Origin of the sequence: Halioglobus japonicus, from assembly GCF_001983995.1 — a bacterium.
Lineage (GTDB): Bacteria > Pseudomonadota > Gammaproteobacteria > Pseudomonadales > Halieaceae > Halioglobus > Halioglobus japonicus.
This window is the reverse complement of the sequence record NZ_CP019450.1, coordinates 804,519-919,861: the sequence shown is the minus strand read 5'-3', so window position 1 is coordinate 919,861 and position 115,343 is coordinate 804,519. Positions and strand designations below refer to the sequence as shown.

108 protein-coding genes, 1 other RNA gene and 8 pseudogenes (2 of these 117 cut by a window edge) are annotated in these 115,343 nt (G+C 59.0%); 44 read left to right on the top strand and 73 right to left on the bottom strand.

Annotation, left to right across the window (positions count from 1 at the left end; all coding sequences use genetic code 11):
* Positions 1-326: pseudogene (gene edd, locus BST95_RS04410) on the top strand (phosphogluconate dehydratase) (it extends 1,482 nt beyond the left edge of the window).
* A gap of 8 nt (positions 327-334) precedes the next feature.
* Here edd and BST95_RS04405 read toward each other — a convergent pair.
* From BST95_RS04405 to BST95_RS04375, 7 genes are all read right to left on the bottom strand, one after another.
* On the bottom strand, positions 335-1,540 hold the full coding sequence (locus BST95_RS04405) for an iron-containing alcohol dehydrogenase (protein ID WP_084198307.1): 1,206 nt from the start codon (positions 1,538-1,540) through the stop codon (positions 335-337).
* A 73-nt stretch (positions 1,541-1,613) separates the two neighbouring features.
* The gene (locus BST95_RS04400; RefSeq protein WP_084198306.1) at positions 1,614-2,471 is read right to left on the bottom strand and encodes a sugar phosphate isomerase/epimerase family protein; all 858 of its coding nucleotides are present in this window, start codon (positions 2,469-2,471) and stop codon (positions 1,614-1,616) included.
* A gap of 85 nt (positions 2,472-2,556) precedes the next feature.
* Positions 2,557-3,696, bottom strand: a complete 1,140-nt coding sequence (locus tag BST95_RS04395; protein ID WP_084198305.1) for an MFS transporter — start codon at positions 3,694-3,696, stop codon at positions 2,557-2,559.
* A 51-nt stretch (positions 3,697-3,747) separates the two neighbouring features.
* Positions 3,748-4,527, bottom strand: a complete 780-nt coding sequence (locus BST95_RS04390; RefSeq protein WP_084198304.1) for an acetoacetate decarboxylase family protein — start codon at positions 4,525-4,527, stop codon at positions 3,748-3,750.
* Between the two features lie 17 nt (positions 4,528-4,544).
* On the bottom strand, positions 4,545-5,423 hold the full coding sequence (locus BST95_RS04385; protein ID WP_084198303.1) for an SDR family NAD(P)-dependent oxidoreductase: 879 nt from the start codon (positions 5,421-5,423) through the stop codon (positions 4,545-4,547).
* A 1-nt stretch (position 5,424) separates the two neighbouring features.
* Positions 5,425-6,399: a Rieske 2Fe-2S domain-containing protein gene (locus tag BST95_RS04380; protein WP_066048889.1), complete on the bottom strand. Its 975-nt coding sequence runs from the start codon at positions 6,397-6,399 to the stop codon at positions 5,425-5,427.
* A gap of 25 nt (positions 6,400-6,424) precedes the next feature.
* Positions 6,425-7,639 (bottom strand): amidohydrolase family protein, encoded by a 1,215-nt coding sequence (locus BST95_RS04375; protein WP_084198302.1) that lies wholly within the window; start codon positions 7,637-7,639, stop codon positions 6,425-6,427.
* A gap of 97 nt (positions 7,640-7,736) precedes the next feature.
* On the opposite strand from BST95_RS04375, the gene BST95_RS04370 reads away from it, so the two are divergent.
* The 4 genes and pseudogenes from BST95_RS04370 to BST95_RS04355 all read left to right on the top strand — a co-directional run bounded on the left by BST95_RS04370 (position 7,737) and on the right by BST95_RS04355 (position 11,282).
* Positions 7,737-8,390: a TetR/AcrR family transcriptional regulator gene (locus BST95_RS04370; RefSeq protein WP_169843850.1), complete on the top strand. Its 654-nt coding sequence runs from the start codon at positions 7,737-7,739 to the stop codon at positions 8,388-8,390.
* A gap of 68 nt (positions 8,391-8,458) precedes the next feature.
* Positions 8,459-9,612: pseudogene (locus BST95_RS04365) on the top strand (CaiB/BaiF CoA transferase family protein).
* 13 nt (positions 9,613-9,625) lie between these two features.
* Positions 9,626-10,072, top strand: coding sequence for a 2,4'-dihydroxyacetophenone dioxygenase family protein (locus BST95_RS04360; RefSeq protein ID WP_084198300.1), 447 nt, complete (start codon positions 9,626-9,628; stop codon positions 10,070-10,072).
* Between the two features lie 13 nt (positions 10,073-10,085).
* Positions 10,086-11,282, top strand: coding sequence for a cytochrome P450 (locus tag BST95_RS04355; protein WP_084198299.1), 1,197 nt, complete (start codon positions 10,086-10,088; stop codon positions 11,280-11,282).
* On the opposite strand, the gene BST95_RS04350 is transcribed toward BST95_RS04355, so the two are convergent.
* From BST95_RS04350 to BST95_RS04345, 3 genes and pseudogenes are all read right to left on the bottom strand, one after another.
* Positions 11,283-12,011 carry a peptidoglycan-binding protein gene (locus tag BST95_RS04350; RefSeq protein ID WP_268245003.1) on the bottom strand — a complete coding sequence of 243 codons (729 nt, stop codon included), beginning with the start codon at positions 12,009-12,011 and terminating at the stop codon, positions 11,283-11,285.
* Positions 12,012-12,314: pseudogene (locus BST95_RS20845) on the bottom strand (L,D-transpeptidase scaffold domain-containing protein); the annotation flags it as partial.
* 15 nt (positions 12,315-12,329) lie between these two features.
* On the bottom strand, positions 12,330-12,503 hold the full coding sequence (locus tag BST95_RS04345) for a hypothetical protein (RefSeq protein ID WP_157114449.1): 174 nt from the start codon (positions 12,501-12,503) through the stop codon (positions 12,330-12,332).
* A 261-nt stretch (positions 12,504-12,764) separates the two neighbouring features.
* Here BST95_RS04345 and BST95_RS04340 point away from each other — a divergent pair, with 261 nt between their 5' ends.
* From BST95_RS04340 to BST95_RS04325, 4 genes are all read left to right on the top strand, one after another.
* Positions 12,765-13,760, top strand: a complete 996-nt coding sequence (locus tag BST95_RS04340; protein ID WP_084198296.1) for a branched-chain amino acid aminotransferase — start codon at positions 12,765-12,767, stop codon at positions 13,758-13,760.
* 82 nt (positions 13,761-13,842) lie between these two features.
* On the top strand, positions 13,843-14,826 hold the full coding sequence (locus tag BST95_RS04335) for an NAD(P)H-quinone oxidoreductase (protein WP_084198295.1): 984 nt from the start codon (positions 13,843-13,845) through the stop codon (positions 14,824-14,826).
* A gap of 9 nt (positions 14,827-14,835) precedes the next feature.
* Complete coding sequence (locus tag BST95_RS04330; protein WP_084198294.1) at positions 14,836-15,585, top strand: SDR family NAD(P)-dependent oxidoreductase; 750 nt, start codon at positions 14,836-14,838, stop codon at positions 15,583-15,585.
* 63 nt (positions 15,586-15,648) lie between these two features.
* Positions 15,649-17,229, top strand: a complete 1,581-nt coding sequence (locus BST95_RS04325) for an MltF family protein (protein ID WP_084198293.1) — start codon at positions 15,649-15,651, stop codon at positions 17,227-17,229.
* Here BST95_RS04325 and BST95_RS04320 read toward each other — a convergent pair.
* The 7 genes from BST95_RS04320 to BST95_RS04290 all read right to left on the bottom strand — a co-directional run bounded on the left by BST95_RS04320 (position 17,226) and on the right by BST95_RS04290 (position 25,244).
* Positions 17,226-17,585 (bottom strand): alkyl sulfatase dimerization domain-containing protein, encoded by a 360-nt coding sequence (locus tag BST95_RS04320; RefSeq protein ID WP_169843849.1) that lies wholly within the window; start codon positions 17,583-17,585, stop codon positions 17,226-17,228. The two genes, BST95_RS04325 and BST95_RS04320, sit on opposite strands and share 4 nt — an antisense overlap.
* A complete protein-coding gene (locus BST95_RS04315; protein ID WP_084198291.1) occupies positions 17,558-18,670 on the bottom strand; it encodes an MBL fold metallo-hydrolase in 1,113 nt (370 codons plus the stop codon). The genes BST95_RS04320 and BST95_RS04315 overlap by 28 nt, the downstream gene beginning before the upstream one ends.
* Entirely contained in the window at positions 18,667-20,904 is a 2,238-nt protein-coding gene (locus BST95_RS04310; protein WP_084198290.1) for a DUF3604 domain-containing protein, read from the bottom strand. The genes BST95_RS04315 and BST95_RS04310 overlap by 4 nt, the downstream gene beginning before the upstream one ends.
* 189 nt (positions 20,905-21,093) lie before the next feature.
* Positions 21,094-21,702: a hypothetical protein gene (locus tag BST95_RS04305; protein ID WP_066057432.1), complete on the bottom strand. Its 609-nt coding sequence runs from the start codon at positions 21,700-21,702 to the stop codon at positions 21,094-21,096.
* A 194-nt stretch (positions 21,703-21,896) separates the two neighbouring features.
* Positions 21,897-23,420 (bottom strand): parallel beta-helix domain-containing protein, encoded by a 1,524-nt coding sequence (locus BST95_RS04300; protein WP_084198289.1) that lies wholly within the window; start codon positions 23,418-23,420, stop codon positions 21,897-21,899.
* On the bottom strand, positions 23,413-24,432 hold the full coding sequence (locus BST95_RS04295) for a cytochrome-c peroxidase (protein ID WP_338073406.1): 1,020 nt from the start codon (positions 24,430-24,432) through the stop codon (positions 23,413-23,415). Before BST95_RS04295 ends, BST95_RS04300 begins: the two co-directional genes overlap by 8 nt.
* A gap of 182 nt (positions 24,433-24,614) precedes the next feature.
* Positions 24,615-25,244, bottom strand: coding sequence for a c-type cytochrome (locus tag BST95_RS04290; protein ID WP_084198288.1), 630 nt, complete (start codon positions 25,242-25,244; stop codon positions 24,615-24,617).
* Between the two features lie 222 nt (positions 25,245-25,466).
* Here BST95_RS04290 and BST95_RS04285 point away from each other — a divergent pair, with 222 nt between their 5' ends.
* Positions 25,467-25,865 (top strand): zf-TFIIB domain-containing protein, encoded by a 399-nt coding sequence (locus tag BST95_RS04285; protein ID WP_229801752.1) that lies wholly within the window; start codon positions 25,467-25,469, stop codon positions 25,863-25,865.
* 249 nt (positions 25,866-26,114) lie between these two features.
* Positions 26,115-27,038, top strand: coding sequence for a 3-deoxy-7-phosphoheptulonate synthase (locus tag BST95_RS04280; protein WP_338073405.1), 924 nt, complete (start codon positions 26,115-26,117; stop codon positions 27,036-27,038).
* Between the two features lies 1 nt (position 27,039).
* On the opposite strand, the gene BST95_RS04275 is transcribed toward BST95_RS04280, so the two are convergent.
* Complete coding sequence (locus BST95_RS04275; RefSeq protein WP_084198287.1) at positions 27,040-28,086, bottom strand: DUF481 domain-containing protein; 1,047 nt, start codon at positions 28,084-28,086, stop codon at positions 27,040-27,042.
* Positions 28,087-28,256: 170 nt separating this feature from the next.
* Between BST95_RS04275 and gor the strand changes: the two genes are divergently transcribed.
* Genes gor through BST95_RS04250 form a run of 5 tightly spaced genes read left to right on the top strand, consistent with a single transcriptional unit; the run spans position 28,257 to position 34,442 of the window.
* Entirely contained in the window at positions 28,257-29,615 is a 1,359-nt protein-coding gene (gor, locus tag BST95_RS04270; RefSeq protein WP_084198286.1) for a glutathione-disulfide reductase, read from the top strand.
* A gap of 22 nt (positions 29,616-29,637) precedes the next feature.
* Positions 29,638-30,570 (top strand): ABC transporter ATP-binding protein, encoded by a 933-nt coding sequence (locus BST95_RS04265; protein ID WP_084198285.1) that lies wholly within the window; start codon positions 29,638-29,640, stop codon positions 30,568-30,570.
* A complete protein-coding gene (locus tag BST95_RS04260) occupies positions 30,545-33,379 on the top strand; it encodes a DUF7088 domain-containing protein (protein WP_169843848.1) in 2,835 nt (944 codons plus the stop codon). The genes BST95_RS04265 and BST95_RS04260 overlap by 26 nt, the downstream gene beginning before the upstream one ends.
* Positions 33,376-34,239, top strand: coding sequence for a DUF4340 domain-containing protein (locus BST95_RS04255; RefSeq protein ID WP_084198284.1), 864 nt, complete (start codon positions 33,376-33,378; stop codon positions 34,237-34,239). The genes BST95_RS04260 and BST95_RS04255 overlap by 4 nt, the downstream gene beginning before the upstream one ends.
* Positions 34,240-34,250: 11 nt before the next feature.
* Positions 34,251-34,442, top strand: coding sequence for a hypothetical protein (locus BST95_RS04250; RefSeq protein ID WP_084198283.1), 192 nt, complete (start codon positions 34,251-34,253; stop codon positions 34,440-34,442).
* On the opposite strand, the gene BST95_RS04245 is transcribed toward BST95_RS04250, so the two are convergent.
* Positions 34,439-35,434, bottom strand: a complete 996-nt coding sequence (locus tag BST95_RS04245) for a LysR family transcriptional regulator (protein ID WP_084198282.1) — start codon at positions 35,432-35,434, stop codon at positions 34,439-34,441. The genes BST95_RS04250 and BST95_RS04245 overlap by 4 nt on opposite strands.
* A gap of 151 nt (positions 35,435-35,585) precedes the next feature.
* Between BST95_RS04245 and BST95_RS04240 the strand changes: the two genes are divergently transcribed.
* Both BST95_RS04240 and BST95_RS04235 read left to right on the top strand, forming a co-directional pair.
* Complete coding sequence (locus BST95_RS04240) at positions 35,586-36,245, top strand: DUF3313 family protein (RefSeq protein ID WP_084198281.1); 660 nt, start codon at positions 35,586-35,588, stop codon at positions 36,243-36,245.
* Positions 36,246-36,329: 84 nt separating this feature from the next.
* Positions 36,330-36,911: a DUF4136 domain-containing protein gene (locus tag BST95_RS04235; protein ID WP_066057399.1), complete on the top strand. Its 582-nt coding sequence runs from the start codon at positions 36,330-36,332 to the stop codon at positions 36,909-36,911.
* Here BST95_RS04235 and BST95_RS04230 read toward each other — a convergent pair.
* From BST95_RS04230 to BST95_RS04205, 6 genes are all read right to left on the bottom strand, one after another.
* Positions 36,908-37,879 carry a 2-hydroxyacid dehydrogenase gene (locus BST95_RS04230; protein WP_066057398.1) on the bottom strand — a complete coding sequence of 324 codons (972 nt, stop codon included), beginning with the start codon at positions 37,877-37,879 and terminating at the stop codon, positions 36,908-36,910. The genes BST95_RS04235 and BST95_RS04230 overlap by 4 nt on opposite strands.
* Entirely contained in the window at positions 37,876-38,301 is a 426-nt protein-coding gene (locus tag BST95_RS04225; protein ID WP_084198280.1) for an HIT family protein, read from the bottom strand. Before BST95_RS04225 ends, BST95_RS04230 begins: the two co-directional genes overlap by 4 nt.
* Positions 38,302-38,359: 58 nt before the next feature.
* Positions 38,360-39,544: an MFS transporter gene (locus tag BST95_RS04220; protein ID WP_084198279.1), complete on the bottom strand. Its 1,185-nt coding sequence runs from the start codon at positions 39,542-39,544 to the stop codon at positions 38,360-38,362.
* An 8-nt stretch (positions 39,545-39,552) separates the two neighbouring features.
* On the bottom strand, positions 39,553-40,116 hold the full coding sequence (locus BST95_RS04215) for a UbiX family flavin prenyltransferase (protein ID WP_084198278.1): 564 nt from the start codon (positions 40,114-40,116) through the stop codon (positions 39,553-39,555).
* A gap of 55 nt (positions 40,117-40,171) precedes the next feature.
* Entirely contained in the window at positions 40,172-41,926 is a 1,755-nt protein-coding gene (locus BST95_RS04210; RefSeq protein ID WP_084198277.1) for a DEAD/DEAH box helicase, read from the bottom strand.
* Between the two features lie 70 nt (positions 41,927-41,996).
* On the bottom strand, positions 41,997-44,141 hold the full coding sequence (locus BST95_RS04205; RefSeq protein WP_084198276.1) for a TonB-dependent receptor: 2,145 nt from the start codon (positions 44,139-44,141) through the stop codon (positions 41,997-41,999).
* Positions 44,142-44,289: 148 nt separating this feature from the next.
* Between BST95_RS04205 and BST95_RS04200 the strand changes: the two genes are divergently transcribed.
* A complete protein-coding gene (locus BST95_RS04200) occupies positions 44,290-44,487 on the top strand; it encodes a hypothetical protein (RefSeq protein WP_084198275.1) in 198 nt (65 codons plus the stop codon).
* Between the two features lie 59 nt (positions 44,488-44,546).
* Here the strand turns inward: BST95_RS04200 and gltS are convergent.
* The 6 genes and pseudogenes from gltS to BST95_RS04170 form a co-directional block, all read right to left on the bottom strand.
* A pseudogene (gene gltS / locus BST95_RS20325) lies at positions 44,547-45,739 on the bottom strand (sodium/glutamate symporter).
* 9 nt (positions 45,740-45,748) lie between these two features.
* Positions 45,749-46,633 (bottom strand): YbaY family lipoprotein, encoded by an 885-nt coding sequence (locus tag BST95_RS04190; RefSeq protein ID WP_169843847.1) that lies wholly within the window; start codon positions 46,631-46,633, stop codon positions 45,749-45,751.
* Between the two features lie 48 nt (positions 46,634-46,681).
* Positions 46,682-47,074, bottom strand: a complete 393-nt coding sequence (locus tag BST95_RS04185) for a nuclear transport factor 2 family protein (protein WP_084198273.1) — start codon at positions 47,072-47,074, stop codon at positions 46,682-46,684.
* 83 nt (positions 47,075-47,157) lie between these two features.
* Positions 47,158-48,000, bottom strand: coding sequence for a DUF1295 domain-containing protein (locus BST95_RS04180; RefSeq protein ID WP_084198272.1), 843 nt, complete (start codon positions 47,998-48,000; stop codon positions 47,158-47,160).
* Positions 48,001-48,281: 281 nt separating this feature from the next.
* Positions 48,282-49,298, bottom strand: a complete 1,017-nt coding sequence (locus tag BST95_RS04175; protein WP_084198271.1) for an aldose epimerase family protein — start codon at positions 49,296-49,298, stop codon at positions 48,282-48,284.
* A 160-nt stretch (positions 49,299-49,458) separates the two neighbouring features.
* The gene (locus BST95_RS04170) at positions 49,459-50,217 is read right to left on the bottom strand and encodes an alpha/beta fold hydrolase (RefSeq protein ID WP_084198270.1); all 759 of its coding nucleotides are present in this window, start codon (positions 50,215-50,217) and stop codon (positions 49,459-49,461) included.
* Between BST95_RS04170 and BST95_RS04165 the strand changes: the two genes are divergently transcribed.
* Positions 50,170-50,550, top strand: coding sequence for a hypothetical protein (locus tag BST95_RS04165; RefSeq protein ID WP_169843846.1), 381 nt, complete (start codon positions 50,170-50,172; stop codon positions 50,548-50,550). The two genes, BST95_RS04170 and BST95_RS04165, sit on opposite strands and share 48 nt — an antisense overlap.
* On the opposite strand, the gene BST95_RS04160 is transcribed toward BST95_RS04165, so the two are convergent.
* The gene (locus BST95_RS04160) at positions 50,540-50,896 is read right to left on the bottom strand and encodes a hypothetical protein (protein WP_146004218.1); all 357 of its coding nucleotides are present in this window, start codon (positions 50,894-50,896) and stop codon (positions 50,540-50,542) included. The two genes, BST95_RS04165 and BST95_RS04160, sit on opposite strands and share 11 nt — an antisense overlap.
* 346 nt (positions 50,897-51,242) lie before the next feature.
* Between BST95_RS04160 and BST95_RS04155 the strand changes: the two genes are divergently transcribed.
* Positions 51,243-51,560, top strand: a complete 318-nt coding sequence (locus BST95_RS04155; protein WP_084198268.1) for a hypothetical protein — start codon at positions 51,243-51,245, stop codon at positions 51,558-51,560.
* A 121-nt stretch (positions 51,561-51,681) separates the two neighbouring features.
* Here BST95_RS04155 and BST95_RS04150 read toward each other — a convergent pair whose 3' ends face one another.
* The 3 genes from BST95_RS04150 to BST95_RS20045 are packed head-to-tail and all read right to left on the bottom strand — an operon-like array spanning position 51,682 to position 58,251.
* Complete coding sequence (locus BST95_RS04150; protein ID WP_084198267.1) at positions 51,682-54,312, bottom strand: TonB-dependent receptor domain-containing protein; 2,631 nt, start codon at positions 54,310-54,312, stop codon at positions 51,682-51,684.
* An 18-nt stretch (positions 54,313-54,330) separates the two neighbouring features.
* The gene (locus tag BST95_RS04145) at positions 54,331-57,846 is read right to left on the bottom strand and encodes a hypothetical protein (protein ID WP_084198266.1); all 3,516 of its coding nucleotides are present in this window, start codon (positions 57,844-57,846) and stop codon (positions 54,331-54,333) included.
* A gap of 15 nt (positions 57,847-57,861) precedes the next feature.
* Entirely contained in the window at positions 57,862-58,251 is a 390-nt protein-coding gene (locus BST95_RS20045) for a hypothetical protein (RefSeq protein WP_180962036.1), read from the bottom strand.
* Between the two features lie 243 nt (positions 58,252-58,494).
* Here BST95_RS20045 and BST95_RS04135 point away from each other — a divergent pair, with 243 nt between their 5' ends.
* The gene (locus BST95_RS04135) at positions 58,495-58,716 is read left to right on the top strand and encodes a hypothetical protein (RefSeq protein ID WP_066057347.1); all 222 of its coding nucleotides are present in this window, start codon (positions 58,495-58,497) and stop codon (positions 58,714-58,716) included.
* Between the two features lie 26 nt (positions 58,717-58,742).
* Here BST95_RS04135 and BST95_RS04130 read toward each other — a convergent pair whose 3' ends face one another.
* Positions 58,743-59,111: a hypothetical protein gene (locus tag BST95_RS04130; protein ID WP_205737320.1), complete on the bottom strand. Its 369-nt coding sequence runs from the start codon at positions 59,109-59,111 to the stop codon at positions 58,743-58,745.
* Between the two features lie 121 nt (positions 59,112-59,232).
* On the opposite strand from BST95_RS04130, the gene BST95_RS20320 reads away from it, so the two are divergent.
* The 5 genes from BST95_RS20320 to glk all read left to right on the top strand — a co-directional run bounded on the left by BST95_RS20320 (position 59,233) and on the right by glk (position 63,890).
* Positions 59,233-59,508: a DUF3012 domain-containing protein gene (locus BST95_RS20320; RefSeq protein ID WP_084201040.1), complete on the top strand. Its 276-nt coding sequence runs from the start codon at positions 59,233-59,235 to the stop codon at positions 59,506-59,508.
* A gap of 13 nt (positions 59,509-59,521) precedes the next feature.
* On the top strand, positions 59,522-60,331 hold the full coding sequence (locus BST95_RS04120) for a substrate-binding periplasmic protein (RefSeq protein WP_084198265.1): 810 nt from the start codon (positions 59,522-59,524) through the stop codon (positions 60,329-60,331).
* A gap of 22 nt (positions 60,332-60,353) precedes the next feature.
* Entirely contained in the window at positions 60,354-61,358 is a 1,005-nt protein-coding gene (glpQ, locus tag BST95_RS04115) for a glycerophosphodiester phosphodiesterase (RefSeq protein WP_084198264.1), read from the top strand.
* Between the two features lie 130 nt (positions 61,359-61,488).
* Entirely contained in the window at positions 61,489-62,937 is a 1,449-nt protein-coding gene (gene pyk / locus BST95_RS04110) for a pyruvate kinase (RefSeq protein WP_084201039.1), read from the top strand.
* Positions 62,937-63,890 (top strand): glucokinase, encoded by a 954-nt coding sequence (glk, locus tag BST95_RS04105; RefSeq protein ID WP_084198263.1) that lies wholly within the window; start codon positions 62,937-62,939, stop codon positions 63,888-63,890. The genes pyk and glk overlap by 1 nt, the downstream gene beginning before the upstream one ends.
* Positions 63,891-63,899: 9 nt before the next feature.
* Here glk and BST95_RS04100 read toward each other — a convergent pair whose 3' ends face one another.
* Entirely contained in the window at positions 63,900-65,276 is a 1,377-nt protein-coding gene (locus BST95_RS04100) for a histidine kinase dimerization/phospho-acceptor domain-containing protein (RefSeq protein WP_084198262.1), read from the bottom strand.
* Positions 65,273-65,935, bottom strand: coding sequence for a response regulator transcription factor (locus tag BST95_RS04095; protein WP_084198261.1), 663 nt, complete (start codon positions 65,933-65,935; stop codon positions 65,273-65,275). The genes BST95_RS04100 and BST95_RS04095 overlap by 4 nt, the downstream gene beginning before the upstream one ends.
* Before the next feature lie 299 nt (positions 65,936-66,234).
* On the opposite strand from BST95_RS04095, the gene cspE reads away from it, so the two are divergent.
* Complete coding sequence (gene cspE, locus BST95_RS04090; RefSeq protein WP_066057322.1) at positions 66,235-66,441, top strand: transcription antiterminator/RNA stability regulator CspE; 207 nt, start codon at positions 66,235-66,237, stop codon at positions 66,439-66,441.
* A gap of 81 nt (positions 66,442-66,522) precedes the next feature.
* Here cspE and BST95_RS04085 read toward each other — a convergent pair whose 3' ends face one another.
* The 11 genes from BST95_RS04085 to lgt all read right to left on the bottom strand — a co-directional run bounded on the left by BST95_RS04085 (position 66,523) and on the right by lgt (position 74,418).
* On the bottom strand, positions 66,523-67,863 hold the full coding sequence (locus tag BST95_RS04085) for a tetratricopeptide repeat protein (RefSeq protein WP_066057319.1): 1,341 nt from the start codon (positions 67,861-67,863) through the stop codon (positions 66,523-66,525).
* 15 nt (positions 67,864-67,878) lie between these two features.
* Positions 67,879-68,481, bottom strand: a complete 603-nt coding sequence (locus BST95_RS04080; RefSeq protein ID WP_066057316.1) for an energy transducer TonB — start codon at positions 68,479-68,481, stop codon at positions 67,879-67,881.
* A 5-nt stretch (positions 68,482-68,486) separates the two neighbouring features.
* A complete protein-coding gene (locus tag BST95_RS04075; protein ID WP_102106332.1) occupies positions 68,487-68,897 on the bottom strand; it encodes an ExbD/TolR family protein in 411 nt (136 codons plus the stop codon).
* Positions 68,898-68,908: 11 nt separating this feature from the next.
* Entirely contained in the window at positions 68,909-69,133 is a 225-nt protein-coding gene (locus tag BST95_RS21290) for an ExbD/TolR family protein (RefSeq protein ID WP_420866357.1), read from the bottom strand.
* Positions 69,127-69,318 (bottom strand): ExbD/TolR family protein, encoded by a 192-nt coding sequence (locus tag BST95_RS21285; protein ID WP_420866356.1) that lies wholly within the window; start codon positions 69,316-69,318, stop codon positions 69,127-69,129. Before BST95_RS21285 ends, BST95_RS21290 begins: the two co-directional genes overlap by 7 nt.
* Positions 69,319-69,331: 13 nt before the next feature.
* Positions 69,332-69,850, bottom strand: a complete 519-nt coding sequence (locus tag BST95_RS04065) for a MotA/TolQ/ExbB proton channel family protein (protein WP_066057308.1) — start codon at positions 69,848-69,850, stop codon at positions 69,332-69,334.
* A 1-nt stretch (position 69,851) separates the two neighbouring features.
* Positions 69,852-71,234 (bottom strand): MotA/TolQ/ExbB proton channel family protein, encoded by a 1,383-nt coding sequence (locus BST95_RS04060; RefSeq protein ID WP_084198260.1) that lies wholly within the window; start codon positions 71,232-71,234, stop codon positions 69,852-69,854.
* The gene (locus BST95_RS04055) at positions 71,234-72,019 is read right to left on the bottom strand and encodes a DUF3450 domain-containing protein (protein WP_066057303.1); all 786 of its coding nucleotides are present in this window, start codon (positions 72,017-72,019) and stop codon (positions 71,234-71,236) included. The genes BST95_RS04060 and BST95_RS04055 overlap by 1 nt, the downstream gene beginning before the upstream one ends.
* Before the next feature lie 250 nt (positions 72,020-72,269).
* Positions 72,270-72,773, bottom strand: a complete 504-nt coding sequence (locus tag BST95_RS04050; RefSeq protein WP_229801749.1) for a dihydrofolate reductase — start codon at positions 72,771-72,773, stop codon at positions 72,270-72,272.
* Positions 72,774-72,775: 2 nt separating this feature from the next.
* Complete coding sequence (gene thyA / locus BST95_RS04045) at positions 72,776-73,609, bottom strand: thymidylate synthase (RefSeq protein WP_066057300.1); 834 nt, start codon at positions 73,607-73,609, stop codon at positions 72,776-72,778.
* Positions 73,606-74,418 (bottom strand): prolipoprotein diacylglyceryl transferase, encoded by an 813-nt coding sequence (gene lgt, locus BST95_RS04040; protein WP_084198259.1) that lies wholly within the window; start codon positions 74,416-74,418, stop codon positions 73,606-73,608. Before lgt ends, thyA begins: the two co-directional genes overlap by 4 nt.
* Before the next feature lie 108 nt (positions 74,419-74,526).
* Between lgt and BST95_RS04035 the strand changes: the two genes are divergently transcribed.
* A complete protein-coding gene (locus BST95_RS04035; RefSeq protein WP_084198258.1) occupies positions 74,527-75,303 on the top strand; it encodes an NRDE family protein in 777 nt (258 codons plus the stop codon).
* 5 nt (positions 75,304-75,308) lie between these two features.
* Here the strand turns inward: BST95_RS04035 and ptsP are convergent.
* Together ptsP and BST95_RS04025 are read right to left on the bottom strand one after the other, a co-directional pair.
* Positions 75,309-77,575, bottom strand: a pseudogene (ptsP, locus tag BST95_RS04030) (phosphoenolpyruvate--protein phosphotransferase).
* A 102-nt stretch (positions 77,576-77,677) separates the two neighbouring features.
* Positions 77,678-78,079 (bottom strand): annotated as a pseudogene (locus tag BST95_RS04025) (RNA pyrophosphohydrolase); the annotation flags it as partial.
* 120 nt (positions 78,080-78,199) lie between these two features.
* Here BST95_RS04025 and BST95_RS04020 point away from each other — a divergent pair.
* Entirely contained in the window at positions 78,200-78,856 is a 657-nt protein-coding gene (locus BST95_RS04020; RefSeq protein WP_066057282.1) for a histidinol-phosphatase, read from the top strand.
* Between the two features lie 16 nt (positions 78,857-78,872).
* On the opposite strand, the gene BST95_RS04015 is transcribed toward BST95_RS04020, so the two are convergent.
* From BST95_RS04015 to BST95_RS03990, 6 genes are all read right to left on the bottom strand, one after another.
* A complete protein-coding gene (locus BST95_RS04015) occupies positions 78,873-80,057 on the bottom strand; it encodes a class I SAM-dependent rRNA methyltransferase (RefSeq protein WP_084198257.1) in 1,185 nt (394 codons plus the stop codon).
* A 12-nt stretch (positions 80,058-80,069) separates the two neighbouring features.
* Positions 80,070-80,462, bottom strand: a complete 393-nt coding sequence (gene gcvH, locus BST95_RS04010; protein ID WP_084198256.1) for a glycine cleavage system protein GcvH — start codon at positions 80,460-80,462, stop codon at positions 80,070-80,072.
* A gap of 97 nt (positions 80,463-80,559) precedes the next feature.
* Entirely contained in the window at positions 80,560-81,777 is a 1,218-nt protein-coding gene (locus BST95_RS04005; RefSeq protein WP_084198255.1) for a UbiH/UbiF/VisC/COQ6 family ubiquinone biosynthesis hydroxylase, read from the bottom strand.
* Between the two features lies 1 nt (position 81,778).
* Positions 81,779-83,020, bottom strand: coding sequence for a 2-octaprenyl-6-methoxyphenyl hydroxylase (ubiH, locus tag BST95_RS04000; protein ID WP_084198254.1), 1,242 nt, complete (start codon positions 83,018-83,020; stop codon positions 81,779-81,781).
* A 3-nt stretch (positions 83,021-83,023) separates the two neighbouring features.
* The gene (pepP, locus tag BST95_RS03995; protein ID WP_084198253.1) at positions 83,024-84,337 is read right to left on the bottom strand and encodes a Xaa-Pro aminopeptidase; all 1,314 of its coding nucleotides are present in this window, start codon (positions 84,335-84,337) and stop codon (positions 83,024-83,026) included.
* Positions 84,338-84,354: 17 nt separating this feature from the next.
* Complete coding sequence (locus BST95_RS03990) at positions 84,355-84,927, bottom strand: UPF0149 family protein (protein ID WP_169843845.1); 573 nt, start codon at positions 84,925-84,927, stop codon at positions 84,355-84,357.
* A gap of 149 nt (positions 84,928-85,076) precedes the next feature.
* On the opposite strand from BST95_RS03990, the gene BST95_RS03985 reads away from it, so the two are divergent.
* The 4 genes from BST95_RS03985 to BST95_RS03970 all read left to right on the top strand — a co-directional run bounded on the left by BST95_RS03985 (position 85,077) and on the right by BST95_RS03970 (position 86,445).
* The gene (locus BST95_RS03985) at positions 85,077-85,277 is read left to right on the top strand and encodes a TIGR02449 family protein (RefSeq protein WP_084198251.1); all 201 of its coding nucleotides are present in this window, start codon (positions 85,077-85,079) and stop codon (positions 85,275-85,277) included.
* 4 nt (positions 85,278-85,281) lie between these two features.
* Positions 85,282-85,608, top strand: a complete 327-nt coding sequence (locus tag BST95_RS03980) for a cell division protein ZapA (RefSeq protein WP_084198250.1) — start codon at positions 85,282-85,284, stop codon at positions 85,606-85,608.
* A gap of 67 nt (positions 85,609-85,675) precedes the next feature.
* Positions 85,676-85,855, top strand: a non-coding RNA gene (gene ssrS / locus BST95_RS03975) — 6S RNA.
* Positions 85,856-85,863: 8 nt separating this feature from the next.
* Positions 85,864-86,445, top strand: a complete 582-nt coding sequence (locus tag BST95_RS03970) for a 5-formyltetrahydrofolate cyclo-ligase (RefSeq protein ID WP_084198249.1) — start codon at positions 85,864-85,866, stop codon at positions 86,443-86,445.
* A 24-nt stretch (positions 86,446-86,469) separates the two neighbouring features.
* On the opposite strand, the gene BST95_RS19600 is transcribed toward BST95_RS03970, so the two are convergent.
* Positions 86,470-86,616 (bottom strand): hypothetical protein, encoded by a 147-nt coding sequence (locus BST95_RS19600; RefSeq protein WP_156507818.1) that lies wholly within the window; start codon positions 86,614-86,616, stop codon positions 86,470-86,472.
* A gap of 157 nt (positions 86,617-86,773) precedes the next feature.
* Entirely contained in the window at positions 86,774-88,309 is a 1,536-nt protein-coding gene (ilvA, locus tag BST95_RS03965) for a threonine ammonia-lyase, biosynthetic (protein WP_084198248.1), read from the bottom strand.
* A 136-nt stretch (positions 88,310-88,445) separates the two neighbouring features.
* On the opposite strand from ilvA, the gene rpiA reads away from it, so the two are divergent.
* Positions 88,446-89,120, top strand: a complete 675-nt coding sequence (gene rpiA / locus BST95_RS03960) for a ribose-5-phosphate isomerase RpiA (RefSeq protein WP_084198247.1) — start codon at positions 88,446-88,448, stop codon at positions 89,118-89,120.
* A gap of 2 nt (positions 89,121-89,122) precedes the next feature.
* On the opposite strand, the gene BST95_RS21095 is transcribed toward rpiA, so the two are convergent.
* A complete protein-coding gene (locus BST95_RS21095; RefSeq protein ID WP_338073404.1) occupies positions 89,123-89,584 on the bottom strand; it encodes an acyltransferase in 462 nt (153 codons plus the stop codon).
* A 557-nt stretch (positions 89,585-90,141) separates the two neighbouring features.
* On the opposite strand from BST95_RS21095, the pseudogene BST95_RS20315 reads away from it, so the two are divergent.
* The 3 genes and pseudogenes from BST95_RS20315 to cysE all read left to right on the top strand — a co-directional run.
* Positions 90,142-90,318, top strand: a pseudogene (locus BST95_RS20315) (SAM-dependent methyltransferase); the annotation flags it as partial.
* A gap of 152 nt (positions 90,319-90,470) precedes the next feature.
* Positions 90,471-90,605: a hypothetical protein gene (locus tag BST95_RS20840; protein WP_276205943.1), complete on the top strand. Its 135-nt coding sequence runs from the start codon at positions 90,471-90,473 to the stop codon at positions 90,603-90,605.
* A gap of 36 nt (positions 90,606-90,641) precedes the next feature.
* Positions 90,642-91,448 carry a serine O-acetyltransferase gene (cysE, locus tag BST95_RS03945; protein WP_084198246.1) on the top strand — a complete coding sequence of 269 codons (807 nt, stop codon included), beginning with the start codon at positions 90,642-90,644 and terminating at the stop codon, positions 91,446-91,448.
* A gap of 36 nt (positions 91,449-91,484) precedes the next feature.
* Here cysE and hemE read toward each other — a convergent pair whose 3' ends face one another.
* The 10 genes from hemE to BST95_RS03895 form a co-directional block, all read right to left on the bottom strand.
* Complete coding sequence (hemE, locus tag BST95_RS03940; protein WP_084198245.1) at positions 91,485-92,555, bottom strand: uroporphyrinogen decarboxylase; 1,071 nt, start codon at positions 92,553-92,555, stop codon at positions 91,485-91,487.
* A gap of 30 nt (positions 92,556-92,585) precedes the next feature.
* A complete protein-coding gene (locus BST95_RS03935) occupies positions 92,586-94,007 on the bottom strand; it encodes an FAD-dependent oxidoreductase (RefSeq protein ID WP_084198244.1) in 1,422 nt (473 codons plus the stop codon).
* 12 nt (positions 94,008-94,019) lie between these two features.
* Positions 94,020-98,459: a glutamate synthase large subunit gene (gltB, locus tag BST95_RS03930; RefSeq protein ID WP_084198243.1), complete on the bottom strand. Its 4,440-nt coding sequence runs from the start codon at positions 98,457-98,459 to the stop codon at positions 94,020-94,022.
* A gap of 131 nt (positions 98,460-98,590) precedes the next feature.
* Positions 98,591-99,679, bottom strand: a complete 1,089-nt coding sequence (aroB, locus tag BST95_RS03925) for a 3-dehydroquinate synthase (RefSeq protein WP_084201037.1) — start codon at positions 99,677-99,679, stop codon at positions 98,591-98,593.
* Between the two features lie 67 nt (positions 99,680-99,746).
* A complete protein-coding gene (gene aroK / locus BST95_RS03920; RefSeq protein ID WP_082850170.1) occupies positions 99,747-100,262 on the bottom strand; it encodes a shikimate kinase AroK in 516 nt (171 codons plus the stop codon).
* Positions 100,262-102,163, bottom strand: coding sequence for a type IV pilus secretin PilQ (locus BST95_RS03915; protein ID WP_338073403.1), 1,902 nt, complete (start codon positions 102,161-102,163; stop codon positions 100,262-100,264). The genes aroK and BST95_RS03915 overlap by 1 nt, the downstream gene beginning before the upstream one ends.
* Before the next feature lie 270 nt (positions 102,164-102,433).
* On the bottom strand, positions 102,434-102,964 hold the full coding sequence (locus BST95_RS03910; RefSeq protein ID WP_084198242.1) for a pilus assembly protein PilP: 531 nt from the start codon (positions 102,962-102,964) through the stop codon (positions 102,434-102,436).
* Between the two features lie 3 nt (positions 102,965-102,967).
* Complete coding sequence (locus BST95_RS03905) at positions 102,968-103,585, bottom strand: type IV pilus inner membrane component PilO (protein WP_084198241.1); 618 nt, start codon at positions 103,583-103,585, stop codon at positions 102,968-102,970.
* Between the two features lie 2 nt (positions 103,586-103,587).
* Entirely contained in the window at positions 103,588-104,157 is a 570-nt protein-coding gene (locus BST95_RS03900; RefSeq protein WP_084198240.1) for a PilN domain-containing protein, read from the bottom strand.
* On the bottom strand, positions 104,157-105,221 hold the full coding sequence (locus tag BST95_RS03895; protein ID WP_066057213.1) for a pilus assembly protein PilM: 1,065 nt from the start codon (positions 105,219-105,221) through the stop codon (positions 104,157-104,159). The genes BST95_RS03900 and BST95_RS03895 overlap by 1 nt, the downstream gene beginning before the upstream one ends.
* A gap of 175 nt (positions 105,222-105,396) precedes the next feature.
* Here BST95_RS03895 and BST95_RS03890 point away from each other — a divergent pair, with 175 nt between their 5' ends.
* Complete coding sequence (locus BST95_RS03890) at positions 105,397-107,910, top strand: penicillin-binding protein 1A (RefSeq protein ID WP_084198239.1); 2,514 nt, start codon at positions 105,397-105,399, stop codon at positions 107,908-107,910.
* 13 nt (positions 107,911-107,923) lie between these two features.
* Here BST95_RS03890 and BST95_RS03885 read toward each other — a convergent pair whose 3' ends face one another.
* From BST95_RS03885 to rpmE, 3 genes are all read right to left on the bottom strand, one after another.
* Positions 107,924-109,174, bottom strand: coding sequence for a malic enzyme-like NAD(P)-binding protein (locus BST95_RS03885; RefSeq protein ID WP_084198238.1), 1,251 nt, complete (start codon positions 109,172-109,174; stop codon positions 107,924-107,926).
* Between the two features lie 70 nt (positions 109,175-109,244).
* On the bottom strand, positions 109,245-110,078 hold the full coding sequence (locus tag BST95_RS03880; protein WP_169843844.1) for a thermonuclease family protein: 834 nt from the start codon (positions 110,076-110,078) through the stop codon (positions 109,245-109,247).
* Positions 110,079-110,088: 10 nt separating this feature from the next.
* Positions 110,089-110,307 carry a 50S ribosomal protein L31 gene (gene rpmE / locus BST95_RS03875; RefSeq protein WP_084198236.1) on the bottom strand — a complete coding sequence of 73 codons (219 nt, stop codon included), beginning with the start codon at positions 110,305-110,307 and terminating at the stop codon, positions 110,089-110,091.
* Positions 110,308-110,512: 205 nt separating this feature from the next.
* On the opposite strand from rpmE, the gene BST95_RS03870 reads away from it, so the two are divergent.
* The 5 genes and pseudogenes from BST95_RS03870 to hslV all read left to right on the top strand — a co-directional run.
* Positions 110,513-112,702 carry a primosomal protein N' gene (locus BST95_RS03870; RefSeq protein WP_084198235.1) on the top strand — a complete coding sequence of 730 codons (2,190 nt, stop codon included), beginning with the start codon at positions 110,513-110,515 and terminating at the stop codon, positions 112,700-112,702.
* A gap of 100 nt (positions 112,703-112,802) precedes the next feature.
* Positions 112,803-114,487 (top strand): annotated as a pseudogene (gene argS / locus BST95_RS03865) (arginine--tRNA ligase).
* Between the two features lie 3 nt (positions 114,488-114,490).
* On the top strand, positions 114,491-114,634 hold the full coding sequence (locus BST95_RS19920) for a hypothetical protein (protein ID WP_169843843.1): 144 nt from the start codon (positions 114,491-114,493) through the stop codon (positions 114,632-114,634).
* Positions 114,625-115,071 (top strand): SPOR domain-containing protein, encoded by a 447-nt coding sequence (locus BST95_RS03860; protein ID WP_240500260.1) that lies wholly within the window; start codon positions 114,625-114,627, stop codon positions 115,069-115,071. The genes BST95_RS19920 and BST95_RS03860 overlap by 10 nt, the downstream gene beginning before the upstream one ends.
* Before the next feature lie 93 nt (positions 115,072-115,164).
* A protein-coding gene (gene hslV, locus BST95_RS03855; RefSeq protein ID WP_084198233.1) for an ATP-dependent protease subunit HslV crosses the window boundary here: on the top strand, positions 115,165-115,343 show its beginning. Its footprint extends 379 nt past the window's final position; the window shows 179 of its 558 coding nt (coding positions 1-179); the start codon lies at positions 115,165-115,167; its stop codon lies off the right edge, out of view.

Below are 115,343 nucleotides of genomic sequence, written 5' to 3'. Positions count from 1 at the left end.
CTGGGCATTCTGCAAGACCGGGGTTCAAGGTCGCACTGGTGACCGACGGGCGCATGTCAGGCGCATCCGGCAAAGTTCCAGCGGCAATTCACCTGACACCGGAAGCGTTGTCGGGCGGCCCCATCGCCAAAGTCAGAACGGACGACCTGCTACGCCTGGACGCCACCACTGGTGAGCTGCAATGCCTGGTTGATGCCGGGGAGTGGAACAGCCGCGAGGCGGCTGTGCGAACGGGTGATGGCAGTGAACAGGGTACCGGCCGTGAGTTATTTGCGCATATGCGCCGGGCCGTCAGCGAAGCAGAATCCGGCGCAACGGTATTCTAGGGGTCAGGTCAGGCGGGTTGCTCGCTGATCTTGTGCAGAATATCCAACGCCGCCTGCTTGTCGAGCAAGCGGGGTACGGGGTAGCCGAGACATTCATCGGCGGCCTGTTGCGCCAATTGATCAAAGTCCTCCTGACGCAGCAGTTCAGACTGGTCGGGAATACCTACCGTGGTACGCAGATCGCGCACCGCTGCAATAAACTTGTGTGACAGCTGAGAAGCAGGTTCGCCCTCTTCACCCACGCCAATCGCAATGGCCAGTTCAGCCAGACTTTGCTCAGCCTCCTCACGGCAGAACTCGAGCACGTGGGGCAGTATCAACGCATTCGCCAGACCATGAGGAATGCCGTACTTGCCGCCAATCTGGTGCGCCAGGGCGTGAACACTGCCTACGAACACCTGATTAATCGCCATTCCCCCATAGTAGGCGGCCATGGCCATGCTCTCCCGGGCCTTGAGATCTTCGCCGTGCACTACCGCGCTGGGCAGGTGCTCAAACACCAGCTTGACCGCGGCACGGGAGTCGGCGATCCGGTTACCCCGCTCCCAGACACCGATATAGGCCTCAATAGCGTGGGTGAGTGCATCCATGCCGGTGGCCGCAGTAATGTGGGGCGGCAGACCCTGCATTAGCGAAGCGTCCAGCGCGGTAGCCTTGGGCAGCATGGTGTCACCGGACATCACACTCTTGGTCAGAGTCGCACTGTCTTTGACAACTGCCCCGGCGGTACCCTCAGACCCGGTTCCGGCGGTCGTCGGGATAGCGTAAACAGGCAGGCCGTCGTGCTTCACCTTGCCCAGACCTTCCCAATTGTGGGGGTCTTCATCGGATGTCGCGCGCACCGCCATGACCTTGGCGCAATCCATGACTGAGCCGCCACCAATGGCCAGCAGCACGTCACAGTTGTCTTGCTTGAGAATCGCCAGACCCGCGTCGACCTGCTCATAGGTAGGGTCGGGCAGCACACCGTCAAACCAGCTTATGGCCACGCCCGCATTCACCAGGCCGGCGACGGCCTGCTCCGACACACCGAGCTCTCGCAGCGGTTTGTCGGTGACTACCAGCACCCGTCGCGGTCCCAGCGTGGCGATGTGGTTGCACAACTGGCGACTACTACCCGCACCGACAAAGGCCACATGGGTAGAGCCGGGCATGAACGGCGTGAGCATGCGCAGGAATAAAAGATTGAATTTGAAACGAAGTCGATCGAGCATGACGGCGATAAGTCCTGTTATGTTTTGGCACTGCCCTGCAGTCTAGCAGCAACTCAGGTTGGCGTTGAATGCCCTACTCGCGCTGCAATCGCAATGTCTGCTGCACCAGACCGATAGCATCGGCACACAACTGCTCGCGACTGTCGAAACGCTCGCGCCAGATATGCGCTGAATCCGCATCGCCGGAGGCGGCAACCCCCAGCGCCTGGACCACCAGCCAGCCGTAGTAGTCGAGGAAATCCAGAGTGGCAAACGTCTCGTGCCACTGCACCTGGCCGCGGCCCAACTCCCCGCGGTGGCTCTCGCTGAGATGCACCATCAGCAGTCGTTCACCCGCTGCAGGCAGCGCCCTGGCGGGGTTGAACTCTTCCAGATGGGCGTGGAATGTGTTGTACAGCACGCCGACATTATCGAGGTCGATTTCCCGGCACATCCGCGCCGCTTCCGCTGCAGTATTGACCAGATGGGCATCGAATCGGCTCTGGAATTCCAGCCCGAGTTTCACGCCATACCCGGCGGCGTGCTCACCCACCTCTCGCAGACAGCGGCGACTCCAGTCCCATTCCCGATCGGTGGGAGGCACGCCACTGAGCTGCCCCTGGGCCTGGAACAGGCCGCCACACAGGACCTCGCTGCCAAGCTCCACAGCTTCATCCACGCGCTGCTTCAGATAATCGACGGCGCGCTTGCGCACCCGCTCAGAAGCATCGATCGGATTGAATTCGGCAGGGATAATCGTCGTGGCCAGGGGAACCAGATCGAGGTCTGTCAGTGCCACGCGCAGCAACTTTAATTCTGACAGGCCCTGTCCCGCCAGCGGAACCGCGACGCCTTCATAGCCGAGGAATGCCAGCATTTCCAGTTGGGGCAAGTGCCCTACCCCGATGCTGTCTCCCCACAGACGCATGTCTACGCCAATCCGGACCTTCACGCGTGCTCCCCGCTAATAACGATGAGCAAAGAGTAGCGGAAGGCCACCCTGGAGGCGGCCAAAAATAGTGGAAATGTCGCGATTCTCAGAGCGCTGCACGGGGCTTGGGCAGAGACGCCAATACCAGGCCCGCCAGCACCAGCAGCACAAACATCGCTGCCAGAGCCAGGTCGTAGCTGCCGGTCCGATCAAATGCCAGGCCGGCAAGTGGCGGGCCCGCCAGTCCCAGCGGCAGCATCAGTGGCATCTGGGCGCCGTTCACCTGACCGATAATCGAGTTATCGAAGTAGCGACTGTTCAGCCAGGGGTGCACTGGCAGGAACGCGCCGACCCCAAAGCCGGAGCAAGCCAGACCCAGCCACAACATCCAGCCCGAATCAATCAACAGCAAGATCGCAATGCCCGAGGCCTGAACCAGCAGAATGCAAAGGGCCAGAATGCGCGGCCGATCATGCAGATAGTCAGCGCTGAAGGCCACAAAAAGCTTGCCGCACAATCCGGCAATAGCGCTGGTACCGACCATAAAGCCGACCTGCACCGGGTCCACACCACGACTGATAAACAGCGGCGGGTAGCAAATGGTCGCCAGCACCGAGACGTTAAAGACCAGCGCCACGGCAACACCGACCAGCCAGAATTCACGGCGCCGGTAGATGTCCTTTGGTTTGGAGGGGGTATCAGCAGCGGCAGCGCTGCCGCCGCCAGAAGCCGGGATGAACGCCAGCACCAGAACCCACAACACCACCGCCAGCGAAACGCCCAGTGCCGCCAGCGCGGAACGCCAACCCCATACCTCCAGTCCCGCGCCTACCAGCGGCGGCAATATCGCCGATGCAAGGCTGGTACCCGCAGCGACCAGTGCCAGGGCCTTGCCCTCGTTACCGGCATACAGTTTCACCATCAGGCTGTTGATAACCACCGGCCCATACAGGGTCATCCCAAGGGCAAACAGCACGAAGCTGAGTCCGGCGAGGATCAGGCTGGGCGCCATACTGGTCAGTACCAGGGCCAGGGCCGCCAGCGTGCACCCCGTGAGAATAATGCGCCGAATCGGCAGCCGGTCGGCAAACCGGCCCACAAACGGTGAGGCCAATCCGGGCACCAACATCAGGGCCACCGGGCCTATGTTGATTGTGGCCGCACCCACCCCGAACTCTTCCGACAGGGCTGGCACAAAAAAGCCGTAAACACTCATGAGGCCCGCCCCGAGGCCGAGGCAGGCCATCCCCGCCAGAGCGGGGAGCCAGTTGCGAATACTCACTGAGTCAGAAGCGGATCAGGAGCGTTTGGGGCCGCCGTTTTCACCCGGCCAGCGAGAACCGGAGATGGTATCGGCAAAGGGCAGGAACGCCTCGGCGTCGAGCTCACCGGCCAGTGTGATCTGGCGATCGAGGAAAATGGGCCACCACAGGTGGGCCGACAACTGCTCACGCATGGGCAGCAACGAGGCCAGGGGGTCCCAGGGACTGTCGCGCAGAATCAGTTCACCCTGCACTTCCTCTTTCCAGGCGGTGCCGTACTTGCTCATCACATGTACCACATGCGGTGGGAAGTCGAAGCCAGTGGCCGGACCACCAACGCTCACGGCGCGGGAGTACTTGGTCCACCATTCATTCTGAATCCACTCTGCCTCGCTCTCTACCGGGCCTGTAGACACCCCTTTGAACTCCACGAAGGTGTAGCCCTGGTGTGTGCAACGCGCGGTAACCTGGGGCCCGAGACGATAGTACTCGGTGGTACAGGGATACTTGGGCTGGCCGTTGGTTTCCTGGCTGACAAAAATCGCCGACTCCTGGTCGATACCATAGCCCAGCGTGTACTCACCCGGCGTACCGTTATAGTCCGCGTCCACAGTGGTCACGATGCCGTACTCGGGCTCATCGGGTACCGGGAAGTTGTAGATGGTGAGGTTCACATTCGGGTTGGCACCAGGATCAATACCGGGCGGCAGCAGCTTGGCGATAGCCTCCGGATCGGTCCGGTAGACAATTTTCAGCATGGGCCAATTGACGATATCGCCGGGGTTGCCCTGTGGGGCGCCTGTTTCGTTGCTCATTGTTATTACTCTCTCGGTTAGCCTAACGCCGCCGGTACCGGCGTCGTCCTGTTCAAAATCATCTCCGCGCGGTCGCGAATTTTCTGGTCGGTTTCCGGGGTGGTTGCCAGCAGCCAGAACGCGTCCTGTTCGAGACCCTGCAAAGCCATAGCAGCCACTTCATCGGGGTGGGTGGTCTGCATTTCGATACCAAATTCAGCGGCCATGCGCTTCATGTCATCCACGGAAGTAATGCCGGAATCCGGGGCTCCGCCATCCTTCTTGAGATCTTCAGGGCGCACGCGGTCTGAATTGAACAGGCCGGTGTCCACCACATGCGGACCGGGGAACAGCGCGCTGACTTTCACCGGCAGCTGACCCGCCTGACACTGATAGTGCAGGTTCTCGGTGATCGCATGCACAGCGGCTTTACTGGCTGTATAGATCGGGGCATCGGGCAGAACCATATAGGCGCCGTTGCCGGAGCCTGTCACCACAAAGTGCGCCTCCTGACCCGTGGCTACCAGCCGCGGCATGAATGCGCGAATCGAATTAATCACACCCCAGACATTCACGTTCAGGCACCATTCCCAGTCTTTCTCGGAGTAGTCCCACATCGCACCGCCCTCACCCGCGCCGATACCGGCGTTGGCAAATACCAGGTCTAGGCCACCGAGCTTCTCAGTGGCGGCATCGGCCAGGGCGTTCAGGCTATCCAGCGAGGTCACATCACAGCGCTCAACGATAGCTTCAATGTTCTCTGCGGCCAGATCGGCGGCCACCTGTTCCATGGCCTTGGCATCGACATCGCCCACGGCCACTTTGGCGCCGCGACGCCCTAGTGCAAATGCCAGTGAACGGCCTACGCCGCTTGCACCGCCAGTTACGACAGCGACTTTACCGCTAAAATCTTTCACCTCAGGCGATCTCCTTCTTGTCTTGTGAGGTCACGTAAAATTGCCGCACCCACTTGCGGAAGGTCACCAGGGGTTTGTCTTCACGGCAGAATACCGGGCGCCGCTTGTGGACCTTGTTGGCCCAGATCGGGTAGTCATCACTGAGCCCGTCGATAATGCCCTGCATGACGTCGTCGCCGGCCAGATCTTCGATCTCCTTGCGCACAATCAGCGTCCAGCGCATGTAGGTATTGTGCTTGTCGATGGGCTGAGGGCTGTTGTACATGATCATTTCAGCGCCGGGGCCGTAGGTATTACGCACCATCGCAAATCCCGGGCTGTAAGTGATCGCATGCAGCTGGCTCGGGAAATCGTTGGTTTCCATGTTGGAGTGCAGGTGCATGGTGCGGCCATCCGGATCGATGGTGACTTCGGATTCGGGAATCGTGCCCTGCTTGTGAACGAAGGCGAAGTGCACCGGGTCACAGGAATTCTCACAGATATCCTGCACGTGAGCCGGCACCAGGTGGTCGGTATAGCGCGGTGTGGTCCAGTTCGGGTCGCCCAGCTCAGGCAGGTCGGGCAATTCCCACTGGGGCGCAGTGTTCTCAGGGTGGAACCAGATATACACCTCGCCATTTTTTTCCTCGGTGTGCCAGGTGCGCAATCGGGCCCGATCGGGGATTTCCTCACAATAAGGAATATGCGAACACTTGCCGTCATCGGCATTGAACTGCCAGCCATGGAACGGGCAGCGAATGGTTTCGCCAATCACGCGCCCCTCATGCCCAAGGTGCGCCCCCAGGTGCGGGCAATACGCATCCTGAACGGCCGGCTTACCGGAACGGGTGCGGTAAAGCACCAGTTCGCGATCAAAGGCCTTTACAGCTTTGACTTCGCCAATGGCCAGCTCCTGGGAGCGGGACACGGAGAACCACCCCATGGGAAATTCAGGGGTGGTGTTGGTATGTGATTCACAGGCTTCTACGATGGTCATGATGCTCTCCCGTTGATAGCTCGGGTCAGTTAAAAATGGATGTGTCGGGGCCGATATCGTCGGCCACCTGTTGCAGGCGATCGCGGTCGAGGCCGTAGAAGGCCACGGCGTTTTCGCCAAGAATGTTACGCCCATCGACCTCGGGCAGACCGCTGAATGTTTCGCGGTAGTAGGCATGGGTGTTAGGCCAGGTGCCCTCGGGATGAGGGAAATCGCTGCCCCACATGATTTGTGAAGGGCCAATCGCAGCGCGCTCGTCGAGGTCGTCGCGGCGCACGCAAGACGCGCCAATCCCCACGTTGCGTCGATAGTATTCGCTGGGCGCCATGGACAGGTGACTCTTGAAATCACCCAGCTTGGCTGAGATCTCGCCCTCGTGGTACTGGAAGTCCATGAGCCGCAGCCAGGAAGGCAGCATAAACATAGTGCCTCCTTCTACAATCATCACTTTCAGCCGCGGGAAGCGCTCAAACACGCCCCCCCAGATCATGAACGTGAGCGGACGGTAAAGCCACCACATGACCTCTGACACATATACGCCCATGGCACCAGGGAGCTCACTGCGCTGGTCTTCAGCGGGGAAACCCTTGCCAAAGTACTCAGGATGCGGCGCCGGACCTGAGTGGAAATGTACAATCACGCCCAGGTCCTGGCAGACCTCCCAGAAAGGGTCGTATTTCACGTGATGATAGGCATCATGCTCACCCCACATGGTGGGGATCATGACTGCACGCAAGCCATTGTCTACACACCAGCGCACGGCTTCCACGGCCTGATCCACATCCCACAGTAGCGGAATCGAGGCCACGCCGATGTGCCGCGCAGGGTCGTTTGCGCACAGCTCCGCCAACCAGCGGTTGTGGGCCATGGCCCCCGCCCACTGCAGCTCCGGCACCATGTCCCGGGGAGACAACCCCAGACCGGCACCAAATGGCGGCGTATTTTTCTCGGTTATGCCATCCGGGAAAATGATCTCGGCGGCAATACCGTCACTGGCCAGCATGCGCGCCCTCTCGTCGTACTTCCAGGCGCCGGTGAGTTCCTGCTCGATCGGCTCCCGCCAGGCGTCATTAATCTCCTTGATAAGGAACATCGACTCGGATTTCTCGAGCATGTCGATGGTAATGGGCACCGCCATGTCGAGCATGTCGTGATACTTGCTCTCAACATAGGGTTTGTAATCGGCGATCGGGAGGCCGGCGTGGCAGTCCGTAGAGACCACCAATAACTTGTCGGACATGGTCGGTTTCACCTGAAGCTATCGTTGCTCTATATAAAATACATACAAACGCGCAAACTTGCACATTTGTATACAAATTAGTTTAATGCAGAGACCATTGCAACTGCATTACCATATTTTCATGGACACTATCGAAGCCCCGCTGGGGCGCAGGGAAAAACGCAAACAGGAAATTCGCGCCCGTATCGAAGAGGCGGCCTATCGCCTGTTCCAGCAATACGGCATCGAAGACACCAGCATCGAGCAGATCTGCCAGGAGGCAGATGTGGCCCGGCGCACCTTTTACGGTCACTTCACCAACAAGCACGCCCTGCTCGGGGCCCTGGGCATCTCACGCCTGTATGCGCGCGCTGAGCCGATGCTCGCGGAACTGATGGCCGCGCAGCCGACGACCCGGGGCCGCCTGCAGGCCATGATCGACTACATTGAATCCGCCTTTGCGGGCATGAACGACATCGACCGCCAACTGGTGCTGATCGGCCCCACCGCATTTGCCGAGGACCAGGAGACACAGCGAGAACTTGGGGCCTCGGCCATGACCAGCTTCAGCGCATTGATTCGTGCGGGCTACGAACTGGACGACGTGAAACGGGATTTCAGCCCAGAAATGCTCGCTACAACCGTGGTAGGCACACTCAACATGCTCACGATCAACTGGTGCCTGGACAGCCGCTACCCGGTGTTCGCCAAGCTCGAGGAAGCCCGCGGCATGTTCGAGCAGTTGATCTGTAAAGACATTCCCGGCGCCTGATCACGCCATTGTCCCCGGGCACGCCAAGGGCCAAGCTGGACGCTTCATCTAAAGGAGCCAGCTTCACCATGGGACCGCTTGCAGGAATCACTATTATCGAGATCGCCGGAATTGGACCTGCCCCCTTCGCCGCCATGTCGTTGGCCGACATGGGCGCGGAGGTTATTCGCGTTGAAAGACCCGGCGGCGGCCTGTTCTCCGACCAGCAGACCAACCCCAAGCTGGATGTGCTCAACCGCGGCAAGCGCTGTATTTGCGTCGATCTCAAGCAACCCGAGGGCGTGGCCACGGTGCTGCGCCTGATTGAACAGGCAGACGGATTATTGGAGGGCAACCGCCCGGCGTTATGGAACGCCTGGGCCTGGGACCGGACGTGTGCCTGCAGCGCAATCCGCGCCTGGTGTACGGCCGCATGACTGGCTGGGGCCAGGAGGGACCGATGGCCAAAGAGGTCGGCCATGACCTCAACTACGTGGCCCTGTCCGGTGCGCTCCACGGTATGGGACGGGCGGGCGAGAAGCCCGCCATCCCTCTCAACCTGGTGGGCGATTTCGGTGGTGGCGGCATCTTCCTCGCCTATGGCCTGGTCTGCGCACTGCTGGAAGCCAAAACCTCCGGCCAGGGCCAGGTCGTGGACGCGGCAATGATCGACGGCGTCGCCAACCTCATGAGCTCAAGCTTCGCCGCCAACCAGGTGGGCTTCTGGAGCGATGAGCGCGGTACCAATGTGCTCGATTCCGGCGCCCACTTCTACGAGGTTTACGAGACCGGCGACGGCAAATACATCACGATCGGCTCGATTGAACCGCAGTTCTATGCGGCCTTGCTCGAGCGTCTCGGTGATGAAGCTGCCGGCCTGGAGAACCAGTGGGACATGGCCGCCTGGCCCGCTCTGAAAGAGAAACTGAGCGACATCTTCAAGCGCAAGACCCGGGACGAGTGGGATGCCTTTTTCGACGGCGCCGACATCTGCTACGCACCGGTACTGTCGATGGCCGAAGTTCGCCACCACCCTCACCACCAGGAGCGGGGCACGTTCATCGACGATGGCGATGTCTGGCAGCCCACCCCGGCACCGCGCTTCAGCCGCACGCCGGGAGCCATCAGCCGCCCACCCGCGCGCAATGGCGAGCACAGCCGGGATATTCTGGCGCAATTCGGTTTTAGCGAAGACGATATAAACAACTCCCTGGCCAGCGGCGCTGTCGTCCAGGCTGAATAACAGGAGCTTTTCTATGGACATGACAGAAGCAGTACACATCGGGGCCGACGAACTGCCCTTTATCGACATCGGAGACGGCAGCCTGCTAAAGGTCCTGCAGGTGAAACGCGGCGAAGGCCTGTGGATCATCGAGAATATCTTCCAGGCAGGCTATGAAGTGGAGCAGCACAAGCACACAGGGCCGGTATGGGGCTATACCAGCTCAGGCGCCTGGAAGTACAAGGAATACGACTACGTTAATCGCGCAGGCTCGTTCCTGTACGAACCTGCAGGCTCCGTACACACCCTGCAATGCACCGAAGACAATACCCGCGTGTGGTTCCAGATGTACGGCAGTAACATCAATCTGGACGCAGACGGCAACATTACCTCGGTGGTCGACGGCGACATGACCCTGCAGTTCTACCTCGCCATGTGCGAGGAACAGGGCCTACCACGTCCGAATGTGCTCGTAGAATAGGCACCGAACGACCATGAACATCGATATTTACTCGCCGGACGCCTACACGACAGGCATTCCCCACGAGCAGTTCAAGTGGCTGCGCGACAATGACCCAATCCACTGGCACGCCCACCCGGAAGGTGGCGGCTACTGGGTCGTCAGCCGTCACGCCGACGTTATTACAGTGTCGCGCGACTTCAAAACGTTCTCAGCAGAGCAGGGCTTTGTACTTGTCGACGATTTACCCGGCGACATTCTCGATATGGCACGCAACCAACTGCTGGGCATGGACCCGCCCAAGCACAGCCCACTGCGCCGGGCGGTCATCACGCGTTTTACCTCGCGCCGCCTGGAACAGCTGGAACCGGCGATCCGCGAGATTGCCCGCGGCATGATGGAGACGGCCCGCAACATCGGTGAGGTGAATTTTGTCGAGAGCCTGGCCGGCGACCTGCCGACAGCCGTCATCGGCTCGCTGCTGGATATCCCCCGGGACATGTGGCCGCAGATGCGCCGCTGGTCAGACCTGCAGACCTCCGCCTCTGATCCTGATCTGGGCGGCACCCCCGAGGAAGTGAACAACGCCAGCATTGAAATGGGCACCTACGGCTTCCAGCTGGCCTGCGAACGCAAGGATTCCGGCGCCGACGACCTGATCTCCCTGCTGATCAACCAGGAAGTGGAGGGCGAGAGTGTCAGCGAGGCAGAGTTCGCCTCACTGTTTGTGCAGATTGCGGTGGCAGGCAATGAGACCACGCGGGGCCTGATCTCCAGCGGCATGTATGAGCTGATCCAGCGACCCGAGCTGTATCGGCAGCTGGAGCAGAACCCGGACCTCATCCCCGGGGCAGTGGAAGAAATGCTGCGCTGGACCTGCCCCCTGCACTACTTCCGCCGCACTGCCACCGCCGACGCCGAGATTGCCGGCCAGGCCATTGCCCAGGGCGACAAGGTGGTAATGCTGTACAGCGCCGCCAACTTCGACGAGCGGGTATTCGACAACCCCATGGAGTTCAATATTCACCGCGACTCGAATCCCCACCTGGCCTTTGGCCACGGTATTCACCTGTGTCTGGGGGCGAACCTGGCGCGACTGGAAGCGCGCATCTTCCTCGAGGAGTTCTTCCGCGAATTCGGCGGCATCGAGCTGACCGGTGAGCCGGCCTTCATCCGCTCCAATATGGTCCACGGGTTCAAACAGATGCCGGTGCGCTTGCTGCCGCGCTGACTACCAGCGCGCGCGGAAACCCCGGGTGTCTACATGCACAAAGCCGCCGTGGCGACTGGTTTTCCGGTAGCGGCCAATGCCGCCCACTAGGGTAAACGGCGCAAATACCAGGGGTAGCCCGCGATACGACAGCGTGGGCAGCTCCGCCCTCGCCAGCAGGGGCAGCAACAGCAAGATCAGTAGCAGGCAACGCACCTCGTTCACCCTGGGTGGCGCATCCAGCAGGGCCAGCTCGGCCGGATCCTTGCCATACACATCCGCGTGGAACTGCAGGCGACCGTCTCGTGCCGGGCTGTTAGTCCAGTACATCAGCAACACGTGTACGTCGCGCTCCATGGGCACCCGGACCTGGGGGTTGCGGCTGTCGACCACTGCCTGCACATACTCCAACGACCACTGCTGGGGGTCGTCGAGCAACAACTCGGCCAGGCACAGCGGTTCCTTCACCCGCTGGGCGTGCGTCATATTCAGAAAGCGGTAACTCTGGGCACCGACAATGCCGTCGACATCCAGGCCGTGGTCCGCCTGGAACACCTTGGCCGCATCCTTGATCGCACCGCCATACTGACGGCCATAGTCGCCCGCAGGCAGATACCCCAGCTCCACCAGACGCGCCGCGAGGTCGGGCACCACCGCATAGGCCTGGCCGGGCTTGAGCACTGTCTCGCCAGGCAGAGGGCGAAACTCACCTGTGGCGGCCAGGGCGCGGTAGTGCTTCAAAGCTGCCATCATCTGGTAGTAAAAGGCCATCTGGGGGCGCAGCCGCGCAACAATGTCTTCGATCGTATCCTCAGCAATCGCCTGCTGCAGCTCGCCGGCAATGGTGTGCATATCAAAATCGAGCTGGGCGTAGTTGAAGGTGAGTTCAAGCTGGCGTGGGTCAACCTTACCCCGAGCTACATGCTGTATGTAGAGCAGGACGCCATCCGTAAGCATGACATCGAAACGGGCCCGGGCCTGGTCGCGCCCAGGCCATTGCTGACCCCGCAGCGACCACAATGCCATTAGCTCGCCGTAGTGATAGTCATCGGGACTGAGGCCCTCGGCCTAACTGTCGCGCAACAAATCCAGCATGCGCTGAGCCTGATCACTATCGCGCCAGGCGGGCTGGTACTCCTGGCGGGCGTAAAAATCCTCGATTATGACCGGCAGGTATATCTGTCCGCCGCTCGGCAGCTGGCCACCGCCGTCGATGACCAGATGCTCGGTCAGGGACTGCAATTCCTGCCGAATATCCGCGCTTGCACCGGTGCAAACCATCAACAACGACAGCAGTAGCAGTACTCTCTTAGGCCGCGCTCGGCTCCGGGTTACCAAAGTAATAAACCACAGCCTAGCCGCTGCTCCCCCTGTGACAAATTTCCGGATTTTTCCTCGGGGGTTACCCCCAAACACTGGGTTCTCGGGGTATTATGGTGTGTTCACCCACCCGATATTTACCGGGCCCGAGCGGGGCCAGGAAACACATAGAGCAGTAGGACAATGGCGGCATTCGGCACAGAGTTTACGGACAAGATGGTCATCAACCACTATGCAGACGGACAGTGGTCCGGCCTGGCAGTGGTGCCCGTCGAGCCCTTTAACCTGCACCCGGCCACCCACGTACTGCACTATGCGAGCGAGTGCTTTGAAGGTTTGAAGGCCTACCGCACCGAGAGCGGCGACATTCACCTGTTCCGCCCGGATCGCCACGTGGCGCGCCTGCTGCGCAGCGCTGCCCAGTTGCTGCTGCCGGTGCCCGATGAAGCAACCCTGCTCGCCTCACTGCACAAAGCCGTTGCCGAGGTTAGCGACCAGATACCGGCCTACCCGGGCTCGCTGTATCTGCGCCCGACGCTGTTCGGCACCGAAGAGGATATCGGCGCCGCCGCACGCCCCACCCAGAAGGCGATCTACTACGTACTCACCTCACCGGTGGGTGACTACTTTGCCGGCGGGCTCAAGCCCTTGCGGGTCAAGGTCGACGATCAGGCCCAGCGCTCCACCCCGAATTTCGGCGAGGTAAAGACGGGCGGCAATTACGCGGCAGCCATGCGCCAGGTGGTGCGCGCCCGCGAAGAGATGGGCGCAGACCAGGTATTGTTCGCCCCGGGTGGTATTGTTCAGGAAACGGGCGCGGCCAACTTCGTTCTCATCGAAAACGGCGAGCTGCTTACCAAACCGCTGGACGGCTCTATCCTGCCCGGCGTCACCCGCGACAGTATTCTCACCCTGGCGGCTGCCGCAGGCCTCACTGTAATGGAACGCGACTTTGATGTGGCCGAACTGCTGGAGCGGGCACCGCGGGGCGAGGCAGCCTTGACAGGCACTGCAGCGGTACTCACCCCGGTTGGCGAGCTCGTGTACAACGGCGAGACCATTCAGGTCGGTGACGGCGACATGGGCCCGTGGTCGAGCAAGCTGCGGGAACAGCTGTGTGCGATTCAGAGTGGCACAGCTGAGGATCCGCATGGGTGGCGGGTCGCCTTAGCGAGTTAGTCTGCTGCACGTTTCGGGCCGGAAGGCTGTTAAAGCCTTCCGGCCCTCTGTTCGGCGCAACCATTTTGCTGAGGACACTTGAATGACCATCGAACGACACTACGTCGCAATAAATGAAGAAGACCGCAGTCTCAGCATAGCGACTGACGAGATCGGGGCACCCGGCGCGGGTGAAGTGCTGATTGACGTTGCGGCGGCAGGGCTCAATCGGGCCGATCTGCTGCAGCGCGCGGGACTGTATCCGCCGCCAGAAGACGCTTCGCCGATCATGGGCCTGGAAGTGGCGGGCACGGTCATCGGCGTCGGTGAAGGTGTGAGCGAGTGGCGCGAAGGCGACACCATCTGCGCACTTACTCACGGCGGCGGTTACGCCACCAAAGCTATTGCGCCTGTCGGCCAGTGCTTTCCAGTGCCAGAGGGGTTGAGCATGGCCGAAGCGGCGGCATTGCCCGAGGCCCTGCTCACGGTATGGCACAACATTTTCCAGCGCGGCGCTATGCAGGCGGGTGACAAGGTGCTCATTCACGGTGGCGCCAGCGGCATTGGCACCCTGGGCGTGCAGATGGTCAGTGCCATGGGCGGCGAGGTGTATACCACGGCGGGCACCCCGGAAAAGTGCGCAGCCTTGCGCGAACTCGGCGCCACCCTAGCCATTAATTACCGCGAGCAGGATTTCGAGCAGGCGCTGGCAGAGGCCGGGGTGAACAACCAGATGAATGTCATTCTGGACATGGTGGGCGGCGACTACATTCAGAAAAACATCAATGTCGCGGCGCCGGAAGGGCGTATTGTGAACATCGCATTCATGAACGGCTTCCAGGCTGAGGTTAATTTCGCCCTGCTGCTAATGAAGCGGATTTCGCTGACGGGCTCCACCCTGCGGGCCCAGAGCTTCGCCCAGAAAACCGTCATGACCGCGGAAATCATGCAGCATATTTATCCGCATCTGCGCAGCGGCGCCATCAAGCCGGTGGTCGACCGGGTATTTGAACTGGCGGATGTGGCCAGCGCTCACGATTACATGCAAAGTGGAGCCCACATGGGCAAGATCATTCTCTCTACCTGAGGAACCACAATGCAAAGATTCACTGGCAAGGTCGCGCTGATTACCGGCGCTGCGTCCGGCATTGGTCGCGCTACAGCGATTCGCCTGGCAAATGAAGACGCCGCTGTTTTCCTGACAGACATCAACAAAGACGGCCTGACTGAGACGGTCAAAGCCCTGCCAGAGGGCGCCGCTTCGGCGATCGCCGAAGTCGACGTCACCCAGCCTGCAGCCTGTAACGCGGCGGTGGAGGCCTGTATTGAGTGCTTCGACAAGCTGGATGTACTGTGCAACATCGCCGGTATTGCCTTCTCCGAGAACCTCACTGACATCAGCGATGCGCAGTGGGACCTGATGGTCGGCATTAATCTCAATGGTGTGTTCTTCATGAGTCGCGCCGCCATGCCCCACCTGCTCGCCAGCAAAGGCAATATCGTCAACATGTCTTCCAGTGCGGGCCGCGAAGGCCAGGCCTATAACTCGGCCTACTGCGCCACCAAAGCGGGCGTGCTGATGTTCTCAAAGGCCCTGGCCATGGAATTCGGCAAACAGGAAGTGCGCGTCAATGCCGTGTGCCCCGGCTTTGTCCAGACGCCTTTATCAGCGGGGTTTAAGATGCCCGAGGGCGCAGACATGGAGCTGTTCTCTCGCCTGCTTCCGCTGGTCGAAGCATCCACGCCGGAAGAAATTGCGGGTGCGGTTGCCTATCTGGCCTCGGACGAGGCGCGCTTCGTCAACGGTATCGAACTGCCAATCGATGGCGGTCAAACTGCGGGATAAGGAGTTGCCAATCTATCCCGCAAACGGGAAGATGTTGGCACAAACCCACTAAGCTTACTGTCAATGAAGTACCTCACTCGACTGCTGTACCTTACCTGCCTGATTAGCCTGGCCGCCTGCGGCGACAACGCTCCGGAGTCGGCCGAATCCCCACCGGAACAAGTGCAGACTGAGCCATCGCTGCCGGCGGAACCGGTCGAGACTGAAGAACAGCCTCTGCCCTTCGCGCCTTCCGCCGAAGAACAGGCACAGCATGCCCTCAACGGCCTCAGGGACCCCTGGACGGGTGATCTGGATACCATGGAGGAACATCGCACGGTCAGGGTACTGACCGTGTACAGCCCGGGGCGCTACTACCTGGAAGAAAACGGCCAGGAAAAAGGCCTGGTCAAAGAAATTTCCTCGATGTTTGAAACGTTTTTGAACAAACGTTTGCAGCGCAAGACGGTCAAGGTACATGTGGTGATCATTCCCATGGCGCGCAACCAGTTGGTACCTGCCCTCCTCGCGGGTCACGGCGATATCATCAATGCCAGCCTGTCGATTACCCCAGAGCGCCAGCAACAGTTTGATTTCTCCATTCCCGCCTCGCGCGACGTCTCTGAGATCTTGATTACCGGACCCACGGCGCCCGCACTCGCATCGATCGACGACCTCGCGGGACAAACCATGTACGTGCGCCAGTCGAGCAGCTACCGCGAGAGTATCGAAACGCTCAACGAACGCCTCCTGGCGGAGGGTAAGGCGCCGGTCAGAACCGAGCTCGTATCGGAATTCCTGGAAGACGACGACTTGATTGAAATGGTCGACAAGGGCCTGCTGCCCTGGGCCATTGTGGACTCGTACAAGCCCACATTATGGAAAGGCGTGTTTACCAATACAACTGTGCGCGACGATATCGTGTTCCGCGAAGGTGGCAAGATCGCCTGGGCATTCCGCAAGGACAGCCCGCAGCTAGCGGCGGTGGTCAATGATTTCCTGAAGAAGAACCGTGAGGGCACGCTCGTGGGCAACGTACTCAAGAATCGCTATATCCGTGACTTTGACTGGGCAGCAAATGCGCTCGATGATAGTGACTATCAGCGCTTCCTGGAGCTGCAGCATATTTTTCAGAAGTATGGCGAACAGTACGAGGTGGACTACCTGCTCGCGGCCGCACAGGGCTACCAGGAATCACGGCTGGACCAGAGTGCGCGCAGCCACGCTGGCGCAGTCGGCGTCATGCAGCTGCTGCCCACCACCGCCAGCGACAAAAATGTCGGCATTCACGACATCAGTACCGCCGACGCCAATATCCACGCCGGCATCAAGTACCTCGATTTTCTCCGCGATCGCTACTTCAACGATCCGGCCATCGACACTCGGAACAAATCACTGCTTGCACTGGCCGCCTACAATGCCGGCCCCTCACGCATGATCAACCTGCGCCGCAAGGCAGAGCAACTGGGCTACGATCCGAATGTGTGGTTTGACAATGTCGAGTTGGTTGCTGCGCGGGAGGTGGGGCGCGAACCAGTGCAGTATGTCGCCAATATCTACAAGTACTACGTCGCCTACCGCTTTTCTATCGATCAGCAGGCGGGGCACGCCAAGGCTCGTCAGCGCGCGGGCATGACCCCCTACCGCAGCAGCAACGATGGCTAGTTAGCCACCGGACTTTCCAGGCGCGCCGCGGTATCCGCCATACGCGCCTGTAACCAGTAAATCTCGTAGTCGTTATTCAGGCCGTGCTCGGCAGCATCCAGCAGCACACCCAGGGCCTGTTGGCGCTGGTTAAGTGCTTCAATATTGGCAGGCTCGGCAGCCAGCACCACCTCTACAATATGCAGGGTTTTGACTGGCTCGCCCTGGAGCAGGTAGTTCCGCCCCAGCGACAGCAGGCCTTCACTGCCGGCAGCCTCCGCCAGATCGGCATACACATCGCGCGCCGGAACAGGGTATAGCTCAGTGGTGCTCTCAAAGTGGAACCAGGTCATGTAGTAGTCCCAGATACTGCGCACGGCCCAATCCACTTTGCCGTGGTTTTGTACCAGGTCGAGTTCGGGGGAAGTTTGATTTCCCGCATCAGCTGGTAAACATCCTTGCCCGCATTCATGCCCGCCACGGTTTCGTCATGGACATATTGCACCGCATCGCGAATACGGGTCATATCAGCGCTGATCTGGGCAGCCCCCGTAGTGGGATCGAGATGGCTGGGTACCACGGTTTCAATCGGCAGCTGCAGGAGCACGTCTAGTGACTTCACGTATTCGATCGGCTTGCGAATTTTTTCACCGCGCATGGTGAACACGTTGGGAAACTGCGGAAATTGCGGGCCAAAGAAGTCACCGCTGAACAGGATTTTCTGTTCGGGCAGCCATAGCACCACGTTATCTGCGCCTTCCGCCCCCGGCGTGCCTATGACCTGAAATTCAATGCCGCCAAGCGTAAAGGAATGCACCTTGTAATCGTCGACGATCACATCGGGCATAATGCCGCCATAGCGCATCATGGCGATGTCCGGGCGATCCTCCCAGGCCGGCATCCACGGAAAGAGGGTGCTGTTGCGCTGATATTGATAGGGCTCAAGCTCCATCAGATAGCGCTGCTCTTCCTCGAAGTGTTTGTGGGCGATAATCTCTGTGCCTTCCTCGGCAAAGAAGCGCGTGCCCCCAATGTGATCTGCATGGGAGTGGCTGAGTATGATTTTCTTGATCGGGGCATCGGAGACCTGGCGCAACGCACCCAGCTGCTTGGGCGTCTGCAAGACCAGACCGGCATCAAACAGCACATTGCCCTCGTCAGTGACAATCATCATCACGTTGCCCACGCCCGTGGCCTGATAGACACTATCCGCCAACTGCTTTACCTCAATCGGGCGCTTGATCAACTCAACTGCGCTACCGTGTGTGGCTTCGCCGTGGTCATCTCCACCGAGACGCGCCGTCGCCGCATTACCGATGACATCCAGCGCTTTGAGCTCGGCCTGTTTGCGCAGCGCCGAACCATCGCTCATTAGCAGCCAGGCAGAGACAGCTACCAGAATACCAAGGGCAATCAGTATCAGCTTGCCCGCGGCACCACGCTGCATTGCTAAAGTTTTCATTTCTCCTCCTGTTCCTGCCGCGACTGGAAGTCTACAAAAATAGGCGACGACCAGGCGCGCTGCTGAGCAGGCGCCAGACAGTCTTCATCAGCCGGTGTACGGAAATCGCCGTAACAGGGGTCGACCTCAATACAGCGGCCTTGCGCGTCGTACTCACAGCGTAGGTTCGCCGCGTTAATCATGGCGGTGGTTTCCTGGATAGCCCGGGCGTAGTAAATCGTTTCGCGCTCACCCGCCACAAAGTCTTCATCGCTAAACTCGACGGTACAGCCCATGGGTTCGGGATCGCACTGAAACACTTTCCAGGGGTCGCTGATGAGGTCGGCAACATCCTCGTCCCCTCGCTCCTGAGGTTGTATGCGAACAATTTCAATGCGATCAATGACGTGGCGCTCACTGGAGGGGTTGTAACACTCACCCCCACAAAGGCTTTCCAAGCGCGCATCGCCGAGGCCGCTATGGGCATAGTCAGGGCAGCCTGGCATCTGTTTGAAAGCGCCCATGGCACTTACACGGAACACTGGAGACTCGGCAAGGCTCAATTCCGATCCCATGGGGTGTCGCTTCTCGCCATGGAGTAAGTCAAACCACAACAGCAGGCGATCTCCCGAGGTGGCATAGACCTCACGTCTTTTCAGGCTCGACCAGATGGCATTGCGGTCGCGGCCGCTGGCGTGGATGGCGGCAAGTCCTCCCGTGAGCCAGAAGGAATTCTGGCGCTCCATATTCCGAGCGCTCACCAGGCCAACGCTGTTGCCATCGATGGCTTCGGACATGGGCAGGGGCTCGCGCGTATCCCGCTGCTGACGGGCAGCCCGGCCATCCTCCGGCGAACCAAAGGCCTCGGTCATGAATTTGCGGCGCACTTCCTTGTAGCCGGTGCCCGGCTGGCCGCGATGGTTGTCACTGGAGCCTATGAGGCCAAACCGGAAACGCAGCGGGTCCTGTGCGTCGTCGAAACCCGAGATCGCCAGCGCGTACTGTGCCGTGGCCGCGGGGCGATGGTCCATGGGCTCGTTGAAACAATCCGGGCAGGTGCCGCAGTTAAGCCAGTCGACCACAGATTGCCCGGGGACGGTCAGATGGCCTGAATTGCCCGCATCGACAAAGTTCTGACGGGCCTCGAAGTCACGGAGCTGACATTCTTCAGCACTCTCGCCGGAGGCCTCACAGCGCTGGCGGATAATCTGCCCGGCCCGATAACAGCACGGCAGATAGTCATCCGTCGGTTCAGGGCATATCAGACCGCCGTCATCCTCTTTCACCGCCGCGCGCCAGCGCCGATATTCCTCTGAATTGCCGTGTCCGGAATACACCTCAAACAGAATTTGCCGCTTCGGGTCATGCTGCTCACGGGTCAACTGCTTGTCCAGCGTCGTTGTGGCCGGGGTATTCATACCCCAGGAATTGCCGTGTGGGATGACGATGCTGTCATAGCCCCACTCATCCAGCTTGGTAAACAATTCACGGGGGTCATCGGCGACTTCCAGGCAATTCGCCGGCAGGTCGCGGGTGTCGACACCTTTTGGGCAGACCGGAGTATCTGCAATCTCGTCGTAATAGGACTGGATGCCCAGATAAAAATCGCGATTTTCAAAATCGGCGAGCGACATCATGAGCTGTGCTGCCCGGCCAATCGGCGCCTGGGCAAGGCGCTCGCGGGGCGCAGCAATCGCGCGCGCGGGCACCTGATCATCTTCCGTATCGAGGAAAATCACATTTTTATGGCCGTAGTGCTTGGCCGGATCCGTGGCGACCTGGCTCCACTCCCAGCCCAGAAAACTGACCATATCGGGATTAGCCGGGTCGCCCGCGCTGGCATTGCACTCGCGAATACTCTGTCGCGTTTCCGCCCAGCGGCGCGGCGTAATCCCCTCTGCGTGATCGTTAATCGACCAGAAATCCAGCGCTGCGCAGTAGCGGGCGAAATCGCAGGCATCCGCAGGCGGGTGCAATCCCGAACCACCGGTTAACGGCAATGACATAATGAAGGCATCCGGGGAAAACGTGGTATGCACATGCAAATCGCCGAACAAAATCTGACTTTGCCCCGCCAATGGCTCCGCTGGGTCAGGCACTGCTGCGACATAGCGCGCTTCCCGCTCGCTGACCACGGCTTCCTGCAGGCGCTCGCCAGCAATGTCACCGCGACCGCGGGGCTCGGGGCTACAAGCCGCTAACACCGCGGCGGCAAGCGCTGCAGCAGTTAGCCTAGTGGCAATGTGTCGCTTCACATCAGTCACCTCAAATATTAAGGCGATAGTATTATAATGTAAGCAAAGTACCAGCGTCGCGTCAGCCAAATGCGACCAAAGGACAAAATAGCAGACTGAACAAACAGAGCCGGGCGCCGGAGCAGCGCCCGATCGGGGGAGATTAGGCCCTGATACCGGTGGCGCCGGTATCAGGTCACGGTTGCGTGATTACCTTTTAGCGGCGGCTTTTTTCTTTGCCGGCGCTTTCTTTTTAGCTGGAGCCTTCTTCTTGGCTGCGGCCTTTTTCTTAGGTGCCGCTTTTTTCTTCACGGCAGCTTTCTTTTTAGCCGGCGCTTTTTTCTTCACCGCGGCCTTTTTCTTGGCCGGGGCTTTCTTCTTCGCTGCCGCTTTTTTCTTGGCAGGCTTTTTCTTCTTGGCCTTGGACGCTGCCTTTTCTACAACATCAGCTGCCTGGTCTGCCGCCTTGGCCTTGCGTTCGGCCAGAATGGCGTCCGCTTTCACCGAGGTGTAATTCTGCGCAGCCTCGTACGCTGTCACAGTAATCTTGGCGACGGATTCAGCGAGGTCCTGAACCTGCTTCATCAGTGCATCAACTTTTTGCTGGTTTGCCGGAGTGGCTTTCTTCTTGACCGCCGCACGGGCTTTTTTCAATCGTGCGTTTGCTGTGGTGTAACGCTTCCGTGCCGCTTGTAGTTCTCGCTTGGCGCGCGCATTCGCCTTTTCAGATTCGGACACAAGCTTCTTGCGAAGCTGCTCTACTTTTTTGTTGGCTTGTTCAGCCATCTTCGTGGCCTGAGCCAGTTCTTTTTCCAACATTGCTTCACATGCTCCGTGTGGTTTTAGTAGATACTGCACAGTTAGTGTAGGCCGAATTTCGATCAATGTAACGATTATTTTTTGACCAGCGATTTTAGAAACTCGCTCGGGCAACTCAGGTGACAGATAGATAAAATTTTTTGGCAAAAAAAAGCCGCCCTGAAAGGGCGGCTTGCAAATCGCATAACTACAAATCAGTTCTTAAGCTTGAGCATAAATTCAGCGGCCTTGAGCAGCGTCTCTTCATCGAGATGCGACTGCGGCGGCATTTCCGGATAGTCGTCGCGCTTCTTCATCGGGTTGGCAGCGAAGGCGGCGATGCCTTCCGGGTTATCCATGTATAGCGCCTGCACAATCTGTGTGGGCGGACCAATCATGCGCGAGCTGTAGGCATGACAGCCGGCACAGATGCCGTAGTAGACAAGCTTGCCTTCATCCATATTGGGATCGTCGGCGCGAGGTGCAACCGGCTCAGGCAGCATGTAGGTCAGCACGTTGGACGTGGAGTCGAATTCACACTCGGTGTATTTCTCCAGGCCAATGGTGCGGTAACGGGTCGGTTCGAGAATACAGCCATCGTCCATACCGACGGTATCAACAATATCCTGACCTTCTGTTTCCAGTTTGGTCGCCAGGAATGCCTGTACCAGCTTGGTGGGGTTCTTGCCGTTGTCGAGCATCAGGTTGTTGAGGATCTTGGGACGGTTGGGGTTGGGCTCAGAATCTGGGTCCAATGCCGCACTGGTGGCCAGCGAGAAGTCGGTGAACAGGATACCAACAGAGTCGTTGCCAGTAATGATATTGTTTTCAACCACTACGTCGTCACAGGCCATGATCAGCATGCCTGTTCCCTCGGGGATATTGGATACCAGAGAGCCGGGGATGGCGAAGTTCTCGTGGTTGTTACCGACCACGAAGTTGTTGCGGATAATGACATCCGAGCAATCCTTGATCGGCAATCCAGGCGTGATGAACGCGAGAATACCGCCAGTGTTGTTGTAAACATAGTTGGCTTCAACCAGCGCTGAACGGCTGTTCTCAATTTCAATGCCAGCCACGCTCTCAAATACCTGGTTATAAACCACATCAATATTGTCAGACATGCCCACGTAAATGGCGGCATCTTCGATACCAGAGATCACGTTGTGTGACACCAGGCCGTTTTTACCCAGCTGCGGGAAAATACCGTATACGCCGGTATCGATGATGAAGTTGTTGCGGATAATAAAGTTGTTACCCGCCTGCCCCATCACGCCATTGCCTTTGTAGCGGGTGATATACAGGTTTTCTACGGTAAAACCATTACCAGAGTACAGCACCGCGTCATTGAGCACGCCCTCGCCGTCCATTACCGGATACTGACCGTCTTCGATAACGCCGGACAGGGTGATGTTGTCTTTATCGACGTAAACCGTTTCCTTGTAGGTGCCGGGCATCACTTTAATGGTTGCACCGGGGCTCGCTGCTTTAACGGCGTCCTGAATGGATTCGCCGTCTTTTACAACGATAAGCTCGCCACTGGCAGGCGTCGCCAGGCTGCGAATGGCGACATTGGCCGCGCCGGCAGCAGCAACTTCATCTGCACCGCCGGATGAAAATGCGGCTTTGGGCGCCTCTGGTACTTTAATGACCGTGGGTTCCGGGGTGTTGGAGTTGCCGAGATAATAACCCCCCGCCAACAACACCACGGCCCCTACAGCGGCTACGAGTTTATTCATCGGTTTTTTCTCCGTCGTCATGTCCCCGGGCAAGCGGGGGATTATCGTGCACCAGCGCCAGGCCGGAGGGCAGGCGTTCAGGTGTTTTTGGTTTGAAACTGTCGTCTGTCAGTGTCTTCATGAAATCAACCAGGCGGTCGAGTTCATCGTTGGTCAGGTTGGGCTCCCAGATATGCCAGTGCAAAACCAACTCTTCGCCTTCCGGGACCGCGTGCCCTCGCCCGCCAGTATAGAACGCCACGGTCTCGCGCAGGGTCTCAAATCGACCTGAATGCATATACGGCGCGGTCAGTTCAATATTGCGCAGCGTGGGAATCTTGAATCCGCCGCGTTGGGTAGGCTCATTCATCGGCACCTGGGCTCCGGGATCAAAGGCCATGCCCTCGGGCTCTGGCGTGCCAATGACGGCAATCTGGCCATTGGTGAACAGTGGCGGCGTGTGACATTCGGCACAGCGTGCAACAAAGGAACGGAAGATGTTCATGCCCTCGATCTCCGGTTCCGTCAACGCTTCATGGTAGCCGTGGGCGTATTGATCATAGCGGCTGTTCAGGGAGACCAGACTTACCTGGAACGCGGTCAAAGCACTGTAGATCTCATCCAGGACAATCTCGTCGTCACCCGGAAAGGCCTCGGCAAACAGCTTGCGGTACAAGGGAATCGCATTGAGGGTTTCCAGCAGCTGCTGTGGGTTGTTACCCATTTCATGGGATGAGTACAGCGGCCCTGTAGCCTGGTCTTCCAGCGTCGTGGAGCGGGCATCCCAGAACAGCGTCTTAAGGAAACCGACATTCCATAGCGTAGGCGCTGAGCGCGTGACCGTATGTCCGTCGATGCCTACACTCACTGCGCGCCCGTCCGCAAAGCCCTTGTCAGGGTGGTGGCAGGTTGCGCAACTGACGCTGCCGTCGCGCGACAGTACCGGATCAAAGAACAGGTAGCGGCCGAGGTCGGTTTGCTGAGGCGTAAAGCCATCGCGCCATTCGGGAAGCCCGGTAGTAGGCCCACCCATGCCGGCCCCTGCAGCGAATTGTACATCTGGTAGAGGCTGCGCATTTCACAGTGGCCGGCGTCCAGTTCGAATCCCGGAGGACAATCGGCACGCAGGGCGATATCAGCGGATAACTCCGCCGCACTTGCAGCGCTCCAGAGAAGGGCCAGTATTGCGAGAATCCTTACCACGATATGGGCCTCTTACTGCCCCAGGCTGTGCAGATAAGCCACAACATCGCGCACGGCCTGCTCATTCGGCAGAATCATCGCCATGGCACGCATTTGTTTGCCCGTTTTGTCGTCAGGGTGGGCACCGCGTTCTCCGCTGCGGAACGCCAGCAGCTGTGCCTGCAGATACCAATCGTCACCGCCAGCCAGGCGCGGAGAATTGAGCGCGGGGTTACCCACAGCGCCGGCACCATGGCAGGCACCGCAGAACTGGTTGTAATAGTCGGCACCCATGTTGGTATCGCCTTCGACGGTGGCCGTAGAGGCGGGGCTTTCCAGGCCGGCGATATAGGCAGCCACGTTCACGACAGCGGCGTCATCGGCAAGCACGGCCGCCATCGGCGCCATGGTCTTGGCGGTTGCCGTTGCGCCTTCGCCACCGCGGGCACCGGAACGAAACTTATGCAACTGCGCGGCAATATACACCGGTTCCAGATGGTTCAGGCGCGGTGCGTTAAGCGCTTTATTGCCCTGGGCGTTGTCGCCGTGACAGGCAATACAGGTCGCATAACTGGCCTGGCCTGCCGCAGCATCGCCATCGGCGAAGGCGGGAGCGATCGCCAGAGCGGCGCCTGCAAGAAACAATAATGTATGTCTGATCATGGAGCGTTCTCCCGATGGGGCACAGTCGCACGGCCCCGTTTGTATCAGTTGAGGCCTAGTATCATAAGTCTGAAAATTAAACGTAGCTGAAAATATCCCCGCCCGCCGCTCAACTGCAGTGAAACTGGCACAATCCGGACGGGACAACTGCACATCTCTGAGCTAGACTCAGCCCCTGTTATTGTTTAGAAGCACTTAACCGATCGTATTAAGGGACAACAAATGGAATACAACCCCGACGAGCACAGCATGAAATGCCCAAAATGTGGCCACGGCATGAACGAAATCACCTACGGCGGTGACGTTGTCATTGATCGCTGCACCCACTGCCAGGGCATCTGGTTCGATACTGGTGAAGCTGAAGCACTCAAAGGCAAGTGGATGGGCGACGCCCTCGATATGGGCGATCCCGATGAAGGTAAGAAGTGGGATGCCGTCGAAGACATTGCCTGCCCGCGTTGTGGCAAGGAAATGGAAAAGCGCTCCGATCCCAAGCAGCCGCACATCTGGTTTGAGGAATGTGCCGAGCACGGCATGTTCATGGACGCCGGTGAATTCACCGATTACAAGCACGAGACCTGGGCTGACTGGTTCCGTGGCCTGGTGAAAGGCAGCCGCTAGCCCTCGGCGCCAGCACTGAAAAAAAGGGCGACCCGGTCGCCCTTTTTTATGCCCACAGGGAATCCAAGGCGCCTCCTAACGCTGAAAGTAAAAAATATAGTAAGCACTTACACACCCGGCATGACCAATGAGTAGTACAGACAACATTCGTATTGAACATACCCGGCCGCTCATCAGCCCCTGGGTGCTGGCCGAGGAACTCCCCTGGATACGGCCACAGCCGAAACGGTGGCGGCGCATCGCAGAGCCGTGGAGGCCATACTTGCAGGCCGGGATCCGCGCATCCTGGTCATTGCCGGGCCCTGCTCAGTGCACGACCCCGATGCCTTGTTGGAGTTTGCCAGGGGCTTTCAGGCGGCCTGTGAACCCCTGGCAGACGCCCTGTTCCCGGTCCTGCGGGTTTACTTCGAGAAGCCGCGCACAGTAATTGGCTGGAAAGGCCTGATTAACGACCCTGACCTTGACGGCAGCTTCCAGATCAACAAGGGTCTTCACCTGGCTCGTAAAGTCCTGCTGGATGTCGCCCACATAGGACTGCCCTCCGCCAGCGAGTTTCTCGATACCACCTTTGGCCAGTACTACGCCGATCTGGTGAGCTTTGGCGCCATTGGCGCGCGCACGGTTGAAAGCCAGGTTCACCGGGAACTGGCATCGGGCCTGTCCATGCCCGTGGGCTTCAAAAACGGCACCAATGGCCATATCGACGTGGCCATTGATGCCATTCGCAGTGCCAGTCACAGCCACTGGTTCCCTTCACTGACCAAGGAAGGGACACCAGCGATCCTCAAGTCCAAGGGCAACCCACACAGCTATCTGATTTTGCGCGGCGGCAGGCAAACCGGCCCCAATTACGAGCCACAAGCCGTCCAGGCCGCAGCCAGCGCCCTGGCTGAAGCGCAGTTACCGGCCTCACTGATTGTGGATTGCAGCCACGGCAACAGCGAAAAGGATCATCGACGCCAGGCCCAGGTCATCAGCAGCCTGTGCGAGCAGATTCATGGTGGGCAAACAGCCCTGCGTGGGGTGATGCTGGAGAGCCATTTGGTGGCGGGCAACCAGCCCATGAGCGATCAGCTGTTATATGGCCAGAGTATTACCGATGCCTGTCTGGCCCTGAAGGATACCGTGCCGCTGCTACAACAGCTCGCAGCAGCACAGCGAATGGCGGGGTGATTTACCAGGTGTAACCTAAGCGGAAGGCATAGGTTTCATCCATCTTCTCAACACCTTCTACAGCGCCGGAGTCGTATTCCCAGAGAATTTCGGCGGCGGCCTCAAAGCCCCATAACAGCGGGAAGGCCAGGCCAAGGGTGGTGTTGACGATAATGTCGGAGGTCTCATCGAGGTTCCAGACACCGAGCTGATCGAAGTACAGACGCGAGTCACCTCCTAGGTAGTTACTAGCCATATGCACACCCCAGTTGGCACCGGGATAGTCCTGGTCAGGCGCGGTCGAAAAATCCTCATTAACGTATGACGCACCTACCTCCGCAGAGAGCGAGAGCAGCGGATCGGTCAGGAACTCGCGGCCAATGTAGGGGCCAATGTAGTACCGCAGATCTAGATCAGCGAACTCGTCCGCCTCTGCGTAGGCGTTCACGCCCCAGTAGGTGCGCTCACTGAAGAAGTAGTCGTATTTGCCAATAATCGTCCAGTTGTCAGCGCTTTTGACGTCATTTGCCTCGTCGATCTCGCCATAGAACTTCAAGGTGTAGCGATCATCATCGCTGCGCCATACCGATTCGAGACGATAGTCCAGCTCTTCAGTATCACTGTTACCTTTCTCAATAGTCATGGCGAAATTCACCAGACCGGTCCAGTCGTAACCGTGGCCCATTTCCCAGGGTTGGGGGTTCACAATAGCCAACTGTTCCAGCGCTAGCGATTGGGAGGCGCCACTGGCGTCGACCACCTGTAGCTGGTTATCGACAATCGTCAGGGTTTGATCCTCGAGCACGGTGTCGTCTGCCATTTGCAGTACGACCGACTCCGTTGTGCGCATGGAGACAATCTGGTCCAAAGCAATTGCCAGAGTACCGGCAAAATCAGTTTCGACCTTGGCCGAACCATCCCGGACCTCGACCACGGTGCCAATAATACGGGAGCCATTTTTCAGCATGATCTCATCCGCAGCAGTTGCAGCCTCTTCGGCGTGCAGGGGTGCAGCGGTGACACACAACATAAGCAGGGGCAGGATTATTTTCAGGTATAGCGTCTTCATTGTTGTTCCTGTTGGGTTAACGCGGGACTAATGTACCGCCTAGCGGGATATAAATACTAATCTAGCAGCGAAGCGCCGAAAACCACGATAAAAGGTATTTATGACACGCATAGTTCAGGCGCTGAGGCGCTACTGCTAGACTAGCGGCAGTTATCCAAAGGAGAAACCACGTGTCCAACCTCGATTACGACCTGTTTGTCATTGGCGCCGGCTCAGGCGGCGTACGCGCAGCCCGCATGGCTGCCGGCTTTGGGGCGCGTGTGGCGGTCGCCGAGGATCGATACATGGGCGGCACCTGCGTCAATGTCGGCTGTGTGCCCAAGAAACTTTATGTCTATGCCTCGGAGTATGGCAAAGGCTTCAGCGATGCCCAGGGCTTTGGCTGGGAAGCGGGCGTGCCCAGTTTTGACTGGGCGACACTGCGCGACAGCAAGAAAACCGAGATTTCCCGGCTCAATGCCATCTATCGCAACCTGTTATCCGGGGTGGAGGCCGATCTCATCGATGGCCGCGCGACCATCGTGGATGAACACACCGTGGCGGTAGGCGAGCAACAATTCTCCACCGAGCGAATTCTTATAGCCACAGGCGGCTGGCCACATGTGCCCGACTTCCCCGGCAGCGAGTTCGCCATCACCTCAAACGAAGTATTTGACCTTGAGAGCTTCCCAAAGCGCCTGGTGGTGGTGGGCGGCGGCTACATCGCCACCGAGTTTGCCGGCATTTTTAACGGCCTGGGTGCCAACGTGACCCAACTTTACCGCGGTCCGCTGTTCCTGCGCGGTTTCGATGCTGATATCCGGGCCCACGCCGCACAGGAAATCCGCAAAACCGGCGTCGACCTGCGCTTCGAAACCAATGTGACTTCCATCGAGCAACGCATGACCGGCTACAAGCTGACACTCTCCGATGGCAGCACAATGGAGGCAGACGCCGTGCTGTATGCCACCGGCCGCAAACCCAATCTGACTGGGCTGGGCCTGGAAAATGTCGACGTTCAACTCATAGACAACGGCACCATCGCCGTCGACGCCCAGTTCCGCACCAGCAGCCCCAGCATTTTTGCTCTGGGCGATGTCACCGGTGGCATGGAACTGACTCCTGTAGCGCTGGCTGAGGGCATGGCATTCGCCCGCCGGGAGTTTGCCGCCATGGAAGCCTCGCCCGAATACGAGTTCATTCCCACTGCCGTCTTCTGTCAGCCCAATATCGGCACCGTCGGCTTTACGGAAGAAGAGGCACAGGCCAAATTTGGTGACATCGAGCTCTACAAATCCAGCTTCAAACCCATGAAACACACCATCAGCGGACGCGACGAGCGCAGCTTCATGAAGTTAATCGTCGACAAGGCGTCAGACAAGGTTGTGGGCGTGCATATGGTTGGGCCCGATGCCGGTGAAATCATGCAGGGCATTGCAATCGCGATGAAGGCCGGGGCCACCAAGGCCGTGTTCGATAATACGATTGGTATTCACCCTACTGCCGCCGAGGAGTTCGTCACCATGCGCGACCCCTGGACGGAAGACTGAATCACGCGAGTGACAACCAGGGATGATTGAAGCCTCGCACCTCACCCGCCAGTTCGGTCGCACGACCGCGGTGTCCAATGTCTCTTTCGACATCGGCAGCAACGAGGTTGTCGGCCTGCTAGGCCCCAATGGTGCAGGCAAAACCACCATCATGCGGATGCTCAGCGGCTATCTGGAACCCACCACAGGCGTGGTGCGCGTTAATGGCCAGGATCTCGGCCAGAACGCCTATGCACTGCAGCGCCAACTGGGTTACCTGCCCGAAAACTTGCCGGTATACCCGGACATGATGGTGGCGGACTATCTCGACTACGTGGCCACGATTAAAGGCATTGCACCAAGTGAGCGTATGCGCGCCGTCAAGGAGGCTTTACACGCCACTTATATCCAGGACAGGGCGCTGGATGTCATCGGCCAGCTGTCCCGCGGCATGAAACAGAGAGTGGGTGTTGCCCAGGCCATACTCGGCAGGCCACGGCTACTCATCCTCGACGAACCCACCAATGGCCTGGATCCGCGCCAGACTGAACAAATGCGCCAGCTGATTACCCAACTCGCGCGCCGAGCCACGATTATTATCTCTACCCACATCCTGCAGGAGGTGGAAGCGGTCTGCGATCGAGTGCTGATCCTGCGCAATGGCCAGCTCGCGATCGACCGGCAAATGAGTGAGCTGCGCAGCTGTGGGGAACTGCTGCTGCGCACGGACAACACCGTGGCCGACCTGGAAACGCAACTGGCGCGTATGCCGCAAATAGCCGCGGTGAGAAAACTCGAGGGTTCTGCAGAAGCGGGCGAATACTGCCTGTCCCTGCGCGAGGGCAGCGATCCCGATACCGCAGCGGGCAATATTGCCGCCTGTGTCAATCAGGCCGGCGCTCGGCTATTTATGCTCGACCGGCAATCCCGCCACCTCGATGACATATTCAATGAAGTGGTTGATCGTGAAGACTAGGCCGGTTGCGCGCCGGGTGGCGCAAAAAGAAATCGGACTGTTTTTCGCCTCTCCGGTGGCCTGGCTGTTTCTAGGCAGTTTTGCCGCGGTCTGCCTGTTCGTGTTTTTTTGGGGTTCTTCGTTCTTCGCCCGCAATATCGCCGACGTTAGACCGCTGTTCCAATGGATGCCGATACTGCTGATTTTTCTCTGCTCAGCGCTAACCATGCGCATGTGGAGCGAAGAGCGGCGCACCGGCACACTCGAACATGTACTCATCCAGCCCAGTGCCCTGTGGCGGTTTGTGTTTGGTAAATTCCGCTCCTGCCTGTGCCTGTTATTGCTTGCGTTGATCAGCACTGTGCCCCTGCCCGTCACGGTCGCGCTTATCGCAGATCTGGACTGGGGCCCGGTATTGGCCGGCTACCTGGCCTCATTTATGCTCGGCGCGCTGTACATTGCAGTCGGCTTGTTCGTGTCCTCGCGCACCGACAACCCCATCGTCAGCATGATCGCCAGCGTCATCCTGTGTGGTCTGATGTTCCTGTCCGGCAGCGGTGTGTTCACGGACTTTTTCTCCACCAGCACCGCGGAGACCCTGCGCCACTTTGGCACCGGTTCACGCTTCAGCAGTATTACCCGCGGTGTCATTGATATCCGCGACTTGTTCTTCTACATCAGTGTGACCTTTGCCTTTCTCGCCCTGAATGTATACACCCTGGAACGGGAAGGCTGGGCCCGCCTGGCCAGCACACCGCGCCAGCGGCACTGGCGGGCAGGCATTGTGCTGGTCATAGCCAACCTGATTCTGGCCAATATGTGGATTGAAAAGCTACCCATTCCGCGCCTCGACGTAACCGAAGGCAAGCTCTATTCAATCTCCCAGCCATCGCGGGAACTGCTGCGACAACTGCATGAACCGCTGTTGATACGCGGTTACTTCAGTGGACGCACGCACCCTATGTTGGCGCCACTGGAGCCACAGCTGCGCGATCTCATTCGTGAATACGAAGCGGCCGGCATCGGCAACGTGCGCGTCGAGTTCACCGACCCCAGCCTGCACCCGGAACAGGAGCGCGAAGCCAACGAGCGCTATGGGATATTGCCCACCCCCTTCCAGGTGGCCGATCGCTACCAGTCGGCGCTGGTAAATGCCTACTTTAACGTGCTTGTGCAATACGGATCGGAGCACGTGACCCTGTCGTTCTCCGATCTTATTGAAGTTCGCACCAGTACCAGCGGCGCCGCAGAAGTGCTGCTGCGCAATCCCGAGTTTGATATTACGCGCGCCATTCGCGACGTGTTGTACAACTATCGCTCTGGCGGCGATCTGTTCACTGGCATAGATAACCCAGTGGAACTGATTGGCTATGTCTCGGACAGCGCCCAGCTGCCCCCCCAACTGCAGGCCTACAAGAACTCGATCGAGGCCCAGCTGCAGCGCGCCGAGGACGCCTCGGATGGCAAGTTCAGCTATCGCTTAATTGACCCAGAGGCCCAGGGTGCCACCGTTGCCAGGCAGATCTACGATCAGTGGGGCTTTACCCCGATGCGCACCGCCGAGGAAGCCGATCACGAATTTTATTTTTATCTCACTCTGGCCGACGAGCACCAGGTCGTACAGCTGCCAACGGGCACGTTTAACCCCGGTGAGTTTCGCCAGGCGCTGGACTCAGGCCTGAAACGCTACGCGCGCAGCTTCAACCGCACGATTGCGCTGGCGACACCTGCCATTGACCCACAATTGCGAGAACACGGACTCGGCGGCCCCAGCTTTGCCAACCTTGAACGCGCCCTCGCCCGGGATCATCGCATCGTCCTAGAGGACCTGACCGACGGAGAAATTTCCCCGGAGGCGGACATTGTCGTGGTGACAGCGCCAAAGCAGCTGGGCCAACAGGCTATTTTCGCGCTGGATCAGTTCCTGATGCGCGGCGGTACAATCATCATCGCCACCTCCGGACTGACCGTGGAGCGCAACAACGGCGGCCTGCAATTACGGGATTGGTCCAGCGGCCTTGAAGAATGGTTGGCGCACAACGGTATTCATGTTCAGCGCCAGCTGATCATGGACCGCCAGCAGAGCAAATTTCCCGCGCCCGTTCGCCGCGGCAGTGGCGACTATCAATTCAACGATGTGCGAATTATCGACTACCCGTTCTTTATCGATGTGCGCCGCGACGCCATTGCCCGCCACGCGATCTCCGGCAGTCTGCCCCAGGTGACCATGGCCTGGATGTCGCCGGTGGACGTTGAGCGCCGCGACAACCGCCGGGTCAGCAAGGTGCTATGGAGCTCCGACAGAGCCTGGCTGGGAGATGGCGCGAATCTCATGCCGCGCAGTAACAGCGACGGTGAACTGCAACCCTGGCAACGTCCAGCGGGACAGGCGCGAGCCAGCTTCGATCTGGGGATTACGGTGCAGGGCCGCTTCGACTCGTTCTTCGCCACGCCGCCGGTCAGCCACAACGGGGAAAACCTGGTGGCCCGATCACCGGAATCCGCCCGGGTTGTGATTTTCCCGTCCAATGATTTTCTCAGTGACCAGGTGTTGACGGCCCAGGTACACGCCAGCGGCACCCAGTACCTGGGCCCACTGGAGCTCATCAGCAATACCATTGACTGGGCCCTGCAGGAAGAGCTACTCCTCAATATTCGCTCCCGAGGCCACTTTAATCGCACGCTTCCATCCATGGAACGCCAGGCGCAATTCAGTCTTGAGGTGTTCAATTACGCGGCAGCCCTGACCTGGCTGGGGCTGCTTGCGCTCTGGCACAAACTCCGCCAGCACCGACAGCGACGGCGCTATACACGGGAGTTGGGGCTATGAACCGGGTCGGCACAGCCCTGTTGATGGTGCTATTGGTCCAGCTGGTACTGGTCTTCAGTCTGTATCGCGCGCCTTCAGGGGACGCCAGCGCAGGTGCGCAAAAAGCTCTGACCAAAGCCGCATACTTCCACATCGATGAAATTCATATAGAAGATGGCCACGGCAATAAGGTTCATCTCGAGCATCGGGGCGAACGCTGGGTACTCCCCGCACTGGGTCATTTGCCGGCGCAACAGTCCAGGGTCGACCTGCTGCTCGCCCCCCTGGCAGAGGAAAATACGGGCTGGGCGGTGGCCCACACCCTGCCCGCAAGACAGCGTTTTCAGGTCGCCCACTATCACTTCCGGCGCAAGATTACGCTGCTTGCCCAGGGCGAGCCGATCGACACAGTATTCCTGGGCACCTCGCCCGGGTTTCGCAAAGTGCACGCCCGCAATGATGTCGACAACGCCATTTACAGTATTTCCCTGAACCTGGTTGACCTGCCAACGGAACAGGGACGCTGGCTCGCTGAGGATATCCTTAAAGTGCGCGCCCCGCTGCGGATCGCTGCCGATACCTACGTAGTGGACCGCAGCAGTGGTGAGTGGCGGCTGGGCACAGGTGAACAGCCGGATGCCGCGGAACTGGAAGCGTTGCTGCAAAACCTGGAACAACTGCAAATCGAAGGTGTGTCCGAACCCCGCCCACTCGACGAAGCAGAATTGATTCTGGAAATCGAAGGCCTTGCTGGCACGACAACCCTGGCGTTCTATCGAGAGGGTGAAGAGCACTTTATTCGCAGCAGCGACCACCCACTGCTGTTCAGGCTCAGCCGCTATACGTTTGATCAGCTGACGGGCATCGCCCTGTCAATGTAGGAGGAGACACCATGCGACTACTGGGAATGCTGCTGGCGCTTGGCGCCATCGGTTGGGTGCTGTACTCCGGCTCCGGAGGCGGTGACAACGACACCGTGATTCCGACTGGTTATCAGCAATCACTGGAAAAAGCAGAATCTGTCGAAGACACATTGCGTGCCGGTACAGAGGACAAACTCAAGGCGCTGGAAAACGACGGCTAGGTCTTGTCCTCGAGCGCCGACAGCTGCTGCATGTGCTCTACGTGCTTTGCCCCGCTAAGGTGCTTCATCAGCAGCGAGCGCATCCATTGATGTGGCGCACTGCGGGAGGTGCGGGTGTGACGCATTAGCGACATTTTGCCCCGCCGGCCACCAGGACTGTTGCGGATCATACGCTGCAGTTCGGCAGGCAACTCCCTGCCGGTAATCAGCCCACGATAAAGCCCTCCCTCCTCAAACCCGGCGTTAGCCACTAGCAAACTGTCGGTGCGCGCCAGCACGCCCACGGCTGACGCAAACTGAGTGGTCTCCAGTGCAATCTGCCGGTGTACACCGTACTGACCCAGCACGTCATCCACCATGGACCCGTTTTCCCGGGTCAGCCCCGGCAAATATAGCCGCAGGTGAGGGTAGGCAAGAAATTCCTGAAGGCTGATATCTTTGTCCACCAGCGGATGGGACGTACTCATGTATAGGCGTGGTGCCAACGTGGCAATAGGCTCGGCGTGGATATCGCGGTCTGTGTCGTAGGCGACAAATGCCGCGAAATCGATTTCGCCTTTTTTCAGCTGATCCTGATAGTCCGGAGAGACCTCCGAGGTAATTATCTGTACGCCAGGCGCCTGCTCACGCAGGTCTGCGACCAACCCGGGCAACAGCGCCTCGCAGAGAATCGGCGGAAGCTGCAGACGGAAGCCCCCCGCATACGTGGCGGGGTCGAAATCCGTATCGCCGAGCACCCGTTCAACCGTCTCCAGCAGTTTGGGAAGTTCCACCCCCAGTTCCTCGGCCCGTGGCGTGGGCACCAGACCGTGCGCCGTGCGGGTGAACAACTCGTCTTCAAAGGAGTCGCGCAGCTTCTGTAAAGTCTTACTGAGCGCCGGCTGGCTGACCGACAGTCGCTCCGCGGCCCGGGTTACGTTGCGCTCCTCGAGCAGAATCTGCAGGGCAACCAGCAGGTTCAGGTCTGTGCGAATCAGCTTGCGCGATATCATGGTGGTGGGTCCTTGTCAGGAAATAACCTGTAGTTATGGAGAAGATGCTAGCAAACAGTAACTTGCCCCTCAGCATCTAACTGAACTTTTCGGAACTCTCTAGTAGGCTCGTTGTCTATCGCGTGGGAAATATGACAAAAAGGGCTTGAACATGAACAAAATCAAGTACATCAGCGGCCTGTTGGCACTTGTAGTCCTGGCTGCCTGCAGCAGCACCCCGGTACTGGAAGAAACACCCAGCTCCGAATTCCAGGGCCTGAACAAGGTGAGCAGTAGCGGCTTTTCCGAAGCCTGGGCGAGACCCGGGGCCAATCTGAGCGGCTATTCGTCGATTAAAGCCACACCGATGAAATCCCAGGACGCCGAACTCGTCCAGCCCGGCCAGAGCATCCAGACCCGCATAAATCGCGACATGGAGATTACCCCCGAGGTAGAACAGCAACTGGCTGAGACCTGGAATAACGCCATTACCAACGCCGCCGCGGATGCCGGCCTGGCCACAGACGGCAGTGGTGACAAAGTGTTGCGCATTGACGCCGATATGACCCGTATCGCCCCGAGCGCCGACTTTGCGGCAGAGAAGTCCAATCCGGGACGCTCCACCGTGTACACCGAGGACTCAGGCAGTGCATCCATTGAGCTCCGCTTGTACGACGATGCCAGCGGTGAGTTGCTGGCGGTCGTGCGCGACAAGCGCCGGGTAGGTTCACAGATGTGGGCACGCTCCAATACTGTCACCGCGTCTGCCGACGTGCGCAATCTCTACAACAGCTGGGCCCACCGCCTGGTCACTCGAATCACCGGCAATTAAGCCCGGTCGGGCCAGTCTGCTGGCTGGCCCGCCTTCCTACTGCTACCATGGGCGACTCTACACCACCTGATGAAGAGGAACACCATGCGCCGCATCTCTGCCCTGGCGTCGCTCGCAATAGCCCTGTTTTTAAGCGCCTGCAGCGAAATTGAAACCCGCCCTGTCGACAGTGGCGACTTCGCCTCTGGCAATTATGTTTACTACAAGTGGCGCAGCGAGCCGCTGGCCAATGAAGCCGGCTCCGACGACATGCTCTACGTCATGGACCCACTGGTCCGGGCGGCGGTTGACCGCAACCTGGCCGACAAGGGCTACCGACTCTCCGCCGATTCCGCCCAGTTTACCGTCGACTACCTGCAAGCCATGGGCCTGCGCGAAGGCGTCAGCAGCCAGGATGCCAGCGGCGGCATCGACCCCATCCCCTCAGCGCGCCCCAATCGACTGATCAATCAGGCCATGGTTGATAACGCCAATGCCCTGGCCGGCGTACACACCACCAACAACATTGCGATTCAGCTAAACGATGCGCAGAGCCACGAAGAAGTGTGGCGGGTGGTGATTACCAAGATTGTTGACGATATGAATACTCGTGACCCGGACAAGGTTGCAAAAAACGTGAACAAGGCCGTTGACCAGGGTTTGCGCACGCTCCCAAAAGCCAACTAACCGTAGATCTGCGGATTGAAACAGTGAGGCATGCGCTCGCCGGCCAGCGCAGCAAGCGCGTTCTCCACCGCCAGGTCCGCCATTCTCGCTCGGGTGTTCACTGTCGCACTGCCAATATGCGGCGCTACCACCACATTGGGTAGCGTCAGTAATGGGTTGTCTGTCGGCACGGGCTCGCGCTCGAAGACATCAATACCCGCCGCATATAAATGGCCGGACAATAATGCCTGCGCCAGTGCGTCTTCGTCGACAATGCCGCCGCGTGCCGAATTCACCAGCACCGAGCCGGGCTTCATCAGCGCGATCTTATCGGCATTGATCAGCATTCTGGTTTCGTCCGCCAGGGCAACATGAATGCTGACGAAATCACTCTCGGCCAGCAGTTTGTCGAGGTCGACTGAGTCGATCCCGGCGACGTCTCGCGGACTGCGATTCCAGCCCAGTACACGCATACCAAAGCCCTGCGCCCGCCTTGCCATCGCCTGACCAATCGCCCCCATACCAACAATGCCCAGAGTGGCACCACTGACATCCTTGCCAGTAAAGAAATCCGGCGCCCAGGCATTTTCCGGCGTCCAGTTGCCCTGGCGCACAAAATGGTCAGCCTCCACCACGCGACGGGAAGCCGCCATCATCAGGGCAAACGCCGTATCGGCGGTGGTATCAACCAACACACCGGGGGTGTGTCCGAGAGGGATATTGCGAGCCGATAGCGCCGCCGTATCGACGTGGTCAACACCTACCGACATGCTCGACACAAACTCGAGATCTGGCATTTGCGCCAACAGCTCCGCCGTAATGCGGTCCGTAAGCAGGCACAATAAGCCATGACAACCGGCCAACTCCTCGCGTAATGCCTCAGCGCTGAGCAGGCCCGGTCCCATCCACACGTTCACGTCACAATGGGCACATAAATCATGGAAGCGCTCACCCGGCAACTGGTGGGTGACCAAAACGCGTTTTGTCATAGCTCGCTCACCTGCATATTCCCCATTGTAGCGAGGGTACCCTGCCACTCGCGCACCTGTTCCTGCTCATATGCCTCGGTAGCTTCCAGGTGACCCCACACCGGCATGGGCCAGCAGGCATCGCCTGCAGACCGTGCAATGACGTGTAAATGCATTTGCGGCACAACATTGCCCAGGCCTGCAAAGTTAACCTTGTCGTATCCCAACACCTGCTTCAGAAAGCGGGAGATCAACGCGCAATCGGCGAGCACCGCCTCGCGATGCTCCTGGGGAAGATCGAGTACATCCGCCAGCTCGGTGTCGGGCACAAGAATAAACCAGGGCACACTGGCATTGCGGTTTAACAAGACCGCGCAGGCATCGAGGCGCCCGAGTTCATAACAGTCTTGCTGCAACTGCGGATGGATTTGAAAAGCTGTCATCGCACGTTTCCTTAACACTCATTACAACTCTAGTCAGTGTTACCGGGAATTGGCAATGTCAATTTAACTCAGAGAAGCTCTCAAAACGGGATTTGCGGTATTCCGACAACACCCAGGCAAAGTAGAACGCTACCACGACAGCCCAAAGGCCCCAGGTACCGCTGTAGCCGATAACGGCCAGCGCCAGACCGCTGAGAAGCGGACCAAATACCCGCCCCCAGGATGAAGAAGATGCGCTGGTACCCATAAGGCGCCCGCGGTACCGGGCAGGCGTGCGCTGGGTAAATATCGTATTCAGCAGGGGCATGCACATGGTCGCCCCGGACATGGAAATAAACATCGACGCCACCATCATCGGCATGGTGTCAGCAAATACCGCGACCACCAGACCGATGAAAAACAGGGCAACGGTAATCGTCAACAGCCGCCATTCACCGATAGCCCGGACCATTGCGCCCATGGCCCCGCCCTGAAGCACCACCATAATCATGCCCTGAATACCGAACACGATACCGACCTCGCGCGCGGTCCAGGCCAGTTCATGGGCAACCCAGAGTGGGAACACATAGGTGGCCGAGCTGACACAGGCATTGTGTACGGCATAAAGGAAAATAAAGGTGCGCGCATTGCTGGCTTTAAGCACCTCCAGCGTCGATTCCCGTTCTGGGCTCTTCTGCTGCGCGCGATTCGCCGCGCGACGCTCCGGCGTCAGCGACTCGGGCAAGAATATGGCCGCCGCCACAATCGCCAGCAAGGACATCACTCCGGCAAAAATGCAAGGCAGCGTGAAACTGCCATCGTCGCCTGCCAGCAAGCCACCGAGCAACGGCCCCAGCACCATGCCAAGGCCGAAGGCCGCCCCAATCAGTCCCATACCCTTGGCGCGATTTTCCGGGCCGGTAATGTCCGCCATCATAGCCGATGCCACGCCGAAATTCCCCGCAACCAGACCGGCAAACCCGCGCGCCAGGAACACCATCCACAGCTCATCGGCGAGACCCAGTGCCACATACCCCAGCGCACCGCCCGCCAGGCAGAGCATGATAATGGGTTTGCGCCCGTATCGATCAGACAAACGCCCCCAGAAGGGGCCGGAAATACCTGCGCAGGCAGCGTAGGTCACGATAATTAGGGCGATATCGATTTCGTCGGCGCCCAGTTGCGGCGAGAGGAACGGAAGAATGGGGATGACGATGCCAAAGCCAATCAGGTCCAGCAGGACAACACCAAACAGTATGGGCATCGTGCGGCTTACTCGCCCTGCCAGCGCTGAACCTGCTCAACCGTCAAGTCAAACAGCTCGAGAGCTCGCCCTACCCCTTGAGTCACCATATCATCCAGAGACTGCGGGCGGGTGTAAAAGGCGGGCACCGGTGGCGCAATGACCGCGCCCATTTCAGACAGCTGAGTCATGGTGCGCAGGTGGCCGGTGTGGAGCGGTGTTTCACGCACCATCAGCACCAGGCGGCGCCGCTCTTTGAGAACAACATCGGCGGCCCGGGTGAGCAATGTCGAGGTCACGCCGGTGGCGATCTCAGACATGGTGCGAATCGAGCAGGGCGCTACCAGCATGCCGCCGGTCACAAACGAACCACTGGCAATGGTGGCGCCAACATTTTTAATGGCATGGACTTCGGTGGCCAGGCCCTTGAGCTCAGCGAGGCTCATATCCATTTCATGGTGCAGGGTGAGTTCAGCGGATTTGCTCATGACCAGATGCGACTCCACACCCATCTCACGCAGCAGCTGCAACGCGCGCACACCGTAGACAATGCCCGATGCGCCGCTGATGCCGACAATAATCCGCTTGCTCATATTCAAGAAGGTCCTCTGGCCCGACGTGAGACTCTACCAGCATGGGCCCCTGATTTCACTTACCGGGTGGCTTGCCCTTGCGCCGATGCTTGGGCTTATTGCCCTGTTTCTTGCGCGGCTTGCCCTCACCTTCTGTGATACGGGAAATCTGCAGGCGCTGACCACTCACCCAGACTGTTTTGAGGTGTTTAAACAATTCCTTGGGCATCCCTTCCGGCAGGTCGACGGTACTGTGGTCGTCATAGATTTCAATGCGGCCAATGTACTCCGCATCAATCTCCGCCTCATTGGCAATAGCGCCGACAATGTTGCCCGGCTTGACCTTGTGCGTATGGCCCACTTCAATCCGGAAGCGCTCCATACCTTTTTCAGGCGACGCGACCTGGCCCTTCTCCTTGGCCTCGCGAGGATCGTAGCCGTCGTCCCGGGAAGTCTTGGCCGCGCGCTTTGCTTTCTGTTTGTCTTTGTCCTGCTTTTTCTCCGCAGGGGGCTTGGCCACCAGGGGCTTTTTGCCCTGCACCATGGCCGCCAGGGCCGCAGCGACTTCCAGTACCGGCACACCGTACTCGGTCTGGTAGTCCTGTACCAACTTACGAAACACATCGAGTTCGGCGGTATCGAGCGATTCTGAAATACGCTGCTTGAACTTGCCGATACGCTTGTCGGTGACCTCTTCGGCAGAGGGCAGCTCCATCTTTTCAATGGTCTGCCCAGTGGACTTCTCAATCGCACGTAACAGGCGTCGCTCGCGGTTAGCCGCAAACAGGATGGCGTCACCTTCCCGACCGGCACGCCCGGTGCGACCAATGCGGTGCACGTAGGCTTCTACATCGTAGGGAATGTCGTAGTTGACCACGTGGCTGATGCGCTCCACATCCAGCCCTCGAGCCGCGACATCGGTTGCCACAAGAATGTCGAACTTGCCGCTCTTCAATTTCTCAATCGTCGTCTCACGCTGCTTCTGCGGAATGTCACCATTGAGGGCCGCCGAGGCGTACCCGCGGGCAGCCAGCTTCTCGGCGAGCTCGGTGGTAGCTAGACGCGTCCGCACGAAGATAATCACCGCGTCGAAATCCTCCACCTCAAGGATCCGGGTGAGCGCATCGAGCTTGTGGACGCCGGCCATCATCCACACGCGCTGGCGGATTGACTGGTTGGTGACCGTCTGCACTTCAATGGCGACTTCAACCGGGTCGTTCAGGTGTGCGGTGGCAATGCGATGAATGGCCTCGGGCATAGTCGCGGAGAACAGCGCCACCTGACGCTCCTCGGGGGTCTGCTCAAGAATCCATTCTACGTCGTCAATGAAACCCATGCGCAGCATCTCGTCAGCTTCATCCAGCACCAGAGTTTTCAGGCCGGACAAATCCAGGGAACCGCGGCGCATGTGATCCATGACACGGCCCGGTGTCCCCACCACCACCTGTACACCGCGCTTGAGCTGGCGCAACTGGCCGCGATAGTCAGTACCGCCATAAATGGGCAGCACATGGAAATCGTCCATATACGTAGCGTACTTCTGGAAAGCCTCGGCGACCTGGATAGCCAGTTCACGGGTAGGCGTTAACACCAGCACCTGGGGCGACTTACCCACCGGCCCCAGCGTGGCAAGCGCAGGCAGCGCAAACGCAGCCGTTTTACCCGTGCCTGTCTGGGCCTGACCCAGCACGTCGCGTCCTTCCAGCAGCGCGGGAATAGTCGCCGCCTGAATAGCGGAAGGCGTCTCGTAGCCAACGTCGGCCAGAGCTTTTTGCAGGAATTCGGGAAGGGCCAGCTCTGAAAAGCTGGTTACCGCCGCTTGCGTAGACATGTCGTTTCCTTGGGCGGCAGAATCGGCCGCCCCCGAATAGGGAGGGGCGGCGATTATACAGACTTAAGCGCTAGAAGCTATAGCGGATGCCCGCCTCGATTGAGCGGCCGGCCTCCGGGGCCACCTCGCGCAGGAAGGAGGTGCTCAGGCGAATCTCTTCATCGGAGATGTTCTTGAAGCTCACAAACGTGACCATCTCGTTGCCGCCTACGATGAAGCGATACTCACCGCCGAGGTCCCAACGGGTATAGCCCTCGGTTTCCTCTTCATTGGCGCCGGGATTATCCTGATCAGCCGCGTCGATAACGCTGGCCCACAGCTCCCAGTTCTCGGCAGACCACATCAGGCGGCTACCGACCCGAACCGGAGGCAGGCGCGGCACATCGTCGCCGTTATCCAGCTTAGCGCGGGTGATATCGCCATAGAGGTCAAGGCGCAGATCACCACCGGCGGCACTCATCAGCGTCCACTGGGTGTCTACTTCCAGGCCATAGAACTCGGCATCCTGCTGGTTGTAAACATAGACCGGGGTCTCGTCCACTTCCTCGCCCGTGGCGAGCAGGCCGATGTAATCCTCGAAATCGTTGTAGTAGGCGGTGACGGTAACGGAGTGATCCTCACCCATCCAATCAACGCTGAGGTCGATATTGTTGGAGGTTTCCGTGTCCAGGTTGGCATCGCCAATCTCAATGGCGCCCGTCGCTGCATGCACCACCAGATCGTGCTCGTCTTCGGCCTCCACGTTGGAGTACAGCTCTTCGGTGGTGGGTGCTCGCTCTGCCATGGACAACGCCGCACCTAACTGCCAGGCCTCGTCGATGGTCCACAGTGCCGAACCGGAGGCGCTAAAGGAACTAAAGGTCTCCTTGCTGGCCGCAAAGGTATCAGGATCGCGCTCATCGCGATCGAAACGCGCGCCGAGCTCAAACAGCCAATCGCCGGCGTGGTAGTCCTCGACCAGGAATACGCCAATCTCGCTGTTATCAGTCACCGGAATGAAGGCTTCCTCGCCCAGAGCACTGAATTCACCACTGAGCGCCTGCAGACCCAGCACACCGTGGAAGTTGCCCATGGGCTGGTGTACTGCCTCGAGCCGGCCTTCCCAGGTTTCATTGGAGTAAGTGGTGCCCACCTCGCCGTTACCTTCAATTTCCGAGTGCTCGTAATCGGTATAGGTCAGGAAGCCGCGGACCACGTCCATGCCGGGCAGCTCGTGCAGGTGCAGAGCAACGTCATAACGCGTTTGTTCAACGTCCAGGGTAATGCCGTCACCGTGGCCGTGCTCGTCATGCTCTTCGCCTTCGTGCTCGTCGTGCTCGTCGTGCTCGTCGTGCTCGTCGTGCTCTTCCTCATCGTGATGGCCATGGCCACCTGCGGGAATCCCGTATTCATTCTCCAGGCGGTTGACCGCCAGGCCGACAAAGCCGCTGTCGAAGTGGAAGGCACCGCCCAGGGTCAAACTCTTGGTGCGCCCTGAGGTGTTTTCCAGCACACCTTTGCGCTGTTCTTCGCCTTCATGTTCCTCGTGCTCTTCGTCGTGCTCGTCATGCTCGTCGTGGTCTTCGTCATGCTCGTCGTGATCTTCCTCGTGCATGGCGTAGCCGGGAATCTCCAGATCGCTCCAGTCCCGGTAAAGCATGTCGGCATGAAAAGCGAAGTTGCCGGCACTGCCGTCGAAGCGGCCCACCACATTGTCGAGGTCCGATGCGGTGTCGTGTCGATATTCCAGGCCACCGCTGGCCTCATCCTGCAGGGTGGTGGGAATACGATTGTCCAGGACATTGACCACACCACCAATAGCACCACCGCCATACAGCAGGGTTGAAGGTCCACGCAGTACCTCGATACTGTCCGCCAGCATGGGCTCTACCGATACGGCGTGATCCGCGCTGATGTTGGAAGCGTCAGCGCTGCTGGTAGCGTTTTGCAGCACGGTGACGCGAGCGCCCTGGTGGCCACGGATAACCGGCTGACCAACACCCGGACCGAAGGAAGCATTCGCAATGCCAGGCTTGTTCTCAAGGGTCTCACCGATGGTGCTGGCGGCAGCCCGACGCAGTTCTTCTCCACTGAGTACGGTAACGGGCAGCGCAGTTTCGGCCTCCTGTTTGTGCAGGGGTACCGAGACCAGCACATGCTCCATGGCGGGGTCATCTTGCGCTAACGCGGCGTTCGCCGCGGCCACAGCCACAGCGAGGGGAATCAGTCGTTTCATGTCTATCTCCTGGGGTAAAAATCTAGTGTTCTTATTCAGGAGATAAAGGGAGGACCTCTAGACAAAAAGGGGACAACCGCACCAGCCCGGGCCGTGAGCACGGGCCCTGCCTCTCGCGCATGTGCGCCCAGTTCAGGCAGCACCAGCGATGCAACCGCCGGGGGGCGACATCATTGCCGGACTGTTGGATCAGGCAGTGGACAACACTGTCATCCGCACTGTGCCAAAAATCATGACCGGCCTCTTCAACCTGCAGCGCAGCCACGAACAGCAGCGCCACCAGGGCGAGCGCCCGGGCGGTGATGTTCTTGCTGAGCTGGTCAGAGCGCGTCATGTAATGCCTTGATAGGTCGTGGGGTGCGGATTATATACACGCTGCGGTGCCCATGACTACCGGCAGCTGCGCTAACCAAACCAGCTCAGCAGCAGGTTGATCACCATGGCATTGCACAGATCAATGAAGAATGCGCCCACCAGTGGCACCACAATGAATGCCCGCGGAGCCGGGCCCAGAGACTTGGTTACGGCGGTCATATTGGCAATGGCGGTCGGTGTGGCACCCAGCGCCAGGCCGGAGTAGCCGGAACACATCACCGCAGCGTCATAGTTGGCACCGAGCAACCGAAATACCACGAATACCGAGAACAGGGTAATCAAGACCACCTGCGCCACCAGGAGCATCATCATTGAGCCAGCAAGATCCGCCAGCGCCCAAAGCTGCAAGCTCATCAGCGACATGGCCAGGAACAGGCCCAGGCTGACATCGGACACCAGCGCCAGGGAGCGGGTACCCGTGGGCCATTGATACTTGGGCAGGAAACGCGGCAGGCTGTTAGTGAGAATAATGCCGGCAAACAGGCAAGTGACAAACTCCGGCAGTTTCAGTCCGAGCTGTCCCAGCCAATCATTCAGATGAATGCCCACGCCAATGGCAATGGCGATCACCAACAGCACTTTGAGAATGCCATCGACGTCGATAATTTCGTGTTCCTTGTAGCGGAAACCGACAGTGAGATCGACGTCTGTTTCCGGCGCCAGTTTGTAATGCCAGACCAGGAAACGAGCGATGGGGCCGCCGATAATCCCCCGAAGATCAAACCAAAGGTGGCACAGGCCAGGCCAATCTCCATCGCATAGGGAATACCGTACTCACTGGCGAAGGTAGGCGCCCAGGCAATCGCGGTGCCATGACCACCGCTAAGGCTGACCGACCCGGTGAGCACACCCAGCACAGGCGGACCGCCGGTGGCTGTGGCAATGCCAATACCCACCAGGTTCTGCATCATCAGGTAGCCACCGGCCAATACCAGCAGGATGAGCAGCGACTTACCACCCTGTTTGAGCACATCAATTCGGGAAGACAGGCCAATGGTCGTGAAAAACACAATCAACAGCATGTCCCGATTAGCCATATCAAACGTGACTTCGGTATCAGCAAAGGCGTAGAGAAGGCCAAACAGCAACGATGCCAGCAAACCGCCAGTGACTGGCTCGGGAATATTGTAGTTGCGCAGCAGGTTCACGCGCCCGTTGAGGTAGCGCCCCAGATACAGGACCAGAATGGCGACGATTAACGTCTGCCGGGGATCGAGCTCCATGGGATAAGCCTACTGCTGGCTGAACGTTGCGACGATGTCACCCCCGGACAGCAATGCGAGCTTGTCGCCGTCCATGCGGTAGGCATCAACCTTGCCCAGCGTCTGCAAATAACTCTGCTCCAACTGACCGCCGTCAGGGCAGGCCATCATGGTGGTGGCCATATTGCCAAACGACAGAGGAGTGCCATGGGTCGAGCGCCCATCGGAGCTGAATCCACCGGTGTAGCGATTGCAGCCGGCAAAACCGGCCGCGGTGCTCTTGCCCTGGTTCATGTGCAGGTCCACCCGTTTGCCACCGGCTCCCGCGGGGGCTGACTCCCCACCCAGAGTTTCCAGGTACCACACGATGGTGCCCTCTTCCACGTCCTGATCCGAGGCTGCTGCGCCGCCGGTGGCTAACGGCGCCTGGGGCTCAGCCCTGGCGACGCTCTGCACCATCACTTTTACAGGGTTGCCGCTAAAGGGATCGATATATTCGGTATTGGTAAAGCGCAACTGTCCATTGGGATCGGTGATGCGAACACGCAGTGCATAGCGCATCCGTTCATCGATCTCACTGGGCTTGTATTCGATACTGAAGGGGTATGGCGGCCCACCCTGGGGCTTCAGAAGCACGCTGGCCATCACTGTGGCCATGGCGTCAGCACGGGAAATATCTTCCAGCTGTACCTCGACCTCGCTGCCGGGGGGCAACATGATCCGCTCCCGGTAAAAAACCTCACCTTCGATCGTAGCCACTTGCGCAACCTCCTGTACCGGTTCGGACTCCACAACCGCCGGGGCAGCAGGCGCTGCGGCCTGCTCGTCCCCACCGCAGGCGGTGAGACCAAGGGCCAGGGCTGCCACAAGGGCAGCAAGGGGTTTGCCGGCAACGGCGACGTGCTTGTTCAACATGCTGGGACTCCTGTCTGGGATACCCAAACTATAGCCCATGCACGGCGATCAGGCAGATAACTGCTCCAACATCTCGGCCATTTTCTGCTGAACCGCAACTACGGCTTTGAGCGGGCGCAGCATGACCTTGAACTCGGAGATCTTGCCCTGCGCATCAAACGTCAGGATATCCACGCCATTCACGTCCAGGCCATCCACCTTAGTGACAAATTCCAGCACCGCGTGGTCGCCGCTAACCACTTCCTTGACGTAATGAAAGTCGCCACCCACATTGAGAATGTGGAAGGCGCCGGTGAGGTACATCCGGGTCAACTCGCCCCCTTCCTGAGGGGTGTGCAGTACCGGCGAAACAAACACGCAGTCATCGGCAATCACCTCCTCCAGGCGTGAAGGGTCCTTGTTGGCCAGCATGTCGTGCCAAATGCGCAGTGTTTCGGTCATGGGTACCTCGTAAATCTGTTTAACTGAACCGAATAGGCGCAGATGGTAAGTGATCGAAGTTAATCTTCAAAGCTAAAGCCAGACTACCAGAGCTTCAACATCAACACCGGCGTGCGCGCCTTATAGGCTTCGTAATCCTCCTGCCCACCCCACTTGGCTTCTGCCTTCTTTTCCAGTAGCGGCACACCGCTGACTCTCGAGAGCAACAGGTAGACAAACACCGGTGATATCAGGGCAACCAACGCCCAACCATGCAGCGCAGGCGCAGCAATCAGCGCCACACCAAACCACAGCAGAATCTCACCGAAGTAATTGGGGTGCCGGGAACGCGCCCACAATCCCTCGGTAATAAACTGGCCAGCGCCAGCCCGACTGCGGAACGCGCGCTTCTGGCGGTCGGCAACCACTTCTATCGCAAAACCCGCTAACCACAGCAAAGCGCCGAGAATTTCAATTGCACCCACGGGGGATGCGTTACCCGCGCTGATTGCCGCCAGTGCGGCACCCGCAGTAATCAGCACCCACAGGCCCTGCAAGCTCCAGGTAAAGAAGAAACGCAGCGGATTGGGTTTGATCTTGTCAAAGCGATCGTCGGCACCATCCTGGTGAATGCGGGCAAACAGGAAGCTTCCCAATCGACCAGCCCAGATAAGAACACAACCCGCCAGAATCAGCGATCGCGTGTCATAGGCACCGGCCAGTACCAGTGCTAACAGCACGCAGGTGATGTAGGTGGTGCTGCCAATCAGGTCGTAAAACTTTTCTGTCTGCTTCAGGTAGGCCGGCACGAAGGCCACCCACTGGATGACAAATGCCAGCAGCGCACACAGTGCGAATACCGGCAGCCCGGCAAACTCGGCCGACCCCTGGCTACCCGCCCAGGCCACCCCCAAACCAAGAATATAAACGATCAAGATACCGCGCATGGCTTACTCCAAAAGTGTTCAGGCAAAAATATGGCGGCGCACCAGTGCCGCCACAGAGGAAATACAGTGCTTAGAAGTGCCGGTTAGCCTGCAGGTAAGTCGTGCAATGCATAGTACTGTTCCAGGCTGCAATTATTTATAAGTGACAAGTAATTTTCTGTTCTAACGCCTTAAGCGGCCCGGCCAGTATATCGGTTCTTTTGTAAAAGTTTCTAGCCGGTTGATAGAAAAATTTCCCTGTGAACATCGATGCTGGCGCACTGTCCGCCTGGTACAGGCCGTCAGGACTTTGATACGGAAAAGCGGTAAACAGTTGCGCTCTGGTAGACCTGCCCCGGGCGCAATTCTGTCGATGGGAAATGAACCACATTGGGGGAATTGGGCAGCCGCTGAGTTTCAAGGCAAATTCCCTGGTGTGGCCCGTATTGGCAATGATTCTTGCCTGACAACCCTTGCGGGAGAAAATTGCTTGTATAAACCTGCACTGCGGTCTGATCAGTAAACACCTCCAAACGGATACCGGATATCGGTGCCTCAAGGCAGGCCACAGGTGTTTCCAACTGCGTGTCGCCTCCCGCTAAAATCCACGCATGATCAATGCCATCGACACCCATCCTGTCACCGACAGCGGCGGGGCTGGTAAAGTCCAAAAGCGAACCCGCCAGAGACACTAGCGCCCCCGTAGGAATAGCATCCTCATCGAGGTCAGCCACTTTGTCGCTGAAAAGCTGCAGGCGATGATCATGGATACTTCCTGCCGCATGTCCCTCCAGATTGAAGTACGCATGATTGGTCAGGTTGATGACGGTGGGCTTATCCGTGACTGCCTGGTATTCAATTCGCAGCGCATTGTCATCAGTGAGCGTGTAACGCACGGAAACTTCAAGCGCCCCAGGGTACCCTTCTTCACCATCCGGGCTAAGGCGGCGCAGCTGCGCGACACTCGGGCTGGGCTGCTCCAATGACCAGGTATGACGACTAAAGCCCACGCTGCCACCGTGAAGATGATGCGGAGCGCTATTGCGATTCAGCTGATAGCGAACACCATCGAGCGTGAATGTGGCCTGGGCGATACGCCCCGCGTAGCGCCCGACCACACTACCAAGATAGTAAGGATCCTCGAGGTAGTCCTGGACGGATTCATAGCCCAGTACAACGTCGCGCAGTTCGCCTGCCAAATCTGGGACCCGCAAAGATAGTAATGCGGCCCCAACACTGGATATTCGGGCGCTACATCCTCTGCTGTTTACCAACTCCACCGTATGGCGGCGAGACTCAGGGGGTTCTGTCGATGCCATTCGTCATAGAGAGGTCTGTCACCTCTTCTGTTCTCGCTGCTGCAATGTGTTATCGCACTGTGCTTATTCGCAAGGACAATGGCAAGTGACTAAACGCTTAGTTCAGCACAGCTCTCGATCATAGCTCTGCGAGCTGTCATTGATGATCTGGTCGAATCGCTCAGGACAGGCGGGCTAAAAACTCATCAATCGCCAGCCTGGACGCGGGCTCGTTCAAGGTTGGGGCGTGCCCCCGATTGGGAATTTTCGCATAGACAAGATCAGGCTTCCTGACTTGCATTGCCGAAACACAGGTCTTGGCAAGGATGTCAGATGACTCCCCACGCACAACCAGCAACGGCTTACTATCCAGAGTGTCGAACACGGGCCATAGATCGGGAGGAACAGCGGACTCCTCGTTATCGTCTATCGGCTGAGATATGGCGGCATCATAGGCCAGAACCGGCACTCCGCCCTTGTCCCTATGAATACCCTGGGTAAAGCCCAGCCATCTATCATCCGTGAAATCCGGGAAAGCGATGGCCTTGAGTTCACGGGCCTGTTGGATTGCCTCGCCCCAGGTGGTTACCGGGCTGGTCTTGCCGACATAGGCTTTGATCCGGTCCAGTCCACGCTGGTCAATCTCGGGGCCGATGTCATTGATGATCATGCCGCGAATACGTGCGGGTTGGGTGGCCGCCACAATAAACCACATGAATCCACCCATGGAGGTACCGCACAGCATAACCTGATCGATATCGAGGTCGGCAAGGAGTGAGACCATTTCCTGCACATAAGTGCCGGGATTGTAGTTTGCCGTATTGGTATCGTACTCCGACTTACCCCGGCCGAGACAATCCACACTGATGCCCCTGTAGCGCTCGCTGAGGCGATGCGCCAGGCCGGCAAACTCCGCCGAGTTTCGGGTCAGGCCATGCATGCACTGCACCACCGACGGAAAAGCGTCCCGCTGATTGCGTACATCAACAACTCCCCCTACTGGGACGAGAAAATGATGACAAAACTGTTCGATAAACTGGTGCTGGAGTTCATCGAAGCGTTGCGCGGGGCCTTACCTGGCGCTCGCGATGAAGACTTGTACTTGTGCTACCACAATCTGTCGGGGGCGCTGACCCTGACCCTCGCCCAGACCGACAGGATCGACAAATTATCCGGGGGCAAGTGCCGCTCAAGCGACTTTCAGGCGGCCTACGATCATATGATCCCATTCACCGCGGCGGGCTTTCGCCAGGTGTGTGGCGTTACAGGCTGACAGTCACGCGGCGAAAACCACCGCCATCGGCACAGGAATCGCTGCCGACAAAACTTTCCAACCGGGCATCGACCTCGGCATGATCACCGGCATCAATTGCAAACATCAGGCCATCCACGTAGCCGAGCGCTTTGGAAAGAATGTTGTCTCTCTCGAGATCATCAAATCCATCGAGCACGGTATGGGTACGGGCGCCATACTCGTCTTCTGACAAGTAACCCAGCGACTGCTCAGCCAACACACAAGCCAGCTGACGGGACGCCGAAAATTCTTCGGGTGCCAGGGAAAGGCTGTGTGCCGCAGAAGCAACAAAGCTCAGTGTCAAAGCGATAACCAGCGAACGCATATTCATAGATCTGTAAGAGTCAGCAACGTGAGTCGTTTCGACCACCGGGTGGTCGGGCTATTTGCGCCACCATAACGCGGGTTTTTTACAGGAATGTGACCCTTTTTTGACAGACGCTATGAGTGCGTCAAACGCACCACCTTGACCATGACGTCTATGTGTCATGTGTATGAATCAAATATGAATTTTTTGTGACAACGATAGATGGCCAGTCAGATTTATGGGTATATTTTCACCATCACCTAACAGGCTATTGTTATTGTTTTATGACAGAACAATGAATATATGGTCGCAACCCACGGTGTGGCGCAGTTGAACGCCACCCGAGCGCAAGAGGTATTACACAATGAGAACATTCATCGCTGCAGTAACGACGTCCGCCCTGCTGATCACGCCTTGCCTGGCCCTGGCAGAGTCCAATAAAGACTGCCTGCTGGAAGGCACTGTGTACGAATCCGGTGACAGCCAGAGTGTGAAATTTCACTCCGCGAAGAAATATGACGAGGATGCCAATTGCCGCGTTCGCCGGGGTGAAAAAATGGAGTTTAAACTGCCGGAAGATACGCGTCTGAAAGAAGCCCCCTCCGGCAGTACCGTGAAGTACCGATACCAAGAGAACAAGGACGGCACCAGCAAGACTGAACTGGTTTCCGTAGGGGCATAATCGCCGTCTCTCAAGAGCGTCGCCATTTCGCAGGCTGACTCCCGACGCTTGCTAGCAAAGCTTCACACCCTCGAAGACACTTTGAGTCGACAAAAAAAGGGGCGCTAAGCGCCCCTGATCACTAGAACCTGGCCTTCAGGCCAAAGCTGTAAGTCACGCCGGGGTCCCAACGCTCATAAAGTTGCCCACCCTGGGTCAGCTCAACCTCGGAATCGAGGATATTCGCCGCCTTGGCTTCGAATTCCAGCGTGTCATTGCCCCAGGGCAATGCATACTTGAACAGCAGATCAACACGCCCGCGGGCTTCTTCAATAATGTCCGGCGCATTGTTTTCACCCACCAGCGCAATCCGCTCACCGGTGTAGTTGTAAGCCAGGCTGGTGGTAATCCCCAGATCGTAGTCCTCGAACACAAACAGCAGGTTGCCCAATACATCTGACTGGCCCGTCATCTGGCGTTCATTGGAGAACAGAGGTGCTATCTGGCGGCCACCTGTCAGCGGAATATCCGCAGCGGTTTCACCGTCACCAAGCAGTGTCACCTCAGAGTCTATCCACGACACGTTGGCCTGAATGCGAAACCCATCCCACACCGGGTCGAGGTCAAACCAGGTAGCAAAGTAAAGATCCTTGCGGATATCAAACTCCACACCCTCCAACTCTGCTTCCTCGGCATTGAACCAGGTGAAAATATCCCCCTGGGCCTGAATCTTGGCAATCTCGATGGGGTCGGTGAATTCCTTGTAGAACACACCCAACGACATTTCATCCGCGCTGCCGAAATACCACTCCCAACGGGCGTCATAGTTCTCTACATCCGCCGGCTCCAGGAACACGTTGCCGCGGTAGAGGTTCTGGTCCTCGGGATTGCGCAGCGTCGAACCGGTAATCTCCAAAAGACTGGGACGGTTAACCGTCTCAGACCAGGCAAAACGCAGCTGCATATTCTCCACAAACTCCCAGGTCATCGACACTGCAGGCAGCGTGTCGCTATAAGAGCGCTTGACCAGGTTTTCGGTGCCTGGATCTGTATTGCCGCCCCACGCATCGGCGACAATATCAGTTTGCTCGTCGCGCACACCCAACTGTAAGCGCACCGTCGACAGAATTTGAGCATCCCAGGAACCGTAGAACCCTTCTACTTCCTCCGAAGATTCGGCGAACGGGAAAATACCCGAAGCATTCGCCTGGCCTGCCGAGAAATCACGTACGGCGAGGTACTGATCTATCCAGTTGTCATTACTGAACAACTGCCGCGGCGTCTGCCATGCAACATACTGAGGTGTACCGGGTTGTAGTTCGAATCGAAACAGGCGGTCTTCGCTCTCACGAGTACGCTCGTAAGTGGAGTAACCCGCTTTGATCACACTATCGAGAAAGTCCAGGGGCAGTTCGATATCAAAGCCGTATTCCTCAATCGTGTCATCGAGCTTGCTGTAGTTGCGATCAGGCGCCTGGTATACATCGCGCAAATCACCCGCGGCCTGGCTACCCGGATGCACCACGGCCATATTGCCGGAGTTATCTTCGGCGTAGGTATAGGTGCGGGTATCAGGGGCTTCACGGGAACCGCTGCCGTCGACAACCCGCCACTCCAGCAGCATATCGTTGAGGCCGCTGAAGTAATGCTCACCGTTCAGCGAATAGGAAATGATTTCGTTCTCGGTCCACTGCAGGCGATAGCTCTCCACGAAGGTGCCATCGGTCACATCGTCCTCAGAAGAGAAACCGCGGTCCTGCTGCACCTCGTCCTCGGACTGACGCAGATTCAGCGCGGTAACGGACAGCGAGTTGTCCTGGTTGATCTCCCAGCCAACATTGAGGAAGCCGCTCAGGTTCACCGTCTGCTTGGTGATCCAACGCGTGTAATCCACTGTCTGGTTGCTGCCACCGTCCACACCGGTGAACTCATAGCGCGCCAGATCCTTGATCGTATTGTTCCAGATGTTGGTGTATTTGACGTTCGCAAGAATGCCAATGGCCTGGCCATTATCGAGGTCGAAGCGCTTACCCAGTTCCAGATCACCGGAATAGATAGGCTTCATGTCCTTCTCATAGATGTCCCAGTTGTTATAGAAACTGGCTCCGAGATTCGACTTGGCCGGGTAGTCGACGTCCTCAAACTCTTCGCTGGTCAGACCCTGGATGTTTTTGGGGATCTTGCGCGTACCATCGTCCCAACCCCAGTTGTCGTTTTCACCACCGCGATAGAAGATGCCGTCGCCACCCGTGGTCTCGGAGTTGCCACCGATCCTCAACTTGGCCGTCAGGTAATCCTCATCCGGGATTGTCTTGGTACGGATATCAACCACACCACCGGAAAAATCACCTGGATACTGGGCAGAATAGGTCTTCTGTACCAGCAGGCTCTTCACGATATTGTTGGGGACGATATCCAGGGGCACCGTTTTCTGAAACGGTACCGGAGATGAAATCCTTGAGCGATTGAGCAGGGTTGATGAATAGCGCTCCCCGAGCCCGCGGACATAGACGTACTTGCCACCCACGAGACTGAGACCGGATACACGGGCCAGGGTGGCACCCACGGTGGTCTCGGGCACGATGTTCATATCCTCTTCGCCAACCACATTGGAGATTTCAGAGGTGTCTCGCTTTTCATCAGGAATGAACTCACCGAGCACAAAGACTTCTTCGATTTGCGGCGAAGGAACATCAATGTCCTGTGCAACAGTGCCGGCGGAAAGTCCCGCCAGCACTGAGGTGACCGCTGCTGCTAGTCGATTGCGTTTCATGTAATGCACTCTCGTCGCTTACAGGCCAAATACCCAGGAGCCTTTCCAGCTGTCGAAGTCGGAACCGACCACGTCAGAGGATTCAAAGAATCCATCGGATGGCAGAGTGGCGGCCGTCGGAATACTGCCGTCCTGGGTCACGTTAACCGCGCCGTCCAGGTAAATCTGCAGGTCCGCGTTGTCGCCGTCGACAACCTCAGGACAACCGAAAGACGCGCTCTCGATATTGATATCCATGCCTATCAGCCCGATCGAGGTATCGCCATCCACATCGATACAGGTTGCGTTGCCGCTCACCATCACGTTGTAGAGGTCAGCACCGGTGCCGCGGCGGAGGCGAATACCGCGCTCGCCGGAGTTACCCATGATGGACATGTTGGCAATGGTCGGGTTGGAACGCGGTTCGGCGTTCTCGTCACCTTCACGGTTGTCAGCCTCGATACCATTGTCGGCAGAGTCATCAGCCTGGACGATGTGGACATACTGCAGTCGGCCCTGCCAACCGTCGGTCCAGTCCAGCGAGTCGTCTGCATTGCCGCTGAGTACAACGTGCTTGGCATCAACGGTGCCGCCAAAGAACTCGATTCCGTCATCGAGGTTGTTGTGGACCTGGATGAAGTCAACCATGGTGCCGGAACCCACGCCCTGGAAGGCGATACCGTTCAGCTGGTTTTCGGGGTCGACGTTGGAACCTGCGTACTTGACCACAACATAGTTGAGGCTACCGCTTGAGTCGGCGGCATCCGCGCCACCGAACAGGCCGGAATTGGCCTCGCCTTCCTTGGTGCACTCAACAGTGCCGCCTTGAGCACCCTCAGGGCAGTCGTTGATTGGCGCGTTACCGTTGATCACCAGACCACCCCAGAGACCGCGAGTCACCGGAGCAACACCGCTGCCATCCACGTCGGCCAGGCCGGTCAGTGTGACAGGCGCGGTTGCCGTGCCGTTTGCCACAATCCGGGAACCGCGAGATATGACCAGGAAGTCCTCGGCGTCGTCACCGACGATGGTTACACCAGCATCGATCGTCAGGGTTGCTGAGTCGGTGTTATCACCGCCCACGGTCACCTTGCCGTCGAGTACGTAGTAGTTACCCATGGTCAGCTGCATGTCGGCGATGATGCTCTGCGGCAGCAGGCACGAGGGCGTACCATTGATGTCATCACCTTCGGTAATGCCATCGGGACAGCCCGCAGGCTCAGCCGGGAAGTCCGGGCTGCCAAGGTCGATGTCACCGAAGGCCCAACCCGCAGTCCAGTCGTTGGCAGGGTCTGCCGCACCGATGAAGTCAACGGTTTCGAAGTCACCCATGCCCGCGAGATCTACCGGCATGACAGAGCCACCGGTTTGGGACACATTGCCCAGGCTGTCGAGGTAGGACTGCAGTTCGGGGTTGTCACCGTCAACCACCTCAGGGCAATTGAAGGACACGCCGTCAAACAGGATTTCGGTGCCCAGCAGGCCGTTGGAGGTGTCACCGTCGACGTCAATACAGGTGGCGTTGTCGGTAATGTAGGTGTTGTACATGCGGATACCGGTACCGCGGCGGAAACGAACACCGCGCTCACCCGGGTTGCCAACGATGGACATGTTGGCAATCATCGGCGCAGAGCGCGGCATGGCGTTTTCGTCGCCCTCGCGGTTGTCTGCTTCGATACCGTTGTCTGCTGAATCAGCCGCCTGGTTGATCACCAGGTACTGAATGTTGCCCTGCCAACCGTCTGTCCAGTCGAGAGAATCATCGGCATTGCCTGTGAGCACCAAGTGCTTGGCAGAAACAGTGCCGCCAAAGAACTCGATGCCGTCGTCCAGGTTGTTGTGAACCTGCACATAATCGACCATGGTGCCGGAGCCGACGCCCTGGAATGCGATGCCGTTGAGCTGGTTCTCAGGGTCAACGTTAGAGCCGGCGTACTTGACCACCACGTACTTGAGGCTACCGCTTGAGTCGCTGGCATCGGAACCGCCAAACAGACCGGAGTTGGCCTCGCCTTCTTTGGTGCACTCGTCGGTGCCACCAACAGCACCTTCAGGACAGTCGTTGATCGGCGCGTTACCGTTGATCACCAGACCGCCCCACAGACCGCGTGTCGCGTCACTCACACCTGTGCCGTCGACGTCGGCGAGACCGGTGAGCGTGATCGGCGCATTGGCGGTGCCGTTCGCGACTATCTGGGAACCCCGCGAGATAACCAGGAAGTCCTCGGCGTCATCGCCTACGATAGTCACACCCGCGTTCACAGTGAGGGTCGCGGAGTCTGCGTTGTCGCCGCCGACAACAACCTTGCCATCGAGCACATAGAAGTTGCCGGACGACAAGGTCAGGTCAGATGTAATGCTCTGGGGCAAAATGCAGGAAGGCGTACCGTTGATATCGCCACCCTCTGTGGTACCCGCGGGACAACCTGTGCTCGGCAGGTCGCCGCCACCGTTGCTCACGGAACCCGCTACTGTCCAGCCAGCTGTCCAGTCATCGCCACCAAACGCGCCGATAAAGGGTGCTGATTCAAAGTCACCGGACGGTGTGACAGGGTTCACCTGGCCGCCAGTTTGGGAGACTTCTTCTGCGGTATCGAGGTAGGCCTCGACCGCGCCGTCGTCGTCATCCCGATGTGTCTCGGCACAGCCAAAGCTGGTACCGCCGATCGTCAGATCCGTACCGAGCAGGTTGCGCGATTCACCACCAATACGCAGACAGGTACCGGAGTCCACAACAAAGCTGTTAGTCAGGTGAATGCCAGTACCGCGGCGGAAGCGCAGACCGTTCTCGCCACCCAGACCGTAAGCAGACATGTTGGTGATATCGGGCAGTGACCGCGGCTCAGCGTTCTCGTCACCTTCGCGGTTATCCGCTTCGATGAGGTTATCGCCGCTGTCTTTCTGCTCCATGTACAAGTACTGAATGCTGCCCTGCCAACCGTCAGTCCAGTCGAGGGAGTCATCGGCATTACCCGTCAGTACCACGTGGCTGGCGGATACAGTACCACCGAAGAATTCGATACCGTCGTCCAGGTTGTTGTGAACCTGCACGTAATCAACTTCTGTACCGGAACCGACACCCTGGAACGCAATGCCGTTCAACTGGTTCTCTGGATCGACGTTGGAGCCTGCGTAAGAGACAACCACATACTTCAGGATACCGCTGTTGTCAGCGGGATCGTCACCACCAAACAGGCCGGAGTTCGCCTCGCCTTCCTTGGTACACTCAGCGGTGCCACCTGCGACGCCTTCCGGGCAATCGTTGATCGGTGCGAAGCCGTTGATGACCAGGCCGCCCCAGAGGCCGCGTTCGTTGTTCTCAACCTCGCCAGTCACCGCCTTGTCAGCGGTAAAGTTAATCGGTTGCTCGGCTGTACCTTCGGCGCGGATCTGACAACCCTGCTCGATGACCAGGAAATCCTCGTTGGTCGCACCGACGATAGTGGCGCCTTTGGCCACTTCAAGTACACAGGACTGGGCCTGTGATTGAGCGCTGTAGCCGGTGGAAACCAGCAGGCCTGCCGCAACGGCGCTGTAAAGTTTTGTACGGTTCATTCTGCAATCTCTCCCTTAACCGTTGCCGACGCTAAGGGCGCCGCCTGAAATTCGAAACACGACGTCGTTGCCCAGCAACAGGCCTTCGGGATTCAAGCGACCACCCGGCAGCGCGGTCACGTCGATATCGTAAATTTCACGACCGTCGTTCGCGGTCTCACCGGAAGGCGTAATGACCGACTCCAGGCTCGCGGGAATAACGCTCATGACGACATCGCCGTCTCCGCCGCCGTCTCCGCCACCGTCACCACCGCCGTCTCCGCCGCCATCACCACCGCCGTCGCCGTCAGGAGCAACAACAATCTGACCAGGCGAGACATTGTCAGACGAAGAACCACCACAGGCGGTGAGCGAAGTAAGAAGCAGCGCGAGCCATATCTGCTTCAGCCGAGTTTCACGAATCATGTTGAACCCCTGTTTTAAAGTGCAAGAACGCACGACACATATATTCCCGGCACATTCACCGGTTGCTATGGGCCGCAGTCTAAGAGGACAACGTGACAAAAATGTGATCTGGACATGTCGGAATTGTTAAATCTTATGTAGTGCTAGCGTGTTGTTAGCGGTCGAAGCATCTGGTGTCAGGTGAATACGTGTCATAAAAATTTCACCTGTTGGTAGCCTGCACGTCACTCAGGCGGCCGATGCTTGCGCCAGAACTACAATCAGGGCCAGGCCATGAATCGAGCTGCAGACAAAACCAATGAAGTTGAGAAAACGCGCATCCGCGACGAAATCGATGCGCAAATCGCCGAGTACCTGAAGGCGGGCGGTGAAATAGACGTGCTCAGCGACACGCCCAACCGAGGAAAATCCCCGATGGGTTCGGTCTGGCATAATGGTGATGATTTACCCGGCATCAACCCCTGACTATAACGGGGGCCGGCTGATGAAATCTAAGCCGAGCAAGGCGCGCTGCTAGAGATCCACCTCGCGGTGGTATTCGCGCTCAATTTTTTGCTGCTGCTCGTAGCGGCTGACACCGCGCCGGCGCTTGCTGTCACGCATGCGCTGTTGATAGCGCTTGCGCCGATAATCAGCCACCAGCCGGGGAATCGCTCAGCTTCCTCCTCTCCGGCGATCAGTGCCTCGATAAAGGCGATATCAATACCCACCCGGTAGGCAATGCGACTGGGGCGGATTTTATGGGCATGATACTCGGCCACAATATGCATCTGCTGCTCGCGGGAGTGGTGACACTCCCTGGAGTAACCGTAGGGCGGCGACGGGGTACGGGTGTCGTTGTGGGATAGTGATTCTGACATATCCCATTATTTAGCACCCCCCGGGAAATTGCAATTGCAGATACCCAGATGTCACGAAACTGGCGACATTCCCAAACCAGTGCAATACTGAAAGAGAATGCACACCCAGAAGGACACAACAATGAAACGAACTTTCCTTGCCACCGGTCTTATTGCGGGCGCACTGATTCTGAGCGCCTGCAGCGCTGAACCGGGTAGTGAACGCTGGTGTAACGAGAAAAAAGAACAACCCAAATCCGAGTGGACAGGCGGCGACGCTGCCACCTTTGCCAAGAACTGCATTATCGATGGCAGCGAGGTGGGTTCAGAAAAATGGTGCGAAAAACTGTCCGAGAAGGACAAGGGAGAATGGACCGCCAGCGAGGCGTCTACATTTGCCAAGCACTGTGTGATGTAAGGAAACAGATGCCATGACCACCTCTTTCACCCGGCTTTTGCCGGGTTTTGCTTTTCTTGTTGCCCTCGCTATTACCCCAGTCACTCTCGCGGGGGACTCGCTGCAGCGTGTTATCGATTTCAAGACCCTGACGGTAGGCACCTCCGGTGACCAACCGCCCATGACGGCCATTAGCAAGCAAGGCGGCGTCATGGGCTTTGATATTGATCTCGCCAAAGGCCTGGCCAAGGCCATGCGCGTCGAGCTGGATATCAAGGTCCTGCCCTTCGGCGAGCTGCTGGACGCCCTGGAGAACGATGAGATCGACATGATTATGTCGAATCTCTCGATTACCCCGGAGCGCTCCGAGCGGGCCCACTTCATCGGCCCCTACATGATGTCTGGCAAGTCAATCCTGACTCGCAGTTCAGTGCTGGCCGCCGCCCAGAACAGCGAGGACTTTAATCGCGCTGACCTTAAGCTGGCCGCCGTGGAGAACTCAACCAGCGCCATGTTCGTCAGCGAAATCGCCCCCGATGCTAACCTGGTGGCGGTAGAGAGCAGTGATGCCGGCGTAGCAATGCTGCTGCAAGGTAAAGTGGATGCACTAATGGCCGATATGGCCGTGTGCAAGCTCGCCGTGCTGCGCCACCGGGACGCTGGCCTAGTTACGCTGCAGGAACCGTTAACCATCGAACCCGTAGGCATTGCCGTGAGCCTCGACGACCCCTCTTTTCAGAATCTGGTAAGCAACTACCTGCGGGCATACGAGAAAACCGGCGTGCTCACCAACCTGCGCAAAAAATGGTTTGAGCAGAGCGACTGGGTGAGCGCACTGCCCTGATGGCAGCCCAGACACTTTCCCCATGTATCGGTTTATTTGCGCCCTGCTGGCGCTGCTGGGCATAAGCGTGGCCTCCGCCAATCCACTGGTGATCGCCCATCGCGGCGCCAGTGGTTACCTGCCTGAACACACCCTGGAAGCGAAGGCCATGGCCCACGCCATGGGAGCGGACTTTCTCGAACAGGACGTGGTATTAACCGCCGATGGCATACCTATTGTCTTACACGACATCCACCTGGACCCAACCACCGATGTGGAAGAGCGCTTCCCCGATCGCGCCCGAGAGGATGGGCGCTACTATGCGCTGGATTTCAGTCTGGCGGAGATTCGCTCGTTGCGCGCCCATGAGCGCACTGTTAAGCGCGACACCGGCGAGCGCGAAGCCGCCTATCCCGGGCGGTTCCCACTCGATACCGGCCATTTCACGGTGCCTACCTTAAAGGAAGAGATCGATCTCATCACAGGCCTCAATCGCAGCACCGGCCGCCACACAGGTCTCTACATCGAATTGAAAGCTCCCCAATGGCACACGCAGCAGGGCTACGACGCCGCCAAGGCGGTTCTCGCCGTGCTCGAGCAAACCGGCTACACAGACCAATCCGATCGGGTCATTCTCCAGTGTTTCGACGCGGCTACCCTCAGGCGCCTGCGCCATGAACTGAACACACCGCTACCGCTCATTCAACTCATCGCCGACAATAGCTGGGGCGAAGACGGTGACAATGACTACGATGCCATGCGCACCGCCGCGGGCATTGCCGATATCGCCACCTACGCCGATGGCATCGGCCCCTGGATTCCCCAGTTGCTCACAATCGATGGCGCCAGCGGAGCAGCATTCAGTACCGGACTTGCGGAGTTGGCTCACGAGGCGGGCCTGGTGGTCCATCCCTATACCTTGCGTGCCGACGACCTGCCCGATGGCATAACCGTGGAGCAGTTACACACTGCGCTGTTTGAGCTTGTAAAAGCCGACGGTTTGTTTACCGATTTCCCAGATCTCACGCGCGCGTTCCTGGACAGGTAAGATTCACGCGCTCCCCGCTGGCGCCACCGCTCACAACAGGGCATTATTCCTTTACCGGTTCCCCACAAACCCGATTAACGCCAGCCTCTTTGCACTGGCGTCCAAAAGCACCCGCAGATTGGACATCGACGTGACACCAAAAATAAATCGACGGACCAAAATTGTTGCCACCGTAGGTCCGGGCAGTGAATCCGAGGACATGCTCGCCAGGCTCATCAGTGCCGGCGTGGACGTATTCCGCCTCAACTTCAGCCATGGCAGCAGCGAGCAGCATGCGCTCGTGGCCAAGCGGATACGTAAACAGTCAGCCATCGCCGGGCGCTACGTGGGCATACTCGCCGATCTGCAGGGCCCAAAAATCCGCATCAGCACGTTTCGCGAAGGCGCCGTCCAACTCGCAGAAGGTGACCCATTTCGGCTGGATCTGAACCTGGGTGAATGTGAGGGCGATCAACGCGCCGTGGGCCTGGACTATCGCGAGCTATGCAATTTCGTCAGCCGCGACGACATCCTCCTGCTGGACGACGGCCGCATGCGACTCAAGGTCGATGAGGTCACTGCCTCAACGGTTGAGTGCACCGTCGTCATTGGTGGCAAGCTAAGTTCTCGCAAGGGTATTAATCGACTCGGTGGTGGTCTGGCCGCCCCGGCGCTTACCATAAAAGACATGGCCGACATCAAGGAACTCAGCCACGTTAAACCTGATTTCGTGGCGGTGTCCTTTGTGTCCAGCGCAGCTGATATCCAGCAAACTCGCGATCTACTCAACGAGAGCAACGTCGATGCAGGCATTATCGCCAAGATCGAACGGGCTGAAGTCGTGGCCGACGAAGAAATCCTCAACGGTATTATCCGCGCCTCGCTGGGCGTCATGGTTGCCCGCGGCGACCTGGGTGTAGAGGTGGGTGACGCGCAGCTGATCGGTATTCAAAAGGAACTCATTGCCCGCGCGCGTAAAATGGATCGCGTGGTAATTACCGCCACACAAATGATGGAGTCCATGATCGACAACTCCATGCCCACGCGCGCGGAGGTATTTGACGTTGCCAACGCCGTGCTCGACGGCACGGACGCAGTCATGCTGTCTGCTGAAACCGCGGTCGGCAAGTACCCCGTGGAAGTAGTCAAAGCCATGTCAGACGCGGCACTGGGTGCCGAGCGGCAAGCCGTTGCCCGCACCTCTCGCTATCGACTGGAACGCCAGTTCTCCACGGCCCAGGAAACCATTGCCATGGCCGCAATTTACGCCGCCAACCACTACGGCAACGTCCGCGGCATTGCCTGCCTGACCGAGAGCGGCAGCACCCCACTGCTCATGTCGCGCCTCAGTTCCGGGCTCCCTATTTTCGGCATGAGTGCCAGGCCGGAGACTCTGCAAAAGCTCACCCTCTGCCGAGGGGTTGTGCCCAAGTTCTTCGATGCCGGCGCTTTCGACGACGAAGAAATCGAGTCCCGCGCGATTGAATTCCTCCAAGACGGCGGCTATTTGCGCAAGGGCGATTCGATCCTGCTCACCAAGGGCACCGTCATGGGTCAAACCGGCTCCACCAACATCATGAAGATACTCGAAGTCCAATAATGCCCCACACTCGCCTCGTCGCCGATGTTGGCGGCACCAATACCCGCATCGGTATCTACGATGCTGACATTAACGACTTTCGGTCCGTTACCGGCTACAGCAACAACGAGTACGACAACCTGGAAGAAGTCATCGAGCAGTGGCTTGGCGATCTCGAGGAAGCACCACCACAGCAGGCCTGTATTGCAGCAGCAGCTCCACCTTCCGGTGACCGGGTACAGATGATTAACATTGGCTGGGGTTTTTCCTGCAGCGAGCTGGCGACGCGATTCGGCTTTTCCCAATTTCTCTGGCTCAACGACTTTCAGGCCAATGCCCACGCCCTTCCGTACCTGGGCAGTGGCGAACTCGAAGGCGTGCAGGCGGGAGAAACCAATAATGAACTGCCGCTGGCGGTTGTGGGCCCTGGCACCGGCCTGGGCGGCGCCTCATTGCGGCAAGTGAACGGCATAGCCGTAGCCAGTGACGCCGAGCCAGGACACGCGGGCCTGTCCCCCGGCAACGAACTAGAGCTGGCCATATTCCAGCACCTGCTGCCCCAGTACGGCAACATCTACACTGAGCTGTTCGTCTGTGGCGCGGGCCTGGCGCGCCTCTACCAGACCATTGCACAGATCAATGGTCAGCCGGTGGAAGATTTAACGCCTGCTCAGGTTTCTGAGCGCGCCCTGGCCGGGAGTGACAGCCACTGTGTTACCGCACTGGAAACTTTCTGCGCGTTGTTGGGATCCTGTTGCGGTGATTTCGTGCTGAGTAACGGGGCCTACGGCGGGCTGTTTATCGCCGGCGGCATTGTCCCGCGCATCACACCCTATCTCCGTGAAAGTGCCTTTCTGGAGCGTTTCCGGGCCAAGGGCGCCATGCAAGAGTTTCTCTCCAGGGTACCGGTGCAAATCATTACCGCCCCACACCCCGGCCTCGTAGGTGCGGCCCACGCACCCATAAAGGAATAGCGGCGCGCCTCAGACGGGGAAGCGAATCTCCACACGGAAACCCTGGCCGTCGACGCCTGCGCCGACGTTGAACTGTGCTTGATGCAACTGGGCGATGCGGCTGACGATGGACAAACCCAGTCCGCTGCCAACGCCGCCGGCGCCTGGCACCCGGTAAAAGCGCTCGGTAATCCGTGCCATCTCCTCACCTGACAGCGGCTGACAATCGTTGGCGATCGTGATTACGCCTGGTTCCTCCAGAGTAATGCGTACCACTGAGTGCTCGGTTGCGTAGCGGAATGTATTAATCACCAGATTGCGCAGCATAATCGCCAGGGCCTCTTCACTGCCATCAACCAACACTTCCGGGCCCTCGTTGAGATCAACCTCCAGTGAACGGTCCGCAGCGAGGTGACCATTCTCGGCCAGCACGCTCACCAGCAGGTGACGCAGCGCCACCGGTTGCAGGTGCATGGGCTGGTCCGGATCCAGTCTGGCGAGAGTCAGCAGCTGCTCAACCGAGTGACTGGCACGATCCACCCTAGCGGCGATCCGCCCCAGCATCCGCGCGCCTTCATCAGTCTGCAGCTGCCGCTGGCATAGCTGCACTTCGGTCTTGATGGCAGCCAGCGGCGTTAACAGTTCGTGGGCCGCATTGGCAGTGAAGCGCTGCTCACCCTCCAGCGCCTCGGCGAGCCTGTGCAACAGGTCATTCAGCGAATCAACCACCGCTTCAACTTCCTCTGGCACCGTCTCGGTATCGACCGGGTCTAGCAGGCCGGGTTTGCGCCGGGCAATTTGCCTGGCCAATTCATCGAGTGGCTTGAGGCCGCGCATAACCCCCAGAAACAACACCAATATCGTCAGCGGCAACACAATAACCAGCGGCTGCAGGGAACGCCCCACGGTATCGAGCATGGCAGTCCTGGCCGCGCCCAGTTCAATGCCCACACGGATCCAAAGTGCATCCTGCGCGTTATACAGGGTCAACACACGCCAATGGGTGGCACCTTCGTCCCGGTCCATCGATACCAGGCCTGTTGCAGCGGGCTGGTCGAAATGCGGAGCGTCGGCGGTCACTGCAATCAAGTAGCCGTTTTCCCAGACATTCACCGCAGGACTGAGCTCCGGCGCGATGGGTAGATCGATCACAATTGGCTCGATGTGGGCGCGATCATATGCGTGGCCGGACCACGACTCATACAAGGGTTGGCCGTCTTCCAGTTGGCGGGCAAACACCCCGGTCACATAACTGACCAGGCTGGCATACTGGACCAATTGCCGGTCAACCTGAGCGTGCAGCACCCGGTTGGCGTAAAAGTAGGTGAGACCGGCAGAGGCGGTCCAGGCAAACAGCATGAATGCGAGCAGCGTCCACACCAGCCGCTGTTTCAGCGAGAGCTTCATGTCGGGATGCGGTAACCTACCCCGCGCATGGTCTCGATAGTGGCACTGCCGAAGCGTTTACGCAGCCGCGAGATATAGACCTCGACCGTATTTGAGCCAACCTCCTCGCCCCAGCTGTAAATGCCCTCCTCCAGACGCGCCCGGGAAACAAAACGACCGGCGTTACGCACCAGGATTTCCAGAATCGCATATTCGCGCGCGGTCAGGTCCAGCGTTTCTCCCTCGAAGGCGACTGCCCTGTCTGCAGGATCAACTTCTATGCCCGCTGCCCGCATCGTCGCCGTACCACGGCCCTGTCCACCACGGCGGCGCAACAGCGAGCGCATACGCGCAAACAGCTCGTCGATCTCAAACGGCTTGGTGAGAAAGTCATCGGCACCAGAGTCGAGACCGTCGACCTTGTCATCAAGCGTATTGCGGGCGGTCAGTAACAGCACAGGCAGGTCGTGTTTATCGGCGCGCAGCTGGCGCAGCACCTGCATACCGGGAACCCCCGGCAAACCGAGGTCGAGAATAATCAGGTCGTAGGGCGTCGCACCCAGAGCCGCGCGAACCGGTTCACCGCTGCGCAGCCAATCTACGGCATATTTTTCCAGGCGCAGGGCGCTCTCCAGGGATTCACCCAGTTGTATGTCGTCTTCGACAAGCAGAATGCGCACGGCGATCTCACATTACAAAAAAGCGTTTACACAGGGTATACCGGCAACGAAATTGATGGAACTGCCCCGTCATGGTGCACCACCGGTGTTTCGGGGATCGGCATTATTGCCGAAATTCTCTTGACACTGAAAGATGATATTTACTGATCTAGTGATACACTCGAAGAGTCGGCTTACTGTATCGCCGGCAGGATTTGGATAGCGGTCGAAGTTCCCACGAGTTCATCGGTACGTAAACCATATAAATTGATTAGAAGGGCAAGCCGGCAGGCGCCTCAAGTAACAGGAAAACTATTGTTATGTCTTCAACTACCGGAACCGTGAAGTGGTTTAACGAAAGCAAGGGCTTTGGCTTTATCGAACGCGAAGATGGTCCAGATGTATTCGTCCACTTCAGCGCCATTAAAGGCGACGGCTTCCGCACCCTGGCTGACGGCCAGAAAGTGCAGTTTGACGTAACTGATGGCCAGAAAGGTCCTCAGGCGGAAAACGTTGTCGCGATCTAAATCTTTTTGGATTGAAATAAAAAAAGGAGCCTCACGGCTCCTTTTTTGTGCCTGCGATTCAGCGCAGGCCAAAGCGGGGAATCAACCCTCGGCCATGGCCTTCTGACGCTCGAGCTCGGAATCCATGTAGCGGATCCACTGGCGTGCGTACTTTTCTGAGCGCTCATCCCGGGCTGCTGCCTGGAATGCCTTGCGGGCATTGTCGTACTGCTTGGTATTGAAGTACGCCATGCCGAGCACCAGACGAGCCGTGTCAGGGCGCTTGACCCCGCCGCGATTGAGGCCTCTGTTAATGGCCGTAATCGCCTTCTCGTTCTGGTCGCCATCGAGGTAGATGTTACCCAGACGCGCATACAACTCACCGGTTTCAGACTTGGCCGCGGCTTTCTCCATCGCTGGAATCGCCTTGTCCGTCTCCTGGGACTGACGCCAGGCACTACCAGCAATTTCCCAGTTCTTGGACTTGTCATCGATAGAGCCATCATTGAGCCCCTTATCCATGACAGTGGCCGCTTTGTAAGGCACATCGGCGTTCAGGTAGAGATAGGCCATAGTGACCTGCTCTGAACCCTTGTCGAGCATACCCTGTACGTAAGCGGTTTCCATGGCGCCCAGTTGGTCGGTTTCCTTCTTCTGCTCGCCGTACATATGCGACAGCTGCACCCAGTACTGCTTCTTGGGGTAGTGCTGCAGAAGAATTTCCAGCGTGTCCACGGTATTCGGGATATCGTTTTTCTCGAAGTACAGGAAACGCGCCAGGTTATACCACTGCTCCTTGGGGAGCTTGCCCTTTTCGTTGTACATGGAGATCGCTTTCTCCACGTTGGTGAGGGCGCGGTTGTAGTCCTTCTTCTGGTAGTAACCCTGGGCCAGCAACACATAAGCTGCAGCGTTGGGGCTTTCCGTCATATCAAACCACTTGAGCAGCGCATCAATACCGCGGTCCCAGTCTTCCTGCACGAAGTACAGCTGAGCAATGGTGTAGCGGGTATTGATTTCCATCGCCAGGGGAATATCGGGCTGAGCCACAACATTCTCGTAGGCTTTCAGGGCCTGCGGGTAATTTTCCTGGGTGTAGTAGATGAAGGCGTAAAGATTATAGACGTTGGCCAGCTCATAGCTGTTCAGCGCCTTCTTGCCGCCCGCGGCCACCATACCGTCGAGGATTTTCTTCGCGCCCGCCAGGTCTTTCGCCTCAGCAGCGGCCTGCGCCTCTGCCAGCTTCTCGTAGACCTTGTTGCGCAGCGCCGGAGTACGGCGTGTTTCGCGGGTGTCGGCTTTCTTCTCTTCCTGTGCCACTGCGGCAGTGAAGGGAGCGTAGCCTGCGTCGCGCTGTAACTGGGTCACAGCCACCTGGGTAGCCAGCACCGGCACTGCCAGGAGTGCGGCGCGGGTCCAGGTCTGGTGTCTAAACAATTTCATAGCAAACCAACCTTGTTACTGTTCCAGCTCGTAGGTGAACTTGTTCTGTACACCGGCTACTTCGATAGCTTCGCCATCGACAACACGGGGCTTGTACTTGAACTTGAGCGCCGCCTTGACAGAAGCTTTCTCAAACACACCGGATGGCTGGCAATCTACGGCCTGGGGATCGCGGATCGCACCAGAGGTGGTCACCGTGTACTCCACAATGCAGTAACCCGTAATACCGCGGGTCTGGGCACGACGGGGGTAAATCGGCGCCACCTTAACAATGGGCAGATATTCACCGTCGCCAGAGGACATGCCAGTGCTTGAGATCTCGACATCAATGCTCGCAGAGGGCGCATTGTTAGCAACGTCCATATCCATATCCATCACCAGGTCTGGCGTATCCAGATCCGGTGGCGGCTCCTCGGGGTCTTCTACCTTATCGGGCTTCTGGGTATCGGCCTCGAGAGTAATTTCCTCGTCGGGCTGAACCAGATCCGCGATCTTGGTGTTCTTGACCTCGGGGTTCTCAAAATCGCGATCAATCAGGCTGTGCATGACCAGGAACAGGCCCACCACAACGGGCAGGGCCAACAGAATTGAGACAATTGTTCTCACACTATTACCCATCAGACTTACCCCGCCTCATCAGTAGAGGCACACAGGGGCGCATCCATCAGAGGCTTGAGTACAGCCAGTAATTCACTCAGTACCGACGTCGGTGCATCGACATCCGCCTGGATCACGAAGTTCGCCTTGGGCGCTTCTTTCTTTGCTGCTTCAGCCAAACGATAGGCCCTATCAACAGGAATCTGGTTCTTGTTGTAATAGATATCGCCGACTGAGTTAACAGCGAAGATGATTGTGCCGCGGTCGCAGGGGCTGGTGGTAACGGCCTGTGCTTTCAGCAGGTCGACACCGGGCTCCTTCACGAAAGACGACGTGACAATAAAAAAGATGAGCATGATGAACACAACGTCCAGCATTGGGGTGAGGTCGATATCGCCCTCACCGCTGGCCTCTGCGCCTGCACGCCCAGCTGACATACTACGTCTGCTCACTGTTTTTCCTCCGCTGGCCAGCTGACCTGTTTTACACCCGCCTCTCGAGCGGCGTCGCCCACCTCAAGCAGGGTTCCGGCGCTGGCGCCAGGTTCGGTCTTAACCGTAAATCCGGCTTCAGGATCGGACGCCAGGACACGCGCTACGTTAGCGCGCACTGCGCGAATATCGATCCGACGGTTTTCCATCCAGATCTGGTTGTCACCAGTAATGGTTACCACGATGCTCTCGGAGTCGGTTTCCGGGGATTCTGGTTGCTATCGGGCCGGTTCACTTCGATACCGGCCTCCTTGAGGAAGGAAGCAACCACGATGAAGAAGATCAACATGATAAATACCACGTCGAGCATTGGCGTCAGGTCGATCTGCGCCTCATCTGCTTCAGCTTCTCGATTTCTGTTTCGCATTAATCTTGCTCTGTTAGTGATCTGTCGTCAGGTTGTCCTGCAGGAATTCACCTTCCCGCTGAGCAATCCTGGTCACATAAGTGTTGGCAAAGACCCCTGACAGCGCAGCTACCATGCCGGCCATGGTGGGAATGGTGGCCTGTTGCACACCACCCGCCATGGATTTGGCATCGCCACCGCCGGTGACAGCCATGATGTTGAACACCTCAATCATGCCGGTAACAGTACCGAGCAGGCCGAGCAGCGGGCACAACGCTACCAGTGTCTTAATCACTGGCAGGTTGCGGTTAATCTGCATGCGGCTCTGGGAGATCATCATCTGACGGATCTGGAAAGCCTCCCAGGACTTCCGCTCAGGGCGGCCTTCCCACTTGGCAATCACTTGCGCTACGTCTTTCTTCCAACCCATCTGGAAATACCAGAAGCGTTCAAATATCAGGGTCCACATCACGAACAAGAGCGCGGCGATCAGCCACAGGACGTCGCCGCCCTTGTCCATGAAGCCGAGGAGTACCTCGATCAAATCGCCCATATCAAGACCTCAGATTGGCTTCTGTGTGCTCTGCGATCATGCCGGTGGTCTGCTCGTCCAGGATGTGAATGATGCGCTGTGCGCGGCCATTCACAACGGTGTGCAGCAGTACGGTCGGGATGGCTACCAACAGACCCAGTACGGTCGTTATCAATGCACCGGAGATACCGCCGGCCATTGCCTTCGGATCGCCCGCACCAAAGATGGTGATCGCCTGGAAGGTGATGATCATACCGGTTACGGTACCCAGCAGACCCATCAGCGGCGCGACCGCAGCGATGATCTTCAACAGGGTAAGACCGCTTTCCAGCTTGGGAGTTTCCTTCAACACGCCCTCGGACAGCTTGAGCTCGAGAGTCTCGGTGTCCATGGTGGGGTTGTCCTCGTGGATCTTAAGGACGCGGCCCAGCGGGTTGTTGTCGTTAGCCTTGTCGCTCTTCAGCTGAGAGTTAACCTTGGCACCAACGGCAGTCAGGACAATCATGCGCCAGATGGCCAGCAGGAAGGCGAAGATACCCACGGCAGTGATGGCGTAGCCAACATAGCCGCCCTGGTGCCAGCGCTCTTCCAGCGTGGGCGTATCGATGATCGCCGCCAGGAAAGAACCGCCGGTAGGACCAGTGGGGTCAATACCAAAGCTGTTCAGGCCACCGGTAGCGTTGGCCAGGTCAGCCGCCCAACCCGTGTAGGGACCGCTGGGCTGACGAGGCAGCTCGCTCAGGCTACCTGAGTCGTAGGACAGGTAGTTGCCATCAGTATCAACCAGGTTGAAAGCACCCACACGCAGCACTTCGCGCGGCGCGCGCTCACCCGCAGGTGAAGCAACTTCAGCGTCGAACTTGGTCACAACACCGGTTTCGCGAATTTCACGCATCAGCTCGAACCAGACGCGCTCAATTTCTTCGATGCTAGGCAGCTGGTCAGAGCTGCTCATCTTGTCGATCAGGTCTTTCAGGAAGACTTCACGACCGGGGTACTGAGCTGAGGCCAGGGACACTTCCAGATTGGAAGACAGGTCGCCGGCAGCAGATGTCAGGTGACCGAACAGTTCAGTCAAGGTACCCAGGCGCTCTTGCAGCTGTTCCTGCTTGGCTGCGATCAGCAGCTGGTTTTCTTCGAATTTCGCTTCAAGCTCAGCACTCAGTTGTTCCTGACGGGCACGCTCAGCTTCGGCACGCTTCAGTGCAGCAGCCTGGTTGGCCTTGTCTTTGGAGAACTTGGCTTCGCGAGCACGGTTTTCCTTGGCTTCAGTCACCTGGCCCTGCTTCACGTAGTTCAGCAGCTCGTCCAGAGACTTCGCTTCCTGCGCCATGACAGCGCTGGCGGAGAAGGACAATACGCCTGTCAGCGCCAGGGCTGCGGCTTTTACAAATTTAACGCTCATTAGTTAGCCTCCGGCGCAGAAACGGGCATGTTCAACAGTTCAATGGTCGCCTGCTTCTTCGCAATGCGAATGCCTTTGCGAATCGCGGCGTCGTACTCACCGGCGGGGAGCTCGACAAAGCTGCCTGCACCCTTGTCCCATGCGCCAGATACAGCGCCATCGGTAGTCTGGTAAACCAGGGCGATACGACCAATACGGAGGAAGTCCACATCGCGCGGAGCACCTGCCACTTCGATGGTTCCGCGGTAAGTGTCAATGCCGCGACCATACTGGAGTTCAATGTTGTAAGCCTCGAGCACGCCGCGGAATTTCTCTGCTACGGAGACATCGGCGCGATCGATGTTGCTGCGCAGGAACTCAACACGCTCCATACGCTGATCTTTTTCGAAAGGCACGTCGAGCTCAACGAACTGCTCGAGACCGTCGATCATGCGGATAACCAGTGGGGTCATCTGACGCTGAATGACAGTCACCTGGGAGATAGACTCTTCGATCTCGCCCACGCGCTTGTTCTGGTTTTCGATCTGGCGCTGCAGACGTGCGTTGTAAACCTTGAGACCGTCTACCTGCTTCATGACGGTCTTGTAGTCCGTCAGCAGATCGCTGGTTTCGTCGGCCAGGCGATCGATTTTCGCCTGAGATTTGCGAGCGGCATTATTTTTCGCTTCGCTGACGTCCAGAATTTGATCCAAAGTGCTGGCCTGTACAGCTGCAGTCGCTCCCGCCAGGGTACCGGCGGCGACGAGCGCAGCGATCAGTCCATTTTTCAATCGATGCATAGTCATGAGGGTTAAGTTTCCTATGTCCAACAAAAAGAATTCGGCTCTGAAAAACCGTTTATTTAGCAGTAGATATATAGTGGATAAATCAGAGTCGGTAAACCGAGGGGGCGAATTTAAACCATTCGGGTGAGGATTATCAATTTTCTTACCCCCCCAGAGGGGTTAGTGGCTCGCATTGTGTACGAAAGTAACACTTTGCTCAAGGGAGCAGCTCGGGAGTAACAGGCGGCCAAAATCGGGCATTGATGCACCCTTATCGCTCATAGACCACGAAGCTATAGTCGTAGGGATTAGGCCCCGCAGCGCTGAAATCCTGTCGACTCACTTCCTGCCACTCACTGCGATCCACCCCCACCAGATAGGCATCGCCCTCTACATCGGCGTGCACCTCGGTAAAATACAGCCGCGACGCCCGGAGAATGGCGGCTTCGTAGATCTGTGCCCCACCTATCACCATCAGCTCATCGCAGCCTTCAATCAGGGCAATATCCTCGGCCAGGGCCAGGGCCTCGTCGAGACTGTGCACTACCCGCACGCCCTCGGGGGCAAAATCAGTGCGGGATGTCAGCACTATATTGGTGCGCCCGGGCAACGGCCGCCCGATGGACTCGTAGGTCTTGCGCCCCATGACAATGGGCTTGCCCATCGTCACCTGCTTGAAATAGCGCAGATCCTCCGGCAAGTGCCACGGCAGGGCATTATTGCGGCCGATAACGCCATTGCGCGCCGCTGCCACAATGACTGCTAGCTCCACCACGCCTAGACCGCTACCGGCGCAGAGATATTAGGGTGCGGGTCGTAGCCCTCGAGTTCAAAGTCCTCAAACCGGTAGTCGTAGATACTGTCGGGCTTGCGCAGGATTTTCAGCCTGGGCAACGCACGCGGAGCCCGCGACAGCTGCTCCTGCACCTGCGTCATGTGGTTGCTATACAGGTGCGAATCCCCCGTGGTGACAATAATTTCGCCCGGCTCCAGGTCACACTGCTGGGCGAGCATCATGGTGAGTACCGCCAGGCTCGCCGTGTTATAGGGCAGACCGAGGAAGGTATCACTGGACCGGATATATAGCTGGGCTGACAACTTACCGCCCGCCACATAGAACTGATACAGCAGGTGACAAGGCGGCAGCGCCATGCGGCCGGCGGCCACGTTTTCCTGGGGGCTGACGCTTTCGTCCGGCAGATACTCCACATTCCAGCCATGGAACAGAATGCGGCGACTGTCGGGGTTATTGCGCAGGGTCTCCACCACATAATCGATCTGGTTGACGCTGCCACCGTCGCGGGTCGGCCAGGCCGTCCACTGGGCGCCGTAGAGCGGCCCCAGATCGCCGGTCTCGGTGGCCCATTCATCCCAGATCGAGACGCCATTTTCGTTCAGCCAGGCGGTATTGGTATCACCCTTCAGAAACCAGATCAGCTCATTGATGATGCTTTTGAGATGCAGCTTCTTGGTGGTGAGCAGCGGAAAACCATCCGCCAGGTTGTGCCGGTACTGGCGACCAAAAACCGACAGCGTGCCGGTGCCGGTGCGGTCACCCTTTTGCACGCCGTTTTCGAGAATATCTTCCAGCAGATCGAGATATTGTTTCATTTACCTTGTTCCGTCGCGGCAGTTGACTGCTGGCGGCCATAAGCCACCCACAACAGCACAATGCCAGTAATAATCATGGGAATACACAGCATCTGACCCCGGGTCATCCAGCCGAACGCCTGGAACCCAAGGTGCGCATCAGGCTCGCGGAAAAACTCCGAGAAGAAACGCACGCACCCGTAAAGGAGTGAGAACACCCCAGACACAGCACAGGTCGGCCTGGGTCGGGATGAGAACCAGATCAGCACCGTGAACAACAACACGCCCTCCAGGGCGAACTGGTAGAGCTGCGACGGGTGCCGTGCCAGCTGCAGGGGATCAGCGGGGAATACCATGGCCCATGGCACATCGGTGGCTCTGCCCCAGAGCTCCTGGCCAATAAAATTACCCAGGCGACCGAGTCCCAAACCAATAGGGACGAATGGCGCCACGAAGTCCATCAACTTCCAGAAGGCAATATTGTGCCGCCTGCCAAACAAATACATGGCAAACAACACACCCAGGAAACCGCCGTGGAATGACATCCCGCCCTCCCACAGGCGCAGCGCCCACATGGGGTCTTCCACCAGGCGTTCACCGCCGTACAGAAACGTGTATCCGACCCGGCCGCCGAGCACCACGCCCAGCGCCACATAAAACGTCAGGTCGTCCACCTGATCGCGCTGCACCGGGCTCCAGGGATGGCTGCTGCGGCGCATGGCCAACCACCAGCCGGCGGCAATACCGGTGAGGTAGGCAAGGCCATACCAATGTATTTTCAGTGGCCCCAGGGCCACTGCAACAGGGTCTATCTCAGGATAGGGCAGCATATTCAGACTCAATCTGGGCGCTCAGCCGACGGCCGGCGCAGGAAACGGGTATTATTATGCAGCGCGCAGCGTTTCACAATTGCGCACCACCCGACCGGAATGCCTTCGATGTGCCTGATTCTGTTTTCGTACCGCCAACACCCCCGCTACCCCTTACTGCTGGCCGCCAATCGGGACGAGTTTCACGCCCGCCCTACGCAGGCAGCCAGGTTCTGGCCCGACCACCCCGACGTGCTCGCCGGCAAAGATCTCCAGGCGGGCGGCACCTGGATGGGGATAAGCCGTGCAGGTCGCTTCGCGGCCATTACCAATTACCGGGACCCGGACCAGACTATCCCAGCACCGCGCAGCCGTGGCGAGCTGACCCTGGACTTTCTGACCGGGAATGAATCGCCCGCCACCTACCTGCAGCGCATTGGCGCGAGGGCCTCGGAATACGCGGGGTTCAACCTGCTGCTGGGGGACGCACACGGCCTCTGGTATTACAGCAATAGCGCCGCAGGCGAAGGGGACGGCGCGATCCAGCTCCAACCCGGTACATACGGTCTCAGCAACGCCCACCTGGACACCCCCTGGCCCAAAGTGGTGCACGGCAAACACGCCCTGCGCTCACTAAGCGGCGGCAGCGTCGATCACAATCTACTCGCAGAAGTGGTTGCCAGTGGCAACCTGGCAACGGAATCAGAACTGGCCGCCGTGGGCCTCAATGGCGAAATGGACAGAATGCTGTCGGCGCAATTTATTGTCAGCCCGACCTACGGAACCCGGGCGACAACCACGCTGTGGCTGGATACCGAGGGCCATGCCAGCTGGCGTGAAACCAGCTTTGACGCCAGCGGCGCTCCAATTGGCCAGGTGGTGGAGCGATTAACACTCAGCAGCTAAAAAGCTCAGGCCACCGGGCTGTGAATGAATTTAGCCATGCCGTGGTCGGCGAGGAATCCTTCCAGGCGACGGTGAATAGCGCTTGCGTCATCCATACCCAGCACCTCGTCGAGCAGCTCACGGGCTTCCGTGAGATTGATATTGCGCAGCGCCTGTTTCACTTTAGGTAGGCTGGTGGCGTTCATGGACAGGATGTCGTAGCCCATGGCGGTAAGCAGTACGGCGCCCTCGGGGTCGCCCGCCAATTCGCCACAAATGCCCACCTTCTTGCCTTCGGCCCGGGCAGCCCGCGCCACCAAGTCCAGCGCGCTGAGAACCGCCGGGTGCATGGAGTGATAGAGCTCGGCAACGCGCGCGTTGTTGCGGTCCACCGCCAGCAGATACTGGGTGAGGTCATTCGACCCTACTGACAGGAAGTCCACCCGCCGGGCCAGTGCCCTGGCCTGGTAGACCGCCGAGGGCACCTCCACCATCACCCCGATACGGGGTAACTCGGCATCGACACCCTCCTGCAGAATTTCGCGGTGGCTGCGATGGATGAGTGCCAGCGCCTCGTCCAGCTCCGAGATGGAGCTAATCATGGGCAACATGATCCGCAGGTTGCCGAGCCCGGCATTGGCCTTGAGCATGGCCCGCACCTGGGCGAGAAAAATTTCAGGATGGTCCAGGGTGACCCGAATACCACGCCACCCTAGGAAGGGGTTGTCCTCCTCAATCGGAAAATACGGCAGGGCCTTATCGCCGCCGATATCCAGGGTACGCATCGTCACCGGGCGCGGAGCAAAGGCCTCCAGCTGGTTGCGGTAAATCTGGCGCTGCTCCTCCTCGGAAGGAAAACGCTCACGCAGCAGGAAAGGCACCTCAGTGCGATACAGGCCAACACCCTCGGCGCCCTGCTCCAGAGAACGGGTCACATCTGCCTGTAGCCCCGTATTCACCCACAGCGGCATGCGGTGACCATCGAGGGTTTCACAGGGTAATTCGCGCAGGGATTCCAGATCTTTGGACAGCGCGAGATCCGAATCGAGAATCTCCTGGAAACGGGCCCGCACCTCCGGACGCGGATTCAGGTGCACGGTGCCGTTATAGCCATCGATCACCAGCTCCCGCCCCTGCAGGCGCCGGTAGGGCAGATCCAGCGCCCCCATCACCGTGGGTATGCCCATAGCGCGCGCCAGAATGGCCACATGGGAGTTACCTGAACCGCGCACCGAGATAAGACCTGCCAGCTTGTCCCGGGGGATCTCCCCCAGTGACGAGGCAGTCAGCTCCTCGCCCACCAGAATCGCGTTGTCCGGGTATACGCGTACCTCGCGGTCTTCCGCCTGTAGATAGGCCAGCACCCGGGTCCCGAGATCCTTGATGTCGACAGCCCGCTCCTTGAGGTAGCTGTGCTCCATGCGCTCAAAGTGGCGGATGTGTTCGATCATCACCTGACTGAGAGCACCCTGGGCCCACTCACCGCCCTTGATCAATGCCACGACCTCCAGGCCAATGGCAGAATCATCGAGAATGCCCAGATAAACATCGAAAAGGGCGTGATCTTCTGGGCTGAGTTCGCCTCCGAGATTGTCCGCCACCTCTTCGATATCGTCGCGCACCTTGGCCAGCGCCTCGCGAAAGGCCTGCACCTCGCCACGCCGATTGGTCACTGTTTTCTGGGGTACGGCATACAGATCCGCCACCGGTGACACCACACAGACGGTACCGATGGCAATGCCGGGGCGCCGGGCACGCCGGTAATTTTCGCCGGGGCGCCAGAGCCCGCCGCTGCGTCGGCATCTACCGCCCCGGTGACCCTCGCGTGGGCGATAATCGCCGCCAACTGGGCGGACATGGTAACCAAAAACGCTTCGTCACTTTCGTCGAACCGACGTCGCTCGGCCTGCTGGACGACCAATACGCCCAGCACCTGCCGCTGATGAATAATCGGCACCCCCAGAAACGAGTGGTACGCCTCTTCGCCAAGGTCGGGGAAGAAGCGGAAGGCCGGATGGTTTTCCGCGTTCTCCAGATTCAGCGGCTCTTCACGCTGGGCAACCGTGCCGACAAGGCCCTCACCGGGCGCCAGACTGGCCACGCCTATCTGGTCTTTGTTGAGACCCTCTGTGGCCCGAAAAACAAAGCGTTCTTCCGCCGGGTCGCGCAGGTACACACTGCATACCTCGGTATCCATGGCATCGCGAACCCTGCTGACGATAATCTCGAGGGCCGCTGCGAGGTTCGGGGCAGCATTCACTTCCTGGACGACATGGCGCAGGGTTTCGAGCATCTCAGGCCTCTCCAGCCAGACGTTCGGTATGCCGCCCCAGCGGGGGGCCAGTTCTTTCATGGCGCGCCGGTAGACTTCGCGCTTAAAGGAAATCACCTGATTGAGGGGGTACCAGTAACTCACCCACTGCCAGTGGTCAAACTCCGGTTTAGCATTGAGATCGAGTTTGACCGCATCGTCATTATCGAGCATGCGCAGCAGAAACCACTTTTGCTTCTGGCCGATACACAGCGGCTTCTGCCCCTTGCGAATAAACCGTTTGGGCAGGCGATAGCGCAGCCAGCCGCGGGTAACCGCGAGAATCTCGACCGACTCTGGCGACAAGCCAATCTCTTCTTCTAGCTCCCGGTACAGGGCTTGCTCGGGGGATTCACCGCGGTTAATGCCGCCCTGGGGGAATTGCCACGCATCGCGACCGCCTACCCGGCGCGCCCACAGCACCTGGCCCTGGTCATTCGCCAGTACTATCCCTACGTTGGCCCGATAGCCCTCTTTATCAATCACGCTGCCAATTCAATTCTTTATCATGAACCGGCTATTCTTCCACACTTTGCGGCCTCAGAGAAATTTACTCCCCTGCGCCGCCGCGCTATATTGGCGCCCCGTTTTTTGGAGCCCCGCGCAATGCCTCTGGCCATCTTCGACCTCGACAACACCCTGATTGGCGGCGACAGTGACTATCTCTGGGGGCAGTTTGTCTGCGAACAGGGCATTGTGGATGCGGACACATTTGCCGCGCGCAACGAGCAGTTCTACGCCGACTATGAAGCCGGTGAACTGGATATCGACGCCTATTTGCGCTTTGCACTGGGCCCACTCAAAGGGCAGACCGAGGAGACGCTTGCCGCCTGGCACCGTCAGTTTATGGCCGAAAAAATCGAGCCTATCATGCTGCCCAAAGCAGCAACCCTGATTGAACGTCACCGGGAGCGCGGCGACCAGCTCCTGATCATTACTGCCACCAATCGCTTTATCACTGCACCCATTGCGCAGGCACTGGGCATTGAAGAGCTACTGGCCTGCGAGGCGGAGATTGTCGACGGGGCCTATACGGGCGAACCCAGCGGTGTCCCCACCTACCGGGAGGGCAAGGTGGAACGCCTGCAGGCATGGCTGGAGAATCAGGACATCACTCTGGAAGGCGCTTATTTCTACAGTGATTCAATGAATGACCTGCCGCTGCTGCGCGAGGTGGACAAACCAGTGGCCGTTGACCCTGACGCAACCCTGCTGAGCGTTGCGCGGGACGCAGACTGGCCGGTGATTTCGCTGCGGGACTAGGCGTTTACGCGCGCTCTCAGCTGCGCACCGCGAACACCGCCTTGAGATACTCGGTTTCGGGAATGGCCGGATGGACCGGATGATCCGGCCCCTGAGCGCCCTGCTCCACCACCCGCAGCCGGCAACCGGCGCGCACCGCTGCCTGCTGCATGGCGCTGATCAGATCTGCCCGCGCCAGGTGCATGGAACAGGAACCTGCCACGAGTAAGCCACCCGGGCGCAACAGGCGCAGGCCCAACTCATTAATCCGTCGGTACGCGGTAATGCCTTTCTTGATGTCCTTGCGCCGCTGGATAAACGCCGGCGGATCGAGAATCACGACGTCGTAGCCAAGACCCTCGTCGATCATATGCTTCATGGTCTCGGGGGCAGAGCCCTGCCTGGTATTGAAGCGGTCTGCCACGCCATTGAGGGCTGCATTGGCCTGCGCACCCTCCAGCGCAAGCGCCGAGCTATCCAGGCAACAGACCTCCGCCGCGCCAAACGCCGCCGCCTGGATACCCCAGCCACCGATATAGCTGTACACATCCAGCACCGACTTGCCAGCCACCCAAGGGGCCAGGCGCGCACGAGCCATACGGTGATCATAAAACCACCCGGTCTTCTGGCCGCCGTGCACCGGAGCGAGAAAGCGCACGCCATTTTCCTCGAGTTCGACGCTCTCCGGCACCTCGCCGAACACCACCTCAATCTCTTCGTCCAGGCCACTTTCACGTCGACTGCGGCTGTCACCACGCAACAGAATGCCCGTCGGATTGAAGGTGTTTTTCAGCGCCTCAACCACCGCCTCACCGTAGCGCTCGATGCCGCTGTTGTTGAGCTGCACCACCAGGTAGTCACCAAAGCGGTCAATGACCAGCCCCGGCAGCAAATCACTGTCGCCATAGACCAGGCGGTAATAGGGTTTATCAAAGGCGGCCTCACGAATGGCAAGCGCCTCGTAAAGGCGACGCTGAAACAATTCAGCATTCAGGGGTAGCTGTTCACCCGGCGCATAGAGGCGGGCGCAAATCAGCGATTGGGGCTCCATATACGCACTGCCAAGCAGCTTACCGTCAGTGGCGCGCACACTCACCAGATCGCCGGCCTGGAACTGCCCCAGGCCGTTAACCGCGGTATCAATTTCGTTGGAGTAAATCCAGAGGTGACCGCCGCGCAGGCGTCGATCGGCGCCTTTGCGCAAATACAGATCAACGGTCATGGGGCAGAGGAATCAGTCTTCCTCGTCGCACTTGGCCTGATAGTCATCGGCACTTAGCAGTGCCTCCAGCTCGCTGGTATCAGCAGGTTGCAGCTTGAAAAACCAGCCATCGTTGTAGGGATCGCCGTTAACGGTCTCAGGCTCGTCTTCCAGCTGATCGTTCACAGCGATCACCTCACCAGCGACAGGCGCATAAATGTCGGAGGCGGCCTTTACGGATTCCACCACACCGGCCTCATCGCCGGCAGCCAGGGTAACGCCCACTTCGGGCAATTCGACGAAAACCACGTCTCCCAGTGCTTCCTGGGCATGATCGGATACACCAACGGTCACTGTGCCGTCTTCTTCAAGCCGGGCCCACTCGTGGCTGGCGGCGTATTTCAATTCGGCGGGAGTCTGGCTCATGGGGAGTCCTCGGTCATCATCAAAGCTTTGCCACAGGGGCGTTCACGCGGCTAATTCTAGCGGGGCGAAGAGGAAACACAAGCGAAGCTTGGGTGACTCAGGGCCCGATGCCCATGGCGTGGCGCATCAGGCGACGCTTGAGCGGAGCCATTGCCCCCACCGACCGCATGCCCGCGTTGCGCAACCAGCGCACCGGCAGGGCGCGCTCGCCAAATAAACGCTTAAAACCATCCATGGCGCTCATCATCAGCAGGTTTTCGCCTTTGCGCTGGCGCTGATAGCGGGCCAGCACCACCTCGGCGCCGGGAGAAAGGCCTGCAGCACGGGCGCGCAGCAACTCTTTGGCCAGTGCTTCGACGTCCAGTAATCCGAGATTAATGCCCTGCCCTGCCAGCGGATGTATCGTGTGCGCTGCATCCGCCACCAGCGCGACACCCGGCTGCACATAGTCGACAGCGTGACGCTGGCGCAGCGGGAAGGCGAAGCGAGCCGACACGGCGGTAATGCCACCGAGCTGTTGCTCAAACGCCGCGCTCAATTCCTGACAGAAGGCGTCGTCGTCCAACGCCAGCAGCGGATCGACCAGATCTTCCTCAAGCGACCAGACAATAGAGCACAGGTGCTGATCGTCCCCATCGGGCAGAGGCAGCAGCGCCAGTGGCCCGGTCGGCAGGAAACGCTGCCAGGCCGTATCCTGATGACTCTCGGCAAGCGCCACTGTCGCGACAATGGCGCGGTGACCGTAATCCCATTCGCGCGTGGTATAGGCCATGAGTTCGCGAATCCGCGACATCGCCCCATCGGCCCCCACTACCAGTTCCACCTCCAACTCAGCACCGCTCTCCAGCCGCACCGACATGCGGCCGTCGTGCAGCCGCTCGCAGGCCTCGACCCGCTCGGGGCTTAAACAGTGAATATCCGGTGCCTCGTGCAGCTTTGCCAGGAGTGCGTCGACAATGGCGCGATTCTCGACAATATGCCCCAGCGCCGGGACGTCCAGCTCCGCCGCATCAAACTCGATACGACCCGTGCCCTCCGCATCCCACACTGTCATATGCCGATAGGCGCAGCTGCGATACCCGACGACACCCGCCCAGGCGTCGAGACTTTCCAGAAACCGGACCGAGTGGGGCGTCAACGCACTGACCCGCGCATCGAAATTGTGAACGCCTGCGTCCACGGGCAGATCGCGGCGAGCCAAAGGCTGCGGCTCGATCAGGGCAATTCGATAGCCACTGCCGGACAGGGCCAGGGCCATGGCGGACCCGGCGATACCTGCGCCGACAATCACCACGTCATAATGCTGGGCGTTCATATCAGGCCTCACCCATCGCAGCGACGCCCGCCGCCTGATTAACGAAGGCACGCTTTAGCGCGGGCAGCACATCCAGGCCCGACAGGCCCAGATCGCGCACCAGACCCAGCAAGGGATCGCCCTCCATAAACAGGGAGGGCAAACGATCGCTGAACTCCATGGTGCGCTGCTGGTCACGCTGCTGGCGCCGTTCATAGGCCTGCAGCACCGCCAGTGAGCCGGGACTCTCGCCCGCCTCTACCGCGCCGTTGAGCACCCGGGTCAGCTCGGCGACATCGCGCAGGGCCAGGTTGTATCCCTGGCCGGCCACTGGATGCAAGGCGTGGGCGGCGTTACCCATCACCACAACGCCCTGACGCACCTGCTCGCGGCAATGCACCAGCGACAAGGGATAGCTATGGCGTTCGCCCACCCGGGTCAAGCGCCCAAGTCGATAACCAAATCGCTCCTGCAGGCTGGCCAGAAACGCCTCGTCACTGCAGGCCAGTAACGTTTCACCTTCCTCGGGCGTGACGGTCCACACCAGGGCACTGCGGTTAGCCGCGTCCGGGATGGGCGGCAGTGGCAACAACGCCAACGGGCCCAGCGAGGTAAACCGTTCAAACGCGCGGCCACCGTGAGGCTGCGTCGTGGCGACATTCGCCACCAGCGCCTGCTGGCCATAGGATTTTTCACTGGCCCACACTCCCAGCGATTCACGCAGGCCCGACGCGGCGCCATCGGCCACCACCAACAGCGCCGTCTCCAGCATCTCTTGCAGACCACCCTCCAGGGTCAGTGTCACGCCCGCTGCAGAGGATTGCGCTTCGATTACTTTGCAGGGACTAAGAACTTCCACCCGCCCCTGTGAATAGAGAGCCTGGATCAGCGCATTGCCCAGCCAGGCATTTTCCACCACGTAGCCCAAGGCTTCCCAGCCGTGCTCCGTAGCGTCCATGACAGTACTGCCAAAACGCCCCTTGCTGGAGACATGGATGGTGTCTATGGGGCACAGATATTCGGTCAGACCGGACCACACACCCATTTGCTCGTAGATCAGCCGCGAACTGTAGCTCAAGGCCGTGGAGCGAGCATCGAATGACGGATGATAAGCCGGCCGATGGTCGGGTCGGGGCTCTGGAAACGGGAACCCCTCGATAAGGCAGATGCGGATCGCCGGCGGCAGTGAGTGCGCCAGATGCAGGGCCAGGCTGATACCGACCATACCGCCACCGGCAATCACAATGTCGCGTCGTTCGGTCATCGCTCAGGCCGCCATCAGGGCTTCAATGTCGTCGACGGTACGGGGTACCGCGTCGGTGAGAATGTCACAACCGTCTGTGGTCACCAGGACATTATCCTCTATACGAATACCGATGCCGCGCCATTTTTTCGCGACGGCGGTGTTGTCCGGCGCCACATAAATGCCGGGTTCAATGGTCATAACCATACCGGGCTCAAGCACCCGCCACTCTTCACCAACGCGGTAGTCGCCGACATCGTGTACATCAAGGCCAAGCCAGTGACCCACCTTGTGCATGTAAAAGGCCCGGTAGGCCTGTGACTCGATCAGGGCATCCACTTCGCCCTCGAGCAAACCCAGCTGCACCAGCCCCTCCGTTATTGCGAGCACGCTGGCGTCGTGGGATTGATTGAAGTGATTGCCCGCGCGCACCTGGGCAATGGCCGCGGCGTGACCGGCGAGCACCACCTCATACAAGGCGCGCTGCTCCGGTGAGAAGGTGCCGCCCACCGGGAAAGTGCGACTGACATCGGCGGCGTAGGACTCCAGCTCGCAGCCGGCATCCACCAGCACCAGATCCCCATCGCGCATTTTCGCGCTGTTGTCCACGTAGTGTAGCGTGCAGGCATTGCGACCGCTGCCAACGATGCTGAGGTAGGCGGGATAGCGCGCGCCGCCGCGAACAAATTCATGGTGGAGCTCGCCCTCGAGCTCATATTCGTACTGGCCAGGCTGGCAAAACTGCATAATGCGGCGATGAGCCGCCGCAGTAATCTCACCGGCGCGCCGCATAATGCGCTGTTCCGCCGCGCTCTTGATCAAGCGCAAGTCGTGCAGCATGTGGTCCAGATCGGTGAACTCCCCCGGCGGTACCGCGCCGCTGGATTCCTTGGAGCGGATGGTATTTACCCAGTCCATTATGTGCTGATCGAAGCGCGAGCTGCGGCCCATGGAGTAGTAAACTCGCTCGCGGCCCTCAATCAGGCCCGGCAGAATGTCATCGATATCGCCGATGGGAAACGCATCATCGGCGCCGAAGCGGCTGCACAACCCATCCGGCCCGGCGCGCTGGCCGTGCCACAGTTCCGCCTGGGGGTCGCGCTCGGGGCAGAACATCACGTACTCGCCGTGCTCGCGCCCGGGAATCAGTACCAGCACGGATTCCGGCTCCTGAAAACCCGACAAGTAGTAGAAGTCGCTGTCCTGGCGAAAGTGAAATTCGGTGTCGCGGCTACGCAGTTGCTGGCGGGCCGATGGAATGATGGCAATGCTGTTGGGCTCCATCAAATCCATGAGTTTGCGGCGCCGGCGCCGATACTCACTGTTGGTAATTTTCATGCGCGGAATTCGTCTGCTCAGTGCACCTGGGGTTCGTCAGCCCTGGTGCCGTCGGCACGACTGTCCATAAATAGGTTGAGCACCGCAAATCGCAGATACTCAACGATCTCCGTGTAACTGCCCTCACTCTCTTCTTCATCGGCATCTTCATCCACCGAGGCTTCGGCGATGGCGCCCATGTCACTGAGGATCTCGCTGCTGTCCTGGCTCACCTGGCGTTGATTGACCTGAGCGAAGCCTGCGAGAAAGCCCTGGCACCAACGCGCCAGCTCACCGGTGCGCGAGTCGATTTCCACTTCATCATCGGGCAGCAAGGGGTGAAAATCGAATTCCTCGTCCTCCAGCGCAGCGGCACTGACCATGTACAGCTGCAGAATCTGCCCGGCCAGTTCACCGTGCAAATTGATATCAAGCGCCTGCTGCAGCAGCGCCAGACCTGCCTCCGCCTGAGCCGGCGCACCGGCGGCCAGCACGCCGCACAGGCAACCGTGCAATTGCGACGGAGAGCTGTCGAGGCCCTGTTCAAGCAGATGGTTGGCCACTTCGTCGAAATCGAAGACAAAATTGGCGGAGTCGTGATCGTCGAACATGTCAGGTTCTCTCGCGGCGCTGCCAGGAGTTACAGCCGTTCGTAACAATGTCAGGCAGGCCATTGATTTTCATTGCTTTTACTTCGTTGACGGCTGTGCGAAGCGCCCTTATAGTAAAGTCCCAATCAAGGTAACACCAGTATAACTCCATGGCGGACAAGCAACTGCAGGCTCTGGAACAGAAAATCGACCAGTTGATCGAGCTGTGCAAGGAGCTGAACCGTGAAAATCAGGTGCTCAAGGCAGAGAATGCCGGCTGGCAGGCGGAACGCCAGGACCTGATCGATAAGAACGAGCTCGCTCGCTCCAAGGTAGAAGCCATGATCAATCGTCTGCGGACTATGGAGTAAGCCTGTGAACCAACCGCACACCGTCACGGTGAAAATTCTCGATAAAGATTACCAGGTCGCCTGCCCGGAAGAGCAGGAAGCAGAACTGGTAGTCTCTGCCAAATACCTCGACAAGCAAATGCGCAGTATCCGCGAGACCGGCAAGGTCATCGGCCTTGAGCGCATTGCCGTCATGGCGGCGCTGAATATCAGCTATGAGCTGCTGCAGGCCTCCGAGGGTGGCGAAGGCAAGCTGGCCATTGCTCCAGAACCCGCGCCGGGCGCGGTCGACAGCATCAATCGCAAGCTCGATGATGCACTTTACCAGCTTCGCCAGCTGGAAATTGGCTGATTACAGTCCTATTTTTGCCCGAATTTCAAGGGCGCGTAAGCCGGCCTGACTCGTTATAATCCCCGACAGATCCCTGGCGTATGCGCCAGGCAGACAGTCCTCGAGCCGATAAATTTGTATCCGGGGGCTTCCAGCCACTGTTGGTGTGCAAGTCTGGCATGACCGGAAAGCCTGATTCAGTGCGGGGGCCGCCACCTTGAACCATCGGGTTCAAGGGCAGCGCTGTCAGCGGTACGCCGGGAATCTCTCTTCATCATGTCAGACATTACTGCCACCAAGTCAGAACTACGTCGCCAGCTGCGGGCGGCACGGCGAGCCCTCCCTCCCGCCACACAACACCATGCCCGCGATCGACTCTCCCACACGGTGACACAGTTGCCCGACTGGCATTTACTGCAACGCATTGGTCTTTATCTCGCCGCAGACGGTGAAATTGACCCTTCGCTACTGGCGGAGCAACTGCTGACAGAGGGAAAGCAGGTGTATCTTCCCGTCATCCAGGACGACAAGACGCTGCAGTTTGGTCGCTGGCAGGGCAGTGCCGATGAGCTGATTGCCAATCGATACGGCATTTCAGAACCACGCCCGGAGAGCACCCGGGCCGCGACGGCAACACTGGACTGTATTTGCCTGCCCCTGGTGGCTTGGAGTGAAACGGGCAAGCGGCTGGGCATGGGTGGCGGCTACTACGACAGGACCCTGGCGGATTTGTCAGGGCCATTGCGGGTAGGATTGGGGTACGAAATGCAGCGCGAGGATGCGCTACCAGGGGATGCCTGGGACGTCGATCTGGATTTTGTCGCCACCGAGGCGGCACTGTACCGCTGCCGAACTTAGCAGCCACTGCACACCGGAAGGAAATTACTCCCGGATAATGACGCCAGCCTGGAGTTCAGACGCAGGAGCTGCAACGGTATTACTGGCGGCCATGGGTAACATCATGGTTACCACCACGCCCATACCGAATACAGCCATCAGGACCAGCATCAGGTCAGGTTTTGTTTTCACGCTTGAACACTCTCTTATATCCCACTGTGCGGCTCTTCTACGAGGCCTGCACTCTTCTTATTGCCAGCCGGAGCAACGACTAACTTTTGTGATTATTTCACAAAGAGAGCGAATGTCTAGGGTATGAACCCCTAAACCACAGATTTTTTGTCATTTTTTATTCACTGCCGGGACGCTGCCCCAGGTAGAGCTGATAGGCGCGATTGTCGGTTTCATCCCAATAGCGATAGCCGATCTCATCCATCAGTTTGCGGAACGCCTTGCGCTCCCGCGCGGCCACCTGCACACCCACCAGGATGCGCCCATAGGCCGCCCCATGATTCCGGTAGTGGAACATGGAAATATTCCAGGCAGGACCCAGGCCCGTCAGAAACTTGGCCAGCGCCCCCGGGCGCTCGGGAAACTCCACCCGATAAACGCGCTCGTCAGCCACACTGCCCGGCGCATGACCGCCCACCATGTAACGCACGTGCAGCTTGGCGACCTCGTTCTCAGTGAGATCCTCAACCTCGTACCCCTTGCCGCGCAGGTCGCTCAGCAGGCTCTGCAGATCATCGCCACCGGGCGCCACGGAGATACCCACAAACACCTGGGCGGAACCGGCGTCCGAATAACGGTAGTTGAACTCGGTGATATTGCGCCGCCCCAGCGCGGTGCAGAACACCTTGAAACTCCCCGGGCGCTCAGGAATGGTGACACTGAGCACGGCTTCGCGCTGCTCACCGATTTCAGTGCGCTCCGAGATATAGCGCAACCGATCGAAGTTGGTATTGGCCCCGGACACAATCGCCAGCAGGTCCTTGCCTTCACAACCTTCCCGTTCAACGTACTTTTTCAGGCCGGCCAGCGCCAGCGCACCGGCGGGCTCGGCGATGCTGCGGGTGTCTTCAAATATGTCCTTGATGGCCGCACACATTTCGTCTGTAGAGGCGGTAATAACCTCATCGACCGTGTCGCGAATGACCCGGAACGTCTCCTTGCCGACCTGTGCCACAGCACAACCATCGGCAAACAGGCCCACTTCCGGCAGTGTCGCCCGGCGGCCCTTGTCCAGCGCGAGTTTGAGGCAGGCGGCATCTTCGGGCTCAACGCCGACAATCCGGGTCTGGGGCCACACATATTTCACGTACGCTGCCACACCGGCGAGCAGGCCGCCGCCGCCCACCGGCACAAACAGCACATCCAGCGGCGCCTGATGCTGGCGCACAATCTCCATGCCCACGGTGCCCTGGCCGGCGATGACATCGGGGTCGTCAAACGGATGCACATACGTCATGCCCTTCTCCGCCACCAGGTGCTCGGCATGCGCCGCCGCCTCTTCAAAGGAATCACCGTGCAGCACCACCCGCGCTCCGCGGCCACGCACAGCGTCCACTTTAATCTGCGGCGTGGTCCTGGGCATGACAATGGTCGCTTTCACCCCCATCTTCTGGGCGGCCATGGCCAGGCCCTGGGCGTGATTACCCGCGGAGGCCGCGACCACGCCGGCGGCTCGCTGGGCGTCCGTCAGGCGCTGCATCTTGTTATAGGCACCGCGCAGCTTGAAGGAGAACACCGGCTGCAGGTCCTCACGCTTGAGCCACACCTGATTGCCAGTGCGACGCGACAGCAACGGCGCCTGGTCTACCGGCGTTTCGCGAGCCACATCGTAAACCCTCGCATCGAGGATCCGCTTGATATAGGACTGGGGCATGGTCAGTTGCCTGCAAAAGGAAGAACAAGGGATGTTAATGGAGCGGCAAGCCATTTTCAGCCCCAGCGCTTGGTATTATTGATGATCACGACGAACGCCTGACCTATAATGCCCGCCCCAGCAGGAGAGAATCGGCATGACCCAGGACGAACTCAAACAAGCGGTAGCGGCAGCTGCCCTGGCCTACATCCAGCCGAAACTGGAAGATGACACGGTCATCGGCATCGGCACCGGCTCAACCGCCAACATGTTCATCGATGCACTGGCGGGCATTAAAGGCCTGGTAAACGCCACCGTGGCCAGTTCAGAGGCCTCCGCCGACCGCCTCAAGAGTCACGGTATTCCGGTGTATGACCTCAATGCGGTGGACCAGGTCGATTTTTATATCGATGGCGCCGACGAGAGCAACGCTGCCCTGCAACTCATCAAGGGCGGCGGCGCCGCCCTGACCCGCGAGAAGATTGTCACCGCAGTCGCCAGGGAATTTATCTGTATTGCCGATCAGTCCAAGCTGGTGCACACCCTGGGCGATTTTCCACTGCCGGTGGAGGTAATACCCATGGCGCGCAGCCACGTGGCCCGGGAACTGGTCAAGCTGGGCGGCGATCCGGTGTATCGCGAAGGGGTTGTGACCGATAACGGCAACATCATCCTCGATGTTTACAACTTCCCAATTCCACAACCGCTGACGATCGAAGAGAAGATCAACGGTATTACCGGCGTGGTCACCAACGGCCTGTTTGCGCTCAAGCCTGCAGATGTGCTCCTGCTCGGCACCAGCGAGGGCGTTAAAACCCTGCGCGCCGAATAAGTTCAGCGCAACCGCTTGGAGGCGGGGTACACCACCGACCACATCCAGCGCCACAAGCTGTTCCCCGCCAGCACCTGGGCATTGACGCCCTCGAAGAAGCGCTCCAGCTCTGCCGGATTGGCGAAGTAATCCATGCGGGTGGTAAACCCGCGTTCAGGATCCAGCTCCTTGACCACTTTGGCAGGGTTGCCGGCGACCACCACATTGGCCGGCACATCCCGAGTAACCACCGCCCGTGCCGCCACCACGGAATTTTCGCCGATAGTGACGCCCTTGAGCACTGTGGCGTGATCACCCAGCCAGACATTCCTGCCAATATGCACAGGCGTGGGCAGAGGATCGCGCTCCATCCGATCGTAAATCTGGTGCCAGTCGGAATCAGTCACGTAGACCCCATTGGCGAACATGGTGCCATCGCCGACAGTAATTTCGTCCGAAGCACTGATGCGCGAGCCCGGACTCATCAGCACGCAATCGCCGATCTCAACCCGGCCCTCGCCCGGGCCCGGCCCCAGACGCCAATTTCCACCTGGTGCATCGGTTCACCTATCGCAGTAAAGGACCGGCCAATGCGGATGTTGTCGCCCGAAATCCTCACATACCATGGCTTCATAATCGTATGGTAAGGCCCGAGCGCCTCACATTCGGGGCGCAGGAAATAATCGACGTACCAGTTACGGTATCGGAGATAGAGCTTTTTCAGCCACCACGGCCGCAGGTCTTGACGCATAGGACGAAAGGATCAGAGTGAAGCATTCATTGTGGGCCGGTATGATGGCAGCACCAGCAGCTGACAGCAATCTTGGAACCACTAATCGTGCCTCAGTCTGAATATTCGCGCCCGGTCACCAGCAACCAGAGCGGCCTGCACCCGCGTCTCGCACAAACCGTGACACGGCACCTGCAGCACGCGTTCCAGCGACCGGTCGCGCCCCATTCACACACTGCCTACCAAACCCTGACTGAGCGACTCACCACCACGCCACAGCCGCTGGTGATTGATTCCTTCTGCGGCACCGGTATGAGCACGACACAACTCGCTGCCAAACACCCCGATCACCTCGTCGTCGGTATAGATCAGTCGAGCCATCGCCTGCAGAAGCATGTGCCAGGGACCAGCGACAACTATATTTTTCTGCATGCGGAAGCCGAAGACATCTGGCAATTGCTGCTGGCGGACGGCCGCAGTGCAGATTTCCACTACCTGCTCTATCCCAACCCCTGGCCCAAAAGCAAACACCTGCAGCGACGCATTCACGGCCACGCCAGCTTCCCCTGGCTATTGGCGCTGGGGGGCATATCGAGCTGCGCTCCAACTGGCAGAACTATGTCGAGGAATTCGGCGTCGCCATGCATCTGGCGGGCGTGCACGGCCGCATCGCGCAGGTGCCGGAAGCACCGGCGCTCACCCTGTTTGAGAAGAAGTACCGGGATAGTCAGCACAACTTGTGGCGCTACACTGGCGCCGTGACGAATCCCGCGTAATGGGCTAAAGTCCCCGGTCCACTTGGAGGTAACGCAATGACTGCGACACAAGCCGATCCGGTCTGGAATCGCATCCGCACCGAGACTGAGAAACACGCCCAGGAAGAACCGCTGCTGGCGAGTTTTCTGCATTCCACTATTCTCAATCACAACACGCTTGAGTGTGCGCTCAGCTTCCACCTCGCCAATCAACTGGACAGCCCCACGGTGTCTTCACTGATGCTACGGGAAGTGATTCTGCAGGCGATGCAGCGCGACGCGAGTATTCGCGATGCCATGCGCGCCGACCTCGTTGCTGTGGTCGACCGCGATTCCGCCAGCCAGGAACTCTACGTGCCCTTTCTGTACTTCAAGGGCTTTCACGCGCTGCAGAGTCAGCGCATCGCCCACTGGCTGTGGAATAACGGTCGGGAGTCGATGGCGCTGTTCTTCCAGAACCGGGTTTCAGTCAAGTTCGGCGTGGATATCCACCCCGCCGCAAAGCTGGGACGGGGCATTATGCTCGACCATGCCACCGGCCTGGTCATCGGTGAAACAGCGGTGGTCGGCGACGATGTATCGATTCTGCAGTCAGTGACCCTGGGCGGCACCGGCAAGGATGAAGGCGATCGCCACCCCAAGATTGGCAACGGCGTACTGATTAGCGCTGGAGCCAAGATTCTGGGCAATATCAGGGTCGGTGAAGGCGCCAAAGTCGGCGCGGGGAGCGTGGTGTTGGAAGAAGTGCCCCCGCACACCACAGTCGCCGGTGTGCCCGCCAAAATTGTGGGACGGCCGGCAACCGATGCACCGGCACTGGATATGAACCACGACTTCTGCTGCGACGAAAACGCCGACTGCTAGCAAGCAGCGGCACGCTCGCGCAGGATCAGGGCGGCGCTAGTCCGCCAGGTGGTACTGCGGTGATAACTCCACCACGGCGTCGACAAACGCCGTGACGTGGTCAGGGTTAATCCCCGGGGTAATACCGTGCCCCAGGTTGAAGACATGGCCTGTGCCATGGCCGAAGCCTGCCAGAATAGACGCGACTTCTTCGCGGATGCGCGCAGGAGATGCGTGCAGCATGGCAGGGTCCATATTGCCCTGCAGTGCGACTCTGTCACCCACCAGCACCCGGGCAATGGCGATATCCGTTGTCCAATCAATGCCGACACCGTCGGCGCCGCACTCAGCAATGGTGTTCAACCACTGACCACCGCCTTTGGTAAATACAATCACCGGCACCTTGCGGCCGTCTGCCTCCCTGGGCAGGCGGGAAATCACCCTCTGCATGTACTTGAGCGAGAACTCTTTGTAGGCAGCGGCACTGAGGCTACCACCCCAGGTATCGAAAATTTGCACCGCCTGTGCACCCGCGCGAATCTGGGCTGCAAGATAGTCGGCCACGGCATCGGCCAGCAGCGACAATAGCGCGTGCATTAACTCCGGCTTGTCGTAAGCCATGGCTTTCACATTGGCGAAGTCCTTGGAGGAGCCGCCTTCAACCATGTAAGTCGCGAGTGTCCAGGGACTGCCTGAAAAACCGATCAAGGGGACCTTGCCGTTTAGCTCTTGCCGAATGGTGCTCACGGCATTCATGACATAGCCGAGATCATCTGCGGCGGTAATCGCATTCAGGCCATTCAGATCGGATTCGCTGCGCACAGTCTTGTGAAACTTCGGCCCTTCGCCCTCTTCAAAATAAAGGCCCAGGCCCAGTGCATCGGGGACGGTGAGGATGTCGGAAAACAGAATGGCCGCATCCATGGGATAGCGGCGCAGGGGCTGCATGGTCACTTCACATGCCAGCTCTGCGTTTTTGCACAAATCCAGAAACGAGCCCGCCTGCTGGCGGGTCGCGCGGTATTCAGGCAGATAACGACCGGCCTGACGCATCATCCAGATGGGGGTGCGATCTACCGGCTGGCGCAGCAGTGCGCGCAGAAAACGGTCGTTTTTAAGTTCAGTCATCAGTGCGTCCTGCTGGCGCGAATAGGCGCCTTAAACGTCCAGGTAGTCGAGAATGCCTTCAGCTGCCTGACGACCTTCCCAGATGGCAGTCACCACCAGGTCGGAGCCGCGAACCATATCGCCACCGGCAAAAATTTTCGGGTTGCTAGTCTGGAACTTAAAGGTCTGCTCTTCCTCAGCGACCACGCCCTGCCAGTGGTTGAGTTCAACGCTCACATCACCCAACCATTCAGGTGGGCTGGGCTGGAAGCCGAAGGCGACGATAACCGCATCCGCTTCGAGCACTTCCTCAGAGCCGGCAATGGGCTGCGGGCGACGGCGGCCACCGGCATCTGCCTCGCCCAGCTCTGTGGTCACCACTTTAATGCCACAGGCCTGGCCGAAGTACTCAACCACCTCAATCGGTTGGCGGTTGTACAGGAACTCAACGCCCTCTTCACAGGCATTCTTCACCTCGCGGCGCGAGCCGGGCATATTCTCTTCGTCACGACGATAGGCACAGATGACTTTGTCGGCGCCCTGGCGAACCGCGGTGCGCACACAGTCCATGGCCGTATCACCACCACCGAGTACGATGACACGCTTGCCGCGCAGATTGATATAGGCGTCGGAGTCCTGTTCGAAGCCCAAATTGTGGTTCACGTTGCCCACCAGGTAGGGCAGTGCTTCATAGACACCGGGCAAATCTTCTCCGGGGAAGCCGCCTTTCATGTAGGTGTAAGTGCCCATGCCCATAAACACAGCGTCATACTGCTCCAGCAGCTCGCTGATCTGCACGTCGGTACCGATCTCGGTATTGAGGCGGAACTCAATACCCATGCCCTCGAATACCTCACGACGGCGCACCATCACTTCTTTCTCAAGCTTGAACTCGGGAATACCAAAGGTCAGCAGACCGCCAATTTCCGGATAGCGATCAAACACCACCGCTTTCACGCCATTGCGAGCCAGAATATCGGCACAGCCCAGTCCCGCCGGACCAGCACCGATAATGGCCACCTTTTTCCCGGTGTCGACCACATCGGAAAGATCGGGACGCCAGCCCATGGCGAGTGCGGTATCGGTAATGTATTTCTCAGAGGCACCAATGGTGACAGCGCCAAAGCCGTCGTTAAGTGTGCATGCCCCTTCGCACAGACGATCCTGCGGGCATACCCGACCACATACCTCAGGGAGGGTGTTGGTCTGGTGCGACAGCTCTGCCGCCTCAAACAAGTTGCCTTCGGATACCAGCTTGAGCCAGTTGGGAATGAAATTGTGCACCGGACACTTCCATTCACAGTAGGGGTTACCGCACTCCAGGCAGCGATGCGATTGCTCGGCAACCTGATCCTTGGAGTAAGGGTTGTAGATTTCGACGTACTCTGACTTGCGCGACTGCAGCGCTTTTTTGTCGGGGTCGTTACGACCGACATCGATAAACTGGAAATTGTTTGCCAGGCGATTACTCATAATCCGTTACCACTAGTCGGTGTTACGCAGGCGCGACAGCAGAGCATCAAACTCCGCTGCCTTGGGCTTAACCAGCCAGAACTTGCCAACATAATCTTCAAAGTTGTCCAACAAATGAGTGCCCCACTCCGAACCTGTTTCTTCAACAAACTCGCGAATATTGCCACGCAGGTGGTTGCGATAGGGCTCCATATACTCAGCGCTGACCCGGTGAATCTCCACCAGCTCGCTGTTGTATTTGTCGATAAAGGTGCGATCCATATCCAGCACGTAGGCGAATCCGCCTGTCATGCCAGCGCCGAAGTTGACCCCGGTGGGGCCCAGTACGGTGACGTTACCGCCAGTCATGTATTCACAGCAGTGGTCGCCCGCGCCTTCGACGACGGCGTGGGCACCGGAGTTGCGCACCGCAAAGCGCTCGCCGGCAATGCCGGCAGCGAACAGGCGGCCGCCAGTGGCTCCATACAGGCAGGTGTTGCCGATAATCGACGTTTCCTGTGACTTGAATTCACTGACGCGGGGCGGGTAGATCACCAGCTTACCGCCGGCCATACCTTTGCCCACATAGTCGTTGGAATCACCTTCGAGGTACATGTGCAGGCCGCCGGCGTTCCAGACACCAAAGCTCTGGCCCGCGGTACCAGTCAGGCGCAGCACCAGTGGATTGGCTTCCATACCTTCATTGCCATAGCGCTTGGCAATTTCGCCGGAGAGTCGCGCACCAATGGAGCGGTCGCAGTTGCATACCTCGAACGCAAACTCGCCGCCCTGGTTGGCTTCAATGTTTGCCAGCGTCGCGGCGACCATCTCCTCGGCCTTCTCACCCTTGTCGAAGGGATCGTTAGAGGACACCTGGCAGAACTCAGGCTGTCCAGCAGCGTCATCGTCTTTGTGCAGAATAGGCGCCAGGTCGAGGCGGGTCTGTTTGTCGGTGTCACCCGGCAGGGCCTCGAGCAGATCAGTGCGTCCGATCAACTCCTCGAGCGAGCGCACACCCAGGCGCGCCAGCCACTCGCGGGTCTCCATGGCAATAAAGGTGAAGAAATTCATCACCATTTCGACCGTGCCGTTGAAGTGGTCGTCACGCAGCTTCTGGTGCTGGGTGGCGACACCGGTGGCGCAGTTGTTCAGGTGACAGATACGCAGGTACTTACAACCCAGGGCAACCATGGGACCGGTGCCGAAACCAAAGCTCTCAGCGCCGAGGATAGCGGCCTTGATCACATCCAGGCCGGTCTTGAGGCCACCGTCTGCCTGCAGGCGGATTGCGCCGCGCAGGTTGTTGCCGCGCAGGGTTTGCTGCACTTCGGCAAGGCCGAGCTCGAAGGGCGAGCCCGCATAGCGGATCGAGGTCAACGGGCTTGCTGCCGTGCCGCCATCGTATCCGGAAATGGTAATGAGGTCGGCGTAGGCCTTGGCCACGCCTGCGGCAATCGTGCCCACCCCGGGCTCGGAGACCAGCTTCACTGACACCAGCGCGTCCGGGTTAACCTGCTTGAGGTCAAAGATCAGCTGGGCCAGATCCTCAATCGAATAAATATCGTGATGCGGCGGCGGAGAAATCAGGGTAACGCCGGGCACGGAGTAGCGCAGGCGTGCAATCAGGTCGTTCACCTTGCCGCCGGGGAGCTGACCGCCCTCGCCTGGCTTCGCGCCCTGGGCCACCTTGATCTGCAGTACTTCGGCATTCACAAGGTAGTGTGGCGTCACACCAAAACGGCCCGAGGCGATCTGCTTGATCTTGGACATGCGCTCGGTGCCATAGCGGATCGGATCTTCGCCGCCTTCACCGGAGTTGGAGCGCGCACCCATGCGGTTCATGGCCGCTGCCAGCGCCTCGTGGGCCTCCGGGCTCAGCGCCCCCAGGCTCATGCCGGCCGAGTCAAAGCGCGGCAGAATGTTTTCCACCGGCTCAACCTCGTTGATATCAATGCCTGCACCCTCCACCGGACGCAGCAGATCGCGCAACGTGGCAACGGGGCGCTCATTAACCAGCGCGGCGTAGCGCTGGTAGTCCGCATAGTCGCCACTGGCGACCGCCTGCTGCAGGGACATCACCACGTCGGGGTTGTAGGCGTGGTATTCCTGGCCGTGCACATACTTGAGCAGACCGCCCTGTTCGATCGTCTTGCGCGGCGTCCAGGCGCGCTTGGCGAGGAGCTGTTGCTCCGCCTCCAACTCAGAAAAACCCGAGCCTTCAATACGCGAGGCCACACCACAGAATGACAGGTCAACCACTTCGCGGGCGAGTCCAACCGCCTCAAACAGCTGGGCGCCCCGGTAAGAGCTAACCGCTGAAATGCCCATTTTGGACATGATCTTCAGCAGACCTTTGTTAATGCCCTTGCGGTAGTTCTTGTAGCAAATGCTGGGCTCGCCCAGCACTTCACCGCAGCGGATCAACTCTTCGAGCACACTGTAGGCGAGGTATGGGTACACAGCCGTGGCGCCAAAGCCGAGCAGACACGCAATCTGATGTGAATCCCGCGCACTGGCAGTCTCCACCACGATGTTGCATTCCGCGCGCAGCCCCAGCTTGATTAGCGCGTGGTGCACCGCGCCGGTGGTCAGCATGCTATGAATGGGCAGGCGACCTTTTTCGATCTCGCGATCGGACAACACCAGAATCGTGCTGCCGCTATTCACAGCGCTCTCTGCCTCGGCAATCACCTGGCGTACACCCTGCTCCAGACTCATCTCGTCGGGATTGTAGGTGCAGTCGATTTTGCGCGGCTGGAAGCCGGGCCGGTCGAGATTTAGCAGGGTGGTGAATTTACCCTGGGACAGCACCGGTGAGGTCAGGATCACCCGATCCGCGTGCTCCGGCCCCTCGTGGAACAGGTTTTTCTCGCCACCCAGGTCCGTCTCCAGTGACATCACAATCGTTTCGCGCAGCGGATCGATCGGCGGGTTGGTCACCTGGGCAAATTTCTGGCGGAAGTAGTCGTACAGTGAGCGCTCTTTGCGGGACAGCACCGCCATGGGCGTGTCATCGCCCATGGAGCCCACGGCCTCGTTACCGGACTCCGCCAGCGGCCGCAGCACCTGGTCGCGCTCTTCAAAGCTCACCTGGAACATTTTCATGTAGGCATCGAGCTGCGCGCGCTCAATCCCGGAAATCATCTCGCTGCCAAAGGTCCCCTCGATGCGCTGGGCCTTCTCTTTCAACCAGCGCTTGTAGGGCTGGGCATTCTTGAGGCGATTATCAATGTCCTCAGTCTGCAGCAGCTCACCGGTCTGTGTGTCGACCATCATCATCTGCCCGGGGCCAACCCGGCCCTTGGCGACAACGTCTTCAGGCTTGTAATCGTAGGTGCCGATCTCTGAAGCCAGAGTAATAAACCCGTCTTTGGTTTTGACCCAGCGCGCCGGGCGCAGGCCGTTGCGATCGAGCATACAGACGGCGTAGCGACCATCGGTCAGTACCAGTCCGGCGGGGCCATCCCAGGGCTCCATGTGCATGGAGTGGTATTCGTAGAATGCCTTGAGGTCGGGATCCATCAACTCCATGTTCTGCCACGCGGGCGGAATCAGCATGCGCAGGGCCCGGGCCATGTCGACACCGCCGGTGAGCAGCACATCGAGCATGTTATCCATACTGGATGAGTCGGAGCCGGTGCGATTCACCAGCGGCGCAATGTCCTTGATATTGGGCAGACGCTCGGTCTCGAAACACGCGGTGCGGGCCTCGGCCCAGTTGCGGTTACCCTCAATGGTGTTGATTTCACCGTTATGCGCCAACAGGCGGAAGGGCTGGGCCAACGGCCACTTAGGCATGGTGTTGGTAGAAAAACGCTGGTGGAACACACAGATGGCGGTTTCGAGCCGTTCGTCCGCCAGGTCCTGGTAGAACTTCGGCAGATCCACCGGCATGACCAGGCCTTTGTAGGAAATCACCCGCCCGGACAGGCTGGCTATGTAATAATCCTCGTCCTGCTCGCAGGCCATTTCCGCCTTGCGTCGGGCGACAAACAACTTAGTGGACAGCTCGACATCGGTCAGGCCCGCCGCATCGATAAACACCTGCTCAATCCGGGGCAGGGTCTCCAGCGCGATTTCACCGCACACAGAGTCATCGGTGGGCACTTCGCGCCAACCAATCACCGTCAGGCCCTGATCAGTCAGGGCGACTTCTGTGGCAGCTCTTGCGGCCTGGGCGGCCTCGGCGTCGCGGCTCAGGAAGATCTGGCCCACGGCAAACATGTCAGAGAGGGTGGCGCCGAACAACTCCTGCGCCAGGGTGGCCATGAACTGACGCGGCATTTGCAACAACAGGCCACAACCGTCACCTGTCTTGCCATCTGCGGCAATACCGCCGCGGTGAGTCATGCAGGTCAGAGATTCAATTGCGGTCTGCAGCAGGCGGTGGCTGGCTTCGCCAGAGGTGTGGGCGATCAAACCAAAGCCGCAGTTGTCGCGGAACTCTTCAGGTCTATACAGGCCTGCGTTCATAGTCAGTCCAGAATATCTATTGAAAACAACAAGTTACACCGAAACCCCAGCCATGAAACTCAGCTCGGGGCAAAAGGGGGTGGTTATTTTACACAGATGGCCTGTGGTGGACAAACTTCCACCACTGACCGTCAGGTTCCCCGCGGGAATGACTCCAGCAGGGCGAGAATTTCAGCTTCTGCGGCATCGTCGACAATCTGTGCCTCGCCGATGGCAGCCAACAACACCAGCCGCAGCCTGCCGTCGACGACTTTCTTGTCGCGGCCCATCAAATCCAGAAATTGCGCCGGGCTCATATCTGCCGGCTGCGCTACCGGCAGGTTCATCTGCACAAGCAGCTCGCGAAACGCATCCACCTCCGCAGCTGCGATTGACCCGCGCCGGGCCGACATTTCCAGCGCCAGCAGCATACCCGTGGCAACGGCTTCGCCGTGCAACCAGTTGCCGTAACCCTGAGCCGTTTCTATGGCGTGGCCAAACGTGTGACCAAGGTTGAGAATAGCGCGAATACCCCCTTCGCGCTCATCGGCGGCGACCACCGCAGCCTTGCATGCACAGCTGCGCTCGATCGCCTCGGCCAGGGCCGCCTCTTCACGCGCGAGCAACTTGGCGGCATTGGCCTGAATCCAGCGATAAAAAGGCTCATCACAAATCAGGCCGTACTTCACCACTTCCGCCAGCCCGGCAGCAAACTCCCGCGGCGGCAGCGACTGCAGCGTATTGGTATCAATCAGCACCGCCTGGGGCTGGTAGAACGCGCCAATCATGTTCTTGCCCTGGGGATGATTAACGGCGGTTTTGCCCCCCACCGAGGAATCTACCTGGGCCAGCAGGGTGGTGGGCACCTGAATAAAGTTCACGCCCCGCTGATAGCAGGCCGCGGCAAAGCCGGTAATATCACCCACCACACCGCCGCCGAGGGCAATCAATGTCGTGGTGCGACTGTGGCGGTCTGCCATGATGTGATCGAAGATCCCGTTCAAGGTCTCCAGCGTCTTGAACGCCTCACCATCGGGCAGAATAACCTCGGTCACCAGGCTGCGCTCACCCACGGCAGTGCGCAGCTTGTCCATGAATAGCGGCGCCACGGTGTCGTTGCTCACCACCACCACCTGGTTGCCATGGATATGCGGACCCATCAGTGCCGGGTCGGACAGCAGGTCACGACCAATATAAACAGGGTAGCTACGCTCACCCAGGTCGACGTGAAGCGTGTGCATAATCAAGGACACGGCAAAACCTCAATTGAAAATCGGGGGAGCATGATAAGCCCCGGAGCGCCACTGCCTAGTTGCCAGCCAGCTGCTTGACCAGGCGCTGGGCAACCGTGCGAGGACTGCAACCGTCGGTTTCAATGACATGATCGGCGATTTCCCGGTAAAACGGATCGCGAATGGCAAACAGGTCGCGCAGTACCTGCTCCGGATCACCGGTTTGCAGCAACGGGCGCTTGCGGTCCTTGCGCGTCCTGCGCACCTGCTCATCGAGTGAGGCATAGAGATAGATGACATAGCCGCGGGCACCCAGCGCCCGACGGTTTTCAGGCCGCATGACCACGCCACCGCCAGTGGCCAACACCACATCGTCCCAAAGAGTCATTTCCTCCACCACCTGCTGCTCGCGATCGCGAAAGCCTTCCTCACCTTCCACGTCAAAAATCCACGGGATATCAGCGCCGGTACGCGCTTCAATCTCGGTATCGGTGTCGGCAAACTGGAGCTTGAGGTGGTCGGCGAGGTACTTGCCAATGGTGGACTTGCCGGCCCCCATGGGGCCGACAAGGAAAACGCGATTGAGGGGCATTAGTCGAGCAGAGTGTCCGCGAGAATCTTCGGCGTGATGAAGATCAGGGTCTCTGTCTTGGTCTTGGAAATCGAGGTGCTGCGGAAGAACGCGCCCACGTAGGGAATGTCTCCAAAGAACGGCACCTTGTTCACGGATTCCAGATCTTCGGTCTTGAAGACACCGCCGAGCACAACCGTCTCGCCATTGCCTACCAGCACCTGGCTGTTCAGTTCCGTTGTATCAATCGAGGGGATAAAACCGCCGCGACCGGAGGGCACGAGCTCGCCCACGGAATCCTGCTTGATCACCAGGTCGAGCATGATGCGATCGTCCGGGGTAATACTTGGGGTCACATCCAGCTCCAGTACCGCTTCCTTAAAGGAAGTCGATGTCGCACCGGAGGCAGAAGCTTCCTGGTAGGGAATCTCGGTACCCGACTTGATATTGGCCTGCTGCTTGTCGCCGGTAATAACCTTCGGCTGGGAGACCACTTCACCTTCACCGGCCGCTTCCAGGGCTGACAGCTCCGCTGTCAGGAACAGGTCGTCACTGGTGAAGCCCACCGCAAAGCCACTGGTACTGGCCACACCCAGGTCAACCAGCAGGGCACCCGGGTAGGACACACTAGGCGTCGTACCGTTGATGATGGACTGGTTGAGCGCAGCCACGTTGGCCGTATCACCGGAGATCGAGCCAATATTGCCATTCAGGTCAGGCTCGATGTAGCCGCCGCCCCACTCAATACCCAGGTTATGGGTCAGGTCGGACTGGGCGATCACAATACGGGACTCAATCATGACCTGGCGTACCGGGATATCGACCAGCTCAATCAGGTCGCGAATCTCCTGCATCTTGTTGGCAGTATCGGTAATGATCAGTGAGTTGGTACGCGCATCGACAACCACCGAGCCGCGAGACGAGATCAGGCTGCCGCCTTCTTCGGAGCCGGCCTGGAACAACTTGGTAACGTCACTGGCCTTGGCGTAACGGATGCGGACAAACTCGGACACGAGCGGTGCAAGTTCGGCGATCTGCTTATTCGCTTCAATCTCCTGGCGCTCGCGCTCGGCGATCTCAGCCGCCGGAGCCACCATGAGTACATTGCCGATCATGCGCTTATCCAGGCCCTTGGTCTTCAGCACCAGCTCCAGTGCCTGGTCCCAGGGCACATTCTGCAGACGCAGGGTAATACGACCGCGCACCGTGTCACTGGCCACCAGGTTCATTTCCGTGAAGTCGGCAATCAACTGCAGTACCGCGCGCACTTCAATATCCTGGAAGTTCAGGGAGATCCGGTCGCCCACATAGGCGAACTCGTTGCGACGCTCCTCAACCTCTTTCAGGGTCAGGGGCTTCACACTCAGCACATACTCGTTGTTCGTCTGGTAGGCCAGGTAATCGAAATCACCGGCCGTCTTCAGTGTCAGCGTCGCGCCGCGCTCAGTGGTATTGACGTCCACACTCTGCACCGGTGTAGCAAAGTCGGTCACATCAAAGCGGCGCATCAGTCGTTCGGGCACATTGGTGTCGACAAACTGCAGCTTGATATCGCCCGCCTCGCTGAACACGTTCACGTCCACCGAAGGGTCGGTCAGCGCCAGGGTCAGACGGCCCTCGCCGTCAGCCGTACGCTGGAATTGCAAATCGCTGATTTCTGAGTCCACATCAGCCACCGGGGTCACCTCAGTGGGCAATCGATTCGGATCGGAGGCAGGCTTGAGATAATCGTCGCCGTCCTGGCCAACCACCAGGTACATGCTGTTGCCCTCAACACGCGTCTCGTAGGGCACCAGCTTGACCAGGTTCACCACCATGCGGGTGCGATCGCCGGACTCCAGCACCACCACACCCGTGGCATTACCATAGGGCAGGGAGTAGCGCTTGCGCTCCAGCTTAGAGCTCGCGCCGGGGAAATCCATGGCGATACGCGCCGGCTTCTCAATGGTGTAAGCCTTGGCCTCGGGGGCGGCTCATTGAAATCCAGTCGCACCTCAAATTTGCTGCCCGGGCGCGAGCTGAACTCGATGTCCTGAATAATCGGCTCCGCCTGGACGGCCATCGCAAACGCGCCTAATACGACGCCTGCGACCGGTCGCAACCATTTCCCTGTTGTCATTCTTCCTTTGCCCACGGCCTTTGTCCCCAGAATTTGTTTTTTAATTGACATGGCAGTCACCCATGGCCCCGGCTTAAATGCCGGATAACTTAATTGATCGCGGCCGTTCTACCCAGCCGTCTGCACTGCCGTCACTCACGATCTCGACCACGGCCACATAGGTGTCGGTGGTTTCCACGATCTTGCCGTGATGACGTCCCAGATAATTACCAATAGACACGCGATGCACCCCGCCCTGCGGGTCGCGAATCAAAACCCAGTTGGCTTCGCGCCCATCCAGGGTGCCCACCATACGCAGTGAGTCGAAGGTAAATTGTTCCAGGAATTCCTTGGCCCGGTTTTCATCAGGCTTGATCGCACTCACAGCCTGCAGCTGGGCAATGTCCCGCACTTCCACAGGCCGCTCAAACGGGCTGCGCAGTGTGGTTGCACTGTAACCAAACGCCTCGTAGGCCTTGAACGTCGGGATGGGCTCAATCACGCCACCGGGACGCGCCCGCTTCTGCGCCATAAAGGCATCCAGATCGGAGAAATCGGGCCCGCTACAGCCGGCGAGCACCAGCGGCAGGGCAATAAATGCAGCGTATCGTTTCAGGGATTTCATAGCTTAGGCCCCCCCGTCACGATAGCGATAAGTCTTGGCGGTAATGCTCATACTGAGATTATCGGCGTTACCTTGCTTGGGAATACTGATATTGAAATCGTGCAACGTGACGATACGCGGCAATGCCGCCAGCCCGCTCACAAATGCCCCGAGGTCATGGTAAGAACCAGAGGCGTGGATGGCGATCGGCAGCTCGACGTAGAACTCGCGAGCACGCTCAGCCTTCAGGTCAATACTGTGAATGGCCAGGCCATTCAGCAGTCCCTTATTGGTGATATCTTCGAGCAAACCCGGAACTTCGGTGTCGCTGGGCAGCTGGCTGACCAGGGCACCGAACGTCTCTTCCATCTCGGCAAGCTGTTTGCGATAGGCATCGAGATTAGCAGCCTGAAACGCTTTCTTCTCAAAGTCCTTCTTCAGCGTCTGCTCTTTCTTCTCTTCCTTGACCAGTCGCTTCTGCAAATCCTCGATGTGATAGTAATAACCGCCAGCGATAACCGCGGCGAGCACTACCACCCAGACGATAAATTTAACCGCGAAGGGCCAACTGCCGATATTCTCGAAATCGAGATCGTTAATATCAAATTCGTTCAGGGAACGCATGGTATCCTGGATCGCCATGATTACTGCTCCCCTTCGGTATTGTCAGTTTTGGGAGGCTGCACCACGACCGTCAGATTAAAACGGTTAGCTTGATCGCCATACTGGGTTGCCGCTTGCACCTTGTCCAGGTTTGGCTTGGTCAGCCAGTCTGAGCCGTCGAGGCGGCGCATAAGGCTGGACACCCGGTTATTCGATTCAGCGAAGCCATTAATCGCGATCCGCGATCCCTTGGAGTTCAGGTTGGTGTAGAAAACGCCGTCTGGCACAGTGCGCACGATCTGATCAAGTACCCGCACAATCAGTGGTCGAGTACCCTGCAACTCCTGAATAACGCGCATGCGGTCAATCAACTCGTTGCGACGTTTCTGCAACTCACGGATTTCAGCCACCTGCTTATCCAACTCCTTGATATTTTTAGTCAGATAAGCATTGCGCGCTTTCTGGTTATCGATCTGGTTATTCACCACCCGATCAGCCAGCAACACCACACCGGCTCCAAACAGGGCCACCAATGCCAACGTCACCAGAAAATCGCGCTTGAGTTCAGCGCGGCGCTCGTCGCGCCACGGGAGTAAGTTAATCTTCGCCATCAGTCAAAACTCCGCAGGGCAAGGCCGCAGGCAATCATCATGGCCGGCGCATCGCTGCTCAGGGCCACGGCGTTTACCTTGGACGAAATTGACATGTCAGCGAAAGGATTCGCCACCTGGGTGGGCGTGCCGAGTTTTTCCTGGACCAATTCGGGCAGCCCCTCCATGGAGGAGACCCCGCCGGCGAGGATAATGTAGTCCACGTCGTTGTACTGACTGGACGAGAAGAAAAACTGCAGGGATCGGGCCACCTGCTGAACGACCGCGTCTTTGAAAGGCTCGAGCACTTCAGGCTCGTAATCGTCGGGCAAACCGCCCTGCTTCTTGGCAAGACCCGCTTCTTCAAGGGGCAGGCCGTAGCGGCGCATGATTTCATCAGTCAGCTGCTTGCCGCCAAAAAGCTGTTCGCGGGTGTAGATGGTCTGGCCACCGTGCAAGACACTGAGCGTGGTCATGGTGGCACCGATATCGACCACCGCCACCGTGGCGTCGCCATCCAGATCGAGCTGGCTGCTGATTAACGAGTAAGCCCGCTCCATCGCATAGGCTTCCACATCGACAATTTTGGCGGTGACGTCCGCGCCGTCAAGGGCGTCTACCCTGGCATCGATCGTCTCACGACGACAGGCCGCCAGCAAGACTTCCACCTGACCGGGGTGCTCGGGCGAATCGCCCTGCACCTCGAAGTCGATCGCCACCTCTTCCAGGGGGTAGGGGATGTACTGGTCGGCCTCCAGCGTCAGCTGGGTCTCCATGTCATCCTCACTAAGCCCCTGGGGCATATCGATCATCTTGGTGATGACCGACGACCCGGAGACGGCGGCAGCCGCAATTTTGAGTTTGGTTCTGGACTGGGCAACAACGTTGCGCACGGCGTTGGCTACGCCGTCAACGTCATTGACATTCTTCTCGATGACCGCGTCCTGCGGTAGCGAACTTACCGCGTAGCTTTCTACACGGTAGCGATTCCCTGAGTAGCTCAACTCAAGCAACTTGACCGTTGTCGAGCTGATATCAAGCCCCAGAACCGGCGTCGCCTTTCTTTTCCCTATTAGACCAAGCAACTTTTTTCCCTATCAGTATCACTAACTTAGGATGTTTTTATACACCGATACATTAATTGGTAGTTATAACATCGTCGGAATTATATCCAAACCAAAAAAAGGCCTATAATTACCAAATGAATGCCCTCCCCTGCGTACAAAAATATAACAAGCCCCTGTTTTGTAAAGAGATTAAATGAGCTTTCTCCACTTTCTTCTGAGAATGACCCTTCTCGGCGCCTTTGGCGGGCTCTGGGGGCTTGCCGGCATCTATTTATACCTGAGCCCCAACCTGCCTGACGTTGAAACGCTGCGCGATGTCAAACTGCAGACCCCGATGCGGGTTTACACCCGCGAAGGCGACCTGATCGGCCAGTTCGGCGAACAAAAGCGCAGTCCGCTACCTTTTGACGACATTCCCGACCAGTTCGTCAAGGCACTTCTCGCTGCGGAAGACGACAACTTCTTCCGCCACCAGGGCATCGATCTCATGGGTCTGGGGCGGGCAGTATCGGAACTAGTGCTCACCGGCCAGAAGGGCTCAGGCGGCAGTACCCTGACCATGCAGGTCGCGCGCAACTACTTCCTCTCCCTGGAGAGGACGTTTATGCGCAAATTCAACGAAATCCTGCTGGCGATCGAGATTGAGCGAGCCCTGAATAAAGAAGAGATATTCGAGCTTTACTTCAACCGGGTCTTCCTGGGGCATCGGGCCTACGGTTTCGAGGCGGCCTCCAGGGTTTACTACGGCAAGGGCATCGACGAACTGAGTCTGGCCCAACATGCCATGCTGGCGGGCATTCCCAAGGCGCCGTCGCGGAACAACCCCGTGAGCGGCCCCACCGCGGGCAAAGAGCGGCGCGACTGGATTCTGGGGCGCATGCTCACCCTCGGCTACATCGACCAGTCCCAGTTCGATACCGCCAGCAGCGAGATCGACAGCGCCACGCTGCACGGCGCCCAGTTGAGCTTTACTGCCCACTACGCCGCCGAGATGGCCCGTCAGGAGATGCTCGACCGCTATGGTATGGACGCCTACAACGATGGCTACCATGTTTACACCACCATCAGCAGCGAGCTGCAGCAGACGGCACGCAGCGCCCTAATTAACGGCCTGGTCACCTACGATGAACGCCACGGTTATCGCGGCCCGGAACAGCGCTTCCCACTTCCCAAGGAGGCGGAGGTCGATGCCACTGAATACTGGCTCAATGCGCTGGCAGATATCCCTGTCATCGCCTGGCAGACACCGGCCATTATCACCGAGGTCCTCGATGACAAAGTGAGCCTGCTATTCCGGGATGGCTCCCTGGGCGAGCTGTTCTGGGAAAACGGCATGTCAGACGCGCGCCCCTATCTCACCGAAGATCGGCGCGGCTCCAAACCCGAGAATCCCGCCGAACTGTTTACCCCCGGCGACCTGATTCGAGTGGTAGAAGGCGAATTGCCCGAGCCGCCGACAGAGGAAGCAGACCCTGAAGCCGGCGACACAGACACACCCCCAGCACCACTCCAGCCACCCTGGCAACTGACACAGGTGCCCGCCGCCCAGGCTGCGCTCGTCGCCCTGGCACCAGATAACGGCGCCATCCTGAGTATTGTTGGCGGTATGGGCTTTGAGCTGAGCAAATTCAACCGTGCCACCCAGGCCCAGCGTCAGCCAGGCTCCAACTTCAAGCCCTTCCTCTACGGTGCCGCAATGGAAGCAGGCTTTACCGCTGCCAGCATCATCAACGACGCACCGGTGGTTCTGGAAGACAGCTCACTGGAAGATATCTGGCGCCCGGAAAACGATGGCGGCGTTTTTCACGGACCGACCCGCTTGCGCTGGGCCCTGACCAAATCCCGCAATCTGGTGTCGATTCGCCTGCTGCAACAACTGGGCGTGCGCGAGCTGATTGCGGCGGTCGATCGCTACGGGTTCGAGACCTCCGATTTTTCCCCCGACCTGTCGCTGGCGCTGGGCACCCACGCCATGAGCCCGCTGGAGGTGGCCACTGGCTATGCCATGCTTGCCAATGGCGGTTATCAGGTAGAACCCTTCCTGATTGATCGCATCGATGATTTCCACGGCGAAACCGTCTTCAAGGCACAGCCGTTGACGGTGTGCCGGGACTGCGACCAGCCTGAATCAACGGAAGCATCCTTGGAGGAACTGAGCATGGAGCAAATCCTGGCACAGGAATCCGCGCCGGCTGACCGGGCGCCGATCGCCCCGCGGGTGATGGAAGAGAGGGTCAATTTCATCCTCAACAGCATTCTCGAGGACGTGATTACCCGGGGCACCGGCCGCAGGGCCCTGGTGCTGAAACGGGGCGACATCGCCGGTAAGACCGGCACAACCAATGGCCCCATGGACGCCTGGTTCTCAGGCTACAACCAGGATGTGGCCACGACGACATGGGTAGGTTTCGACAACTACACCCCCCTCGGACGCCGCGAATTTGGCGGTACCGCCGCGCTGCCCATCTGGATTGATTACATGCGCCTGGCGCTAGCAAACAGTGAAGACCGGGAGCGCCGACTACCGCCGGGTATCGTCAACGTGAAAATCGACCCGGAAACGGGCCTGCTGGCAGGGTCGCGAAACCCCAAAGCAATCTTTGAGTACTTCCGTCAGGAGCATGTCCCTGCCAGCAGCGGCAAGGACGGCGACAGCCTGAGCCCCGGGAGTCAGGGCACGGACGATCTGGTACAGGATATTTTCTGACCCCGAACCTGGATCAGAGCGTGGGCGCGTAGTCCTCCGGCAGCGCCACCCGGGCCACGCCCGACTCAATCGCTGCCCGCGCCACCGCCGGCGCAAGGCGCCCCAGCAAACGACTGTCCATGGGCTTGGGTATGATGTACTCAGGCCCGAACGCCAGTGATTCCACGCCACAGGCATCGAGCACAGCCTGCTCAACCGGTTCCCTGGCAAGGTCGCACAGCGCCTGTACCGCTGCCACCTTCATCTCTTCATTAATGGCGCTGGCACGCACATCCAACGCGCCGCGGAAAATAAAGGGGAAGCCCAGCACATTGTTGACCTGGTTAGGGTAGTCCGACCGGCCGGTGGCAATAATCAGATCATCCCGGGTCGCCAGTGCCAGCTCCGGCTTAATCTCCGGGTCGGGGTTGGAACAGGCAAAGACCACCGGGCGGTCCGCCATGGACAGCAGCATTTCCGGGCTGAGCAGATCAGCTCCGGACAGGCCGATAAAGACGTCTGCACCACTGATGGCATCTGACAGGCTGCGCTTGTCGGTGCGATTGGCGAACTCCTGCTTGTAGGTGTTCACCCCTTCGCGGCCTTCATAAATCACACCGCGGCGGTCCAGCATATAAATGTTTTCCCGGCGCGCACCGAGGCTGATCAGCAAGCGCATGCAGGCAATCGCTGCGGCACCGGCACCGAGGCAGGTTACTACGGCGTCTTCAATCCGCTTGCCTTGAATTTCCAGCGCGCTCACGAGCCCGGCCGCGGTCACAATCGCGGTACCGTGCTGATCATCGTGAAATACCGGAATATCGCAGCGCTCAATCAGCGCAGACTCAATCTCAAAACACTCGGGTGCCTTGATGTCTTCCAGGTTAATGCCGCCAAAGGTCGTGGCAATACGGGCAACCGTATCGATAAATTCGCCCGCATCTTCGGTTTCAACTTCAATATCGATGGAGTTAATGCCCGCAAAACGTTTGAACAGCAGCGCCTTGCCTTCCATCACCGGCTTGCTGGCCAGTGCGCCCAGATTGCCCAGGCCCAATACAGCGGTACCGTTGCTGATCACCGCCACAAGATTGCCCTTGCCGGTATAGCGATAGGCGTTCTCGACATCGGCGGCGATTTCACGGCAGGGCTCAGCGACACCGGGTGAATACGCAAGTGAGAGGTCTCGCTGGGTTTCGGCGGGGGTGGTCAATTCCACACTGATTTTGCCCGGCGTTGGCAGCGCATGGTAATCCAACGCATCTTGCATCAGCTCTTCTGACATGGAGTATCCCCGAAAAAAAGGAGTGAGAGAATAATGAAAAGCGGCTACTGCCACAAGGTGATAATTTACGCTACGAAGGATTCATTTCCAGCATCTCGGGATGACCGAGGGTGAGCATCCACCAACCACCGTCTCTGGGCACCAGCCAGCCGCGCACTTCGACTTCCCGACCCTCCAGACGCCTCAGCTCAGACCGCTTAAACGCCGCCTGGTTCGGTTCAGCTATCTTGACCCCCAACTTGCCCCCCAGCTGCACCCACCAGCCGTTATCCTTGAAGGACACCCGGGTCACCACATCGCGGACCCGCTTGAATCCACCGTCGCCAGGGCCGAGATCGGCCATGCGCACCGGCGCATAGAAAGGCTCACCCCACACACCCCGCCGGGCAGCGCGCGCCCCTGACTCCGCAACTGCCAGACAATCGGCGTAGGCAGTATTGGGAGCGATGGCAACGTGAAAGCCCATGCCCTGGGCAAGCAACTGGGCCGACAGGCTATTGCCCTGGGCATCGAAGGTATAGGCGAGCAGCCGCCCATGGCGGTCCCGTGCTTGGGCAGCATCGGCCAACCAAACCTCGCCACTACGGGTCAGGTCCTGCAAGGTACGCCGGGCTTCTTCAGCGAATGGCTCATCGGCAGCGCCATCTCGACCCCGCTCAGGTGTGTTCACCCCCACCAGCCGAACACGCTCACCACCGCGCAACCGTAGCGTGTCGCCATCGTAGACATGTTCTACCGCGGCTTTGCGCAGGGTCGCGGGATCTGCGGCGCACTGCGCGACCGCTGTCGAGGCGCTGCCTGCGGGGCTCCCGGCGCCATCGCAAGCACTGACGGCCAGACATAAAAAAAGCGCCAGACTCGCGGTGGGTCGGCGCTTTTTCTGCTCTGCGACGAAGCGCAGCACGTTTTGACGCTTAACTTTTCTTGGTGCCGCGGCTGCCAAAACGTTTCTTGAAGCGGTCTACACGGCCGCCGGAATCAACAATCTTCTGCTTACCTGTGAAGAACGGGTGGCACTTCGAGCACACGTCGATGTGCAGGTCCTGGCACAGGGTAGAGCGAGTTTCGATCTTGTTACCGCAGCTGCAGGTAGCAGTCACGGTTTCGTACTTGGGATGTAGTTCAGCTTGCATTGTATAGCTCCTTAATGATGCCGCCACCCGATCCCTGTCGGGCACCGCATCCGGTTGCTGGAGAAAAAGAGGCGCGCATATTACCAGACCCTGCCCGATTAGCAAGTACTCAATATTGGCCGTTTTCGCGCCATTGAGGTCGCCTTTGGCGGGGCACGCAACCGGTTGTTACACTGGCGTTTTGACCCCAGGACGACCCCCAACCGTGACCATACTGCGTCTGGCCCTGCCAACGCCCCTGCGCGCGCTGTTCGACTACCTGCCGCCGGCAGGCAGCCAATCGGCGCAGCTGCGCCCGGGGCAACGGCTCAGCGTTCCCTTTGGCCACCGCGAGCTCTGCGGCGTGCTGGTGGAAGTCATGGCAGATCCTCAATCCACCGATTTCGAGCTCAAGCAAGCCAGCGAGCTGCTGGATCCGGAACCACTGCTACCGAAGACCCTCCAGAAACTCTGCCAGTGGGCCGCCGACTACTATCAGCACCCGATCGGCGAAGTCCTGGCGGCGGCGTTCCCCACCCGCCTGCGCAAAGGCAACCCGCACCGCGGCCTGACTATTCCCGGCTGGCAATTAACCACCCAGGGCAAGGGCCTGGGCGAGGGCGCACTGGGGCGCTCGCCGCGTCAGGCAGAGGCGCTTGCGGCCCTGCGCCAGCAAGGCCCCACCAGCGGCCAGCAATTGGCCGCCGCAGGCATCAAACGCCCGGCGTTGAAATCCCTGCAGGACAAAGGGCTAGCAGAACCCTGCGAGATATCTCCCGCCCACTGCCACGCCAGCGCTCGACCGGGCCTGGCGCTCAACAACGAACAGGCGCAGGCGCTACAGGCACTGATAGCAACCTCAGAGGGGTTCAGCTGCCATCTGCTCGAGGGCGTCACCGGGTCGGGCAAAACCGAGGTTTATCTGCAGCTGATTGCCCACTGCCTGGCCCAGGGCAAGCAAGCCCTGGTCCTGATTCCGGAAATTGGGCTCACGCCTCAGACCCTGGCGCGGTTTGAGCAGCGCTTTGATACCGATATCGCCGTATTGCACTCGGGCCTCGGCGAGGTCCAGCGCGAGCGGGCCTGGGAGGCCGCGCGCACCGGTATCGCACGGATTGTCATTGGCACGCGCTCTGCGGTGTTGACCCCCATGGTCGATCCCGGCCTGATCGTGGTCGACGAGGAACACGACAGCTCTTTCAAGCAGCAGGACGGTTTCCGCTATTCTGCCAGGGATGTGGCGGTAAAGCGCGGCCAGCTCGAGCGCTGCCAGGTCTTGTTGGGCAGTGCCACGCCCTCATTGGAGACCCTGCACAATGCGCTGCAGGGCCGCTATCAGCACCACCGCCTCACCGAGCGAGCCGGTAGCGGCGAGCTCCCCCAACTCACCGTTCTGGATGTACGCCGTCAGCCGCTCCAGGCCGGCCTGTCGGAAGCCCTGGTCAAGGCCGTGGGGGATACACTGGCCCGGGGCGAACAGTCCCTTCTGTTTCTCAATCGGCGCGGCTTTGCTCCGACCGTGCAGTGCCACGACTGCGGCTGGATCGCCGACTGCAACCACTGCGACGCACGCCTGACGCTGCATCGCCGCCAGCGCCGTCTGCGCTGCCATCACTGCGGTCACAGCGAGCCACTGCCGGGTAGCTGCCCACAGTGCCGCAGTGAGCAATTACTTACCCAGGGAGTGGGCACAGAACAAGCAGAAGAGTTTCTAAGGCAACGATTCCCGGACACCGCCCTGTATCGCGTCGACAGCGATTCCATGCAGGGCCGGGAGGCCATGCAGGCGCTGGTCGATCAGGTTAATGAAGGCCAGCCTTGCATATTGCTGGGCACCCAGATGCTTACCAAGGGCCACCATTTCCCCGCGGTCTCCCTGGTGGGCGTCATCGACATGGATGCGCTGTTATTCAGCGGCGATTTTCGCGGTGAAGAACGCGCTGCCCAACTGCTGACCCAGGTGGCCGGACGCGCCGGACGCGCTGACACCGGTGGCCAGGTACTGATCCAGACCCACCACCCTGAGCATCCGTGCCTGCAGGGCACCCTGAGCCAGACCTATCACGAGCAAGCACTGGCCATGCTGGCGGAGCGCTTAGAGCGCAACCTGCCACCGACGGGCAACCTCGCCCTGCTGCGCAGCGACTGCACCGACGCCCGCCAGGGCGAACACTTCCTGCAGACACTGCGTCACAACGCCCAGCGTCAGATGCCCGCCGGCGTGGCCCTGATTGGCCCGCTACCCGCCCCCATGCAGCGCCGGGCCGGTCGGTTCCGGGCCCAGTTGCTGATTCACGGCGGCGAGCGAGCCCAGGTTCACCGGGCCGCGCGGCTACTGGTCAGTATCGCCCAGCGCCAGAAAGTGGCCCGCAATCTCAGTTGGTCGGTCGACATCGACCCCCAGGACATGTTCTAAGACCGCCTGTGTCTGGCCTTCGGCGCCGCGAGCGGCGATAATACGCCCATTGCGCCAATCGCGGCGCCAGAACCAATACACGCAGGTAATCTCCCCCGCAATGAAGGAACAAATCTCCCAGCTGATTGAACAGGCGCTGGCGGCACTGGTCGAGCAGCAACAGCTCCCGGCCGACACCACCCCTCGCATCCAGATTGATCGCACCAAAGACAAAAGCCACGGTGACCTGGCCAGTAATATTGCGCTGACCCTGGCCAAGGCCGCCGGCATGAAGCCCAGGGATCTGGCCACGCTGATCTGTGAGGCTCTGCCTGTCTCCGATATTCTCGATCGCACTGAGATTGCCGGCCCGGCTTTATCAATTTTTTCCTGTCCCAGGGCAGCAGCCGCGCGGTCGTCCGCCAGGTGCTCGAACAGGGCGAGGCCTTTGGCCGCAATAACACCGGCGAGGGCCGCAGGGTGCAGGTGGAATTTGTGTCCGCCAATCCCACCGGCCCTCTGCACGTCGGTCACGGCCGCGGCGCAGCAGTCGGCGACAGTATTTGCCGACTACTGGCCGCCACGGGCTGGGACGTAGCCAGCGAGTTTTACTACAACGACGCCGGCGCCCAGATCGACAACCTGGCCCGCTCGGTCCAGGCGCGCTGCCAGGGCCTGAGCCCGGAGAGCCCCGAGTGGCCCGAAGACGGATATCGCGGCGACTATATTGTTGACGTGGCCAAGGCATATCTTGCGGGCGAAACCGTTGATGCGGCCGACAAACATGTCACCGGCGCGACCGACCCCGCCGATACGGAAGCAATCCGCCAGTTTGCTGTGGCTTATTTGCGCCGCGAACAGGATCTCGACCTCAAGGCATTCGCCGTCAATTTTGACCTGTATTTCCTCGAGTCCTCACTGTACGAATCCGGCGCAGTGGAAGAGACCGTCGCCCGCCTTATCGACCAGGGCCACACCTACGAAGACGGTGGCGCGCTGTGGCTACGCACAACGGATTTTGGCGACGACAAAGATCGGGTGATGCGCAAAACCGATGGCGGCTATACCTACTTCCTGCCGGACGTTGCCTACCACCTGAACAAGTGGCAGCGCGGTTTCGAACGGGTCATCAATGAACAGGGCGCCGACCATCACAGCACCGTAACCCGCGTGCGCGCCGGCCTGCAGGCCCTGGACAAGGGCATTCCGGCCGGGTGGCCCGACTACGTACTGCACCAGATGGTGACCGTGATGCGCGACGGCGAGGAAGTCAAAATTTCCAAACGGGCCGGCAGTTATGTCACCCTGCGCGACCTGATCGACGAAGTGGGCCGCGACGCCACACGCTATTTCCTGGTGGCCCGCGGGCCCAGCTCACAACTCACGTTCGATATTGACCTGGCACTGTCGCAGAGCAACGACAACCCGGTGTACTACATCCAGTACGCCCACGCCCGTGTCTGCTCCATCATGCGCAAGCTCGCCGAAGAAGGCGGCAGCTGGGACCGGGAAGCGGCACTCGCCGACCTCGACCAGTTACAGGAAGAACACGAAACGGCCCTGCTGCGTCGCCTCGACCGCTACCCGGAAGTGGTCGCCAACGCGGCCCGTGACAGCGAACCACATACCGTAGCCAATTATCTCAAGGACCTGGCGGGCGATTTCCACGCCTGGTACAACGCCCACAAGACCCTGGTTGAAGATACCCAGGTGCGCAACGCGCGCCTGGCCCTGAGCGAAGCAGTGCGTCAGGTGATTGCCAATGGCCTGGATCTGCTGGGCGTATCGGCACCGGAGAGCATGTAAAACATGGCCCAGGATTTCGCCAAGAAAAAAGGCAGCACCCGCAAAAAGGCCCCCGCGCGCAAGAAGCAACCCGCCCAGAAATCCGGGGCGGGTTCGTCAGCGGCCTCAAGTGGTATGGCGCAGGCCTGCTCTCTGGCATGTTCCTGAGCCTGCTGTTCTACCTGGGCACCTTGCCACCAACTGGGTCAACCGGGCCGGCGTCCACTGCGGAACCCACCGCTGGCACCGACAGCCAGGAGCCGCCCAAGCCGCGTTTCGACTTTTACACCATGTTGCCCGAGCAGAGCATGGAAGAGGACCTGCCGGCACCAGAGCCTGCCAAGCCGGTGACCGAGACAACCAGCCCCTCCGAATACTACCTGCTCCAGGCCGGCTCCTTCCGCCAGCGTGAAGACGCCGACCGGCGCCGGGCAGAGCTGCTATTACTCGGCCTCGAGCCCAATGTCCGCGAGAGTAACGGCGACAATGGGCGCTGGTTCCGGGTTTATCTCGGCCCCTTCGACACACGCTCCAAGATGTCCAAGGCTCGCAGCCTCACCGCTGCACAAAACATCGACACTCTGGTGCTCAAGCGCAGCAGCTGAGCCTAGGCGTATCCCGCCATTCAAATGACTCTCGCGCCTTGAACTGGGCGCAGTTCACCCCCATATCCAGCTGACCACAGCAGGAGATTCACCGTGAAACAACCAGACGGCACAACTATTCTTTCGGTACGCCGCGGCGGTAAAGTCGTCATTGGCGGCGATGGCCAGGTTACCCTTGGCAATACCGTGATGAAGGGCAATGCCCGCAAAGTGCGCCGACTCTATAAAGACCAGGTCATCGCCGGATTCGCCGGCGGCACCGCCGACGCATT

Bases quoted from the DNA above. Each gene is read 5' to 3' on its own strand.
- BST95_RS04405 (WP_084198307.1), bottom strand. From the start codon at position 1,540: ATGCTCGATCGACTTCGTTTCAAATTCAATCTTTTATTCCTGCGCATG.
- BST95_RS04395 (WP_084198305.1), bottom strand. From the start codon at position 3,696: ATGGCCTGCCTCGGCCTCGGGGCGGGCCTCATGAGTGTTTACGGCTTT.
- BST95_RS04390 (WP_084198304.1), bottom strand. From the start codon at position 4,527: ATGAGCAACGAAACAGGCGCCCCACAGGGCAACCCCGGCGATATCGTC.
- BST95_RS04380 (WP_066048889.1), bottom strand. From the start codon at position 6,399: ATGACCATCGTAGAAGCCTGTGAATCACATACCAACACCACCCCTGAA.
- BST95_RS04375 (WP_084198302.1), bottom strand. From the start codon at position 7,639: ATGTCCGACAAGTTATTGGTGGTCTCTACGGACTGCCACGCCGGCCTC.
- BST95_RS04360 (WP_084198300.1), top strand. From the start codon at position 9,626: ATGGACATGACAGAAGCAGTACACATCGGGGCCGACGAACTGCCCTTT.
- BST95_RS04355 (WP_084198299.1), top strand. From the start codon at position 10,086: ATGAACATCGATATTTACTCGCCGGACGCCTACACGACAGGCATTCCC.
- BST95_RS04350 (WP_268245003.1), bottom strand. From the start codon at position 12,011: ATGGCAGCTTTGAAGCACTACCGCGCCCTGGCCGCCACAGGTGAGTTT.
- BST95_RS04340 (WP_084198296.1), top strand. From the start codon at position 12,765: ATGGCGGCATTCGGCACAGAGTTTACGGACAAGATGGTCATCAACCAC.
- BST95_RS04335 (WP_084198295.1), top strand. From the start codon at position 13,843: ATGACCATCGAACGACACTACGTCGCAATAAATGAAGAAGACCGCAGT.
- BST95_RS04330 (WP_084198294.1), top strand. From the start codon at position 14,836: ATGCAAAGATTCACTGGCAAGGTCGCGCTGATTACCGGCGCTGCGTCC.
- BST95_RS04325 (WP_084198293.1), top strand. From the start codon at position 15,649: ATGAAGTACCTCACTCGACTGCTGTACCTTACCTGCCTGATTAGCCTG.
- BST95_RS04315 (WP_084198291.1), bottom strand. From the start codon at position 18,670: ATGAAAACTTTAGCAATGCAGCGTGGTGCCGCGGGCAAGCTGATACTG.
- BST95_RS04305 (WP_066057432.1), bottom strand. From the start codon at position 21,702: ATGTTGGAAAAAGAACTGGCTCAGGCCACGAAGATGGCTGAACAAGCC.
- BST95_RS04300 (WP_084198289.1), bottom strand. From the start codon at position 23,420: ATGAATAAACTCGTAGCCGCTGTAGGGGCCGTGGTGTTGTTGGCGGGG.
- BST95_RS04295 (WP_338073406.1), bottom strand. From the start codon at position 24,432: ATGGGTGGGCCTACTACCGGGCTTCCCGAATGGCGCGATGGCTTTACG.
- BST95_RS04290 (WP_084198288.1), bottom strand. From the start codon at position 25,244: ATGATCAGACATACATTATTGTTTCTTGCAGGCGCCGCTCTGGCGATC.
- BST95_RS04285 (WP_229801752.1), top strand. From the start codon at position 25,467: ATGGAATACAACCCCGACGAGCACAGCATGAAATGCCCAAAATGTGGC.
- BST95_RS04275 (WP_084198287.1), bottom strand. From the start codon at position 28,086: ATGAAGACGCTATACCTGAAAATAATCCTGCCCCTGCTTATGTTGTGT.
- BST95_RS04265 (WP_084198285.1), top strand. From the start codon at position 29,638: ATGATTGAAGCCTCGCACCTCACCCGCCAGTTCGGTCGCACGACCGCG.
- BST95_RS04260 (WP_169843848.1), top strand. From the start codon at position 30,545: ATGAAGTGGTTGATCGTGAAGACTAGGCCGGTTGCGCGCCGGGTGGCG.
- BST95_RS04255 (WP_084198284.1), top strand. From the start codon at position 33,376: ATGAACCGGGTCGGCACAGCCCTGTTGATGGTGCTATTGGTCCAGCTG.
- BST95_RS04250 (WP_084198283.1), top strand. From the start codon at position 34,251: ATGCGACTACTGGGAATGCTGCTGGCGCTTGGCGCCATCGGTTGGGTG.
- BST95_RS04245 (WP_084198282.1), bottom strand. From the start codon at position 35,434: ATGATATCGCGCAAGCTGATTCGCACAGACCTGAACCTGCTGGTTGCC.
- BST95_RS04240 (WP_084198281.1), top strand. From the start codon at position 35,586: ATGAACAAAATCAAGTACATCAGCGGCCTGTTGGCACTTGTAGTCCTG.
- BST95_RS04235 (WP_066057399.1), top strand. From the start codon at position 36,330: ATGCGCCGCATCTCTGCCCTGGCGTCGCTCGCAATAGCCCTGTTTTTA.
- BST95_RS04230 (WP_066057398.1), bottom strand. From the start codon at position 37,879: ATGACAAAACGCGTTTTGGTCACCCACCAGTTGCCGGGTGAGCGCTTC.
- BST95_RS04225 (WP_084198280.1), bottom strand. From the start codon at position 38,301: ATGACAGCTTTTCAAATCCATCCGCAGTTGCAGCAAGACTGTTATGAA.
- BST95_RS04220 (WP_084198279.1), bottom strand. From the start codon at position 39,544: ATGCCCATACTGTTTGGTGTTGTCCTGCTGGACCTGATTGGCTTTGGC.
- BST95_RS04215 (WP_084198278.1), bottom strand. From the start codon at position 40,116: ATGAGCAAGCGGATTATTGTCGGCATCAGCGGCGCATCGGGCATTGTC.
- BST95_RS04210 (WP_084198277.1), bottom strand. From the start codon at position 41,926: ATGTCTACGCAAGCGGCGGTAACCAGCTTTTCAGAGCTGGCCCTTCCC.
- BST95_RS04205 (WP_084198276.1), bottom strand. From the start codon at position 44,141: ATGAAACGACTGATTCCCCTCGCTGTGGCTGTGGCCGCGGCGAACGCC.
- BST95_RS04200 (WP_084198275.1), top strand. From the start codon at position 44,290: ATGCAACCGCCGGGGGGCGACATCATTGCCGGACTGTTGGATCAGGCA.
- BST95_RS04190 (WP_169843847.1), bottom strand. From the start codon at position 46,633: ATGTTGAACAAGCACGTCGCCGTTGCCGGCAAACCCCTTGCTGCCCTT.
- BST95_RS04185 (WP_084198273.1), bottom strand. From the start codon at position 47,074: ATGACCGAAACACTGCGCATTTGGCACGACATGCTGGCCAACAAGGAC.
- BST95_RS04180 (WP_084198272.1), bottom strand. From the start codon at position 48,000: ATGCGCGGTATCTTGATCGTTTATATTCTTGGTTTGGGGGTGGCCTGG.
- BST95_RS04175 (WP_084198271.1), bottom strand. From the start codon at position 49,298: ATGGCATCGACAGAACCCCCTGAGTCTCGCCGCCATACGGTGGAGTTG.
- BST95_RS04165 (WP_169843846.1), top strand. From the start codon at position 50,170: ATGCGCCAGGCCGGCAAACTCCGCCGAGTTTCGGGTCAGGCCATGCAT.
- BST95_RS04170 (WP_084198270.1), bottom strand. From the start codon at position 50,217: ATGCATGGCCTGACCCGAAACTCGGCGGAGTTTGCCGGCCTGGCGCAT.
- BST95_RS04160 (WP_146004218.1), bottom strand. From the start codon at position 50,896: ATGCGTTCGCTGGTTATCGCTTTGACACTGAGCTTTGTTGCTTCTGCG.
- BST95_RS04155 (WP_084198268.1), top strand. From the start codon at position 51,243: ATGAGAACATTCATCGCTGCAGTAACGACGTCCGCCCTGCTGATCACG.
- BST95_RS04150 (WP_084198267.1), bottom strand. From the start codon at position 54,312: ATGAAACGCAATCGACTAGCAGCAGCGGTCACCTCAGTGCTGGCGGGA.
- BST95_RS04145 (WP_084198266.1), bottom strand. From the start codon at position 57,846: ATGAACCGTACAAAACTTTACAGCGCCGTTGCGGCAGGCCTGCTGGTT.
- BST95_RS20045 (WP_180962036.1), bottom strand. From the start codon at position 58,251: ATGATTCGTGAAACTCGGCTGAAGCAGATATGGCTCGCGCTGCTTCTT.
- BST95_RS04130 (WP_205737320.1), bottom strand. From the start codon at position 59,111: ATGTCAGAATCACTATCCCACAACGACACCCGTACCCCGTCGCCGCCC.
- BST95_RS20320 (WP_084201040.1), top strand. From the start codon at position 59,233: ATGAAACGAACTTTCCTTGCCACCGGTCTTATTGCGGGCGCACTGATT.
- BST95_RS04120 (WP_084198265.1), top strand. From the start codon at position 59,522: ATGACCACCTCTTTCACCCGGCTTTTGCCGGGTTTTGCTTTTCTTGTT.
- glpQ (WP_084198264.1), top strand. From the start codon at position 60,354: ATGTATCGGTTTATTTGCGCCCTGCTGGCGCTGCTGGGCATAAGCGTG.
- glk (WP_084198263.1), top strand. From the start codon at position 62,937: ATGCCCCACACTCGCCTCGTCGCCGATGTTGGCGGCACCAATACCCGC.
- BST95_RS04100 (WP_084198262.1), bottom strand. From the start codon at position 65,276: ATGAAGCTCTCGCTGAAACAGCGGCTGGTGTGGACGCTGCTCGCATTC.
- cspE (WP_066057322.1), top strand. From the start codon at position 66,235: ATGTCTTCAACTACCGGAACCGTGAAGTGGTTTAACGAAAGCAAGGGC.
- BST95_RS04085 (WP_066057319.1), bottom strand. From the start codon at position 67,863: ATGAAATTGTTTAGACACCAGACCTGGACCCGCGCCGCACTCCTGGCA.
- BST95_RS04080 (WP_066057316.1), bottom strand. From the start codon at position 68,481: ATGGGTAATAGTGTGAGAACAATTGTCTCAATTCTGTTGGCCCTGCCC.
- BST95_RS04075 (WP_102106332.1), bottom strand. From the start codon at position 68,897: ATGTCAGCTGGGCGTGCAGGCGCAGAGGCCAGCGGTGAGGGCGATATC.
- BST95_RS21285 (WP_420866356.1), bottom strand. From the start codon at position 69,318: ATGCGAAACAGAAATCGAGAAGCTGAAGCAGATGAGGCGCAGATCGAC.
- BST95_RS04065 (WP_066057308.1), bottom strand. From the start codon at position 69,850: ATGGGCGATTTGATCGAGGTACTCCTCGGCTTCATGGACAAGGGCGGC.
- BST95_RS04060 (WP_084198260.1), bottom strand. From the start codon at position 71,234: ATGAGCGTTAAATTTGTAAAAGCCGCAGCCCTGGCGCTGACAGGCGTA.
- BST95_RS04055 (WP_066057303.1), bottom strand. From the start codon at position 72,019: ATGACTATGCATCGATTGAAAAATGGACTGATCGCTGCGCTCGTCGCC.
- thyA (WP_066057300.1), bottom strand. From the start codon at position 73,609: ATGAAACAATATCTCGATCTGCTGGAAGATATTCTCGAAAACGGCGTG.
- lgt (WP_084198259.1), bottom strand. From the start codon at position 74,418: ATGCTGCCCTATCCTGAGATAGACCCTGTTGCAGTGGCCCTGGGGCCA.
- BST95_RS04035 (WP_084198258.1), top strand. From the start codon at position 74,527: ATGTGCCTGATTCTGTTTTCGTACCGCCAACACCCCCGCTACCCCTTA.
- BST95_RS04020 (WP_066057282.1), top strand. From the start codon at position 78,200: ATGCCTCTGGCCATCTTCGACCTCGACAACACCCTGATTGGCGGCGAC.
- BST95_RS04015 (WP_084198257.1), bottom strand. From the start codon at position 80,057: ATGACCGTTGATCTGTATTTGCGCAAAGGCGCCGATCGACGCCTGCGC.
- gcvH (WP_084198256.1), bottom strand. From the start codon at position 80,462: ATGAGCCAGACTCCCGCCGAATTGAAATACGCCGCCAGCCACGAGTGG.
- BST95_RS04005 (WP_084198255.1), bottom strand. From the start codon at position 81,777: ATGAACGCCCAGCATTATGACGTGGTGATTGTCGGCGCAGGTATCGCC.
- ubiH (WP_084198254.1), bottom strand. From the start codon at position 83,020: ATGACCGAACGACGCGACATTGTGATTGCCGGTGGCGGTATGGTCGGT.
- pepP (WP_084198253.1), bottom strand. From the start codon at position 84,337: ATGAAAATTACCAACAGTGAGTATCGGCGCCGGCGCCGCAAACTCATG.
- BST95_RS03990 (WP_169843845.1), bottom strand. From the start codon at position 84,927: ATGTTCGACGATCACGACTCCGCCAATTTTGTCTTCGATTTCGACGAA.
- BST95_RS03985 (WP_084198251.1), top strand. From the start codon at position 85,077: ATGGCGGACAAGCAACTGCAGGCTCTGGAACAGAAAATCGACCAGTTG.
- BST95_RS03970 (WP_084198249.1), top strand. From the start codon at position 85,864: ATGTCAGACATTACTGCCACCAAGTCAGAACTACGTCGCCAGCTGCGG.
- ilvA (WP_084198248.1), bottom strand. From the start codon at position 88,309: ATGCCCCAGTCCTATATCAAGCGGATCCTCGATGCGAGGGTTTACGAT.
- rpiA (WP_084198247.1), top strand. From the start codon at position 88,446: ATGACCCAGGACGAACTCAAACAAGCGGTAGCGGCAGCTGCCCTGGCC.
- BST95_RS21095 (WP_338073404.1), bottom strand. From the start codon at position 89,584: ATGAGTCCGGGCTCGCGCATCAGTGCTTCGGACGAAATTACTGTCGGC.
- BST95_RS20840 (WP_276205943.1), top strand. From the start codon at position 90,471: ATGCATCTGGCGGGCGTGCACGGCCGCATCGCGCAGGTGCCGGAAGCA.
- cysE (WP_084198246.1), top strand. From the start codon at position 90,642: ATGACTGCGACACAAGCCGATCCGGTCTGGAATCGCATCCGCACCGAG.
- hemE (WP_084198245.1), bottom strand. From the start codon at position 92,555: ATGACTGAACTTAAAAACGACCGTTTTCTGCGCGCACTGCTGCGCCAG.
- BST95_RS03935 (WP_084198244.1), bottom strand. From the start codon at position 94,007: ATGAGTAATCGCCTGGCAAACAATTTCCAGTTTATCGATGTCGGTCGT.
- gltB (WP_084198243.1), bottom strand. From the start codon at position 98,459: ATGAACGCAGGCCTGTATAGACCTGAAGAGTTCCGCGACAACTGCGGC.
- aroB (WP_084201037.1), bottom strand. From the start codon at position 99,679: ATGCACACGCTTCACGTCGACCTGGGTGAGCGTAGCTACCCTGTTTAT.
- aroK (WP_082850170.1), bottom strand. From the start codon at position 100,262: ATGCCCCTCAATCGCGTTTTCCTTGTCGGCCCCATGGGGGCCGGCAAG.
- BST95_RS03915 (WP_338073403.1), bottom strand. From the start codon at position 102,163: ATGGATTTCCCCGGCGCGAGCTCTAAGCTGGAGCGCAAGCGCTACTCC.
- BST95_RS03910 (WP_084198242.1), bottom strand. From the start codon at position 102,964: ATGAAATCCCTGAAACGATACGCTGCATTTATTGCCCTGCCGCTGGTG.
- BST95_RS03905 (WP_084198241.1), bottom strand. From the start codon at position 103,585: ATGGCGATCCAGGATACCATGCGTTCCCTGAACGAATTTGATATTAAC.
- BST95_RS03900 (WP_084198240.1), bottom strand. From the start codon at position 104,157: ATGGCGAAGATTAACTTACTCCCGTGGCGCGACGAGCGCCGCGCTGAA.
- BST95_RS03890 (WP_084198239.1), top strand. From the start codon at position 105,397: ATGAGCTTTCTCCACTTTCTTCTGAGAATGACCCTTCTCGGCGCCTTT.
- BST95_RS03885 (WP_084198238.1), bottom strand. From the start codon at position 109,174: ATGTCAGAAGAGCTGATGCAAGATGCGTTGGATTACCATGCGCTGCCA.
- rpmE (WP_084198236.1), bottom strand. From the start codon at position 110,307: ATGCAAGCTGAACTACATCCCAAGTACGAAACCGTGACTGCTACCTGC.
- BST95_RS19920 (WP_169843843.1), top strand. From the start codon at position 114,491: ATGGCCCAGGATTTCGCCAAGAAAAAAGGCAGCACCCGCAAAAAGGCC.
- BST95_RS03860 (WP_240500260.1), top strand. From the start codon at position 114,625: ATGTTCCTGAGCCTGCTGTTCTACCTGGGCACCTTGCCACCAACTGGG.